The following is an 86,459-nucleotide window of genomic DNA, read 5'->3' on the forward strand; positions in this document are numbered from 1 at the left end:
GCCGGGGCCGCGCCGCGGCGGCCGGGCGGCCCCCGGGCGCCGGGGTGTCCGGCTCCCCGGCCCGCTGCAGCTCGGCGAGTCTGCTCATGCCGATCACGGTGGCGCCCACCGTGCCGAGGCCGGCCCCGGTGAGGACCAGGACCGCCCCGGTGAGCCCGCCGAGGAGGACGGTGGTCAGCCGACGGCCGCGGCGGCGCGTGGCGCGCGGGCGGCGGACCGGGTCCGGCCCGGTGGACCGGCCGGGGTCCGCGCCCGGCAGTGGCTTGGGACGCAACGCTGTCTGTTCCATGGATCGCCTCCGGCTGGAGCACTACCCGGGCCGGCGGCCGGAGACGAGCCACGAACGAGTGAGACTGGACGGTGGTCGGCGCCGCTGCGGCGCCCGGTCAGCCCGGGTGACCCTCCCCGTGTCCGCCGTGCGCCCCGCCGTGGTCGAACTTCAGCACCTCGGACGGCATGACGACGAAGGGCCGCATCATGCCCATGTCCTCGTGCTCCAGCAGGTGGCAGTGGTACATGAACCGGCCGTGGGCGCCGTCGAACCTGCCCATGATCCGCAGCATCTGGCTGCCGGGCACCCGGTAGGTGTCCTTGTGGCCCAGTTCGTTCGGGGCCGGTGTGATCGGTGTCCCCGCGTCGTACCGGATCGGGGTGCGGGTGCCGCCGACCGCCGGGTCGAAGCCCGAGACGTCGTAGGCGTCGCGGCCCAGGAGCTGGAAGTCGGCGAGGTGGATGTGCATGGGGTGGACGATCGGCGCCAGGTTGAGGAAGCTCCACTGCTCGTGGCTGCCCTCGGCGATGGTGTAGCCCAGCGCGTCGTTGAACGTCCGGGCGGTGCGCCGGTAGGTCCGGGTGGTGCCCTCGGGGCCGGTGACCTGGACGACGCCGTCCGTGGGCACCGGTGCCTCGCCCGGGTCCTCGGTCTCGGTCATCTCCCACATCTCGGGATGGCCGCCGGCGCCCTTGGTGGCGGGCGGGGTGAGCAGCACCAGCCGGTGCCCGTGCTCGGTGGCGTGGGTGATCCGGCGGAAGGAGCCGGAGAGCACCTCGGGCACCTCGAAGGTGTCACGCGCGCAGCTCTCGCGGACGCGGAACTCCATGACGGCCGGGTACCGCACGTCGCCCGCCGGGTCGGGTGTCCCCGCCGGCTGGTTGCGGCCCTTGTTGACCAGGCGGAGCCTGCGTCCGGCGAGGCCGCGGAAGTCGACGAGCAGGTCGAACCGCTCGGCGGGCGCGGCGAGCAGAGTGGGCAGTTCCGCGCCGAAGACGGGGACCGGGCGGGGCAGCAGCCCGCCGTCGCTGCCGATCTGGTGGACGATCCCCGGCACCGGGTTGTCGTCCTCGTCGACCAGGACCAGGTCGTAGATGCGCGCGTTGGAGGCGTTGACGAGCCGGAAGCGGTACCAGGCGTCGTCCACGTCGGCGTACGGCCAGATGCGGCCGTTGACCGTGGTGTACGGGCCCGTGAAGGGTATCGAGACCGGCTTGTGCGTCTCGGGGTTGCTCTGCTGGACGATCACCGTCTTGTGCAGCAGCCGGCCGTTGAGCCGGCCGTCCTCGTCGGTGTCCAGGTTGCGGTCGGCGAGGAGCAGCGGGATCTCCCGCTCCCCGCAGGGCAGCCGGAGGGCGTCCTCCTCGTCGTCCCGGACGAGGTAGGTGCCGTACAGGCCGGTCATCACGTTCCACCGGGTGATGTTCATGGCGTGGTCGTGGTACCACCACTGCACCGCCTGGTGGTCGTTCGGGTACTCGGAGAGCTGGGCGTCGCCGAAGCCGACGGCGTTGTCCGCCCAGCCGTCGTTGCCGCCGCCCGTCTGGGCGCCGTGCAGGTGGGTCACGGACCAGGCGGGCAGGGCCGCGACGTCCTTGTTCGGCTCGACGCCCTCGCGTCCGGGCTCGGTGGTGGCGGGCGGTGTCCCCGGGGCCCGCACCGGCACCTCGACGGAGGTGACCGGGTACTCGCCCTCCTCGGGGACCCGGTTGGTCCAGGCGACGCGGACGCGCTGGCCGCGCCGCACCTCGATGGTCGGGCCCGGTACCTGTCCGTCGTACCCCCACATCAGGGTCGGCGGGAGCTGCGGGTGCAGGCGCACCCAGGTCTGGCGCAGCGTGATCTCGGTCTCCCGCAGCACGTCGTCGGAGGCCGGGCGCAGGACGGGCGGGACGTGCAGTGGTGCCGCGTAGGGCACCAGCTCGGCGGCAGCCGCGGCGGGCCCCGTCCGCGGCCACTCCCCCGCGGCCGTGTCGGTGAGCCTCTCGATGATGTCGGTCAAGGTCGAACACCCCCGTGTTCTGTCTTCGTTCACCTCAGTGGACTTCACCCGGGAAGACACCCGGCACGGCCCCGAAGTTCCCTCCTTGCCCCCATCTGCTCGAAATGGTCAGAAGTGGACGATGATCCTCATGTTTCAGTGGAGAACAGGCACGGTCGGGAGCCGGTCCGGTACGAAGAGGTGGGAGCGCCCGGCCAGGTAGCCGGCCTGGTACCGGGGCACCTCCCGGTGCCAGTTGAGGATGCCGGCCATCCAGTTCTCCAAATCGGTGACATACCCCCGCATGACGTTCCGCGCCTCGTCGGAGAGCTGGAAGTCGTCGTAGACGATGGGCAGTTCGTGGGCGACGACGTGCTCGAACTGCCGCATCCGCTGGGTCATCAGGTCGTGCACGACGCCGAGGGCGCTGGGGTAGTCGACGCCGAAGAAGTTCTGCACGACCAGGACGGCGTTGTGGACCTCGCCCTCGTACTCGATCTCCTTCTGGTAGGAGAAGACGTCGTTGACGAGGCAGGCCCAGTCGATCGCCGCGTTCTCCAGGGAGCGCACGGGGCCGCTGCGGTAGACCTCGGGCGGCACGGCCGGGCCGTGGCCCGCGCGGCACAGGCCGAGGGTGAGGTCGGAGCCGAAGGTGGCGCGCCGCATCTCCAGGTAGTCGACCGGGTCGGGGACGCGGTTCAGGATCTGGTTGGCCAGCTCCCACACCCAGGCCTCGGTCATCTTGTCGACCGCGGCCCGCAGGGGGCGGCGTTCGTCGGGGGTCATGTGCCCGGTGGTGCGCGCCCAGAGGTCGATCAGGGACCGTTCCATCGCGTTGGCGGGCGGCAGGACCGGCTCGGCGTCCAGCGGCATGCAGGCCGAGAGGCGGGCCGTGGTCAGCCGGGCGGCGGCCAGGTCGCGGCGGTGGCCGTAGACGAGGGGGTAGTAGTCGTCGCCGTAGGTGCCGAAGGCCAGCCAGTCGGAGGCGAGGTCGAGCTGGTCCTGGCCGGCGTCCGGGTCGAGCCCCGCGGCGCACAACGGCAGGTCGCAACTGGCGAGTTTGTCCTCGTCCCAGACGCCCTCGCCGAGCATGCCCATCCGCGTCGACCACTCCAGCAGATGGCGCCGGGAGCCGTCGAGGGCGGGGCTCAGCTCCAGCGGGAACGGCATGTGGAGGTCGGGGATGACCGACGGGCCGACCTTCTGGAAGGGCACGTGCGTGAAGGAGCGCAGCCGCCGCTCCGTGCCGGCCGCGGCGAGCAGCGCGCCCACGTCGGCGGCGGAGGTGCCGGGTCCGGTCAGGGCCTGCCAGGGCGCGGTGGCGCGCGCGCCCTCGTTCATGTACCGGCTGGAGCGCAGGTGCCATTCGTGGCCGCCGGACTGCCAGTCCTGCAAGCCCTTGGTGTACGCGGCGACGGCGGCGACCTCGGCCGGGTCGAGGCCGTTCTCCAGTGCCACCGCGGGCACTTCGGTGAACGCGGTGTGCTCGAACTGGTGCAGCCGGGAGGTGAGGACGTCGTTGACCAGTTCGGCGGCCTGCTGGGTGGAGCAGCCGAAGAACGTCTCCAGCACCAGCACGCCGTTGCTCAGCTCCCCCTCGTCCTCCACCTCGCGCTGGTAGGAGAAGAGGTCGTTGCGCAGGTGCACGGCGTCGGAGAAGGTCTCCATCAGCACGCGCAGCGGCCTGGTCCGGGCGACGGCGCCGGGCACCTCGGCGGTCGCGTACTCCACCAGACCCGCCGACCAGGGCGCGCCGCCCACCTTGCGGCGCATCTCGATGTACTCGACGGGGTTGGCGATCCGCCCCTCGTTGATGTTGGACAGCTCCCACAGCGACTCGTTGAGCAGGTGCTCGGTGGCGACGGCGAAACGACCGCGCCAGCCGGCCGACATCGACGGCACCGTGCGCCGCCACAGGTCGGCGAGGCCGGCCTCGACCGGGTTCTCCGGCTCGGGCGTCCCGGTCGCCAGGTCCAGCGGCATGAACAGCGGCAGCCGGTCCAGGTGGGCCTTGCCGGCGACACGGTCCTGGGGGCGCTTGTACTTCTCCAGGAAGTGGTCGTCGAAGAAGAAGACCCACACGTACCAGTCGGTGATCAGGGAGAGGGCCGGTCCGTCGCAGTCGGGGTGCGTGTAGGCGCAGAGCAGGCCGTAGTCGTGCGCGTCGAGGTCGGCCCGGTCCCAGACTCCGGAACCCTCCAGCATGCCCATGTCGCGCGCCCACGTGGACGAATGGGCCCGCGCCTCGTCCAGGTGCGGGTTGAGCCGCGCGGGATGCGGCAGGTAGAAGTGCGGGAGTTCGAAGGGCTGGTGCGTCATGGGCGGGGCCCTACCCAGGGCCCCGGAAGGGCATCCTCGGCATGGCACATGATCACACCATCGCGTGAATCCTCCCCGGTTTCGGGAACTCGCGCCCGAAACCTGCTCGGTGATCGTGCCCGGCGGCCCTGTCCAGTGATCGTGCCCAGTGACCCCGCTCAGTCGCGCACCTGGATCAGCGCGTGCGTCCCGGCGGTGCGCCAGCGCTGATCCCCGGCGGCGACCAGCGCGGTCTCGACGGTGGCGTCCAAGCCGGTGATCACGTCGGACTTCAGGGTGCGCAGGGCGGCGACCGGGCCGGGGAAGTACGCGGTGACGTCCGCGAACGCGGTGGTGGCCGGCCACCGCCGGTCGCCCACCAGGCGCCGGTAGTTGAGGTCGCCCTTGACCACGGTGAGCGTGGCCGCGGCGAACTCCGCCCGCAGGTCGTCCGGCATGTCGGCGTAGGGCAGCGGGGCGCAGGAGAAGGGGTGGGCGCGGACGGTGAGCCGGCCGTCGGTCAGGGCGGTCCACAGCAGGCGGCCGTACCCGGCGGCCCTGCCCTTGGCGCCGGTCAGTCGCTCCAGCGCGTCCAGCACGTCGGCGGGCGTGGCGTCGGAGACGTAGTAGGGGTACGGCTTGACGTGCAGCACCGCGCGGGCGACGCGCCCGGTGGCGAGGAGGTGGGCGAGGAGCAGCAGGTCGGGGACGAGTTCGCGGCCGGCGTTGTCGGCGACCAGGCACAGCGTCCCCCCGCCGGTGCCGGTGCCCGCGTCCGGCGGCAGCAGGGACCACAGGCGCGCGCTGTCGTCGGCGACCAGGGGCGGGGTGTCGGCGCAGGGGGTGGTGCCGGGCGCCGAGAGCCGGAAACCGAGGTCGGCGCGGTTGCCCCAGAGGGAGCCGTGCAGCAGGGCGTCGGCCTGGGCCGCTGCGCTCAGCGCGTCGAGGCCGTCGAGGGCGTCGAGTTCCTCGTCGGTCCGCGGCGATCGCAGTTCGGCGAGCTTGACCGGGCGGAAGGGGTCGACGCCGTGCCAGGGGCCGGGGCCGAACCAGCCGACGGCGTCGAGGAGCCGGCGGTAGAACCAGCTCTCGGACCAGAGCCACGGCACGTCGAACCAGGAGCGCCCGGTGTACTCGTCCATTCCCCACGCCGTCCAGCGGTCGCGGTCGGGGGCGTCGGCGGACAGGGGTTCGATCACGCCCTCGACGCAGTTCGCCGCCAGCGCGTCGAGCGCGCGGCGGCGGTCGGGGCCGTAGGGGAGGTTCTCCCGGACCTGCCGGATGATCGCGGGATGCCGTTCGGCCAGGACGCCGTGCGGGAAGGAGCCGGGCTCGTTGCCGAGCAGGACGGGCGCGGCGGGGGTGTCGGGCGCGGCGGGGGTGTCGGGCATGCGGTTCACCGTATCGCGCGGGTCCGGCCGGTCCCGGTACCGCACGCCGTCGGCCCTGGCCGCACGCCGTCGGCCCGTACCGCACGCCGTCAGCCGGTGCCCACGCCCGTCTCCCGTTCCAGGCTGGCGGCGAGCCGGAGGTAGCGGGGGCGCCGGGGTACCGGGACCAGGCCGCGGATCAGGACGTGCCACATCTCGGCGACCCGGCGGGGCTGGCGGGCGACGGGCTCCAGGGCCCGGCCCACCACGCGGCCGCCGATGAAGGAGGAGACGAAGGTGTGGGCGGCGGCCTCGACGTCGACGTCCGGGTGGAGGTCGGCCTCCGCGACCGCGGCGACCAGCCGGGCGGTGGCCAGTTCCAGCCACTCGGTGAAGGGGTGGCGCAGGGGCGGGCGGACCGCCACTCCCCCGGTGGCGAGCCGCAGTCCGGCCCTCAGGATGGGGCCTTCGACGGACATTCGCGTGACGCCGAACGTCAGTCGCATCAGGGATTCCAGCGCCGAATAGCCCCGGCCGTCCAGTTCGCGGGCCATCCGGCGGGAGGTCCGGGACTGCAATTCCAGGATGGCCTGGGCGAGGTCCTCCTTGGCCGCGAAGTGGAAGTAAAGCGCGCCCTTGGTGACTTGGGCGTGTTCCACGATGTCGCTCAGGCTGGTCGATTCGTAGCCATGGCGATCGAACAGGTCAGCGGCGGCTGTGATGATCGTCGCGCGGGTCTGCTCGGCGCGTAACTGCCTCGCCATCGGCTGAACACTCCTGGGCTGGAACCGAACGGGCCATGCCGTTTGTTTTGACCCGCTGGAGACAATAACTCACGCTCCGAACAGTCTATTTGAAGAGGTGCCGGAAATAGGCCGGATGGCGATGCGCAAAACCGGTCGCCCGGTATGGTCCCGGGAGCATTGTCCGGAGAAAACAGGCCATGCCCGCGACGGCACGAGGGATCGGCCGTCGCGGGCATGGGGAAGCGGACGCGGGAAGCGGACGCGGGAAGGGGGAGGAGGGGTCAGCCGAGGCCGGCCGACTTCAGCCAGGTCTTGGCGACGTCGAGCGGGTCCTTCTTGTTGAGCTGCACCTGGGCGTCCAGGTCGAGCAGCGTCTCGGTGTCCAGTTTGGCGGAGACCGCGTTCAGGGCGTCGACGCCCTTCTGCGAGAGGCCCTCCTTGTTGACGAGCGGCGTCACGTTGGCGAAGCCGAAGAGGTTCTCCGGGTCCTTCAGGACGACGAACTTCTCCTTCACGATGGTCGGGTCCGTGGTGAAGAGGTCCGCCGCCTGCACGGTGTTCTTGGTCAGCGCCGCCTGGGTCAGCGGGCCGCCCGCGTCGAGCGCCTTGAAGGACTTGAACTTCAGTCCGTACACCGACTCCAGGCCCTTCAGGCCCTGCTGCCGGGTCTGGAACTCGGGCGATCCGCCGATCGTCAGCTCCGGCGCGGCCTCCTTCAGGTCGGCCAGCGTCGACGAGGAGGTGAGCTGGTACTTCTTCGCGGTCGCGGGGTTGACGGTCACCGAGTCCTTGTCCTCCGCCGGGGAGGACTCCAGGATCGTCAGCTTCTTGTCGAGCTTGGCCTTGACGGTCTTGTTGACCTCGGCGGCCGACTTCTGCTCGGCCTCGGAGTCGAGGTAGGCGAGGAGCGAGCCGTTGTACTCCGGCAGGACCGTGACGGAGCCGTTCTTCATCAGGCCGTACGTCGTCTCGCGGCTGCCGATGTTGTGCTTGTAGCTGACCTTGAAACCCTCGGCCCGCAGCGCCTCGCCGTAGATGTCGGCGAGCAGGGTGCTCTCGGCGAAGTTGTTCGAGCCGACGACGACGGTGCCGGCCTCCGCCTTGTCACCGGCCAGCGGGTCGTCGGAGGTGTCGCCGCCGGAGGAACAGCCCGCGAGCAGCGCCGCCGCGACGGTGAGCGCGGCGACCGCCGCACCGGTGTGTCTCGTCCTGGTCCAGCCGCTCTTAGCCGTGAAAGTCATCCAACGATCCAATCCAGCCGTTTCCCGGCCGTCAAGAACGGCCTGGTCACGGTTTCCTGTCGGGTGCTGCGGGGATCTCGCCGGCCCCGGTCCGGGGCCGGTGCGGTGGTCAGCGTCGGCGGACGCCGGGTGAGACGGCCAGTCGGCCGGCCGCCCAGAACAGGGCGAGGGTGACCAGGGCCAGGACGGCCACCAGGGTCGCGCCGCCGACCACCTTCTCGTAATCGTGCTGGTAGAGCCCGTCGACGATGTAGCGGCCGAGGCCGCCGAGGCTGACATAGGCGGCGATGGTGGCGGTCGAGACGAGCTGGATGGCCGCCGAGCGTAGTCCGCTGAGGATCAGCGGCAGCGCGACCGGCAGTTCGACCTGGAGCAGGACGCGGGTCTCGTGCATGCCCATGCCCCGGGCGGCGTCCACCGGCGCCGGGTCGACGGAGCGGATCGCCTCGTAGGTGGTGACCAGGATCGGTGGGACGGCCAGGATGACCAGCGGGATCATCACCGGCAGCAGGCCGAAGCCCAGCCCGACGGCGATGAGGACGAGGAGGCCGAAGCTGGGCAGGGCGCGGGCGGCGGTGGCGATGAAGGCCAGCGCGTTGCCGCCGCGTCCGGTGTGTCCGGTGAGCAGGCCGACGGGCAGGCCGATGGCGGCGGCCAGGGCCAGTGCGAGAGCCGTGTACTGGACGTGTTCCAGCAGCCGTCGCGGGATGCCGTCGTAGCCGTGCCAGTGGGCGCTGTCGCTGAAGAAGGCGTTGACGAAGTTGAGCACGTTCATCCGGTCACCTGCTCGGGCCGGGGCTTGCGGCGGGTGCGGGCGCGGGCGCCGCGGGGCATCCACGGCGTCAGCAGCACCCGCAGGCCGACCAGCACGGCGTCGCAGGCGATGGCCAGGACCGCCGTCGTGAGCACGGAGTTGACGGCCAGTTCGGGCCGGTCGTACTTCTGGGCGGCGGCCAGCAGGTTGCCGAGGGCGCCCTGGTTGCCGATCAGCGCGCCGACGCTGACCAGGGAGATGCTGGAGACGACCGCGACCCGGAGCCCGGCCATGATGGCGGGCACGGCGATCGGCAACTGCACCTGGACGTAGCGCCGCAGCGGCCCGAAGCCCATGGCCGTCGCCGCCGCGAGGGTCTCCTCGGGCACCGAGCGGACACCGTCGACGAGCGCCGGGACGAGGACCACCAGGCTGTACACGGCCAGCGGGATCATCACGGTCAGCTCGGTCTGGCCGGTGTAGTCGATGAGGACCACGAAGAACGCCAGCGACGGGACGGCGTAGAGGACCGTCGTCAGGCCGAGCACCGGCGGGTAGAGCCAGCGCAGCCGCACGCACAACTGGGCGAGCGGCAGGGCGAGCACCAGTCCGGCCAGCACCGGCAGCAGCGCCTCGCGCAGGTGCAGGACGATCAGGCCGGTGTAGGTGTTCTGCAGGTCGCTGGGGATGTCGAAGAAGCCGTTCATCCGGTGACCTCGGCGTCCGGCCGGTCCCCGGCCCCGTCCCGGGCCCGCACGGGGACCTGTTCCGGGGCGGGTGCGGGGACCTGGGCGTGGGCGTGCCGGATCGCCTCGGCGATGGCCGGCTGCGAGACGACGCCGGTGACCCGGCCGTCGGTGTCGACCGCGACGGCCCAGCCGGTGGGCGAGAGCACCGCGCAGTCCAGGGCGGCCCGCAGCGAGTCGGTGGCCGGCCGGAACGGGCGCCCGTACGGCAGCAGCCGCTCGGGGTCGATGTCCCCGGGGGTGAGGTCGCGCGGCTCGCTCCAGCCCAGCGGCCTGCCCTCGCCGTCGGTGACCAGGGCGTAGGGGTCCTTGACCTGGGCGAGGCGCCGGGCGGTGGCGTCGACCGGGACGACCGGGCCGGTGGACAGCTCCAGCGCGGCGGCGGGGAAGAAGGAGAGCCGCCGCACGCCCCGGTCGGCGCCGAGGAAGTCCTCGACGAAGGCGTCCGCCGGGTCGGAGAGGAGTTCGGCGGGCGGCGCGAACTGCGCGAGGTGCCCGCCCTCGCGCATGACGGCGACCATGGTGCCGAGCTTGATGGCCTCGTCGATGTCGTGCGTGACGAAGACGATGGTCTTGCCCAGTTCGTCCTGGATGCGCAGCAGCTCGTCCTGGAGGCCCTTGCGGACCACGGGGTCGACCGCCGAGAACGGCTCGTCCATCAGCAGGACGGGCGGGTCGGCGGCGAGCGCGCGGGCCACGCCGACGCGCTGCTGCTGGCCGCCGGAGAGCTGGTAGGGGTAGCGCTTGCCGAGGGCGGCGTCCAGTCCGACGCGTTCCATCAGTTCCGCCGCCCGGGAACGGGCCTTCTCCTTGCCCCAGCCGAGCATGCGGGGGACGGTGGCGATGTTGTCGAGGATCGTGCGGTGCTGGAAGAGGCCGGCGTTCTGGATGACGTAACCCATGGAGCGGCGCAGGGTGGTGACCGGCTGCCGGGAGACGTCCTCGCCGTCGAGGAGGATGGTGCCCTCACTCGGCTCGACCATTCTGTTGATCATCCGCAGGGTCGTCGTCTTGCCGCAGCCCGAGGGGCCGACGAGGACCGTGATCGACCGGTCGGGTATCTCCAGCGACAGCCGGTCGACCGCCACCGTCCCGTCCGGATACCGCTTGGTGACTGAATCCATCCGTATCAAGACGCCGAGACCCTTCGTGGGCGGACATTCCAGAAGCGCTGGCCAGAGCCGTACCAGCAGTTGCCGGAAGAGTCTAGACGTGGCCGTACCGGACACCTGCCCCAGGCCGCCGCGCCTACGCCGCGGACCGGTCCGCCGCTACCCCATCCGACGCGGCCCGGTCCGTCGCGGCCACCGGCAGCCCCGGCGTGCGCAGCACCCGGTGCGCCGCGTCCACCGCGAAGACCTCGCAGCCCTCGCGCGCGGCGGCCCAGGTGACGCCCTCGGGGCCGAGCACGAAGGCGGCGGTGGCCACCGGGTCGGCCTCGGTCAGGGTGGGGGCCACCACCGTCAGGCTGAGCAGACCGGTCGCCGGTGCTCCGGTGCGGGCGTCCACGAGGTGATCGCCGCGTTCGTAGCGGGCGGAGGTCGCCACGGCCGCGTCGGTGACCGAGAGGACCGCGCAGAGCCGGTCCGCGTCCTCGGGGTGGCGTACGCCCACCCGCCAGGGGCCGCCGGCGACGACCACGTCACCGCCGGCGTTGAGGCAGAAGCGGCGCACGCCCGCCGCCGTCAGCAGTCCGGCGGCCCGCTGCACCGACCAGCCCTTGACCACCGCGCAGGGGTCCAGGCCCCGGCCGGGCCGGCGGGCGTCGAACGCGCCGCCGGTGGCGAGGCGGTACTCCTCGCAGAGGCCGAGCACCTCCCGCAGGTCGTCGCTCGGCCGCGTCACCTCACCCCGGTCGAGACGGCACACCTCGCTGTCGGCGCGGAAGGGGCTGAACCTGGCGTCGACCGCGCGCAGCCAGGCGAAGACGGCGTCGACGGCCCGGTCGGGGATCTCCTCGTCGTCCACCCGCAGGGAGACCGGGAAGCCCATGACGTGTTCCACGCGGCGCATCTCTCAGGCGCCGTTCGCGTCGAGGGCAGCCTGCAGCGACGTCCGGTAGCCGTCGCTGGTGACCGTGGCGCCGGAGACGGTGTCGATGTCGGCGCTCTGCGCCTGGAGGGTCTCCTCGACGAGCCGCGGCACGGCGGCCGTGGTCTGCGGGTGGTTCGGCTGCTGGAGCAGGGTCACGGCGGTGATCCGGTCGCCCGCGAAGGTCACCTGGACTTGGACCGGCCCCTTCTCGGTGTTCACCGTCGGGCCGGTGACGGTCCGCGCGGCGGAGCCCGACGGCGAGCCGGCGGGGGCGGGGCCCGTGGCGGAGACCGTGGGCGCGGGGGCGGGCGCGGCGGCCTCGGTGGCCGTCGTGCCGGTGTCCGGGGCGTAGCGCCAGACGGGGACGAGTCCCACGACGCTCAGGATCAGGACGGGTACGGCTCGTTTCACGGTCGGTCGTCTCCCCCTCAGCCGGCCAGGCTGAAGCGTTCGAAGTGGATCTGCGGGGCGGGGACGCCCAGCTCGCGCAGGCTGCCCAGCACGGCGTTCATCATGGGCGGCGGCCCGCACAGGAAGACGTCGCGGCCGGTGAGGTCCGGCACCAGCCGGGCCAGCTCGGCCGGGGCGAGCCGGTCGGGCACCGCCGGGCCGGTGACCAGGTGCAGCTCGGCGCCCTTGGCGGCGGCGAGGTCACGCAGTTCGTCGTGGAGCACCGCGTCCCGGTCGGCGGTGACCCGGTAGAGGACCACGCAGTGCCCGGAGAGTTCCTCCAGCAGCGCGCGGATCGGGGTGACGCCGACCCCGCCCGCGATGAGCAGCGCGTCGGGGCGGGTGCGGTGCATCGCGGTGAAGGCGCCGTACGGGCCCTCGGCGAAGACCCGGGTGCCGGGCTCGATCCGGCGCAGGGCGGCGGTGCCGTCGCCGGCCGTCTTGACGGTGAGCCGCAGCGAACGGCCGTCGGGGGCGGCGGAGAGCGAGAAGGGGTTCGCCTGCCACCAGCGGTCCCGGGTCAGGAACCGCCACAGGAAGAACTGGCCCGCCCGGGCCGGCAGCCGGTCCAGGTCGCGGCCGGTGACGTACACGGAGACGACGTGGTCGCTCTCCGGGACCACGGCCGTCACCCGCAGCCGGTGGCGCAGGTTCCGCCACAGCGGCAGCCCCAGCCGGCCCGCGAACACCGCGCCGAGCGCCGCGCCCCACAGCGTGTACCAGTACGCCGTCCCCCAGGACGAGGAGGTGAAGGAGGTCCCGACCGCGACCTGGTGGGTGAAGGCCAGCACCACCGCGACGTAGGTGTACAGGTGGATGAAGTGCCAGGTCTCGTACGCCAGCCGGCGCCGCGCGGCGCGGGCCGAGACCCCGCCGATCACGAGGAGCAGCGCGAAGGCGACCAGTGCGCGCAGCACCCCCTCGATGGTCTCGGCCAGGTCGAGGAGCTGGTTCAGCGGGTCCAGCGAGGAGAGCTGGGCGTAGCCGAAGGTGATCAGGACCACATGGGCCAGCAGGGTCCACAGCACGCCGAAGCCGGTCCAGCGGTGCCAGGAGGTCAGCCGGTCCATGCCGAGGCGCCGGTCGAGCCAGGGCAGCCGGGCGACCAGCAGGAGCTGGAAGGCCATGAACAGGGCGCCGTAGAGCCCGGCGAAGCGGCCTAGCACGATCAGGGCGTTGGCGGCGAAGCCGCCCTGTACGAAGAGGACGGCCACGGCGGCCGCGTTGGCGGCGAGGAACGCGTACAGGCCGGTGCGGGCCACCACCCTGGGGCGCAGGGCCGGTGGTGACGGCGGCGCGGGGGGCGGCGGCTGGACGCGGGGAAGGCGTGGGGCAGTGGTCACCCCCCGAGCTTCGCCCGCACGCCCTGTCGTTTTCCTGTCGGCCGACTTTCAACTGCTTATCGATCCTGGTACGCCGGTGACCTGGGGGTCCGGATCGGGGGGCGGGTGGCGCAGTATGAGCGGGTGGAAAAAGTACGACTCCTCGTCGTGGACGACGACCCGCCCATCGCCGATCTGGTCGCCACGGTCGCCCGTTACGAGGGCTGGGAGGCGGTCACCGCGAACTCCGGCGAGGAGGCGCTGCGCACCGCCGCCGAGTTCCGGCCGGACATCGTGGTGCTCGACCTGATGCTGCCCGACCTGGACGGCTTCGGCGTCCTGGACCGGCTGCGCCGCTCGGGGACGATGGTGCCGGTGGTGTTCCTGACCGCCCGCGACCAGGTCGCCGACCGGGTGGCGGGGCTGACCCGGGGCGGTGACGACTACCTGGTCAAGCCGTTCGCGGTGGAGGAGCTGATGGCCCGGCTGCGGACCGTGCTGCGGCGCAGCGCCGGGCCCGGCTTCCCGCGCTCGGTGCTGCGGGTGGCAGACCTGACGATGGACGAGGACACCCGTGAGGTGCGGCGCGGCGAGATCCCGCTCTCCCTCACCCCCACCGAGTACGAGGTGCTGCGCTACCTGATGCGCAAGTCGCCGACCGTGCTGACCAAGGCGCAGATCCTCGACCATGTCTGGGAGTACGGCTTCGGCGGCCGGTCCAACGTGGTGGAGCTGGTGGTCAGCCGGCTGCGCCGCAAACTGGACGAGGCCGACGGCGCCGGCAGCCCGCTGATCCAGACCGTGCGCGGCTTCGGGTACGCGCTGCGGCGGGCCGCCCCGTGACACCGCGGCTGTGGCGTGCCTGGCGGGGGCTGCGGCTGGGCACCCGGCTGGCGCTCGGCCTGGGCGCGCTGTCGCTGCTCGCGTTCGCCGTGGTCGGCACCGCCCTGACCGCGTACATGCGGGACTACCTGGAGCACCAGCTCGTCGACCAGATGAAACTGGCACAGGTGGTGCAGACCAAGGACGCCGCCGAGCACGGCACCGTCCGGCGCGAGCCGTACTACGGCTGGTACACGGCCGTGTACGACGTCTCCGGCTCCTCGGCCGACCTGCGCAGGCCCGCCGAGGTGCCGGCCGACGCGGGCGCGCTGACCGCGCTGGCCGAGACGATGGCCCACTCGGACGACGAACTGACGCGCACGGTACGGATCGGCGGGCGGGGCCCCTATCTGCTGCGGGCCTGCGAGGTGGAACCGGGGGTGGTGCTGGTCAGCGCCGCACCGCTCGGGGACGTCGAGAACACCATGGACCGGCTGATCACGGTCCAGGTCGTCGCCTTCGGTCTGGCGCTGCTGGCCCTGGTGGTGTCCGGCCGGCGGATGCTGCGGCGGGGCCTGCGGCCGCTGAGCGAGATGGCGCACACCGCGCACGGCATCGCCTCGCACGACCTGACCGAGTCGGCGGCGCGGCTGCCGCTGCGGGCCGACGGCCGGGCGGGCGGGCGCGAGGTGGAGGAGCTGCGCACCGCGTTCAACGCGATGCTGGAGCACATCGACGACTCGCTCGCGGTACGCGCCGAGGCGGAGGGGCGGCTGCGCCGATTCGTCGCCGACGCCTCGCACGAACTGCGCACCCCGCTGATGTCCGTACGGGGCTACGCCGACCTGTTCCAGTACGCGGCGGCCAACGAGCCAGGCGAACGGGACCGGCATCTGGCCCGGTTGCGTGCCGAGGCGGCCCGGATGGGCGTCCTCCTGGACGACCTGCTGCTGCTCGCCCGGCTGGACGCGGCCGAGGTCGAGGCGCCGCTGCGGAAGGAGGAGACCGACCTGACGGAGCTGGCGCGGCACGCCGTCGACGCCTTCCGCGCCTCGCACCCGGGCCGTCCGCTGACGGTGACGGCGCCCCCTGAGCCGGTACGGCTGCGGCTCGACCCGCAACGGGTGCGGCAGGTACTGGACAACCTCCTCACCAACGCGGCCGTGCACACCCCGCCCGGTACGGAGGTCTCGCTGCGGGTCTCGCGCGACGCCGACACGGCCCGGGTGGAGGTGGCCGACGCGGGACCGGGCATCCCGGCCGCCGACCGGGAACGGGTCTTCGACCGCTTCTACCGCCTCGACAAGGCCCGCAGCCGTGACCGGGGCGGCAGCGGGCTCGGGCTGGCGGTGGCCCGGTCGCTGATCGCCGCCCACGGCGGCTCGGTCGAACTGACCGGAGCGCCGGGCCGTACGGTGTTCACGGTGACGCTGCCGTCGGCCGGCCCGGATCCCGCGGGCCGCTGACGCACCCGGCGCGCTCGCCGCGGACGCCCTGTGGCCCGCGCCCCCGACCCGCTCCGCCCGGCTCGCGCCGCCGGGCCCGCCTCACTCTCCGGCCGGTGACATCCGCAGCGAGATCGAGTTGATGCAGTACCGCTGGTCGGTCGGGGTCGGGTAGCCCTCGCCCTCGAAGACGTGCCCGAGGTGCGAGCCGCAGCGCGCGCACCGCACCTCGGTGCGGACCATGCCGTGCGACCGGTCCGCGATCAGCTCGACCGCGTCGGAGTCCTTCGGGTCGTAGAAGGACGGCCAGCCGCAGTGCGACTCGAACTTGGTGGTCGAGGTGAACAGCTCGGCGCCGCAGGCGCGGCAGGAGTAGACGCCCTCGGTCTTGGTGTCGGTGTACTCACCCTTGAAGGCCGGTTCCGTGCCGGCCTGGCGCAGCACGGCGTACTCCGCGGGCGACAGCTCCGCGCGCCACTGCTCGTCCGGCTTCTCGACGTCGTACGACATCAGACTTCAGCCCCTCGCTTCGACAGACGTTCCAGAATGTGCGGGCCGAGATCCGTGACGTCTCCCGCGCCCATGGTGAGAACGAGATCACCGGCCTTCGCCATTCCCGCGGTCATGGCCGGGGCCTCGGTCCTGTCGTGCAGCGGGGTGACGTCCGCGCCCGCCGCGCGGGCCGCCTCGACGATCAGGTCGCTGGTGACGCCCGGGATCGGGTCCTCGCGGGCCGGGTAGATGTCGAGGACCACGGAGGCGTCCGCCAGGGCCAGCGCCTGTCCCATCTCCTCGGCCAGCTCCTGCGTGCGGGAGAACAGGTGCGGCTGGAAGACGACGAGGATGCGGGCGTCGCCGGCCGCCGCGCGCATCGCCTCCAGGTCGGCGGCCATCTCGGTCGGGTGGTGGGCGTAGGAATCGATCACCTGGACGCCGGCCGCCTCGCCCTTGAGCTGGAGCCGCCGCTTCACGCCGGTGTACGCGGCCAGCGCGGGGGCCAGCTCGGCGGCCGGGATGCCGAGGGCGGCGCCCGCCGCGAGGGCGGCCACGGCGTTGGAGGCGTAGTGGCGGCCGGGGACGGACACCGCGAAGGTCAGCTCGGTGCCGTCGAGCAGGACGGTGACCTCGCTCTTCAGTCCCTGGGGGACGACCGACAGGATGCGTACGTCGGCGTCCTCGGCCTCGCCGTAGGTCACCGTCCGCACCGAGCCGGCCAGTCGCCGGGTCAGCTCCCGGGCGCCGTCGTGGTCGGCCGAGATCACCAGCGTGCCGCCGGGCACGATCCGGCCCGCGAACGTCTCGAAGGACTCGTAGATCTCTTCCATCGAGGCGTAGTTGGCGTGGTGGTCGAGTTCGACGTTGAGGACGATGCCGACCTCGGGGGCGTACTTGTGGAAGCTGCGGTCGGACTCGTCGGCCTCGGCGACGAAGATCTCGCCGGTGCCGTGCAGGGCGTTGGAGCCGGGCGCGTCCAGGTCGCCGCCGATGGCGTACGAGGGGTCGAGGCCCAGTGCGGAGAGGGAGACCGCGAGCATCGAGGTCGTGGTCGTCTTGCCGTGCGTGCCGGCCACCGCGATCGGGCGCACCCCCTCCATCAGGGCGGCCAGGGCGTCGGAGCGGTGGACGACCGGGACGCCGCGCTCGGCGGCGCGGGCCAGCTCCGGGTTGTCCGCGCGGATCGCGGAGGAGACCACGACGCAGCTCGCGTCGTCGGCGAGGTGGTCCGCGGCGTGCCCGATGTGCACGGTGGCACCCAGTGCGCGCAGCGCCTGCGCGGTCGCGGAGTCCTTCGCGTCGCTGCCGGCCACCACGGCCCCGCGCTGCGCGAGGATCTTCGCGATCCCCGACATTCCGGCGCCGCCGATGCCGATGAAGTGCGGTCGGTCCATGGCGGTGGGGAGGCCGGGTGCCATGTGTGTCTCCCTGTGCGTGCTGATCTGTGTCCCGGTACGGGGGCCGCGCGGCGGTCGTAGCGGGTACGGCGGATGTGCGGCGGCCAGCCTATGCCGTGCGCCGCACGGCCGCCGACGGGCCCGGCCCGACGGCGGGCCCGGCCCGGCCGTCAGGTCCGTGCCCGCCACCAGGTCCTACCCGCCGTCACGCCCGCGCGCGGCCGGCCGGAGATCACGCCTTGCTGTGCGAGAACAGCTTCAGCACCGGCACGCCGACCTTGTGCCGGGCGCGGGAGGCCCAGTCCCGGTGGAAGAACTCCTCCACGTAGTGCGGGTCGGTCAGCACGATCACCTCGTCCGCGCCGACCTCCCGCACCAGGGATCTCAGCGCGTCCAGCGGGTGCTCCTCGATCAGCCGCCCCTGCGCCCCGTTGCCGGAGGCGCGCAGCGCGGTGAGCGAGACCTCCAGGGCCCGCTGCCCCACGCTCAGCGCCTCCTCGCCCTCCGGGGTCTCCCCCTCGCGGACGGCCTCGTCCAGTTCGCCGAGGGCCACGTCGTCGATGGCGCGCAGCAGGCGGTCGGCCTGATCGCCGCGCGGCTGGAGCAGCACCTGGAAGGAGACGCTCTCGTCTCCGTGCAAGGTGGTGACGAACTCCACGTCGGCGGACGTCAGGGCCTTCTCGATCATCAAAACGCTAGTGAACACCAGACGTCCCTCATCTCCTTCGAGGGCCCGAGGGCCCACCCTCCGTGAGCCGCTACCCGGCCCTGAGGAAACCATCCTGCCCCGTGACCACACGGGTACCGCCGGATCAAGTGTGCCCGTCGCGAACCAAACGGAATGATAAATTCCGACAATTCCCGGACCTGTCACCGACCGAACATACTTTCGTGGCGCCGGTCTGCTCAGGCCCGCCGGTACCGGCTGAAGAGGAAACCTTCCTCCTCCAGCAGGGAATCCAGGGCGAACCGTTTCGGCACCGCGACCGCGGGCCCCCCGGCGATGCGCTGGGCGTCGCCCACCGTGAGCATCGGGGAGACGGTCAGGCACAGCTCGTCGAGCACGTCGGCGGCGACGAACTGGCCCAGCAGCCGCGGTCCGCCCTCGGTGAGCAGCCGGGTGTGCCCGAGCGCGGCGAGGGCGGCGACGGCACGCGCGGGGTCCGCTCCGGCGCCGTCGCCGGCGCTCACCACGCGGGCGCCCGCCTCCCGGGCGGCGGCGACGCGGTCCGGGGGCGCGGCCGCACCGGTCAGCACCAGCGTGGGCACCAGGGGCGAGGTGAACAACGGCAGCGAGAAGTCCAGGTCGAGCCGGGCGCTGACCACCGCGATCACCGGCGCCGGGCCCTGTCCGGCGGCCTCCCGCAGCGCCGCGAACTCGGCCCGCGCGCGTGCGGGCCGGTACCCCTCCTGGCGGACCGTCTGCGCGCCGACGACGACCACGTCCGCCAGCGCCCGCAAGGTGCCGAAGATCCGCATGTCGGCGGCGCACGAGACGGGCTCGGTGCGGCCGTCGTGCTGGGCGGCCCCGTCCAGGGTGGAGACCATGTTGGCCCGCAGCCACGCCCCGGTGCCGCCCTCGCGCGGGTCGGGGTAGGCGTACGCGGCGGCCAGCTCGTCCAGGCTCCACTCCCGGCCGGCGCCGTCCGGGGACGGGGCACCGCCGGGCGGCCGGGCTGCTGTCTGGTCGGTCACAGGGAACAGGCGTCGCATGACGTGCAGTGTTCCATGCCGTCTAGCATGGTGAACCGTGTCGTCCCCCGCTCCCTCCCCCGCGTCCGGTCCCGCCGCCTCCGGTCCCGGCGCCTCCGGTCCCGGCGCCTCCGGTCCCGGCCGGATAGCCGAAGCCGGTCCGCTGTCCCTGTGCGCGCGCGAGCCGCACGTCCCCGCGGATCGGCTGGTGGCCGAGATGGTGCCGCCGCCCCGCTTCGACTCGGTCCGGTTCAGCACCTACGTACCGGACCCGGGCCGGCCCAGCCAGAGCGAGGCGGTGCGGGTCCTGGAGGGGTTCGCGGCCGGTCTCGGCGAGGCGCCCGCGACCGCCCGGCGCGGCCTGTTCGGGTTCGGCCGGAGCAAGGCCCCGAAGACTCCGGCGGGCCCCCGCGGCGTCTACCTCGACGGCGGCTACGGCGTCGGCAAGACCCACCTGCTGGCCTCCCTGTGGCACGCCACCGACGCCGAGCCCGAGCGCAAGGCGTTCGGCACCTTCGTGGAGTTGACCAACCTGGTCGGCGCCCTCGGCTTCCAGCAGACCGTACGGACCCTCTCCGGGCACCGGCTGCTCTGCATCGACGAGTTCGAGCTGGACGACCCCGGCGACACCGTCCTGGTCTCCACCCTGCTCGCCCGGCTGGTGGAGGCGGGCGTGGCACTCGCCGCCACCTCCAACACCCTGCCGGGCAAGCTCGGCGAGGGCCGCTTCGCGGCGGCCGACTTCCTGCGCGAGATCCAGGGCCTGTCGGCCCACTTCCGCGCGCTGCGCATCGACGGCGAGGACTACCGCCACCGCGGTCTGCCCGAGGCCCCGGCGCCGTACTCCGAGGCGGCGGTGACCCGGGCCGCGCACGCCACCGAGGGCGCCTCCCTGGACGCCTTCCCCGCCCTCCTCGACCACCTGGCCCGGGTCCACCCGAGCCGCTACGGCGCGCTGACCGACGGCCTCAGCGCCGTCTGCCTCACCGGGGTCGGCCCGGTGCCGGACCAGTCCACCGCGCTGCGCCTGGTCGTGCTCGCGGACCGCCTGTACGACCGCGAGGTGCCGGTGCTCGCCGCCGGCCTGCCCTTCGACCGGCTCTTCAGCGAGGAGATGCTGAAGGGCGGCTACCGCAAGAAGTATTTCCGGGCGATCTCCCGGCTCACCGCGCTGGCCCGCGATGCCGCGCACCTCGTGGACCCTTCGCGCAAGTAACACGTCAACACCTGACGATCAAGAGCCTGTTCACGCCATTCGCCCTGCGCTTTTCGGGCTCTCTTCAGTTCGCAACGTCGAGTTAACCCAGCAAACAACTTTGCCGGGTTACGGTTCTTCTTGACCATCCATTGACCAAGTGTTGGTCCGTGCAAAGCGTGCGAGCGGAGCCGGAGGGGGGCGCATGTTCCGAGGTGCGACGGTACGAACCGTTCTCTCGGCCCTCACGGCCGCCCTTCTCGTCCTGCTGGTCTTCGCACCCGGGACACCTTTCGCATCCGCACACACAAGTCGTGAAGTCGTGGCCAAGGCTCAGGCCGGAACGAAGCCTTCCGGAGAGGCCCTGCGCGGCGAGACCGTCGCCTGCCACGACGCCGGCCGGCCCGGGGACCCGACCGCTCCCCCGCGCGTCCGCGACCGGCACCGCACCGCCGCCGCCTCGGCACCCGAGATATCCGAGCGCCCCCTCGGCCGGCGGCACACCACCGCCGCCACCGAGCCGGGCGCGCCCGGCACCGGGCACCTCCGCCCGTGCAGATCCACCGGGGACCGCACCCCGGCGGCGCTCCAGGTGTTCCGCCGCTGAGCCGCCGAGCGGCCCCCACCCCTGTCCTGTCCCGTCCGACGCGCCCCCACTGCGCGCCAGGAGGAATCACCACATCATGCAGCCCCTCATCGACCACGCCCGCTTGTACGGACAGCGCCCTGAGGAGTTCGCCAGGTACGCCGCCGGCCAGACCCCCGACGTCCTGTTCGTCACCTGCTCCGACTCCCGGGTCGTGCCCGCCCTGATCACGGGCGTCGAACCCGGCCAGCTCTTCGAACTGCGCACCGCGGGCAACGTCGTCCCGAGCCACCTCGCCGAACGCCCCACCGGGGAGGCGGCCACCATCGAGTACGCCGTACAGGCCCTCGGTGTCGCCGACATCGTGGTCTGCGGCCACTCGCACTGCGGTGCCGTCGGCGCCATGGTGCGCGGCGACGACCTGAGCGACCTGCCCGCGGTGCGCGACTGGCTCCGCTACGGCGCGGAGACACCCAAGTGCGCCGACCCGTTCGACCCGACGGTCGCCGAGGCCGTGCAGAACCACATCCGCGCCCAGCTCATCCGCCTGCAGGCCTACCCGAGCGTGGAACGGCGGCTGACGGAGGGCCGGCTGCGGCTGCACGGCTGGTACTACGAGGTGCACACCGGGGGTGTCCGCACGCTGCACGCGGACACCGACACGTTCGAGACCCTGTGAGCGGCACCATGTCCTCCATAGCCAAGTACCCCTTCCTGCGGCAGGACTTCGCCGCCTCACTCGTCGTCTTCCTGGTCGCCCTGCCGCTCTGCGTCGGTGTCGCCGTCGCCTCCGGGGTCCCGGCCGAACTCGGCCTGGTCACCGGCATCGTGGGCGGCATCGTCGTCGGTCTGCTGCCGGGCAGCAGCCTCCAGGTGTCCGGACCGGCCGCCGGACTGACGGTGCTGGTCTACGAGGCCGTCGACACCTACGGACTGCCCGCGCTCGGCGTGATCGTGCTGGCGGCCGGACTGCTCCAGCTCGCGATGGGCGCCCTGCGACTGGGGCGCTGGTTCCGGGCGATATCGCTCTCGGTCGTCGAGGGCATGCTGGCCGGTATCGGACTCGTCATCATCGCGGGCCAGTTGTACGCGGCGGCCGGGCTGAAGGCGCCCGCCTCCGGTCTCGACAAGATCGCCGGGCTGCCGGGCGCCTTCGCCGACGCGGCCGGCTCCACCGAGGCGCTCGCCTCGCTCGCCGTCGGCGTCGGCACCGTCGCGGTGATGGTGCTGTGGAAGAGGCTGCCGGGGCGGGTCCGGACCGTGCCCGGCGCGCTCGCCGCCGTCGTCCTGGCCACGCTCGCCGTCTTCGCCTTCTCGCTGCCGGTGGCCACCGTCGAGGTCAACGGCCTGCTGGACTCGATCCAGCCGCCCGGCGCCGACGCCTTCGGCGAACTGGCGAGTGTCGGCATCTTCGGCACGATCATGGCCTTCACTCTGATCGCTTCCGCCGAGAGCCTGTTCAGCGCCGCCGCGGTGGACCGGCTGCACGACGGTCCGCGCACCCAGTACGACAAGGAGCTGATGGCCCAGGGCGCGGGCAACACGTTCTGCGGGGTGCTCGGCGCGCTGCCGATGACCGCGGTGATCGTGCGCAGCTCGGCCAACGTCCAGGCCGGCGCGAGGACCAAGGCGTCCCGCGTCCTGCACGGCGTGTGGCTGCTGCTCTTCGCCGCGCTGCTGCCGGGCGCGCTGGCCTGGATCCCGCTGCCCGCGCTGGCCGGCATCCTGGTCCACGCCGGCTGGAAGCTGATCCCGTTCCGCCAGGTCGTGGCGTTGTGGCGGAGTCACCGCGGCGAGGCGGTGATCCTGATCGTCACGGCCGTGTCGATCGTCGCCGTCAACATGTTCGAGGGCGTGCTGATCGGTCTGGCCCTCTCCGTGGTCAAGACCGCCTGGGACGCGTCGCACCTGAAGCTGGAGATCGTCGACAAGGGCGCCGGGCCGGTCCAGGCGCACCTGTCGGGCAACGCGACCTTCCTCGGGCTGCCGAAGATCCTCGGCAGTCTGGAGGCCCTGCCGCAGGACCGCCCGGTGGAGCTGGACCTCTCCGGCCTGCACCACCTGGACCACGCCTGCCGCACCGCGCTGAAGAGCTGGGCCGAGCGGCACAGCTCCAGCGGCACGGACCCGGTGAAGGTCACGGGGCCCGCGAAGGCCGCGGAGCCCATGAAGGTCACGGAGCCCGAGCGGGCGACGGTCGTCTGACCCGGCCGGCGAGCCGCACGACACCCGGTCCGGGGCCGCGCACGGCCCGGACCGGGCATGGCGCATAGCGCGACAGGAGCTGATGTACCGGCCCTCTTGGCGAGGGGGCCGTCATGCTCCAGCCGCCCCGGGGACCGTTCCGTCCAGCGCTGAACACGGGGGCGCGCGTGGTTCCCGGGGCTCCTGGCAGGTGATAGACACGGCGGGGTCACAGTCCTGTCCGCCAGCAGGAAGGTTTCCCCATGCCCGCGTTCGAACCCGTACCCGAGTCCGCGCCTGAGTCCGTACCCGGGCCCGTGTCCCCGGCCACGTCCCCCCGCTCGGCGACCCGCCGCGAGGTGCTCGCCCGTACCGGCGCCCTGGGAGCGGGCATCGCGTTCACCGGCGCCCTCACCGAACTCTTCACCGGCACCGCCGCCGCGCAGCCCCCCGGCCACAGCGGCTACGGCCCCCTCGTCCCCGACCCCGGCGGGCTGCTCGACCTGCCCGAGGGCTTTCGCTACCGGGTGCTCTCCCGGGAGGGCGAGCCGCTGCGCTCCGGCGAGGGGCCCGTCCCCTCGAACCACGACGGCATGTCCGCCTTCCCCGGCCGGCACGGCCGTGTCCACCTCGTCCGCAATCACGAGAACCGGGTCACCGGCCGCATCCCCGTCCCCACGGTCGAGGGCCTCACCTACGACCCGGCCGGCAAGGGCGGCTGCACGGCGCTGACCCTGGACGGACGGGGCCGGGTGCTGTCCGAGCGGGTCGCGATCGCCGGGACGGCCGTGAACTGCGCGGGCGGCCCCACCCCCTGGAACACCTGGCTGACCTGCGAGGAGACCGAGGACAAGGCCGGCACCAACGGCTACACCAAGGACCACGGCTTCATCTTCGAGGTCGACCCGGAGGACCCGCACCGCACCGGCGCGGTGCCGCTGACCGCGATGGGCCGCTTCCAGCACGAGGCGATCGCCGTGGACCCGCGCCGGGGTGTGGTGTACGAGACCGAGGACGCCTTCGAGCGGCCGTTCGGCCTGTTCTACCGGTTCCTGCCGAACAAGCCGCTGGGCGGCAGGGGGTCGCTGCGCGCGGGCGGGCGGCTGCAGGCGATGCGCGTACCGGGCGTGCCGGACCTGTCCTCGATCCAGCAGACCGGCACCTCCTTCGACCACGTCGAGTGGGTGGACGTACCCGACCCGCTGGCCACCACGACGCCGATCCGCCTCCAGGACTTCGGCCCGCGGGGCAGCACCCACGCGCAGAAGCTGGAGGGCTGCTACTGGGGCGGGGCCGGCGTCTGCTTCGTGTCCTCCTTCGCCCGCGGCGCGGACGGCTCGGCCGCCGACCACTACGGCCAGATCTGGCGGTACGACCCGGAGCGGCGCCGCCTGACGCTGGTGATCGTCTTCGGCCCGGACACCGACGTCCAGCTTCCCGGCGAGTCCCCCGACAACATCTGCCTCGCGCCCAGCGGCGGCCTGATGGTCTGCGAGGACGGCGGCGGCGCCCAGCACGTCTACGGCGTGACCCGGCGCGGCGAGGTGTACCCGATGGCCCGGGGGCGCAACAACATCGGCACCCCGGAGGAACCGGAGTGGGGCGAGTTCGCCGGCGTCACCTTCTCCCCCGACGGCGACACGATGTACGTCAACTGCTACGCGCCCGGGACGACCTTCGCGGTGACCGGACCCTGGCGCCGCTGACCGGCGCGCCGACCCCGTCGGTGAGAGCGGGGCGCGGCGGGGTACCCGTCCCCGCATGACGCAGAACGCGCACGTCAGCGGCTCGTACTGGATCGACACGGCGCCGGGTCGCCCCCGCCCCGCCCTGGCCGAGGACCTGGAGGTCGAGGTGGCCGTGATCGGCGCCGGCGTGGCCGGGCTGTGCACGGCCTTCGAGCTGGCCCGCGCCGGGCGGCGGGTGGCCGTCCTGGAGGCCGGGCAGGTCGCCGCCGGTGTCACCGGGCACACGAGTGCGAAGCTCACCGCCCAGCACACGCTGATCTACGACAAGCTGCGCCGCACCCGCGGCCCCGAGGGCGCCCGGCTGTACGCCCGCTCGCAGACCGAGGCGATCGAACACGCCGCCGCGCTGGTGGCGGAGCTGGGCATCGACTGCGACTGGGAGACCAGGAGCGCGTACACCTACGTCCGCGACGCGGGCCGGGTGGACGAGGTGCGGGCCGAGGCGGCGGCGGCGAAGGAGGCCGGGCTGCCGGCCTCCTTCGTGACCGGGACCGGGCTGCCGTTCCCGGTGGCGGGGGCGGTCCGGGTCGACGGGCAGGCGCAGTTCCATCCGCGCAAGTACCTGCTGGCCCTCGCCGACGCGATCGAGGCGCTCGGCGGGCGGATCTTCGAGCGGACGGTCGTGCACGGCCTGGACGAGGGCGAGCCCTGCCGGCTGTCGACCGGGACGGGGGTGTCCGTGCGGGCGGCGGACGTGGTGGTCGCCACGCACTACCCGATCTTCGACCGGGCGCTGCTCTTCGCCCGCCTCGCGCCGCGCCGGGAGCTGGTGGTGGCGGGTCCGATCGCCGCGGACCGGGACGTCGACGGCATGTACATCACGCCGGACGAGGGCACCCGCTCGGTGCGTACGGCGCCGCTGGACGGGGACCCCGGGCGGCGGCTGCTGATCGTCACCGGGGAGCACTTCACGCCCGGCACCGGCGACACCCGGGAGCGCTTCGACCGCCTGACCACGTGGGCCCGCACCCACTTCCCCGGCGTCGAGCCGGTGCACACCTGGGCCACCCAGGACATCGACCCCACCGACACGGTGCCGCTGGTGGGGCCGCTGCACCCGGGCGCGAAGCACACCTGGGTGGCGACCGGCTTCGGCGGCTGGGGGCTGAGCGGCGGCATGATGGCGGGCCTGCTGCTCACCGCGCAGATCACCGGCCGGGAGAGCGCGTGGAGCGGGCTGTACGACCCGCGGCGGCTGCGCAGCCAGGTCCGCGAGGCGCCGCAGTTGCTGAAAACCCAGGCCAAGGTGGCCGGCCACTTCGTCGGCGACCGGCTCAAGCCCGCCCCGCCGGTGGACGCGCTGCCGCCCGGCGAGGGCGCCGTCGTCCGGGTCGACGGGCACCGGGTCGCGGTCTACCGGGACGAGGACGGCGCCCTGCACGCGGTCTCCCCGCGCTGCACCCACCTGGGCTGCCTGGTCGACTTCAACGCGGCCGAACGCGCCTGGGAGTGCCCCTGCCACGGCTCCCGCTTCGCCACCGACGGCACGGTCCTGGAGGGCCCGGCGACGAAGCCGCTGGAGCGCCGCGACATCTGAGCCCGCACCCACGCCGGCACACTCCGGCGCCCCGGGTACGGCGAACCGGTACGGCGATCCGGCCGGGCGGGTGACCGCCCGGCCCGGTCACCGCCGGGAACGGCACCGCCGCACCGGCCCACCCATACGTTCGTACGATGATCACTCTCGTAAGACGTACGGCCCTGGCCTGTGCTCTGGGTGCTCTGGGCGCCGCCCTGGCCGCCTGCGGTACCGCCGGGGCACCGGCCCCCGCCCCGTCGCCGTCGCCGTCCCCTCCGCCGACGCTCGCGCCCGGTCCGGCGGGGCTCACCCCGGTCTTCGCGCACGGCCCGCGCTCCGACGACCGGACCGTCGCCCTCACCTTCGACGCCGACATGACCGCCGACCAGGGACCGCGGGCGGCGGCGGGCGAGCGGTTCGACAACCCCGAACTGATCGCGGCGCTGCGGGAACTGGGGGTGCCGGCGACGGTGTTCATGACCGGCCGGTGGGCCGAGGAGTACCCCGACCAGGCGCGCTCGATCGACCGCGACCGGCTCTTCGAGGTCGCCAACCACTCCTACAGCCACTACGCCTTCACCGGTGACTGCTACGGCCTGCCGACCGTCGCCCGGGACCGGATGCGGGCGGACGTGGAACGGGCGTACGCGGCGTTCCGCGAGGCGGGGGTGGCGGAGCCGATGCCGTACTTCCGGTTCCCCGGCGGCTGCCACGACCGCGCCGCCCTGAAGGAGCTGCGGGCGGCCGGCGTCACCGCCGTGCAGTGGGACGTGGTGAGCGGGGACGCCTTCGCGTCCGACGCGGACGCGGTGGCCCGGCAGGTCCTCGACGGGGTGCGGCCGGGCTCCGTGGTCGTGCTGCACTGCACCCGCAGCGCCGCCCCGGTGACCGAACGCGCGATCCGGCAGATCGTGCCGGAACTGCGCCGCCAGGGCTACCGCTTCGTGCGGGTCTCCGAGCTGGTCGGGACCGCGAACGGCCGGCGCTGAGGGTTCTACGCTGGAGGTATGGACGAGAACGAGCACCGCTCGGCCGGGCACCCGGCCGGGCCGCCGCCGGCCGCCGGTCCGCCGTACGCGGAGTGCGTGCTGTGCCGGGAGCCGACGGAGCACCCGGAGTCGTACCGGGGTATCACCCTGTGCCCGGCCTGCGAGTGGCTGGAGGCCCAGCGCACCGCCTGCTCGGGGTGAGCGCGGGGCCCCTTGGCAGACTGGGGGCGTGAACAACGATTCCACGCCCGTCACCGAGAGCCCCTTCCGCTCCGAGCCCGGTGAGCGCGATCTCGCCCCGCAGTTCGTGCTGCCGCTCGTCGTCCGTATCGAGCGGGCGGCGCCGCCGGCCCGTACCGACGCGCTGGAGACCGCCGCGCGGGCGGTGCTGGTGCTGCTCGCCGACGCGCGCGCGTCCGGCGAGGGGGAATGGGCCGAGGCGGTACGGGACTGGCAGGACGCCCGGATCCGCAAGGTGGTCCGGCGGGCGCGCGGCGCGGAGTGGCGGCGGGCCGAGGCGCTGCCCGGCATCACGGTCACCGGCCGGGACGCCGAGATCCGGGTCTTCCCGCCGGTCCCGCTGGACGGCTGGCCCAGGGAACTGGCCAAGCTCCAGGTCTCCGGCACCGACCTCGACGACCCGGAGCCGCCCGCCGCCGCCGACCCGGCGGCCCCGGTGCTCTGGATGAGCCCCGAGGTCGCGATGTCGGCCGGCAAGGCGATGGCGCAGGCCGGCCACGGCGCCCAGCTCGCCTGGTGGGAACTGTCCGACGCGGAGCGCGCCGCCTGGCGCGACGCCGGATTCCCCCTGTCGGTGCGCACCGCGCCCCCCGCCGACTGGACCCGCCTGACCGCCGGCGGCCTGCCGGTGGTCCGCGACGCGGGGTTCACCGAGGTCGCGCCGGACACGTGCACGGTGGTGGCGGACCATCCGGCGTTGCGCTGAGGGGGCGGGGGCCGCCATGGCAGCGGCCGAACCTCAAGTGTTGCTCTGAACATGCCCGCCCCGTGGTTCGCCGCGATCCGGCGGGGCCATACCCCCGGCATGAAGCTTTGAAGGGGGTGGGGGCCATGACCGTGACGCCACTGGGGACGGGGATCGGCTGGCGGCCGGAGATCGCGGACGCCGTGGAGCGGATGCCCGGGATCGACTGGGTCGAGGTCGTGGCCGAGAACGTCTGTCCCGGGCATCTGCCCGAGTCGCTGCTGCGGCTGCGCGAGCGCGGGGTGACGGTCGTGCCGCACGGCGTCTCGCTCGGTCTGGGCGGCGCGGACCGGCCGGCCGCGGCGCGGCTCACGGCGCTCGCCGAGCGGGCCGAGGCGCTTCGCTCGCCGCTGGTCACCGAGCACATCGCGTTCGTCCGGGCCGGCGGGCCGCTGACCGCGTCCGCGCACCTGGAGGCGGGGCACCTGCTGCCGGTGCCCCGCACCCGGGACGCCCTCGGCGTGCTGTGCGAGCACGTGCGGATCGCGCAGGACGCGCTGCCCGTGCCGCTCGCCGTGGAGAACATCGCCGCGCTGCTGTCCTGGCCGGGCGAGGAGCTGACCGAGGGGCAGTTCCTGTACGAGCTGGCCGACCGGACCGGCGTACGGCTGCTGATCGACGTGGCCAACCTGCACACCAACCACGTCAACCGGGGCGAGGACCCGGCCGAGGCGCTCGCCGAACTCCCCCTGGAGGCGCTCGCCTACGTCCATGTCGCCGGCGGCTTCGTCCGCGACGGGGTGTGGCACGACAGCCACGCCCACCCCGTCACCCAGCCCGTCCTGGACGTGCTGACCGACCTCGCCGCGCGCGTCGCGCCGCCCGGCGTCCTGCTGGAACGGGACGAGGACTTCCCCGCCCCGGCGGAGCTGGCGGGCGAACTGACGGCGATCCGGGCGGCGGTGGAGAAGGGACGGGCCCAGGCGGGGCCCGGGGCCCCGCGCGCGCGGAGCGAGCGCGACCCGCTGCCGGAGCCGCCCGTCACCGAGTCCGCCCGGCAGCGGGTCGCGCTCGCCCAGACCGCGCTGCTGTCCGCGCTGGTCGCCGGGGCACCCGTGCCCGAGGGGTTCGACCGGGTGCGGCTCGGCGTGCAGGCGCGGGCGCTCGCCGCCAAGCGGGCGGGGGTGGTGGCGAAGGTCGCGCCCGAGCTGCCGGAGATCCTGGGACCGGGGTACCGGGCGGCCTTCCTCCGGTACGCCAAGGGGCGGCCGATGACCGGCGGCCACCGCAGGGACGCCCTCGACTTCGCCGCGCACCTGCTGGACACCGGAGCGCCGGCGGACGCCCGCGCGCGACGGGAGGTGCGGGAGTGGTGGCTCGACCGCTCGGGTCCCGCACCCCGCTCCCGGCGCCCGGCGGTGCGACTGGCGCGCGCCACGCGACGGATGGTGCTGGGGCGCTGAACCCTGCCGGACGGGACGTCACAGCACGGCAACACCGGGTCCGCATCGTGAACAGGGCATGGCGGAGGCGGAGTCCTTGGCATAGAAAAAACGGCATGTTCTGGGTTCTTCTCCTGCTGCCCGCCTGGGTGATCGCCGGTATCGCGTGCACCCGGCTCTGCCTGGCCGCCGCGCGCCCGGCGACCGCCGACGCCGATCCGGGCCCGGAGCGTGAACTCGATCTGTACGAGGCGGCGTTCCTGTCCGGCGGTCCCGCCAGGGTCGCCGATCTGACACTGGTCTCGATGGCCCGCCAGCGGCGGCTGCTGCTCGCCCGCACGGGCTGGGCGACGGTGGTCGATCCGCGTGGGCGGGACGAGATGGAACGGTCCGTCATCGGGGCGATAGGCCCCGGGGGGCAGTCCCTGATCGCCCCGGTGCGGACGGCCGCGGCGGCGGCCGAGGCGGTGCGGGGGCTGGCCGAGCGGCTGGTGCGCGCGGGTCTCGCCGTCCCGCAGGGCGCGCACACGGTCGCGGCCGGGGTCCGCCGGGTGCGGGTGGCCGCACTGGCGGTGTGCGCGCTGGGCACGGCCGCCCAGGTCCTGCCGGTCGCCCCCGAGGTGCCGCGCTACCTGGTCGCCCTCTGGTTCGCGCTGCCGCTGGTCCTGGCGCTGAGCTGCCTGGCCGTCGCGCGCATCGAGGTCCACCCGTACGCGGCGTGGGCCTCGCCCGCCGGGCAGCGGCTGCTCGGCGCGTTCGCCCGGCGGACCAGACGGGCGGGCGACGAATGCGGGTACCTGTCCTGCGTCGCCGTGCGCGGCATCCGGGCCGTGGGCGAACCGGACCTGCGTGCGGCCTTCGCACACCGCGAGGAGCCGCGGGGGCTGCCGGAGCTGCCCTGAGCCCGCCGCGACCGACGCGCCGGGGGCGTGCGGGAGCACTCGCGCCGACACCCCGGACGGTGCTTGCCTTCACCGACCGCCGAACGAAACATCCCTTCTGTCGCCGCAGTGCACCGAAGGGATACGCGCATGAGAGCAGCCGCGCTCTACTCGGCCGCCGGGACCTTGCTCCTGAGCGCCCTCACCGCCGCCCCCGCCGGTGGGGCACCGCACACGCCGGACGGTCCGGGCGGCCCCGGCGCCGCCGAGCGGCGGGGCACCGCGACGGCCGCCGCCCGCGCCGCCGCGGCCGGCATCGCCTTCGGCGCCTGCCCGGACGCCGAGGACCTGCCGGGCGGCATCGAGTGCGGCAAGGTCACCGTCCCGCTCGACTACGCCCGCCCCGACGGCACCGAGATCGAGCTGACCGTCGGCCGGGCGGCGGCCACCCGGAAGGACCCCCGGCACGGGCACAAGGTGGCCCGGCAGGGCGCCCTCGTCTTCAACCCGGGCGGGCCCGGCGCCTCGGGGCTGTACTTCCCGCTGGCCGGGCTGATCCCCGAGTGGAAGCGGCTGGGCGCCTCCTACGACCTGGTCGGCTACGCGCCGCGCGGGGTCGCCCCCTCGGCGCCGCTCTCCTGCCAGGACCCGAAACGCTTCTTCAAGGGACCGCGGCCGGCCCCGGAGGAGCCCTCCGACGCGTTCAAGCAGGAACGCGCCGCCGAGGCCGAGGCGTACGCGCGGGGCTGCGCCGAGCGGACGGGCGGCGCGCTGCGGCACTACCACTCCCTGAACAACGCCCGTGACCTGGAGGTGGTACGGGCCGCGCTGGGCGAGCGGAAGCTGACGTACCTGGGGTCGTCGTACGGCACCTACTTCGGGGCGCTGTACGCGGAACTGTTCCCGGGGCGGGTGCGGCGGATGGTGTTCGACTCGGTGGTCAACCCGGACCCGGAGCTGATCTGGTACCGCAACAACCTCGGCCAGTCGGCGGCGTTCGAGGGCCGCTGGCGGGACTTCCGGAAGTGGATCGCCGCGCACGACGACGTGTACGGGCTCGGCGACACGGCCCGCGAGGTGCGGCGGAGCTACGAGCGGGCGAGCGAGCGGCTGGCGGCACAACCGGCCGGGGGCACGGTGGGGCCCGCCCAGTTGCAGGGGGCGTTCCTGGGGGCCGGGTACTACGACGACCACTGGCCGCACCGGGCGCACGCGCTGTCGGCCTATCTCAAGGGGGACCCGCGGCCGCTGGTGGAGCAGGCGGGCCCGCACACCGAGGCGGCGGTGGAGGCGGAGAACGCCGGCGCGGTGTACACGGCCGTGGAGTGCAACGACGGGCCCTGGCCCACCGAGTTCGCCACCTGGGACCGGGACAACACCCGCCTCGCGCGCCGGGCGCCGTTCGAGACCTGGGACAACGTGTGGACCAACCTGCCGTGCGCCTACTGGCGGGCGCCCCGGCAGCGGCCGCTGGACGTGCGCACCGGGGCGGGCGAGCTGCCGCCGACGCTGATCCTGGCCGCCGAACGGGACGCGGCCACGCCCTACGAGGGCGCGCTGGAGCTGCGGGACCGGCTCTCCGGCGCGGTGCTGGTGACCGAGGAGGACGCCGGCACCCACGGCATCGCGGGCGGCCCCAACCGCTGCGTCAACGACCACCTGGAGGCGTATCTGATCGACGGCCGGCTCCCGGCGGCGCGGGACGCCTTCTGCGCCCCGCGCCCCGCGCCGACGCCGGCCCCGGCGCCCAGGTCCTGATCAGGCCAGTCCGGCGATCAGCTCGGTGAGGTCCTTGCGGCGGCCGGTGTAGAACGGGACCTCCTCGCGGACGTGCATGCGGGCCTCGGAAGCACGCAGGTGACGCATGAGGTCGACGATGCGGTACAGCTCGTCGGCCTCGAAGGCGAGCAGCCACTCGTAGTCGCCGAGGGAGAACGAGGCGACCGTGTTGGCGCGCACGTCCGGGTAGCCGCGGGCCATCTTGCCGTGGTCGGCGAGCATGCGGCGGCGGTCCTCGTCGGGCAGCAGGTACCAGTCGTACGAGCGGACGAACGGGTAGACGCTGACGTAGTTCCGCGGCGTCTCGTCGGCGAGGAACGCCGGGATGTGCGAGCGGTTGAACTCGGCGGGGCGGTGCAGCGCCATGTTCGACCAGACCGGCTCCAGCGCGCGGCCGAACCGGGTGCGGCGGAAGAGGTTGTACGCCTCCTGGAGCTGGTCGGCGGTCTCGGCGTGCCACCAGATCATGACGTCGGCGTCGGCGCGCAGCCCGGAGACGTCGTAGGTGCCGCGGACGGTGACGTCCTTGGCGGCGAGCTGGTCGAACAGCTCCTGGACCTCGTCGGCGTAACCCGCCCGTCCGGCGTCGGCGGGCAGCACGTCCTTCAGCTTGAAGACGGACCAGAGGGTGTAGCGGATGACCTCGTTCAGGTCCTTGGCCAGCTTGCCCTTGTTGGGGATCCGCTCGGGGGCGGGGGTGGAGGCGTCGTCGCTCATGGCCTCATTCTCCCGCTCCGCCGGGCCCGCTCGGCACCGGGTGGGCGGTGAGTTCCTGCACACCGCGAAGGCCGCCGCGGAGCTGGTCGACGGCGGCGTGGGCGCCGGCGACGGAGGCCGGGATGCCGACGCCGTCGTACGCCGCGCCGCAGACCGCGAGGCCGGGGAGGCGCGCGACGTGGGCGCGGAGCCGGGCCACCCGCGCGTGGTGGCCGACGGGGTACTGGGGGAGACCGTCCGTCCAGCGGGTGACGCGGGTGGCGACCGGCGTGGCGGTCAGCCCGGTGGCGGCCGCCAGGTCGCGGCGGGAGACGTCGACCAGACCGGCGTCGTCCCGGCCGAGGATCTCCGTCTCGCCGTACCGGCCCACCGAGGTGCGCACCACCGTCAGTTCCGGGTCCTCCTCGGCGAGCCAGCCCCACTTGCGGGAGGCGAACGTGGCCGCCTTGATGGTGCGCCCGTCCACCGGCGGGACGAGGAAGCCGCTGCCCGCGGGGAGCGCGGCGGCGTCCGCGCGGCGGTAGGCGAGGGTGATCAGCGCCATCGAGGCGTACTCCACGGTGGCCAGTTCGGCCGCGGCGGCGGGGGCCTCGGCGCGCAGCAGCGCGGCGGCGGCGGGTGCGGGGACGGCGACGACGACCGCGTCGGCGCGCAGTTCCCGGCCGCCCGCGACGAGGCGCCAGCCGGTGGGCGCGGTCCGGCGCACCTCGGTGACCGGGGTGTTCAGCAGGATCTCGCCGCCTCGCGCGCGGACCGCGTCGGCGACGGCCGGCGGCAGGGTGCCGATGCCGCCCACGAGGCCCGCGAAGACCGGGCCGCCGGACTGCGGGGCGGCGGCCGTACGGCCCTGGACCGCGCGGACCGCCTCGGTCAGCGAGGTGTGCGCGCGGGCCGCCTCGAAGAGCTGGGGGACGGCGGAGCGCAGCGAGAGCCGGTACGCGTCGCCCGCGTAGACACCGCCGAGCAGGGGTTCCACCAGACGGTCGACGACCTCGCGGCCGAGCCGGGCCGCCACGTACTCGCCCACCGCGACGTCGTCGCCGATCTCGGTGCGGGGCAGGTCGGCGTCGCGCTCGATCCGGGCGAGTCCTTCCTCGGAGATCACGCCGGACAGGGCGGCGGCGGTGCCGGGGACGCCCATGACGTGGCCCTTGGGCAGGGGCCGCAGCGCGCCCCGGGTCCACAGGGCGGCGCTCGCGGTGGCCGGCGGCCGCAGGCGGTCGGCGAGGCCCACCTCGCGGGCGAGGCCGACGGCTTCGGGGCGGCGGGCCAGCATCGACTCGGCGCCGAGGTCGACGCGGACGCCCGCGATCTCCCCGGGCAGCAGCTTGCCGCCGACCCGCTCCGACGCCTCCAGCACCGTGACCCGCGCCCCGAACCCCAGCAGCCGGTGCGCGGCGGCCAGGCCGGCGATCCCGGCTCCGACGACGACGACATGTCCCGTGCCCCCACGGGCCTCGCTTGCGACCATGCCCCCAGCCTCTCAGACCCCGCCGGCGACGCCCGCCCGGCCCCACCGGCGCCGCCTCCCCCGGTGGCCTTCTTCGGACCGTGACCTGTTCGGGACCGTTCCGCGCCAACGTTCCGGCCGCCGGCCGCGTCGAAGGAGCGTCAGTCGTCAACACCCCGGGGGTGGACCCGCATGCGCGCACACGCACGACGTTCCGTACGACCACACCGTCCGGTACGCCCCGTCCCGGCACTGGCCGCGCTGCTGCTGGCCGCGGCCCTCGCCCTGACCGGATGCTCCGACGCGGGCGACAGCGGTGCGGGCGGCGGCGCCGACAAGGCCGTCTCGGACGCGGACGCGCGGGGCCCGCAGGGCGCGGAGGGCGCGCAGGGCGCGGAGGACGAGGGGCGGCGAAGCGACTCCGCCGGCGCCGCGCAGGAGGGGCCGGCCGCGCCGTCCCCGATCGCCGCCGACCACGTCATCCGCACCGCCTCGCTGACGGTACGGGTCGACGACGTGCCCGGGGCGCTGGCGCGGGCCCGCACCGCCACCGAGGACGCGGGGGGTTACGTCGGCGAGGAGACCACCGAGCGCGGCGCGGAGGGCGACGAGTACACCCGGGCGGTACTGCGCGTGCCCGCCGAGTCCTACGAGGAGGTCCTCGCCGGCCTGGAGGGCACCGGCACTCTCCTCGAACGCGACGCGAAGGCGCGGGACGTCACCGATCAGGTCGTGGACGTGGAGAGCCGGGTGAAGTCCCAGCGGGCCAGCGTGGCGCGGGTGCGCGAGCTGATGGACCGGGCCACCGGGCTGAGCGATGTCGTCACCCTGGAGGGCGAGCTGAGTACCCGCCAGGCGGAACTGGAGGCGCTGCTCGCCCGGCAGGCGTCCCTGAAGGACCGCACGAGCCTGGCCACCATCACGCTGTCGCTGACCGAGCGGCCCGAGGCTCGGGCCGCCGACGACGATCCGGGGTTCACCGACGCGCTCGCGGGCGGCTGGGACGCGTTCCTGACGATGCTGCGCTGGCTGGCCGTCGCGCTCGGCGCGGTGCTGCCGTTCGCCGCGGTCGCGGCCCTGCTGGTGGTGGCGTGGCTCCGGCTGGTACGCCCCCGGCTGCGGCGCCGTCCGGCGGCCGGGCCGGCGATACCGGCGCCGGGCCCGCTGGAGGGGGCGGGTGCGGGGCCGGGTGCCGGGGCGGGTGGCCGGGACCAGGGGTGACCCGCCCACGTAGCGTGGGGGCATGAGCATGAGCGGTGCGCCGGGTGCGCGGGAGCGACTGGTGGTGATCGGCGGCGACGCCGCGGGGATGTCCGCGGCGTCCCAGGCCCGTCGCCTCAAGGGGCCGGACGAACTGGAGGTCGTGGCGTTCGAACGCGGCCACTTCGCCTCCTACTCGGCCTGCGGCATCCCCTACTGGGTGGGCGGCGAGGTCGACGACCGTGACCGGCTGATCGCCCGCACCCCCGAGGAGCACCGCGCCCGCGGCATCGACCTGCGCATGCGCACCGAGGTCACGGAGATCGACGTGGCCGGGCGGCGGGTGCGCGCGCGTGACCTCGGCTCCGGGGCCGAGTCCTGGACGCCGTACGACAAGCTCGTGATCGCCACCGGGGCGCGGCCGGTCCGTCCCGAGCTGGCGGGCGCCGACGCGGCCGGGGTGCACGGTGTGCAGACGCTCGACGACGGGCAGGCGCTGCTGGACACGCTGGCGCGCACGCGGGGACGCCGTGCCGTCGTCATCGGCGCGGGGTACATCGGCGTGGAGATGGCCGAGGCGCTGATCGGCCGCGGGTACGAGGTGACGGTCGTCAACCGCGGCAAGGAGCCGATGTCCACCCTCGACCCCGACATGGGGTGCCTGGTGCGCGAGGCCATGGCGGGTCTCGGCATCACCATGGTGAACGACGCCGAGGTCACCGAGGTGCGCACCGACGACGCCGGGCGGGTCCGCGCGGTGGTCACCGAGGACGCCGAGTACCCGGCGGACGTGGTGGTGCTCGGCATCGGCGTACGCCCGGAGACCTCGCTGGCCCGGGCGGCGGGGCTGCCGGTGGGCGAGCACGGCGGGCTGCTCACCGACCGGGCCATGCGGGTCCGCGGCCACGAGGACATCTGGGCGGGCGGCGACTGCGTGGAGGTGCTGGACCTGGTCTCCGGCCAGTCCCGGCACGTCGCGCTCGGCACCCACGCCAACAAGCACGGGCAGGTCATCGGCACCAACGCCGGCGGCGGGTACGCGACCTTCCCCGGGGTGGTGGGCACCGCCGTCAGCAAGGTCTGCGACCTGGAGATCGCCCGGACCGGGCTGCGGGAGAAGGACGCGCGGCGGGTGGGCCTGAAGTTCGTGACGGCCACCATCGAGTCGACCAGCCGCGCGGGTTACTATCCGGACGCCTCTCCCATGACGGTGAAGATGCTCGCCGAGCGCCGCACGGGCCGGCTCCTCGGCGTCCAGATCGTCGGCCGCGAGGGCGCGGGCAAGCGGGTCGACATCGCCGCGGTGGCGCTGACGGCGGGCATGACGGCGGATCAGATGACCGCCCTCGACCTCGGGTACGCGCCGCCGTTCTCCCCGGTGTGGGACCCGGTGCTGGTGGCGGCCCGCAAGGCGGCCCGGGAGGTACGGGAGGCGGACTGAGGGAGTGCGGGGGCGGCCGCCGGGCGGGGCTCTACGCCGTGCCGTTGATGCGGTCGATCGCCTGCCGCGCCTGTTCCGCCGGCGGGCGGGGCGGCAGCGAGGAGACCGAGGCGGCCGCGGAGACCGCCGGTGGCTGCTCCCCCGGCGACTTCGCGTGCGCCGCGCTCCGCGTGGACCGCAGCCGCCGGCTCACCGCCTCGTCCAGCGTCACCGGCCGCTGGGTCTGCGCGGCCAGCCGGCCGGCCTCCTGGCCCAGCCGGGCGACGTCCTCCCAGGGCAGCCGCAGTACGAGCGCGATCTCGGCCTCGCCGTCGGGCAGGGCGTGCATCGCGGGAGTGGCTCGCTCGCTCATCGCCTGTTCTCCTCACGTCGTCCCGCGGCCGGGCCTGCCCCGCGCCGCGAGCTTTCGCGGAGACATACGGGCATCCGGACGGTGGCGTTCAACCGTCCGTTGCGCGGCCCGGTCGCAAAACGCCGGGCTCTCAGCGGGCCGTGCGGGTGTGGACGTGCTCGACGAGGCGGGTCAGGGCGTCGGGGGCGGTGGTCGGCAGGACGCCGTGGCCGAGGTTGAAGACGTGGCCCTCCAGCTCCGCCGCCGCGGCCAGGATCTCGTCGGTCTTGGTCTCGACGGCCTCGCGGGTGGCGAAGAGGACGGCCGGGTCGAGGTTGCCCTGGAGCGCCTTGCCGGGGCCGACGCGGCGGGCGGCCTCGTCCAGCGGGACGCGCCAGTCGACGCCGACCACGTCCGCGCCGGCCTCGCCCAGCAGGCCGAGGAGTTCGCCGGTGCCGACGCCGAAGTGGATGCGCGGCACGCCGTAGCCGGCGACGGCGTCGAAGACCTTGGCGGAGGCGGGCAGGACCGAGCGGCGGTAGTCGGCGGGGGCGAGGGCGCCGGCCCAGGAGTCGAAGAGCTGGACGGCGCTCGCGCCGGCCTCGATCTGGACCTTCAGGAAGGCGCCCGTGATCTCGGCGAGCCGGTCGAGCAGGTCGGCCCAGAGCTGCGGGTCGCCGTACATCAGCGCCTTGGTGTGCTCGTGGTTGCGGGACGGGCCGCCCTCCACGAGGTAGCTCGCCAGGGTGAACGGCGCGCCGGCGAAGCCGATGAGAGGGGTCGCGCCCAGCTCGGCGGTGAGCAGGCCGATGGCCTCGGTGACGTAGGAGACGTCCTCGGGGGTGAGGTCGCGCAGCCGGGCCAGGTCGGCGCGGGTGCGGATCGGGTTCTCCACGACCGGGCCGACGCCGGGCTTGATGTCGAGGTCGATGCCGATGGCCTTGAGCGGGACGACGATGTCGCTGAAGTAGATCGCCGCGTCCACGCCGTGCCGGCGCACCGGCTGGAGGGTGATCTCGGTGACCAGCTCGGGCCGCGTGCAGGACTCCAGCATCGGGATGCCCGCGCGCACCTTGAGGTACTCCGGCAGCGAGCGCCCGGCCTGCCGCATGAACCAGACCGGGGTGTGCGGGACCGGCTCACGCCTGCACGCCTTGAGGAAGGCGGAGTCGTACGTGGCGGTCGGCTGCTGGCCCGCGGGGCTCTGGTTGGCACTCACGACGGAAAGTCTCGCACGGCCCGCCGACGGCCCCGGACCGTGGGGCGCACCGGGGGGTACGAGGGGCCACCGGGGCGCACCGGGGCCGCCGGGCGCCGGGTCCGCGCCGTGGCCGTGCGCCGCCCGCTCACGGCGTGCGCCGCGTGATCCGGACATCGCCCCCGCCCACGGGTGTCCTCCCTGCGCCGGGGCCGCGTTCCGCTTAACCTTCCCCGCATGGCTGCGGCTCAGGGACGACTGTCGGACGGCGCTGGCGGAATGGACGAAGCGAGGAAGACCGAGGGGGGCACCGAGGGTGCGGAGGGGGCCCGGGAGGCGGACGGTGGCGTTCCGCTGCCGTTCCGGACCGCCGTCGAGGGGCTGCGGGCCGCGAAGCTGCGCCCGCAGATCGAGGTGGAGCCGACCCGCCCGCCGCAGCGGCTCGCGCCCCACGCGTACGCGCTGGAGGCCACGGTCGTCGACGGCGACCAGGACCTGGCCGACGGGCGGCTGGTGCTGCTGCACGACCCGGCCGGCCACGACGCCTGGCAGGGCGCCTTCCGGCTGGTGACGCTGGTGCGCGCGGAGCTGGAGCCGGAGATGGCCGCCGACCCGCTGCTGCCGGAGGTGTGCTGGTCCTGGCTGGTCGACGCGCTCCAGGGGCGCGGCCTGGCCTGCGGCGAGCCCAGCGGCACGGTGACGCGGGCGAGCAGCCACTACTTCGGCGGGCTCTCCGAGCGGCCCGCCACCTCGCAGATCGAGATCCGGGCCTCCTGGACGCCCCGCGAGTCCCTGGGCGGGGTCCCGGACACCGGCGCCCACCTGGCCGCCTGGTGCGATCTGCTGGCCCAGGTCGGCGGGCTGCCGCCGGCCGGTCCGGGCGACGCCTCCGTGGTGACGCTGCCGCAGCGCCGGGGGCCGCGGCAGCAGCGTTGAAGCCTTACCGACGGGCCCGGACGGAGCCCTTCGGGCGGTGCAGGGGATGCGGCTGGTCCGCATCCCCTTCTTCTTTGCTCCGTTCGAGGGAGTCACTTTGTCGATACGGCCACTTTCGGGCGGGTAACGACGCGGTTCGTAACCGTTCGGGCTTCGAATGATCGACCGCTTGTCCGAATTGCTCGGATTGTTACTCACCAGATCGTGATCATTCTCTAAAGGAGGACCGGTTCGGTGCCGAAGACGACTGTGACCTTGAAAGCACGGTTCATCCCGGCTTCTTCCCCGCAGCCGGCCCCGTCGTCCCCGCACCCAGGAGGCCTGGTGTCCGTTCTCCTAGAGCAGCCCGCAAGCCTGGTCGCCTACCGCCCGAACAAGCCGACGGCCATGGTGGTCGTCGCCGACCCCCGCGTCCGTTCCACCGTCACCCGCCACCTGTGGGCGCTCGGTGTGCGCGACGTGATCGAGGCTTCGTCCGTCGCGGAGGCCCGTCCCCGCATCGGCAACCCCCGCGACATCTGCGTCGCCGACGTCCATCTCCCCGACGGCTCCGGTCTGACCCTGCTGTCGGAGACCCGCGCCGCCGGCTGGCCCAACGGGCTCGCCCTCTCCGCCGCCGACGACATCGGCGCCGTCCGCAACGCCCTGGCCGGCGGCGTCAAGGGATACGTCGTCACCGGCACCCGGACCAACATCGGGCTTCCCACCCGGCCGGGTGCCGCCCCCATCGGCTCCGCCGCCGCGCGGCTGCACCGCCGCCCCCCGGGCACCCCGAGCCACCCGGGCGGCTACCGCGAGCTGTCCGGCCGCGAGGTGGAGGTACTGCGGCTGGTCGCCGAAGGCCAGTCGAACAAGGCGATCGGCGTCTCGATGGGCCTGTCCGCCCTGACCGTCAAGAGCCACCTGGCCCGCATCGCCCGCAAGCTCGGCACCGGCGACCGGGCCGGCATGGTCGCCGTGGCCCTGCGCACCGGCATCATCCACTGACCCGACCCGCGCCCCCTCTCCCACCCCCTCCCCCCCACCTGACCGGTTTACGACCCCCCACCGCCCGTCGACGGAACGTTCCGTCGGCGGGCGCCGTCGATCCACGGATAGTCTTGACAGGTGACCGACGCCCACGAAACCGCAGCAGACCGTTCACTGCGAACCACCGGAGGCGCCCCTCCGGACGAGACCGGATCTGTTGCCGGCGAGGCGCCGATCCCGCTACTGGAACCGCGAGAGGGCATTCCACCGGTGATCGCGGACGCCGCCGCGCTCGCCGAGGTGACCGCCGCCTTCGCCGCCGGGACCGGCCCGGTCGCCGTGGACGCCGAACGCGCCTCCGGGTACCGCTACGGCCAGCGCGCCTACCTGGTGCAGTTGCGCCGCGAGGGCGCCGGCAGCGCCCTGATCGACCCGGTGGCCTGCCCCGACCTGTCCGGCCTCGGCGAGGCCCTGGCCGACGTGGAGTGGGTGCTGCACGCCGCCACCCAGGACCTGCCGTGCCTGCGCGAAATAGGGATGGTGCCGACCCGGATCTTCGACACCGAGCTGGCCGGGCGGCTGGCCGGGTTCCCGCGGGTGGGCCTCGGCGCGATGGTCGAGTCCGTCCTCGGCTTCGTCCTGGAGAAGGGCCACTCCGCCGTCGACTGGTCCACCCGTCCGCTGCCCGAGCCCTGGCTGCGCTACGCCGCTCTCGACGTCGAGCTGCTCGTGGACCTGCGGGACGCGCTGGAGAAGGAACTCGACCGGCAGGACAAGCTGGAGTGGGCCCGGGAGGAGTTCGACGCGATCGCCTCGGCGCCGCCCGCGGAGCCGCGCAAGGACCCCTGGCGCCGGACCTCCGGCATGCACAAGGTGCGCAGGCGGCGCCAGCTCGCCGTGGTGCGGGAGCTGTGGCTGACCCGGGACCGCGTCGCCCGCCGCCGGGACGTCTCCCCGGGCAAGGTGATCGGCGACGCGGCGATCGTGGAGGCGGCGCTCGCGCTGCCCGCCGACGCGCACGCGATGGCCGCGCTGCACGGCTTCGGCCGGGTCAACCGGCGCCAGCTCGAACAGTGGCAGGCGGCGGTCGACCGGGCGAAGGCGCTGCCGGAGGCCCAGCTCCCGGCGCCGGGACAGGCGGTGGCCGGTCCCCCGCCGCCGCGCGCGTGGGCCGACAAGGACCCGGTCGCCGCGGCCCGGCTCGCCGCGGCGCGGGCCGCGGTGTCGGAGCTGGCCGAGCGGCTGAACATGCCGCAGGAGAACCTGATCACCCCGGACACCGTGCGCCGGGTCTGCTGGGAGCCGCCGCAGCGGGTGGACACCGAGTCGGTGGCCGAGGCGCTGACCCGGCACGGGGCCCGGCCCTGGCAGGTGCGGCAGGTGACGCCGGTACTGACGGCGGCGCTGACGGCGGACACCGCACCGGGCGCCTGACCAGACGGCAGACCGGACGGCTCACTTGGTCGCCCCGCGCGTGAAGCCGTTGTAGATGAACCGCTGGAGGAGCAGGAAGACGATCAGGGTCGGCAGGATGACCAGCACCGCTCCCGCCGAGATCGTCTCCCAGTGCGCCCCGAAGGGCCCCTTGAAGCGAAAGAGCGACGTTGAGATCACGCCAAGATCCTCGGAGGGCAGATAGAGGAAGGGAATGTAGAAATCGTTGTAGACCGTGATCCCCTTCACGATCACGACGGTCGCGATCGCGGGTCTGAGCAACGGAAAGATGATCTTCCGGTAGACGGTGAAGGCGCTGGCGCCCTCGACCCGCGCCGACTCGTCCAGGGAGACCGGGATGGACCGGATGAACTGCAGGAAGATGTAGATCGACACGATGTCGGTGCCCATGTAGAGCAGGATCGGCGCCCACAGGCTGTCGAACATGCCGAGGCTGTTCACGATCTGGAAGGTCGCCACCTGGGTGGTGACCCCCGGGACCAGCGCGGCGACCAGGAACAGCGCCAGGACCGCCTTCTTCATCCGGAAGGCGAAGCGGTCGATCGCGTACGCCGCCATCGAGCCGATGAGCACCGTCCCGCCGATGGCGAAGACCAGCACGAAGGCGGTGTTGCCGAAGGCGGTGAGCATCCGGCCGTCGCGGAACGCGGTCACGTAGTTGTCGAAGTGGAACGGGTCCTCGGGCAGCGCCAGCGCGCCGGAGCCGTCGGCCAGCTCCCCCGAGGTCTTCAGCGAGGTCAGCAGCACGACGGTGAGCGGCAGCAGGACGACCAGCGTCGCGCCGACCAGCGACAGGTACACCAGGGCGCGGGCCACGGCTCGGCGGGTCATACGGGCGCCACCTTGTGGTCGGGGTCGTCGGGGACGAGGCGCCGCTGCACCCAGGTCACCGCCAGCACGATCAGCAGCAGCACGACCGCCGCCGCCGAGGCCAGCCCGGTCTTGTTGAACTGGAAGGCCAGCTTCACCGTCTGGATCACGAAGGTCTCGGTGCCGGTCGCACCGCCGGTCATGATGTACGGGATCTCGAACACGGCGAGCGAACCGGAGACCGCGAGCAGCACGGTCAGGCCGATCACCGGGCGGATGCTCGGCGCGATGATGTACCGGAACTGCTGCCGGCGGCTCGCGCCGTCCAGCTCGGCGGCCTCGTACAGCTCCCCCGGGACGGACTGGATCGCGCCCAGGAAGAGCACGAAGTTCAGGCCCGTGTAGCGCCACACCGAGACGCCCGCGAGGGAGACGTTGGCCGAGGTCGGCGAGGAGAGCCAGGCGCGGTCGCCGGCGTAGCCGAAGAGGCTCAGCACCGAGTCGAGGGTGCCGCCGTCCTGGAAGAAGTACAGGAAGACGAAACCGATGGCGACACCGTTGATCAGATACGGGAAGAACAGCACACCTTTGAAGAAGTTGCGGAAGCGGACGCGGAAGCTGAGGACGGTGGCGAAGTAGAGCGCGGCCACGATCTGGACGACGGCGGCGGCGAGGTAGTAGCCGCTGACGAAGAAGACCCGGAAGAGGTCCTCGCGGGTGAAGATGTCGGCGTAGTTGCCGGCGCCGGTGAAGCTCAGCTCGGGGCTGACGCCGTCCCAGTCGGTGAAGCTGTACGCCAGCATGTTGGCGAGCGGCGCGTAGGTGAAGACGATCAGCAGGGCGAGCGGGGCGAGCAGGAACAGCCAGGGTGTCAGGGTCCGCCGGTGCCGGGGCGGGCGCCGCGACCGTCCCGGGTTGGTCGCCGCGGCGGGCCCGGCGGCGGCCGGTCGCGCCGCTCGCGGGGTGGTGCCGGTCATCGGGACCCCACCGTCTTCCGCGCCGCGTTCCACTTCTCGCTCAGGCCGGCGAAGAAGCCGTCCAGATCGCCGTCGGCGGCGCCGCGCGCGAGGTCCACCAGGTCCTGGCGGTAGTCGGGCTGGTAGATGCCGACCTCGGAGGCGTTGTCGATCGCCTTCACCTCGGCGCCCTTGGTGTCGTCGAGGTCCACCAGCTCGACGCCCGCCTCCTCGTAGGGCTTGAGCAGGCCGGGCAGGGGCGCGTCCTTGAGCGGGGAGAGCGCCAGGTTGGCGTCCGCGTAGCCGGACTTGTCGGTGAACCAGTCGATCCAGGCGCGGGCGGCGGCCTTGTGCGCCGAGTGCACGTTGACCGCCTGCTGGTAGTCGGGCGAGGTCACCGCGCAGTACCTGCCGTCCCGCTGCGCCGGGAACGGCATGAAGCCGATGTCGTCGGGGTCGGTGCCGGCCTGCTCCGCCGCGTCCCGCATCTGCACCACCGCCCAGGAACCCAGCCACATGGTGGCGATCTCGCCCTTGGCCAGCCGCGGCTTGGACGCCTCCCAGTTGGTGGTCGAGGGGTCCTTCTCGACGAGGCCGGCCCGCACGATGTCGTACAGCAGGGTGTCGCCCACCCGCAGGTCGGCGCCCTTCGCCCAGGGGTCGCCCGCGGCCAGCTTGTTGGTGGCCTGGGCGTCGCAGCCGACCGAGCCGTTGACGTTGGTCCACTGGGTCAGCGGCCACATGTCCTTGAAGTTGGTGTAGTACGGCACCGCGTCGGTCTTCGCCCGCACGGCCGCCAGGTCGTCGAGGAACTCGGCGGGGGTGGTGGGCCAGTCGGTGATCCCGGCCCGGTTCCAGACGCGCTTGTTGTAGACGAGGCCCGGGACCACGCCGATCGGGCTCTGCCCGTACACCTTGCCGTCCACGGTCGAGTAGTCGGTGAAGCGGTACTTCGCGGCGCGCTCGCCCGCGCCGCCGAGCGAGGCGAAGAAGCGGGGGTAGTCCTTCTTCTGGACCACGGCCGGGATCATCAGGACGTCACCGTAGTCCTCGGTGTTCATCCGGATCTTGACCTCGCCCTCGTAGTCGGTGAGGCCGTCGAACTCGACCTTCACCTTCGGGTGGGTCCGGTTGAACTCGGCTGCGTACTTCTTCATCGTCCCGTCCTGCACGAGGTCGGTCCGGTGGGTGAGGACGGTGATCGTGCCCTCGGCCTTCGCCGGGTCGGCGGGTGCCTCGGCGTCGGCGCCCTCGGCGCTGCCGCCGGTGCCCGTGCAGGCCGAGGCCAGCAGGGCGAGGGCGGCGAGCGATCCGGCGAGTACGTGGCGGCGGTTCATGTGCACCAGCTCCGTTCGGGCGGATGAGCGCGAGTGGTTGGCCGGTTCCGCACTCTGACAGCGGTTGCTGAACCGGTAAAGTCCCGTTTCCGCCAACACTGACGCCGTACCGGTGTTCGTTCCTTGAACCGGTTAAGGAGTGCGCATGCTTCGGCCGACACCGCTCACCGAGGGATGGACCCTGCGGCACCCCGACGGCGCCGGCGGCGCTCTCCCGGCCGGGGTGCCGGGCTGTGTGCACACCGACCTGCTGGCGGCCGGGCTGATCCCGGACCCGTTCCTCGGCCGGAACGAGGCCGAGGTGGAGTGGGTGGGCCGGCGGGAGTGGACGTACGAGAGGGACCTGCCGGCCGCCACCGGGCAGGCCGCGCCCGCCGGGCCGGCGGAGCGGACCGATCTGGTCTTCGACGGACTGGACACCGTCGCGGAAGTGCTGCTCGACGGGCGGGTGCTGGGCCGGGTGCGGAACATGCACCGCTCCCACCGCTTCGACGTGACCGGGCTGAGCGGGCGGCTGGCGGTGCGGTTCGCCTCCGCGTACACCGAGGCCGAGGCGGTGCGGGAGACGCTGGGCGAGCGGCCGGGGGCGTACCCGGAGCCCTACCAGTACATCCGCAAGATGGCCTGCTCCTTCGGCTGGGACTGGGGGCCGACCCTGGTGACGGCCGGGATCTGGCGGCCGGTCCGCCTTGAGCACTGGTCGACGGCCCGGATCGCCCGGGTGCGCCCCCTGGTCACCGTCGAGGGGCGCACGGGCCTGGTGGAACTCTCCGTCGACGTCGAACGGACCCGCGTCGAGGCGCCGCCCGCCGACGGGGTGCCGCCCGCCGACGGGGTGCCGCTCACCGACGAGGCGCGGCTCACCGTCGAGGCCCGCGTCGGCGGGGTGACCGCCCGCGCGGAGGTGGACGGCACCCGCGGCACGGTACGGCTGCGGGTACCGGACGTGGAGCTGTGGTGGCCGCGCGGCTACGGCGGACAGCCGCTGTACGACGTCGAGTTGACGCTGCTGCGCGGGACGGCCGGGCTGGACGGGTGGCGGCGGCGGATCGGGTTCCGGACCGTGGCGCTGGACACCTCCGCCGACGCGCGCGGCACCGGGTTCACCCTGGTGGTCAACGGCGAGCGCCTCTTCGCGCGGGGCGTCAACTGGATTCCGGACGACGTGTTCCCGTCCCGGATGACGCCCGGCCGCTACCGGCGGCGGCTCGGACAGGCCGCCGACGCGGGCGTGGACCTGGTGCGCGTCTGGGGCGGCGGGATCTACGAGAGCGAGGACTTCTACGACGCCTGCGACGCGCTCGGCCTGCTGGTCTGGCAGGACTTCCCGTTCGCCTGCGCCGCCTACCCGGAGGAGCAGCCGCTGCGCGGCGAGGTGGCGGCGGAGGCCCGGGAGAACGTCGTACGGCTGATGCCGCATCCCTCGCTGGTGCTGTGGAACGGCAACAACGAGAACCTGTGGGGGTTCCGGGACTGGGACTGGGAGCGGCCGCTGGCCGGGGAGTCCTGGGGCGAGGGGTACTACCTCGGGCTGCTGCCCCGGGTGGTGGCCGAGACGGACCCCACCCGGCCGTACACGGCGGGCAGCCCCTGGTCCGGGTCCTGGCTGCACCACCCGAACGACCCGGCGCACGGCACCCACCACTCGTGGGAGGTATGGAACCGGGCGGACTACGCCGAGTACCGCGCCGACGTACCCCGGTTCGTGGCCGAGTTCGGCTGGCAGGCGCCGCCCGCCCACGCCACGCTGCGGCGCGCGCTGCCCGGCGAGGAACTCGCCCCGGACTCCCCCGGCATGCTGCACCACCAGAAGGCCGAGGACGGCAACGGCAAGCTGGCCAGGGGGCTGGAGCGGCACTTCCCCTCCCCCGGCGGCGACTTCGACCGCTGGCACTACCTCACCCAGCTCAACCAGGCCCGAGCCGTCGCCGCCGGGATCGAGCACTGGCGCTCGCACTGGCCGGTCTGCGCGGGCACGGTGGTCTGGCAGCTCAACGACTGCTGGCCGGTGACCAGTTGGTCCGCGATCGACGGCGACGGCCGGGAGAAGCCGCTCTACCACGAGCTGCGCCGGCTGTACGCCGACCGGCTGCTGACCGTCCAGGAACGGGACGGGCGGCTGGTGGTGGCCGCCGTGAACCAGGCGGCCGGCGAGTGGACGGGCACCCTGACGCTGCGCCGGATGTCCGTCGAAGGCGCGGTGCTCGGGCGGGCCGAGGTGCCGCTGTCGGCCGGACGGCGGTCGGTGGCCCTCATCGGCGTACCGGCGGAACTGGCGCCGGCCGGTCCGAAGGAGTTCCTGGTGGCCGACGCGGGCGTGCGCGCGGGCGCGGACCCGGGCGCGAGCGCCGACGCGGGCGCGAGTGACCTGGGGCCCGGGCCGCGCGCCCTGCGCTTCACCGCGCCCGACCGCGACATCCCGTACGTCACCCCCGAGTTCGACGTCGCCCTCGCGCCCGGCGGGGTCGGGGTCGGGGTCACGGTGACCGCCCGGACCCTCGTACGGGACCTGCTGCTCCAGGCGGACCGGCTGGACCCGGCCGCCCGCGCCGACCGGGGCCTGGTCACCCTGCTGCCCGGCGAGCGGGTGACCATCGGGGTGCGCGGCTGGGAGACTCCTGACGCGCACGCCGCCCGGCGCGCCCTGTACTGCGTGGAGCCCCGCTGATGACCACCCCCCGCGTCACCATAAAGGACGTCGCCGCGCTGGCCGGCGTCTCCAAGGGGGCGGTGTCCCTCGCCTTCAACCACAAGCCCGGCCTGTCGGAGCCGACCCGGGAGCGGATCTTCCGGGCGGCGCGGGAACTGGGCTGGGCACCGAACCCGACCGCCCGTACGCTGGCCGGCTCGCGGGTCGACGTGGTCGGGCTGGCGGTGTGCCGGCCGGCCCGGCTGCTCGGCCTGGAGCCGTTCTACATGGAGTTCGTCTCCGGGGTGGAGAGCGTGCTGACCGAGCGTTCCTGCTCGCTGCTGCTGCGGCTGGTGCGCAGCGCGGAGGAGGAGGCCGGGCTGCTGGAGAGCTGGTGGCGGGGGCGGCGGATCGGCGGGTCGATCCTGGTCGACTTCCGGGCCGGGGACCCCCGGGTGGAGCCGGTGCGGCGGCTCGGCATCCCGGTGGTCGCGGTCGGACATCCCTCGCTGACCGGCGGGCTGACCTCGGTGTGGACCGACGACGCGACGGCGGTCCGCGAGGCGGTGGGGTATCTCGCGGCGCTCGGGCACCGGCGGATCGCCCGGGTCGGCGGCGCGGCGGCGCTCGGGCACACCTCGATCCGCACCGCCGCCTTCGACGCGGCGGCCCGCGCGCTCGGGCCGGCCGGGGTCCGGCAGATCGCCACCGACTTCTCCGGGGACGCGGGCGCGCGGGCCACCCGGTCGCTGCTGTCGGCGGCGCCGGCGGACCGGCCGACGGCGGTGGTGTACGACAACGACATCATGGCGGTCGCCGGGCTGGCGGTCGCCGCCGAGATGGGCCTGCGGGTCCCCGCCGACGTCTCCCTGCTGGCCTGGGACGACTCCCAGCTCTGCCGGCTCACCCACCCGACGCTCTCCGCGATGAGCCACGACGTGCACGGCTTCGGCGCGGACGTGGCCCGCACGCTGTTCGACGTGATCACGGGTGACGGGGCGGGCTCGCACCCGGTGCCCACCCCGGTGCTGACGCCCAGGGGGTCCACGGCGCCGCCGCCGGTTCCCGTGTGACATGTGACGTATGACCCGCACCGCTGTGCCCCGCGGGACTGGGCAGCTACGTTACTCACAAGTAGCATGGTTTGAGCAAGCGCTCAGCGTCCCGCACCTGGAGGAGAGCCATCGTGCCTCGTACCGTCAGGGACGTCGTCTTCGTCGACGGCGTCCGCACCCCGTTCGGCAAGGCGGGCCCGAAGGGCATCTACCACGAGACCCGCGCCGACGACCTGGTCGTGAAGGCGATCCGGGAGCTGCTGCGCCGCAACCCCGGTCTCGACCCGAAGAAGGTCGACGAGGTCGCCGTGGCCGCCACCACGCAGGTCGGTGACCAGGGGCTGACCATCGGCCGCATGGCCGGCATCCTCGCCGGTCTGCCCGAGTCGGTGCCCGGCTACGCGATCGACCGCATGTGCGCGGGCGCGCTGACCGCCGTCACCACGGTGGCCGGTTCGGTGGCCTTCGGCGCGTACGACGTCGCCATCGCGGGCGGTGTCGAGCACATGGGACGGCACCCGATGGGCGAGGGCGCCGACCCCAACCCGCGGTTCGTCTCCGAGAAGCTGGTCGACGAGTCCGCCCTGTTCATGGGCATGACCGCGGAGAACCTGCACGACCGCTACCCCACCATCACCAAGCAGCGCGCCGACGAGTACGCGGTGCGCTCGCAGGAGAAGGCCGCCAAGGCGTACGCCGACGGCAAGATCCAGGCCGACCTGGTGCCGGTCTCGGTACGCCGGACCAACCCCGAGGTAGGCGAGACCGGCTGGGGTCTGGTCACCGCCGACGAGCCGATGCGGCCGGGCACCACGCTGGAGAACCTGGCGGGCCTGAAGACGCCGTTCCGGGTGCACGGCCGGGTCACCGCGGGCAACGCGGCCGGTCTGAACGACGGCGCCACCGCCTCGCTGATCGCCTCCGAGGACTTCGCCCGGGAGAACGGTCTCCCGGTCAAGATGCGCCTGGTCGCCTACTCCTTCGCGGGCGTCGAGCCCGAGGTGATGGGCTACGGCCCGATCCCGGCGACGGAGAAGGCGCTCGCGCAGGCGGGCCTGTCCATCTCCGACATCGGCCTGTTCGAGATCAACGAGGCGTTCGCGGTCCAGGTCCTGGCCTTCCTGGAGCACTACGGCATCGCCGACGACGACGCGCGCGTCAACCAGTATGGCGGCGCCATCGCCTTCGGCCACCCGCTCGCCTCCTCCGGTGTCCGGCTGATGACGCAGTTGGCCCGCCAGTTCGAGGAACAGCCGCACGTCCGCTACGGCCTGACCACCATGTGTGTCGGCTTCGGCATGGGCGCGACGGTCATCTGGGAGAACCCGCACTTCGAGGGGGACAAGTGAGCACCACCGCTGAACTGCTGAAGGGTGCGGCCGAGCTGTTCCCCGGCGAGGTCGTCACCGAGGCGCACGTACGCCACTTCGACCTGCCCCTGGGCGCCGGGCGCTTCGCCCTGATCACCCTGGACAACGGTCACGACCACACCAAGCCGACCACGCTGGGCCCGCAGTCGCTGGCCAACATCGACGCGGCGATCGACCGGGTCGAGAAGGAGGCCGCGGCCGGCGGGATCGTCGGTGTGGGCGTCACCGGCAAGCCGTTCATCTTCGCCGTCGGCGCCGACCTCAAGGGCGTCGAGCTGCTGAAGCGGCACGAGGACGCGCTCGCCATCGGCAAGGGCGGCCACGACGTCTTCAAGCGGCTGTCGAAGCTGGCCGTGCCGACCTTCGCGTACTACAACGGCGCCTCGATGGGCGGCGGCGTCGAGATCGGCCTGCACTGCTCCTACCGCACGGTCTCCGCGGCCCTGCCCGCGTTCTCGCTGCCCGAGGTCTTCCTCGGCCTGGTCCCCGGCTGGGGCGGCTGCGCGCTGCTGCCGAACCTGGTCGGCGCCGACAAGGCCGTCACCGTCATCATCGAGAACAGCCTCAACCAGAACCGCCAGCTCAAGGGCGCACAGGTCTACGAACTCGGCATCGCGGACGCGCTGTTCGAGGGCGCCGACTTCCTGGAGCAGTCGCTGGTCTGGACGGCGTCCGTGCTCAAGGGAGAGATCGCGGTCGAGCGCCCGGCGATCGACCGCGGCGAGGGCTGGGACACGGCCGTCGCCCGCGGCCGGTCCCTCGCCGACTCCAAGGTGCACGGCGCCGCCCCGGCCGCCTACCGCGCCCTGGACATCATCGCCGCCGCCAGGAACGGCGACCTCCAGCAGGGCTTCGACGCCGAGGACCAGGCCCTCGCCGACCTGATCATGGGCAGTGAACTGCGCGCCGGGCTCTACGCGTTCAACCTGGTGCAGAAGCGCGCCAAGCGCCCGGCCGGCGCCCCGGACAAGAACCTGGCGCGGCCGGTCACCAAGGTCGGTGTGGTCGGCGCCGGCCTGATGGCCAGCCAGCTCGCGCTGCTCTTCCTGCGCCGCCTGGAGGTGCCGGTCGTCCTGACCGACATCGACCAGGAGCGCGTCGACAAGGGCGTGGGCTACGTCCACGCCGAGATCGACAAGCTGCTCGGCAAGGGCCGGATCGACCGGGACAAGGCCAACCGCCTCAAGGCGCTGGTGAGCGGCGTCCTGGACAAGGCCGAGGGCTTCGCGGACGCCGACTTCATCATCGAGGCGGTCTTCGAGGAGATCGGCGTCAAGCAGCAGGTGTTCGCGGAGGTGGAGGCGGTCGCCCCGGCGCACGCGATCCTCGCCACCAACACCTCCTCGCTGTCGGTGTCGGAGATGGCGTCGAAGCTCAAGCACCCCGAGCGGGTCGTCGGCTTCCACTTCTTCAACCCGGTCGCGGTCCTGCCGCTGCTGGAGATCGTGCGCGGCGAGCGGACCGACGACGCCGCGCTGGCCACGGCGTTCGGTGTGGCCCGGAAGCTGAAGAAGACCGCGGTCCTGGTGAAGGACGCCCCGGCGTTCGTCGTCAACCGCATCCTGACCCGCTTCATGGGCGAGATCCAGAACGTCATCGACGAGGGCACCCCGGTCGAGGTGGCGGAGAAGGCGGTGGAGCCGCTCGGCCTGCCGATGTCCCCGCTGGTCCTCCTCGAACTGGTCGGCCCGGCCATCGGCCTGCACGTCTCGGAGACCCTCAACCGGGCCTTCCCGGACCGCTTCACCGTCTCCCCCAACCTCAAGGCGGTCGTCGAGGCCGGCAAGCGCGGCTTCTACGTCTACTCCGCCGAGAACGGCTTCAAGCCGGAGCTGGACCCCGAGGTCGCCGCGCTCCTCAAGCAGGGCGACACCGTCCTGACCGGGGAGCAGGTGCGGGCCCGCGTCCTGGACGCGGTGGCCCAGGAGATCGGGCTGATGCTGGACGAGGGCGTCGTCGCCGAGGCCCAGGACATCGACCTGTGCCTGATCACCGGCGCCGGATGGCCCTTCCACCTGGGCGGCATCACCCCGTACCTGGACCGGGAGGGCGTCTCGGAACGCGCGACGGGCAAGCGGTTCCTGGAGCCGGGCGTGGCGAGCGTCCCGGCGTAACGGGTCCCGGCCCGCGACGGGCGGGCCGCACGGTGACGATCCGTGCGGCCCGCCCTCGTTCTGTCTCCCTCGTTCTGTCTCCCTCGTTCTGTCTCCCTCGNCTCAGATCTCCTGCCAGGCCCGCAGCGCCAGCCCCGGTTCGTCCTTCCGCCGGGTCAGGAGGACCTGCCCGGTCGACGGGGAGCGGGTAGCCGCGACCACGTCGCCGGTCTCGTCCAGGGTGAGCGCGGGCTCCGCGTCCGGCGCGAGGGGCGGTCCGGACTCGGTCCACCAGGCACCGGCCCGCTCGTCCTCGGTGGGGTGGGCGGCGAAGGCCACCCGGCCGCCGGCCGCGCGCTGCGCCAGCAGGGTGACGTCGTGGCCCTCGATCAGGCAGCGGACGGCGGCGGCCGGGCCCGGACCCGCGGCGGTCAGCAGGGGTACGGGTTCGGCGCCGGGACGCCAGGCGCACAGCCGGCCGGCGTCGTCGGTGAAGTACAGGGTGGTGTGCTCGGCGGAGGTGGCCAGCGCCCGCAGGGTGCCCGGACGGACGGCGGCCCGGGCGGTGTCCGTCGGGACCGGCGGCACGCCGGGCCGCTCCTGCGTCCAGTGCAGGAGCGTGCCGGCGCCGGCCGCGTACAGCTCGATCCGGCCGGACTCCCCGGTCACGGCGACGGGTTCCTCCTCCGGGCCGTCGCCGTCGAGGACGCACCAGGGGTTCCAGCCGCCCTTCACCTTCTGGACCCGCATGGCCAGCCGACCGCCGGTGTCCCGGACGAAGAGGTGGGCGCGGCCCTGCGCGTCGACGGCGACGGCGGGATCGCCGGTCCGTCCGCCCTTCTTGTCCGGGTGGCCCACCGGTTCCCAGTCCAGGGGCGCGAGGCGGGGCCGGAAGTGGGTGGAGTGCACCAGACCGGACTCGCCGGACCCGGTGGGCCGCCAGGCCACGAGGTGGGCGTAACCGTCCTCGCCCTGTCCCACCGCGAGGCCGGGGCGCAGCTTCTGGTCGCCGCCGATCCTGCGGGGCGCCTCCCAGGGACCGCCGGGTCCCCGCTCGGCACGGCACAGCACGGCGTCGCCCGACGGCAGATAGACGCAGAGGCGGCCGTCACGGCCGCGCAGGAGCCAGTCGCCCTTCACCGGGTCACTCTAAGCGGGGCGGGTGCGGCCGTCGTCGGGCGGGGCCCGGGGTCGTGCGACCCTGGCGGCATGGACGACAACCCCGTGCCGCTCGTGATCGTCGACGCCGCCAACGTGGTCGGGTCGGTGCCGGACGGCTGGTGGCGGGACCGGCGCGGGGCCGCCGAGCGGCTGCGGGACCGGCTGGCGGCGGACGGGGTGCCGGGGCGGCCCGGCCCGCTGGAGCTGGTCCTGGTGGTCGAGGGCGCGGCGCGCGGCGTGGCCTCCGTGCCCGGGGTGCGGGTGGAGGACGCGCCGGGCAGCGGGGACGACCACATGGTCGACCTGGTCGCGGAGGCCGGTGACCGCCCCGTCCTGGTGGTCACCGCCGACCGCGAGCTGCGGCGCCGGGTGGGCGAGTGGGGCGCCGAGGTCACCGGCCCGCGCACGGTCCGCCCCGGCCGGGACTGACCGCCCCCTTCTCGCCCCCTTCCCCCGGCAGCGGCGCCGCCCGGCTTCCGTCACGGGCGGCGCGTCTCCGTCACGGGCGGCGCGTCTCCGTCACGGGCAGCGCGTCTCCGTCACGGGCGGCGCGCATCCTTCACGGGCGGCGCGCATCCGTCACGGGCAGCGCGTCTTCGTCACGGGTGGCGCAGCAGGACGTACAGCGCCGCCCCGTCCACCGTCCCCGCCGGTGCGTACCGTGCCGCCAGCAGCCGGCGCAGGGTCGGCAGGCGGTCGGGGGCGTACGGCCCGCCCCGGGAGTCGTCCAGGATCAGGGCGGGCGGTCGGGCGGTCAGTTCGCGGCGGAGGACGGTCCAGGTGCCGGGCACGGCGTACCGCTCGCCGACGCGGGCGCGGGCCCGGCCGCCGCTGTGATTGGTGAGCAGTCCGGCCGTCAGGAACCGGGTCGCCGGGGTGCGGTCGGCGAGCCAGTACGTCTCCGGACGCATGCCCCAGACCAGGACGCGGTCGGCGGGGGCGGTGCGGCGGGCGACGGCGTCCGCCAGGCGCCGGGTGTGGTCGAGTCCGCCGCGGGGTGCGAGCAGGCCCCAGGTCAGGAAGAGGGCGCAGCACAGGGCCGTGGCGCGGACCGCGCGGGCGGTGCGCTCGCGGGGCGAGGCCGACAGCCCGGCGGTGGCCAGCAGCACCAGCGGGGGCAGCGGCTGGAGGTAGTAGTGGCCGAAGAAGTGCAGGCCGGTGACGACCGCCAGGGCCGACGCGGCGAGCCACAGCCACAGGTCGGCGGTCCCCCGGCGGGCGCCGCGCGCGGCCCGGACGAGGGCCGGGAGCAGACCGGCGCAGGCGACGGCCACGATCGCGGTGTTGCCCAGCGCCCGGCCCAGTACATGACCGGCGGAACCCGAGAAGGAGGCGTAGCTGCCGGAGCCGGTGACCGTCCAGAAGAGGAACCCGGCCGGGTCGGTGGCGAGGGCGGCGCCGAGGGCGGGGGCGGCCGCCGCGGCGAGGGTGCGCCAGGGCGAGCCCCGGCGGGCCGCGCAGAGCCACAGCACCGGCAGCAGGACCGCCCCGCCGGTCTGCTTGGCGAGGAACGCGCAGCCGGCGGCGGCTCCGGCGGCGCCCCAACGGCCCCGGTCGGCGCACCACAGGGCGAGGGCCGTGCCCGGCAGCATGAACACCTCGAAGGTCGCGGCCTGCGCGTCCTCAGGGTTGAGTCCGACGGAGACCAGCAGGTACAGCACCCCGGCGGTGCGGCCCGCCCGGTCGCCCCAGCGGCGCCGGGCGAGTGAGGCGAGGACCGCGGCCGTGCCGAGCTGGGCGAGGATCGCGAGGACGCGCACTCCGGCGAGGGTGTCGGAGCCGGTCAGCGCGAACGCGGCCTCGTACAGCCAGGGCACCAGCGGGGGTTTGCGGTCGACGACCGTCTCGTAGAGCCGGCCGCCGTCCGCGAGCAGCCGGGCCTGGACGGCGAGATGGCCCTCGTCGGGGTTCCACACCGGGCGGGTGAAGGAGGGGACGCGGGTGAGGCAGGCCAGCGCGGCGAGGAGCGGCAGCAGCCGGGTCCAGTAGGCGGCCCGCGTCCCCGCCCGCGAGATGTCCACGGAGGGTGACGGGGTGAGGAGCTGGGCGCGCATGGCCGCACGCTATCGGGCCCCGCGGTTCCCTTGATGAGGGACATACGGGGCCCGGTGGCGTTCGTCCGGCGGCCGGTCGGCGGCCGACCGGCTCTCGCGGTGATTACTTGGTGTCGTGACCCGCGGGCTCGGCGGGGGTGTGCTCGCCTCGGGCCAGGAGGCTGTGCGTGCGGCCGTAGAGGAAGTACACGACGATGCCGATGACCATCCAGACGCCGAACCGGACCCAGGTCTCGGCGGGGAGGTTCAGCATCAGCCACAGCGAGGCGGCCACCGAGACGATCGGCAGCACCGGCACCAGCGGGGTGCGGAAGGCCCGGGGCAGGTCGGGGCGGGTGCGGCGCAGGATGATCACGCTGACCGCGACGATGATGAACGCGAAGAGCGTGCCGATGTTGACCAGCTCGGCCAGTTCGCTGAGCGAGGTGAAGCCCGCGACGATCGCGATGATCACGCCGAGCAGGATGGTGGGCCGGTAGGGGGTCCTGAACCGGGGGTGGACGCGGGAGAAGAAGCGGGGCAGCAGCCCGTCGCGGCTCATCGCGAAGAAGACCCGGGTCTGGCCGAGCAGCAGGATCATGCAGACCGTGGTCAGGCCGACGGCGGCGCCGAAGCTGATCACGCCGGAGAAGAAGGGGTGCCCGGTGGATTTGAAGGCGTCCGCGAGAGGGGCGTCGATGGAGAGCTTGCTGTAGTGCTGCATGCCGGTGACGACGACCGACACGAGGACGTACAGGACGGTGCAGATGGCCAGTGAGCCGAGGATGCCGCGGGGCATGTCGCGCTGCGGGTTCTTGGTCTCCTCGGCGGCCGTGGCGACGATGTCGAAGCCGATGAAGGCGAAGAAGACGACGGAGGCGGCGGTGAAGACGCCCATCACCCCGAAGTTGGCCGGCGCCCAGCCGAACATGAGCTGGATCAGCGGCGAGTGCAGCCCGCCGCCCGCTTCCTGCGGCTGCGACTTCGGGATGAACGGGTCGTAGTTCGAACTCTTGATCATGAAGGCGCCCGCGATGATCACGACGAGGACGACGGCGACCTTGATGGCGACGACGACCGAGGTGATCCGCGCCGACAGCTTCATGCCGAGGACCAGGACGGCGGTGAGCACCAGGACCAGCGCGGCGGCGAGGAGGTCGAAGCCGAACCCCTCCGCCCCGTCCCGGCCGCCGAGCGCCGCCGGCATCTGCCAGCCCGCGTTGTCGAGCAGCGAGCGGATGTACCCCGACCAGCCGACGGCCACCACCGCCGTGCCGAGCGCGAACTCCAGGACCAGGTCCCAGCCGATGATCCAGGCGGGCAGCTCACCGAGGGAGGCGTAGGAGAAGGTGTACGCCGAGCCGGCCACCGGGACGGTCGAGGCGAACTCGGCGTAGCACAGCGCGGCGAGCGCGCAGACGACTCCGGCCACCACGAAGGCCAGCGCCACGGCCGGTCCGGCGTTGTTCTTGGCGACGGTGCCGGTCAGCACGAAGATGCCGGTGCCGATGACGACACCGACGCCGAAGACGGTCAGGTCCAGCGCGGACAAGGACTTCCTGAGCGCGTGCTCGGGCTCCTCGGTGTCGCGGATGGACTGCTCGATCTTCTTCGTCCTGAAAAGGGTGCTGCTCACAAAGAACCTCCCACGCTTGTCGTCCTCGACATGATCGAGAGGGGGCGTACTGCGTATGCCCCGGCGTGAGCGGATTCACACGGACGGGCCGGTTTCACCACCGCAACGGGTGGCGGAACCGGCCCGTCCGGCAGGTCAGTCGCGGGTGGCCTCCACCGAGTCCACCTGGGCGCCGGCCCGTTCGTAGCGTCCGTCGAGCTTGGCGACCAGGCCGGTCACCTGGCGGGCGATGTCCGGCGCGGTGAGCCCGATCTCGGCCAGCACCTCGGCGCGGGAGGCGTGGTCGAGGAAGCGCGGCGGGATGCCGAAGTCGCGCAGCGGCACGTCGACGCCCGCGTCCCGCAGGGCCTGGGCGATCGTGGAACCGACGCCGCCGACCCGGGAGTTGTCCTCCACGGTGACGACCACGCGGTGGCGCTCGGCGAGCGGGGCCAGCGCCTCGTCGACGGGCTTGACCCAGCGCGGGTCGACGACGGTGGCGGTGATGCCCTGCTTGTTCAGCAGGTCCGCGATCTCCAGGCACATCGGGGCGAGCGCGCCGACGGAGACCAGGAGCACGTCCGGGGTGCCGGTGCCCGCCTCGCGCAGTACGTCCATGCCGCCGACGCGGCCCACGGCCGGTACGGCGGGGCCGACGGCGCCCTTGGAGAAGCGGACCACGGTGGGCGCGTCCTCCACCGCGACGGCCTCGCGGAGCTGGGCGCGGACCTGGTCGGCGTCGCGCGGGGCGGCGAGCCGGAGGCCGGGGACGACCTGGAGGATCGACATGTCCCACATGCCGTTGTGGGAGGCGCCGTCGGTGCCGGTGACGCCGGCCCGGTCCAGCACGAAGGTCACCCCGCACTGGTGCAGGGCCACGTCCATCAGCACCTGGTCGAAGGCGCGGTTGAGGAAGGTGGCGTAGACGGCGAAGACGGGGTGCAGGCCGCCGTGGGCGAGGCCCGCGGCGGAGACGGCGGCGTGCTGCTCGGCGATGCCGACGTCGTACACCCGCTCGGGGAAGCGCTTGGCGAAGCGGTCCAGGCCGACCGGCTGGAGCATGGCGGCGGTGATCGCGACGATGTCCTCGCGCTCCTCGCCGAGCTTCACCATCTCCTCGCCGAAGACGGAGGTCCAGTCGGCGCCGGAGGTGGAGACCGGCAGGCCGGTGTCGGGGTGGATCTTGCCGACGGCGTGGAAGCGGTCCGCCTCGTCCTGGAGGGCGGGCTGGTAGCCGCGGCCCTTCTCGGTGAGGCAGTGCACGATGACCGGGCCGCCGAAGCGCTTGGCGCGCAGCAGCGCGGACTCCAGTGCCTCGATGTCGTGGCCGTCGATCGGGCCGACGTACTTCAGGCCGAGGTCCTCGAACATGCCCTGCGGGGCGATGAAGTCCTTCAGCCCCTTCTTGGCGCCGTGCAGCGTCTCGTACAGCGGCCGGCCGACGACCGGGGTGCGGTCGAGGATGTCCTTGGTGCGGGCCAGGAAGCGCTCGTAGCCGTCGGTGGTGCGCAGGGTCGCCAGGTGGTTGGCGAGGCCGCCGATGGTGGGCGCGTAGGAGCGCTCGTTGTCGTTGACGACGATGACGAGCGGGCGGTCCTTGGCCTCGGCGATGTTGTTCAGCGCCTCCCAGGCCATGCCGCCGGTGAGCGCGCCGTCGCCGATGACCGCGACGACGTGCCGGTCCCGTTTGAGGACCTCGTTGGCCTTGGCGATGCCGTCGGCCCAGCCGAGGACGGTGGAGGCGTGGCTGTTCTCGATGACGTCGTGCTCGGACTCGGACCGCGCGGGGTAGCCGGACAGGCCGCCCTTCATCTTCAGCCGGGCGAAGTCCTGGCGGCCGGTGAGGAGCTTGTGCACGTAGGACTGGTGGCCGGTGTCCCAGAGCACCTTGTCCTTCGGCGAGTCGAAGACCCGGTGCAGGGCGAGGGTCAGCTCCACCACGCCGAGGTTGGGACCGAGGTGGCCGCCGGTCTTGGAGACGGCGTCGACGAGGAAGGTCCGGATCTCGCGGGCCAGCTCGTCCAGCTCCGGTGGGCTGAGCCGGTCCAGATCGCGCGGTCCCGTGATGCGGGTCAGCAGCGGCACCCGTGCCTCCTTGCAGTAGAGCTGTTCCCGGGCTTGTCGAGTCTAATGTTCCGCTCCGCCCGAAGGTGTCCGGACGGTGCGTCGTACGTCACGCGTTCGGCTGTACCCCCCGGGCGCGCCGTGCCACGACACGGCTGTGCCCGGCACCGCCGTGGCGCCGGGCACAGGTCGAGAGGGGGACAGCGCCTTTCTGCTAGGCGCGGCCGGCCGTCTTCTGGGTCTTGCGGGTGACCGCGTCGATGACGACGGTCACCAGCAGGACACCACCGGTGATCATGTACTGGACCGGCGAGGCGACGCCCTGGAGGGCGAGGCCGTACTGGATGGAGACGATGACCAGGACACCGAGGAGCGCGTTCCAGGTGCGGCCGCGGCCGCCGAACAGGGACGTGCCGCCGATGACCGCCGCGGCGATCGCGTTCATCAGCAGGTCGCCGGCGCCGGCGCCCTGGTTCGCGGAGGCGATCTTCGAGGCGATGAAGAGGCCGCCGATCGCGGCGAAGGTGCCGGAGATCGCGAAGACCGAGATCCGTACGCCGGTGACGCTGATACCGGCGCGGCGGGACGCCTCGACGCTGCCGCCGAGCGCGAAGACCTTGCGGCCGTAGGTCGTGCGGCGGAGCACGAAGTCGGTCAGCAGCAGGACCACGACGAAGATCAGCACGGCCAGCGGCAGGCCCTTGTACTGGTTGAAGACGATCGCGACCGCGAAGGCCAGGACGGCCAGCAGCACGGTGCGCGCGATGACCTCGCTCAGCGGCCGGGAGGGCACGCCCGCGGCCTCGCGGCGGCGGTTGCCGAAGTAGGCGCTCAGGAAGTAACCGGCGGTCACCACGACGGCCAGGCCGTAGGCGGCGGCGACGTCGGCGAAGTAGTAGCTGGTCAGCTTGGCGACGACGCCCTCGGAGTCGAGGTTGATGGTGCCGTTGTCGCCGAGCACCTGGAGCATGAAGCCGTTCCAGAAGAGCAGACCGGCCAGCGTGACGGCGAAGGCGGGGACGCCGATCCGGGCGAAGAAGAAGCCGTGCAGGGCGCCCGCGGCGGTGCCGGTGAGGATGGCCAGGAGCATGGCCAGCCACTCGTTCATGCCCTGGTTGACGGCGAGTACCGCGAAGACGGCGCCCGCCACACCGCTGACCGAGCCGACCGACAGGTCGATCTCGCCGAGCAGCAGCACGAAGACGATACCGACGGCGATCATGCCGGTGCCGACCATGGCGACCGACATGTCGGAGAGGTTGCCGGCGGTGAGGAAGTTGGAGTTCAGGCTCTGGAAGATGATCCAGATGATCACCAGGCCGAGGACCACGGGGATGGAGCCCAGGTCACCGGACTTCAGCTTGCGCTTGAACTCGCCGACGTAGCCGGCGAGGCCCTGCTCGCGCACGAGCAGCCGGGGGTCTACGACGGTGACGGCGGCGGTGGCCGCCTCCGGGTTCTCCACGGCGTGCTCGTCGGCCGGCGTGGAGGTCTTGTCGATACTCACTTCTGGACCTCCCCAGTGGTGCGCGCCGCACGACGGGTCACGGCGTTGTCCGTGGCACCGGTGATGGCGGAGATGATCTCTTCCTGAGAGGTCGACTTGACCTCGAAGACGCCGTTGTTGCGGCCGAGGCGCAGCACGGCCACCTTGTCGGCGACCGCCTTGACGTCGGCCATGTTGTGGCTGATGAGGACGACGGCGTGGCCGCGCTCGCGCAGCCGCTCGACCAGGTCGAGGACCTGCGCGGTCTGCTCGACGCCGAGGGCGGCGGTGGGCTCGTCGAGGATGACCAGCTTGGGCTCGCCGAGCATGGAGCGGGCGATCGCCACGACCTGGCGCTGACCGCCGGAGAGCGAGGCGATCGGGATGCGGACGCTGGGGATGCGGATCGACAGCGTGTCCAGCAGCTCACGGCTGCGGCGCTCCATCTCCACCTCGTCCAGGACGCCGTAACGGCGCACTTCCCGGCCCAGGTAGAGGTTGCCGACGACGTCGATGTTGTCGCACAGCGCGAGGTCCTGGTAGACGGTCGCGATGCCCAGGTTCTGGGCGTCGTTCGGCTTGTTGATCGAGACGGCCTTGCCGTCCCACTCGATGACGCCTTCATCGATGGGGTGCACGCCGGCGATCGTCTTGACCAGCGTGGACTTTCCGGCTCCGTTGTCGCCCACCAGGGCGACCACTTCACCGGCGTGGACCTCAAGCTCTACATCGGTGAGCGCCTGGACGGCACCGAATCGCTTGGAGACCCCGCGCAACGCCAGCACGGGCGTAGCGGACACGTGAACCATCTCCTTCGCCGCCTGACCCGGCGGGAGGTTGTGCAGAAGTTTTCTGGGGGGGGTGGTGGTCCGTCCGGCGCCCCGCCTAGCTTGCGGGGCTGGGGTGATGCGGGACGCCGGAGGAACGGGGGCGGCGGCAGCCGCGGGCGTCGTCTCACGCCCTACGGGAGGCCGGGCCGCTTGCCGGGGTGCCGGTCGGCCTACTGGAGGCCGGCCTTCTTGCACGCCGCCGCGTACTTGGCGGTGCAGATCTCGTCCAGCGTGTAGATGCCGTCCTTGATGACGGTGTCGTTGATGTTGTCCTTGGTCAGCGAGACGACCGGGACGATGACGGAGGGGACGCCCTTGGTGGTGGCGCTGTCCACCGAGTCCTTGGCGATGGAGTCGAGGGACTCGCCCTTCGCGAGCGCCACGGCCATCTCGGCCGCGACCTCGGCCTCCTGCGGGTAGGACTTGTAGACGCTCATGTACTGCTCACCGGTGATGATGCGCTGCACGCCGTTCAGCTCGGCGTCCTGGCCGGTGACCGGGATGTCGGAGAGGCCGGCGGCCTTCAGGGCGGTGATGATGCCGCCCGCCATGCCGTCGTTGGCGGAGTAGACGCCGACGACCTTGTCCTTGCCGAGGGCGGAGATGGCGCCCTCCATGTTGGCGTTGGCGTTCTCCGGCTTCCACTCCTTGGTGTCGTACTCGCGGCCGATCTTGACCTTGCCGTCGAGGACCGAGTGGGCTCCGTCCTTGAACTGCTTGGCGTTCGGGTCGGTCGCCGACCCGTTCATCATGACGATCTGGCCGTCCTCGGCCTTGTCGCCGAGCGCCTTGAGCAGGGCCTCGCCCTGGGTCTTGCCGACGGTGACGTTGTCGAACGAGGTGTAGGCGTCGATCGGGCCCTCGGCCAGGCGGTCGTAGGCGACGACCTTGATGCCGGCGTCCTTGGCCTTCTTCACCGAGCCGGCGATCGCCTTGTAGTCCACCGCGTCCACGATCAGCACGTCGACCTTGTTGGTCACCATCGTGTCGACCTGCTGGTTCTGGAGGCTGGCGTCCTGCTTGGCGTTGGCGTAGACGACCTCGCCCTTGTTGTCCGTCAGCTCCTTGACCTTCTTCTCGATCAAGGGCTTGTCGAGCTTCTCGTAACGAGCGGTGGCGTTCTCCGGAAGGAGCAGGCCGACCTTGATCGCGTCGCCCTTCTTGGCGGCCGAGTCGGACGAGTCGGCGTTGTCGCCGGACTCCTTGGCGCTGCCGCAAGCGGCGAGCGAGACGGCCATGGCACCGGCGGCAACGGCAACGGCGGCACGACGCATACGCGTGTTCACTTAAAAAACCTCCCTGACGAGGCCGCGTCGTTGCGGCCGAGGTGGCTGGAAGTCAACTCGGCCATACGTGCGACGTCAAGAAGTAAATCCTTAACGAGATGGCAACGGTGCCATCCGTTCTCTAAGTGAAGACGGGGGAGGCAGTGCGCAGAGTGCCGGTCGCGGTTCCGTCCAAAAGGGTCGAATCGCCCATCTCGCTGAGAGCGAGCGCGAGGGCGCCCAGCACTTCCGCACGGCCCCCAAGTGCCCCGGGGAGCACCGAGAGTTGACGGGCGGCGCTGGGGATGGCGTACCGGCCCACGGACTCCCTGATCGGCCCGAGGACCAGTTCGCCGGCCTCCGCCAGATCACCGCCCAGAACCACCCGGCTCGGGTTCAGAAGATTGCAGAGATTGGCGACGCCGCTGCCCACGTGCCGGCCGACATCGGCGATCACCCGGCGGCAGCCCGGGTCGCCGTCCCGGGCCAGGCGGACGACGCCCTCCATGGTCAGGTCGGCGCCGTGACTGGGCTGGAGGAGCGGCAGGACGTACCGGGCGGCGGTGAAGGTCTCCAGGCAGCCGCGGTTGCCGCAGCGGCAGACCGGGCCGGCCTCGTCGAGGGTGATGTGCCCGATCTCGCCGGCCGTGCCGCCCGGTCCCCGGTAGATCTTGCCGTCGATCACCAGTCCGGCGCCGACACCGCTGGCGACCTTGATGTAGGCCAGGTCGCGCACCCCGCGCCCGCTGCCCCAGACCAGTTCGCCCAGGGCGCCGAGGTTGGCGTCGTTGTCCACGTGGACGGGGACGCCGAGCCGCCCTCCCAGCTCCTCGGCGGGCCTGGTGCCGCCCCAGCCGGGCAGGATCGCGGTCGAGCCCAGCGTCCCGGACTCCACGTCGATCGGGCCGGGCACGCCCAGGCCCACTCCCGCGATCTTGGTGCGGTCCACTCCGGTCGCGTCGATCAGGCGGTTGACCAGTTGTTCCGCCCGGTCGAAACCCTGCGCCGAGGAGGCGTCCACGTCGAGCGGCTCGGACTCCTCGGCCAGCACCTGGTGGGCGAGGTTCCCGACCGCGACCCGCAGGTGCGTGTGCCCGAAGTCGACGCCGATGACGATGCCCGCGTCCCCGCTCAGCGAGACGCTGCGGGCCCGCCTGCCGCCCGCCGAGGTGGGCGTGACCTCGACCGTCCCGCCGTCCTTCAGCTCCCGGACGATGTTGGAGACGGTGGCCGCGGACAGTCCCGTCGTCCTCGCGATCTCCGCCTGCGTGAGCGACCCGGCCAGCCGTACGGCACGCACCACCCGCTCCAGGTTGGCTCGGTGCAGCGACGACTGCGACCCCGGAGTCTCCACGACGACCTCCTGCGCCCGGGACCGCATCGATGAGGCCCGGTCTATGTCCAACTAGTGAACTCTAAGCTGAGCCGTTCGGGTCGCCTCCCGTCAAGAGGTTGAACCGCATCCGGGTCACCGGGCGGGCGCGCGCGTGCCGCCCCCGGTGCTCCGGGGGCGGTGTGCGCGGCCGTCACCGGGGCTACTTGAGAGCGCCCGCCGTGAGCCCCTGGACCACCTGCCGCTGGAAGACGAGGTACGCCGCCAGCACCGGCAGCATCGCCATCACCAGGCCCGCGAACAGCCCCGACCAGTCGCCCTTGTACCCCTGGCTGACCGCGAGCTGCACCAGGCCCTGGGTGAGGACGCGCTTGTCCGGGTCGGTGTTGAGCACCGTCGGCAGCATGTACTGGTTCCACTGCCCGAGGAAGTTGAAGATGCCCACGCTGATCAGGCCCGGCCTGGCCATCGGCAGCATGATCTGGAAGAAGGTCCGGGTGTGCGAGGCGCCGTCCACGAAGGCGGCCTCCGCCACCGAACCGGGCAGCGTCCGGAAGAACGCGGTCAGGAAGAACACCGTGAAGGGCAGCGAGTAGGCGATGTAGACGAGGATCAGCCCGTGGATGGTGTTGAGCAGCCCCATGTTGTTCACCACGTAGAACAGCGGGACCAGCGCCAGCATGATCGGGAAGCTCATGCCGCCGACGAACAGGTAGTAGACGAACCGGTTGCCGGGGAAGTCGAAGCGGGCCAGCACATAGGCCGCCATCGAGCCGAGGACCAGCGTGCCGATGAGTGAACCGCCCACCACCAGCACGGTGTTGAGGAAGTAGTCGCTCATGTGGGCCTCGGTCCAGGCCCGTGACCAGTTGTCGAGGTGCAGCGTGTCCGGCAGCGACCAGGGCGAGCCGAAGATGGCGGCGTCGTCCTTGAAGGAGGTCATCACCGCCCACACCAGCGGCAGCGCGACCATGATCGCCCAGATGACGAGGACGCCGTGGGAGAAGACGTTGAGGGTGGTGCCCCGCTTCTTCTCCCCGGCCGGGCGGCGGGCCGGGTCGGTCCTGGTGACGGCGGGGCCGGAGCCGGCCGGTACGGGGGCGGCGGGCTCGGGGGCGGGGGGCTCGGTCGTCTTCATGCTCAGTACTCCAGCCGCTCGCGCCGGCCCAGCTTCATCACGAGGGCCGCGAAGGCCAGCGTGACGACGAGCAGGGCGACGCCGATGGTGGTGGCGTAGGCGGCCTGACCGTCCCGGAACGCCTTCTGGTACACGTACAGGACCATCACGGTGGTCGAGTAGTCGGGTCCGCCGGGTCCGACCGTCATGATCTGCACGACCGCGAACGACTCGGCGCCGAGGGCGAGGATGCCCATGTAGACCCAGCCGGACTGCACGGTGTCCCACAGCAGCGGCAGGGTGACCCGGAAGAACGTGGTGAAGCGGCTCGCCCCGTCCAGCAGCGCGGCCTCGTACAGGTCCAGCGGGATGGAGGCCATGCCGGCCGAGAAGAGGACCACGAAGAAGCCGACCGTGGACCAGACGAGCACCGCCATCACGGCCCACAGCGCCATGTTCGGATCGCCCAGCCACAGCGGCTGCACGGAGTCGAGGCCGATCCCCCGCAGCACGGAGTTGATCGCGCCGCTGTCCGGGTTGTACGCGAACTGGAACAGCAGGGCGACGATGGCGATGGACAGCACCTGCGGGAAGAAGTACACGATCTTGTAGAAGGCGGAGCCGCGGACGCCGGTGATCACCGGGCCGCCCTTCCGCTTCCGCCCGCCCGCGTTGATCATGAAGGAGAGGAACAGCGCGAGGCCGAGCGTCACCAGCGGCACGAGCAGCGCGAAGAGCACGCTGTGCCAGAGCGACTTCCAGAAGATGTCGTCGTCGAGCATCCGGGAGTAGTTGTCGAAGCCGACCATCTCGAAGTCGGGACTCAGGCCGGTCCAGTCCGTGAACGAGTAGTAGATGGACTGGATGAAGGGCCAGACGACGAAGAGGGCGTAGAGCCCGAGCGGGACCGCCAGGAACCCCACGATGAAGCGGTACTTGCCGTGCTGCATGGTTAGCGACCCCGATCCGCGCGCGGGCGCCGCCGGGGCCCGTCCGGCGCGGGCACGCCGGACGGGCCCCGGTGACCCTTGCTCACTGGTGCTTGTAGTGCTTGATCGACGAGTCCTTGGCCGCCTCGTCGGCGAAGTCCTGGATCTTCTTGATGGCCTCCACCGGGGTGAGCCGGCCGGCCATCATCTCGCCCAGGCCGCCCACGCCGATCTGCTCCTTCTGGAGCTTCGCGTACCAGTCCTGGAGGCGCGGGTTGACCACGTTGTCGCCGGCCAGCTCCAGCGCCGCGACTCCGGCCGTCAGGCCGGGGGTCAGCTCGATGCCGTCGGTGCCGCCGTCGTAGGCGGTCAGCGACTTCACCTTCGAGGTGAAGTTCTTCGAGGACGCCTCGCTCAGCATGACGCGCAACTGCTCCATGCCGCCGGCGCCGTTCTTCGCCTTGGCGGGGACGATGAACGGCTCGCCGCCCGAGGCCCAGATGGTGCCGAAGGGCAGCTTGTCCGAGGAGTCGAGGCCGGTGGGCGCGGAGACGGTCACCTCGAAGTCGGCGGGGATGACCTTCGCCGACTCGTTCTCCACCCAGGAGCCGTTGGGCAGGAAGAGGGCGTCACCCTTGGCCCACGCGGTCTGCGACTGGATGTGGTCCAGGCCGGGCGTGCCCCTGAGGACGTAGCCCTTGCGGTACAGCTCGTAGTACGCCTCGAAGCACGCCTTGACCGCCGGGTGCTTCCAGGCGTTCGGCTCCAGGTTGTCGATGGCTTCGAGGACTTCCACGCCGCCGACCTTGGCGATCATCGGGTAGAGCGAGAAGGGGATGTAGTACGGGTACTTGCCCGCGTACGTCCAGCCCGCCATGCCCTTCTTCTTCGCCTTCGCGCAGACCGCGAGCATCTCGTCCCAGGTCTCGGGGTATTCGGCGTCGAGCGAGTCCAGCGCCTTCTTCGAGTACCAGACGCCGTACACGGTGTAGGCGTAGTAGAAGATCCACACCTTCTCGCCGTCGAACTGGCCCATCTCCACGATGCCGGGGCGCAGCGTGTCGCGGACCTTCTTGTCCGGGTCGTCGTAGGAGGGGGCGTCGAGCAGGGCGGTGAGGTCGGCGAGCTGGTTCTTGCCGACGAGGACGCCCATGTCCATCTGCTCGGCACCCGAGTTGTCGATGAGGTCGGGCGGGGTGCCCTGGTTGAACCGGGGCTGGAGGGTGGACTGGATCTTCTGCGTGGCGGAGAACTTCACCTTGGCGTCGGGGAAGTTCTTCTCGTAGATCTTCACCGCGTCCTCGGCGTACTCCTTGCCGAAGCCGCCGTCGAAGAGGACGAACTCCATCTGGGCGCCGCTGTTCACGCCGAGCGGGTTCTTGGCGGTCTTCTCGCCCGCCTCGGCCTTCTCCTCGCCACCGCCCCCGCCCCCGCTCGCACACGCGGAGAGAAATGCCATCGTGGGGACGGAGATCAGGCCGAGCGCGGCGGACCTCTTGATCAGGTCGCGGCGGCCGACACCGGCGGTCGGGTGGATCTCTGTGGTGCCGGCGTTCCCGGTGTTCTTGATGTGGCCGTCGCTGCCGGTGTTCTCGGCGGAAGTGGATCCCATGCTCAAGTCCTCGCCTTCTCCAGGACTCAGGCGGTGAACCGGATCCTCGCCGGCACCGCGTACGGGTCTGGCTGGGTCGTTCAGGAAGTGCGGGAGGTGCGGGAGGTGCGGGAGGTGCGGGAAGTGCGGGAAGTGCGGGAAGTGCGGATCGTGCGGGTGGCGCTTCGGGGGGCACTGTCGGTGGCGCTTCGGGTGGCACGGCGGCGGAGGCGGTTTTCCTCCGGTGGCCGACAGGTATAGTCCACTTCCCGCCAGCGGAGCAAGATCGAGCACAGGGTTGGCCATCGGTCTTTTCCGAGTTGAGACCTGACGGACATTTGAGTGGCCTGTGTGCGCCTTGCCGGAAAAATCCTTGACATAGGCCCCGAATGCCGCAGGCAACACCCTTGACATCCCTCGGCCCTTGACCCACTACTGTTCTTTGCGCACAGGAATTGACAACGTTGTCCAGCGCGCAGGGAGGGTCCTGGAGATGCAGCGCAGAACTCGGCACAGATGGGGTCCGGCGGTCGTGATGACGACCGCTTTCGCGGTGGCTGTGGGCTCGCAGGGCGCGGCGGTCGCCCTGCCCCGGGCCGCCGCCGCGCCGGAGAAGGGGTTCGCGTCCTCGTTCGAGGCGGACGACCCGGCTCCGGACTGGCTGAATACCGTCGACACCGGCCCGGGTGGTACCAAGCGGTCCTCGGGAGTGGACGGCGGCTACAGCACCGGCATTCCCGGCAATGTGAGCGACCACGTCACGGACGTGCGGGCCAGCGGTGAGAACGCGGACGGCGGCGAGGTGAAGGAGAACCTCGTCGACACCGAACCCGGCTCGAAGTGGCTGACGTTCGCGCCGACCGGCTGGGTCGAGTTCGACCTGGACGCCCCGTCCGAGGTCACCCGGTACGCCCTGACCTCCGCCAACGACCACGACGAACGCGACCCGGCGGACTGGACGCTGAAGGGTTCGGCGGACGGCGAGCGGTGGACGACGCTGGACACCCGCTCCGGGGAGTCCTTCGGCGAGCGGTTCCAGACGAAGACGTACGACCTCACCGAGGGCCCGGCGAAGACGGCCTACCGGCACTTCCGGCTGGAGATCGACAAGAACAACGGGGCGGGCGACGCCCTGCAGTTGGCCGATGTGCAACTGTCCACCGGCGGCGACGACACCACCGTCCCCGAGGACATGCTCTCGCTCGTCGACAAGGGCCCGTCCGGCTCGCCGACGGCGAAGGCGGGCGCGGGCTTCACCGGCAAGCGGGCGCTGCGGTACGCGGGCCGGCACACCGCCGACGGCCGGGCCTACTCGTACAACAAGGTCTTCGACGTGAACGTCAAGGTCGACCGGCGTACCGAGCTGTCGTACAAGATCTTCCCGTCGATGGCCGACGGCGACCTCGACTACGACGCCACCAACGTCTCCGTCGACCTCGCCTTCACCGACGGCACCCGCCTCAGCGACCTGGGCGCCACGGACAGCCACGGCTTCCCGCTGACGCCGCGCGGGCAGGGCGACTCCAAGATCCTCTACGTCAACCAGTGGAACAGCGTCGCGTCGGGCATCGGTTCGGTCGCGGCCGGCAAGACGGTCGACCGGATTCTGGTGGCGTACGACTCTCCCAAGGGCCCGGCGAAGTTCCGGGGCTGGCTGGACGACGTGGCGGTCCGGGAGGCGAAGGCCGAGCGGCCGAAGGCGCATCTGTCCGACTACGCGCTGACCACCCGCGGCACCAACTCCACCGGCAGCTTCTCCCGGGGCAACAACTTCCCCGCGACGGCCGTCCCGCACGGCTTCAACTTCTGGACGCCGGTGACCAACGCCGGTTCGCTGAGCTGGCTCTACGACTACGCGCGCGGCAACAACGCGGACAACCTGCCGACCGTCCAGGCGTTCAGCGCGAGCCATGAGCCGAGCCCGTGGATGGGCGACCGGCAGACCTTCCAGGTGATGCCGTCCGCCGCGGCCGGCCCCCCGGACACCGGCCGGGACGCCCGCGAGCTGGCCTTCCGGCACGAGAACGAGACCGCGCGGCCGTACTACTACGGGGTCACGTTCGAGAACGGCCTGAAGGCCGAGATGGCGCCGACCGACCACGCGGCGATGATGCGTTTCACCTATCCCGGTGACGACGCGAGCGTGATCTTCGACAACGTCACCGACCAGGCGGGCCTGACCCTGGACAAGGAGACCGGCACGTTCACCGGCTACTCGGACGTGAAGTCCGGGCTGTCGACGGGCGCGACCCGGCTCTTCGTCTACGGCGAGTTCGACAAGAAGGTCACCGGGGGCGACTCCAGCGGCGTCAAGGGCCACCTCTCCTTCGACGCGGGCAAGGACCGCAGGGTCACCCTGCGCCTGGCCACCTCCCTGATCAGCGTCGACCAGGCCGAGGCGAACCTCCGCCAGGAGATCGGCTCGCGCACCTCCTTCGAGAAGGTCCGGAGCGACGCCCGGAGGCAGTGGGACAGGCTCCTCGGCAAGGTCGAGGTGGAGGGCGCCACCCAGGACCAGCTCACGACGCTGTACTCCAGCCTCTACCGGCTGTACCTGTACCCGAACGCGGGCCACGAGAAGGTCGACGGGACGTACAAGTACGCCTCCCCCTTCCAGAAGATGCCGGAGCCGGACACCACGACGCACACCGGCGCGAAGATCGTGGACGGCAAGGTGTACGTCAACAACGGCTTCTGGGACACCTACCGCACGACCTGGCCGGCGTACTCCTTCCTGACCCCCTCCCAGGCGGGTGAGCTGGTCGACGGGTTCGTGCAGCAGTACAAGGACGGCGGCTGGACCTCGCGCTGGTCCTCCCCCGGCTACGCGGACCTGATGACCGGCACGTCGAGCGATGTCGCCTTCGCCGACGCCTACGTCAAGGGCGTCGACTTCGACGCGAGGGCGGCGTACGACGCGGCGGTGAAGAACGCCACCGTCGTGCCCCCGTCCTCGGGTGTGGGCCGCAAGGGCATGGAGACCTCGCCGTTCCTCGGCTACACCTCCACCGAGACGCACGAGGGCCTGTCGTGGGCGCTGGAGGGCTACCTCAACGACTACGGCATCGCGAAGATGGGCGAGAAGCTCTACCGGGAGACCGGCGAGAAGCGCTACCAGGAGGAGTCCGCCTACTTCCTCAACCGCGCGCAGGACTACGTGCACATGTTCGACCCGAAGGCCGGCTTCTTCCAGGGCAAGGACGCGTCCGGCGCCTGGCGGGTGGACTCCGAGAAGTACGACCCGCGTGTGTGGGGCTACGACTACACGGAGACCAACGGCTGGGGTTACGCCTTCACCGCCCCGCAGGACAGCCGGGGCCTGGCCAACCTCTACGGCGGCCGCTCCGGCCTCGCCGACAAGCTCGACGAGTACCTGGCCACCCCGGAGACGGCCGGCAGCGAGTTCGTCGGCTCCTACGGCGGGGTCATCCACGAGATGACCGAGGCGCGGGACGTGCGGATGGGCATGTACGGGCACTCCAACCAGGTCGCGCACCACGCGCTGTACATGTACGACGCGGCCGGGCAGCCGTACAAGACCCAGCGGAACGTCCGCGAGGTGCTCTCCCGCCTCTACACCGGCAGCGAGATCGGGCAGGGCTACCACGGCGACGAGGACAACGGCGAGCAGTCGGCCTGGTTCCTCTTCTCCGCGCTCGGCTTCTACCCGCTGGTGATGGGCAGTGGCGAGTACGCGGTCGGCTCCCCGCTGTTCACCAAGGCGACCGTGCACCTGGAGAACGGCCGCGAGCTGGTGGTGAAGGCCCCGAAGAACAGCACGAAGAACATCTATGTGCGGGGCCTGAAGGTCAACGGCAAGAAGTGGACCTCGACCTCGCTGCCGCACTCGCTGCTCGCCAAGGGGGGTGTCCTGGACTTCGACATGGGGTCGCGGCCGTCCTCGTGGGGCACGGGCAGGAACGCCGCGCCGGTCTCCATCACCGACGACGACGAGGTGCCGGCCCCGCGCGAGGACGCGCTCTCGGGTGACGGGGCGCTCTTCGACGACACGTCGGGGACGGAGGCGGCCGTGTCCTCGGTGGCCCTGCCGGTGGCGAAGACCGTCAAGGCGGCCCAGTACACCCTGACCTCGCCGGCCGACCGCACGAAGGCGCCGACCGGCTGGAAGCTCCAGGGCTCCACCGACGGCACGACCTGGCGCACCCTGGACACCCGCTCCGGCGAGTCCTTCGCCTGGGACCGCCAGACCCGCGCGTTCTCGGTGAAGACACCGGGGAGGTACGGGAAGTACCGGCTGGTGCTGGACGGGGAGCACACGCTGGCGGAGCTGGAACTGCTGGCCTGACCGGGCGCGAGGGCCGCGTCCTCGCGGTCCCTCGCGGTCCCCCGCGGTCCCCCGCGCGAAGAGGCTGAGGGCCGCACCCCCGTCACCGGGGGTGCGGCCCTCAGCCTCTGTGACTACCGTGTCGCGCCGTGCGGGCTACTTGCGGATCAGGCTGCGCAGCACGTACTGCATGATGCCGCCGTTGCGGTAGTAGTCCGCCTCGCCGGGGGTGTCGATGCGGACGACCGCGTCGAACTCGACGCCGGTGTCGGTGGTGACCTTGACCGTGCGGGGGGTCGTGCCGTCGTTCAGGTCGGTGACGCCGGTGAAGTCGAAGGTCTCCTCGCCGGTCAGGCCGAGGGAGGCCGCGGACTGGCCCTCCGGGAACTGGAGCGGCAGGACGCCCATGCCGATGAGGTTCGAGCGGTGGATGCGCTCGTAGGACTCGGCGATGACGGCCTTGACGCCGAGCAGCGCGGTGCCCTTGGCGGCCCAGTCGCGGGAGGAGCCGGAGCCGTACTCCTTGCCCGCGAGGACGACCAGCGGGGTGCCCTGCTCGATGTAGTGGCGCGAGGCGTCGTAGATGAAGGAGACGGGGGCGTCCTCCTTCGTGAAGTCGCGGGTGTAGCCGCCCTCGGTGCCCGGCGCGATCTGGTTGCGCAGGCGGATGTTGGCGAACGTGCCGCGGATCATGACCTCGTGGTTGCCGCGGCGCGAGCCGTAGCTGTTGAAGTCGCGGCGCTCGACGCCGTGCTCCGTGAGGTACTGGCCGGCCGGGGTGTCGGCCTTGATGGCGCCGGCCGGCGAGATGTGGTCGGTGGTGACCGAGTCGCCGAGCTTGGCGAGGACCCGGGCGCCGGAGATGTTCTCGACCGGGGCCGGGTCCATCCGCATGCCCTCGAAGTACGGGGGCTTGCGCACGTAGGTGGACTCGGCGTCCCACTCGAAGGTGTTGCCGGTCGGGATCGGCAGCGCCTGCCACTGGGCGTCGCCGGCGAAGACGTCGCTGTAGGACTTGGAGAACATGTCCTCGCCGATGGCGCTGGCGACGACCTCGTTGACCTCGGCCTCGGTGGGCCAGATGTCCTTGAGGAAGACCGGGTTGCCGTCGGTGTCGGCGCCCAGGGCATCCTTGGTGATGTCCACCTTCATGGAACCGGCCAGCGCGTAGGCGACGACCAGCGGCGGGGAGGCCAGGTAGTTCATCTTGACGTCGGGGTTGATGCGGCCCTCGAAGTTCCGGTTGCCGGAGAGGACCGAGGTGACGGCGAGGTCGTGCTCGTTGACGGCCTGCGAGACCTCGTCCGGCAGCGGGCCGGAGTTGCCGATGCAGGTGGTGCAGCCGTAGCCGACGAGGTTGAAGCCCATCTTGTCGAGGTACGGGGTCAGGCCCGCCTTCTCGAAGTAGTCGGTGACGACCTTGGAGCCCGGGGCGAGGGTGGTCTTGACCCACGGCTTGCGGGTCAGGCCCTTCTCGACCGCCTTCTTGGCCACCAGGGCGGCGGCGACCATGACGTACGGGTTGGAGGTGTTGGTGCAGGAGGTGATGGCCGCGACCGTCACCGCGCCGTGGTCCAGCTCGTAGGTGCTGCCGTCGGGGGCGGTCACCAGCACCGGGTTGGACGGCACACCGTCGGTGACGGCCGGGGCGTCGGAGGCCGGGAAGGACTCCTGGCCCGCCTCGTCGACGCTGTCCACGTAGTTGCGGACGTCCTGCTTGAACTGCTCGGCGGCGTTCGCCAGGACGATGCGGTCCTGCGGGCGCTTCGGGCCGGCGATGGAGGGCACGACCGTGGAGAGGTCCAGCTCCAGCTTCTCGGAGAAGTCCGGCTCGGCCGCCGGGTCCAGCCAGAGGCCCTGCTGCTTGGCGTACGCCTCGACCAGCGCGACCTGCTGGTCGCTGCGGCCGGTCAGCCGCAGGTAGTTCAGCGTCTCGTCGTCCACGGGGAAGATCGCGGCGGTGGAGCCGAACTCCGGGGACATGTTGCCGATGGTGGCGCGGTTGGCCAGCGAGGTGGCGGCGACGCCCTCGCCGTAGAACTCGACGAACTTGCCGACGACGCCGTGCTTGCGCAGCATCTCGGTGATCGTGAGGACGAGGTCGGTGGCGGTGGTGCCGGGGGTCAGCTCGCCGGTGAGCTTGAAGCCGACGACGCGCGGGATGAGCATCGAGACCGGCTGGCCGAGCATCGCGGCCTCGGCCTCGATGCCGCCGACGCCCCAGCCGAGGACGCCGAGGCCGTTGACCATGGTGGTGTGCGAGTCGGTGCCGACCAGGGTGTCGGGGTACGCCTTGCCCTCGCGGACCATGACGACGCGGGCCAGGTGCTCGATGTTCACCTGGTGGACGATGCCGGTGCCGGGCGGGACGACCTTGAACTCGTCGAAGGCGGTCTGGCCCCAGCGCAGGAACTGGTAGCGCTCCTTGTTGCGGCCGTACTCCAGGTCGACGTTCTGCTTGAAGGCGTCGTCGGTGCCGAACTTGTCGGCGATGACGGAGTGGTCGATGACCAGCTCGGCCGGGGCCAGCGGGTTGATCTTCGCGGCGTCGCCGCCCAGCTCCTTGACGGCCTCACGCATGGTGGCGAGGTCCACGACACAGGGCACGCCGGTGAAGTCCTGCATGATCACACGGGCGGGCGTGAACTGGATCTCCTGGGACGGCTGCGCCTGGGAGTCCCAGTTGCCGACGGCCCGGATGTGGTCGGCGGTGATGTTCGCGCCGTCCTCGGTGCGGAGCAGGTTCTCCAGCAGCACCTTCAGGCTGTAGGGAAGGCGCGCGGAGCCCTCGACCTTGTCCAGCCGGAAGATCTCGTACGACTCGTCGCCCACCTGCAGCGTGCTGCGGGCGTCGAAGCTGTTCGCCGACACGACAGTCTCCTTCATTCATGTGCGCGTTCCACCGCGTCCTGCCGCCACGCCACCCTGGCCGATCCGCTAAGGTAGGGGCTAAGTTAGGTAACCCTTACCGCCGGACTCGAAACCGGAGTCGAAAGCGGCGTACGGCTGCGGTGCGCCTCGGCAGATATCTCGATGTCGAGATAACTCTAGTACATGAGGGCGGTCCGGTCATGCCCGGACCCCGTGTGGCGTGCGCCCCACAGCCCCGCCGGGGACCCCCGCACCCTTTCGGCGACCCCGTGCGCGAAACCTCCGGCCCGAGCGACCCGGAGTGCCATCTCTCCGCGGACTCGGGGTAGCAGGGTGGTGCCGGGCGGTCCGGCACGCCTTGGAAGGAGCCACGATGCCCCTCACGTTCCGCAAGAGTTTCCGGATACTTCCCGGAGTGCGTCTGAACATCAACAAGCGCTCCTGGTCCATCACCACCGGCGGCAAGAACGGCCCGCGCCAGACGCACAGCAGCACCGGACGCCGTACGACCTCGGTGGACCTGCCCGGGCCCTTCGGCTGGCGCCGCACCACCAAGCGCCGCTGACCGGTCGTCACCCGAACGACCCCCCGGAGATGCGCCATCTCATATCTGAGATAACCTCAGACTCATGGCAGACGACTACCTCGTACGCATCGGCAAGCTCATCCGTGACGCCAGGCAGCACCGCGGCTGGACACAGTCGCAGCTCGCGGAGGCGCTCGGCACCAGCCAGAGCGCTGTCAACCGGATCGAGCGCGGCAATCAAAACATCAGCCTTGAGATGATCGCCCGAATCGGTGAAGCACTCGACAGTGAGATCGTCTCTCTGGGCTACGCGGGGCCGATGCACCTGCGGGTGGTCGGCGGCCGGCGCCTCTCCGGGGCCATCGACGTCAAGACGAGCAAGAACGCGTGTGTGGCCCTGCTCTGCGCCTCCCTGCTCAACAAGGGGCGCACGGTGCTGCGCAGGGTCGCCCGCATCGAGGAGGTCTACCGCCTCCTGGAGGTGCTCAGCTCGATCGGCGTGCGCGCCCGCTGGATCAACGGCGGCGTCGACCTGGAGATCGTGCCGCCGGCCGAACTGGACCTGGCGGCCATCGACGCCGAGGCGGCGGTGCGCACCCGGTCCATCATCATGTTCCTCGGCCCGCTGCTGCACCGCGCGGACCGCTTCATGCTGCCGTACGCCGGCGGCTGCGACCTGGGCACCCGCACCATCGAGCCGCACATGATCGCGCTGCGCCGGTTCGGCCTGGACATCGCCGCGACCGAGGGGCAGTACCACGCGGTGGTCGACCGCTCGGTCCGCCCCGACCGGCCGATCGTGCTGACCGAGCGGGGCGACACGGTCACCGAGAACGCGCTGCTGGCCGCCGCCCGGCACGACGGCGTCACCGTCATCCGCAACGCCTCCTCCAACTACATGGTCCAGGACCTGTGCTTCTTCCTGGAGGCGCTCGGCGTCCGCGTCGAGGGCGTCGGCACCACGACGCTCACCGTGCACGGCGTGCCGGTCATCGACGTCGATGTGGACTACTCCCCCTCCGAGGACCCGGTGGAGGCGATGAGCCTGCTGGCCGCGGCGGTCGTCACGGAGTCGGAGCTGACGGTCCGCCGGGTCCCGATCGAGTTCCTGGAGATCGAGCTGGCGGTCCTGGAGGAGATGGGCCTCGACCACGACCGCACCACGGAGTACTTCGCCGACAACGGCCGTACCCGGCTGGTGGACCTGACGGTGCGGCCCTCCAAGCTGGAGGCGCCGATCGACAAGATCCACCCGATGCCGTTCCCCGGCCTGAACATCGACAACGTCCCGTTCTTCGCGGCCATCGCCGCCTCCGCGCAGGGCAAGACCCTGATCCACGACTGGGTCTACGACAACCGCGCGATCTACCTCACCGACCTCAACCGCCTCGGCGGCCGGCTCCAACTCCTCGACCCCCACCGGGTCCTGGTCGAGGGCCCGACCCGCTGGCGCGCCGCCGAGATGATGTGCCCGCCGGCCCTGCGCCCGGCCGTGGTCGTCCTCCTGGCGATGATGGCGGCCGAGGGCACGTCGGTGCTGCGCAACGTGTACGTGATCAACCGGGGGTACGAGGATCTGGCGGAGCGGCTGAACTCGGTGGGGGCGCAGATCGAGATCTTCCGGGACATTTGATGTGAGGATGCCGCCGCACCCCGTCTGACCTGCGATGCAACGGGTCAGGGAGGGGTGCGGCGGCATCTCTGGGACTTCTCTGGGACTTTGGGCCCCCGGCGGGCCACGCTCCACGGACTCTGCCGACCGGCCGCGGCTACGCGAAGATCGCGTCGATGGCAGCGGTGCCCCGTGCGCCGGCGCGGGGCAGGAAGTGGGAGTACTTCCGCAGCGTGAACCCGGGATCGGAGTGCCCCAGCCAGCGTGCCAGGGAGACAACCGATTCGCCAGCCTCCAGTTCCTCGGAGGCGAAGAAGTGGCGCAGAGCGTGGAAGCCGTGCTCCCGGGACGGCTCCCACACGCGAGCGCCGTCGGTGCTGCCCTCCTCCAGCGGAGCGATCACGCCTGCCGCAGCCAGAGCGGGCTTCCACACGTAGGAGTTGAAGTAGTTCCGGTTGACGGCCTTCCGCTCGCGTCCCGTCACCAAGAGGCTGTAGGTCCTCGGCCGCCGGTGTTTGGCTTCCACCGGCGTCTCGGCAGGAGTCGGGTCGTCCCAGGGCAGCGTGACCGGCACCGGCGCGAACCGCTCCATGTGCTGCCGGATGGCCCGAGCCACGCTGGGCGGCAACGGCACGTCCCTGACCTTGCGTCCCTTGGGAAGCGCGAAACACAGCTTCGTCCGCACCATCTTGACCTGCCGCCGGACGTGGACGACTTCCTTCTCGAAGTCGATGTCATCCGCTGAGAGCCCGAGCGCTTCCCCTTGGCGGAGCCCAAGACCTGCTCCGATCACGAGGAGGAGTCGGTAGCGGTCCGGCATGGCCGCCCGTACCGCCAGGACCCGTTCGGGCGGCCACGCCTCGACCCTGCCGGGGGTGGCGGCCGGCGGGCCGACCGTGCTGGAGCGGCACGGGTTGCGTCCGAGGCGACGGTCCTCGACGGCGGCCTGGAGGACGCTGGAGAGCGTCGCCCAGACCAGACGGATAGAGGTCGGACCGAGGTCCTTCTCCAACCGCTTCTTCCAGTGGCGCAGGACTTCCGTGCCGATGGCGTTCAGCGGCTGAGCACCCAGGTGGGGAACGATGTGCCGGCGTACCCTCTGCTCGATCCGCTCGATCGTGGACGGGTCACCGCTCTGGGTGGGCCACCAGTGGGCCGCGATGTAGTCCTTGAGGGAGATGGCCCCATCGCGGGGATCGACGAACTCGCCTCGGCGGGCGTCGGTCTGAGCCTGGGCGAGCCAGGTCTTGGCGTCCTGGAGGGCGTCGAAGGACCGGTCCTTCACACCGGGGATGCCCTTGACGCGGTAGCGGGTGCACTTGCCGTACAGGGCGGTGCGGTCGCGCTTGCCGGTTTTCGGGTTCGGGCGCTTCTTCAGCCATCGGTCTTCTATGTAGCCGGCCAGGTCGAACTCCTTTACAACGAGGGCGACGGCAGCGTTCTACTGCACTTGGGAGGCGTCAGGCGCTGGCAAAGCGGGCGGAACGCTCCTGGGGACGGACACTGAGCGGGCTGAGGGCCGGATTGGAGCGGGAGTCGGCCTGCTCCTGTTCACGGACCCAGGCGTCGAGCGCTTCCACCCTGTACATGACGCGGCCCCGGGGGCCCATGCGGAAGCTCGGCGGTCCCTGCCGACGGTGGCGCCAGACGTAGAGGGTGTGGGGTGAGAGGCCGAGGTAATCGGCGGCGTCCTTCACGGTCAGGAAGGCCGTGCGTACGGCGACCGAAGAACTCGGAGCAGTGAATGGAACACGCAATGTTTGTGCAGGAATGAGAGGTTCTCCGTGGGGTGTGCGGCTTGGGGACTCATATCGCGGCGGCGCCTGCGCATGGAGGGCGCTCGCCACGGAACAGAGTCGTCGAAATGACGGACGGCGAGACGGAGGAAGGGGTTCGGTAGGCACCCGCACTCCGTGGATCAGCCGGAGCGGGCCGCTTTACCGCTTGACCTTCGGAAGGGCCGTGGCCTTGGCCAAGTGATTCCAGTCGATGTCGGCATCTCCCTGGCGGAAGCAGTACGGGTAGCGCAGCGCCAGACATTCCGGGGTTACGCCGACCAACTCGGCGACAGCGAAAGACGAGCTGCCCACCCTCAGCCACTCCGCCAAGCGGGACTCACGGAGGATGGAGATGGGCTCCCCCAGGCGCCACGAGTACAGCTCATCTCGGGGCAGGACGGCCTCTTGAGCCTGCTGCCACAGCCGCTGGCACACGGAAGTCGGGAGCGGCCCACCGCGCGTGCCAGGAAACAGCAGATCGTCCTCCCGCAGACCAGCCCCACTGATCCACTCCCGCAGGAACTCAACGAACCCGGGCTGAAGCGGGATCTCCCGCGCTACTCCTCGGTGACGGGCTGTCAACTCTCCCGCGTCACCGTCCGGAAGCACCACGTCACGGACTCGCAAGGCGCGAACCTCGCAGGGACGCAGCGCCTGTTCCGCCACGGTGAGCATGAAGGGGTACACCGAGTGATCGACACCCGCGTGCCCACGTATGCACTCGAGCAGCGATCGAACCTGCTCCATGGAAAGCAACCATTCTTCGTCGACCTGTAGGCGAGAAGCAAGCGGTGCGTTCGTCTTCCCGTCAAAGGTCCGGCGCGGCCTACCGTCCGTGACTTCTCCACCGCCAAGCGCAGTCAGTCACTGACACCCTCAATGGTCACCACGATCGCCGGTTTGGCCAACCGGCGATCGTCGGTTACCTTGCGCCCGCTTCCTCTCCACTCCGTCACGCATAGAGCCGAGACGGCGTCTTGAGATAACCGACCATGCATCGCCAGACGGACCCCTTGCCCACCTCACCACCCGGTGGCCGATTGCCGACCATTGCTTCCGGGTGTTGTAGGTTGACATAGCCACGCGGAGGGTTCCAGTAATTCGGGGTTCTTTCTCGTCTGCCGTGAGCGGACGTCGCCTGTTCCCGCAACCGGTGGCCTCGATGGCCCATGGAGATGTGGACCGCTCCGGGCGGGCCACTTGGCACTGCTGGGCCGAGTCCGGCGCATTGCCTCGCTTGCACGTCGCCTTGTTGCGGCATCTCGGCATTGGACGACTCACACGTCCAACCCAGGCTGCACCGAGGCCACTTCCCGGAAGCGCAGAACCGCCGTCATCGCCGTCCAGACTAGCCGCATCCTGCTGAACGGACTGGTCACCGGCGTCAACACCACCTACAAGACCGGCCTGTACCTCGGCGACTGGGCGACCTTCCTCACCGACGCGGAGCGCCGTACCCGCCCCCCGGCCGCCCCAGTACCGGTCCCCGCCGACCCGTCCGTCATCCGCGCCACGAACGTCACCTTCCGCTACCCCGGCAGCGAACTGCCCGCGCTCCACAACGTGAGCGTCACCATTCGGCGCGGGGAGGTCCTGGCGATCGTGGGCGCGAACGGCTCGGGCGATCCACCCTCGCCAAGCTCTACGCCCCCACGCAGGGCTCCGTGACGTGGGACGAGACGGACCTTGCCACCACCGACCCCGAGCAGGTGTGGTCACGGCTCGCCATGCTGACGCAGGACATCGCCCGCTGGCAGGTGACCGCACGGGAGAACATCACTTTCGGCAACGGCGACGGCGATGACCAGGCGGTGCTCGCCGCCGCGAAGGCGTCCGGTGCCGACGACGTCATCGCCCGCCTCCCCGACGGCCTCGACACCAACCTCGCCCCCTCCCACTGGGGAGGCCGTGACCTGTCCGGCGGACAGTGGCAGCGCCTGGCCGGCGCACGAGCCTTCTACCGGGCCGACGCCCCACTCCTGATCTGCGACGAGCCGACCTCCGCCCTCGACCCACGCACCGAGGAAGCGGTCTACGACCGCATCCGGGCGCTGAGCGCGGACCGCACAGTCGTCCTGATCACCCACCGCCTCGGCTCCACCCGCGCCGCCGACCGGATCATCGTCCTCGACGGTGGACACCTTCTCGAAGAGGGCACGCACGAAGCACTCCTGGAACAGGATGGCGAGTACGCGGCCATGTGGCGGACCCAGGCCCGCACCTACAGCGACCAGCCCCAGACATAGACCGTATGGAGGGGTGGCTCCAGGGCCGTCCTGGTGACACGGCCCGGGCGAAGGCCCGTACGCTCCAGGCGCCCGGACGGAAGAGAGTGACGGCTCGCCGTCCGGGCGCCCCGTGCGGAACGCTCAGCGCACGGTCTGAAGGGGACGGGGCGCGTTGCGGCAGGCGCCCGTCGCAGAGCGGGGAGCCGGTGGCCGGCCTGCTCAGGCCGGGTAACGCGGGCAGCAAGACCGCCGCCGACTACATCACCACCACCCCACTTGCCCTGACCCAAGTGCCGAAGTTGTACCGGCGCGGACGCCAGACCCTAATTCGCACCGATTCCGCAGGCGGAACCCAAGAATTCATCGCCTGGCTCGCCCAGCGCGGCCGATGGCCGTCGCACTCGGTCGGCATGACCATCACCGACGCCATCCACCAGGCTGTCCTCAAGACTGGACAGACCTGATTACCCGCGCGCTCCAGCGACTCGCATCCCTGCCAAACCCAAGTTGACCTACAACTTTAACCATTCCGACAAGCCGGAGCAACATCCAGGAGTCGTGTAACCCAGGCGCCCACCCGATGTGACAGCCAGGCCGCCACCCTGCCCCAGCCTACGAAATTCCGCACCTCGCAAGCACAAATTCCCCGTCAGCGAACCGACGAGGACTCATGAACGATTGAGGTTAAACTGCGAAACCAAACTAAGTAGCCTTTCGGAGTTCGTCAGGTCTGGGATCACGTGGTTGGCGCCGGCCTTGCTCAGTTCCTCGGCTGAAGTCGTGCCAGAGGCGACACCGATGACATGAGCCCCACCTTCCCGCCCAGTACGCACATCCTCAAGTGAATCACCGATAATGACAGTGGATCGGGCCGAAAAACGGTGTCCATATTGCGCCTCGGCCCTGCTCTGCGCCACTTGCACGAGCGCAGGGCGATAAGGGTTATCGGAAGCGTATCCACCGATACTGAGGTCGAGATACGCGTCTATACCCAGAGCGCCCAGTTTAACTTCCGCGCTGCCTCGAAGATTTCCGGTCACCACTGTGGAAATACAACGGGGACTTTGCTGCACGAGCGCCAACGCTGCACGTGCCCCCGGCATTACCACGCCAGTGTCAAGTAATTCGCCACGATACAGAGCGAGCTGCTCGGGCATTCTCTGCACGATGCGCCGCGCGAGTTCCTCAACCCGGTGCTCCTCAACAGCATTCGTGCGCAGCAGCTCTCGAACGGCGAGAGGCATCGTCACGCCAGTGCCCCGCTTCGGCAGCGCATCCACAGGACGCCCGACGACTTCTTCGAAGAGTTCCCTATACACCCGCCGGTCCGTGTCGCCGGTGTAGACGAGGGTGCGATCGATGTCCCAGAGTACCAAGATCATACCGTGGCCCGTTCACGCATGACCACGCTCCCCCGCTCTAGGAGATCCTTTCCACAAGCGCCGGGAACCAAGGATCGCGCCTCGGTGAGCATGCTCCGCAAATGGTCGTCGAGACGTGCCGACTGGATTCCGTCAGCAAGAGCCAAAACATCATGCGCGATGGCGCAGCCGGCGTCCGCTTCACCGGCACGCATCTGCGCCGTGGCAGCTCGGGATAGGAATTGCGCCGTGGTCCTGTTTTCCTCAGTGGACAGCACGTCACGGGCTGCACCGAACGCCTTCGCGGCCTGCGCTGGCTGGCCCAAATCAAGGTAACAGCTTCCGGTCTGCCCCAAGATCTCACCTGGATTGATCCAGTAGAGCCAATGCGGATCGTCCTCTCCTCGACCACGGGCACAATGCTCCTCTGCCTCGTTCAGTGCAGCCAAAGCATGGCGGGATTCTCGGAGACGAGCATGACCTCGCGCTTGACGAGTAAGAAGCATGGCGTTCAATGCTGGAGCGTCAAGCATGGAAATATGTTGGCGCGCAGTACGGGCAGCGGCAATAGCGTCACGCGGGTCCCCCACGGAGTAGCTATGGATAGCGAGAAACCCAAGGGCGCCGGCACGCAAGCTTGCGTCTCCTGCCGCATGGGCCGCGCGCAGCGCTCCGAGAAATAGGTGCTGGGCAGCGTCATGGTCACCTCCGTCGAACGTATACCAGCCTGTCTGAGCGGCAGTATCGGCGGCTACAGATGCGAGGCGGCTGCCGTGTTTCTCCTTGTAGGAGCCATTCTTCAGGAGATGCAGAAGCATCTGCAGATGGGTTCGGGCGGTGTGTGCGAGTTTCCCACTTCCGCTCGTGGCGTCAACCCGCCGGAGCGCGTCGGTGGTGCCCTGGAGCGAGTCGATCAGCGCGTCTGTGACCGGCGTGGCGCCGGAGGCCGCGACCGCCTCCACGGGGGCCAGGGTGGCTTGGAGCATGTGCTGGGTCAGTGCGGCCCCGCTTAGGGCGGTAAGCACGCGGCGGCGCTTCATGGTGGAACCTCCGATAGCCACTTCAAGTGACGTCACCATACGATCCGCCGTCCAAGGCAGCGCAGCGTCAACAGAACGGCCAGGTCGGGTGTTAGGTGTGTTCCTCCGAAGCGGGACCAGCAGCAAATGCTGCAGGTCAGATGGCACTCCCAGGCCATTGAGAAGGTCAAGCAGCGTTGTTGGACTGCCGATCTTCTTCTGCCCGCGCTCAAGGCCGGAGATGAAGGACTGCGGCAGCGCTGTCAGGTCGTGCACAGCCACCTGTGACAGACCGGACCGCTTGCGCACCAAGCGCAGCACTTCACCGAAGTCCCAGTCGCTCAGGGCCTCGTAGACGGCTTCATCACGCCACGCCCGATCGGGGACGCTCGGGGCGCCGCCCGTTTTGGCACACAGCGAGCACAAGACGTCGGGGTTGTACTGGCTTAACTCCGTCGCGCACCTGGCGCAGACACGGCTCGACGGTCGCATGGCGTAGCCCCTCGGATGACGCTTCCTCCGCCATCACACGATATGCGGGATCCGGTATCTCTACAGCGATATCTCCGCAGAGATCGGCGCGAAGGCTTCCTCGTCTCACACTCTTGCCCACTGCACTGACCGACCATCAGGCGCTCGCCACCTTGGCACCGGACTTGTACGAGGGGGACCACTTGCGCGGCACAACGAGCACTCTGCCCATTCGCTGCCCCTCTGCCCCCGGGCCCGGTCCACTTCGCCTGACGCGGACGGATTGCTCCTGCCGTGTCCTGTTGGCAGACCGCCGCTACGCCTGCCGCCTTCCCCGGCCTATCACCCACTTCAACGCAGGAGTCTTCGCATGTTCCCCTTACGGGCACGCGACACAGGCCGTCGCCAGGAGAGATGCCTCGGCACTGGCCCTGCCCGGCCTGAACGGCTGCTGCCGGTCAGGCCCCCGGTATGCGGGCGGACGAGCGAACTCGCCGCGGCTGCGTCTGAGACGGCGGCTCGGGTGCTCGGTGAGGACGCTCCTCTGCCGGGAACCAGGCAGGATGTCGAGGACCTCGTCTGTCGGCTGCGAGGGCACATCATGCAACTCGGCGCCGCAGTGGCCGCTGGCAGTCCGGTGCTGGATCAGGCCCAGCGGATGAGCGTGGCCCCAATTCCCGACGGGTACGTACCGTCGCGGGTGTTCCTGGTCCGTCTGGCAGAAGTGGTGCAAAGCCTGGTCGAGCTGAGCCGGCGAAGCCCCCCGACCGGCCCGTCGCCCTCGTTGAAGGGCGCGTGGAGAAACTCCAGTCGCAATGCGGTGCGGATCGCCGTCTTCGTGCTCGCCCTGGTCACACTCGTTATCGCCGCATCCGTTCCGCAGGACTCTTCCGCTGGACCACCATCAACGGTCCAGCGCTCATCGCCTTGATCGTGGGCGTTACGGCGTCGCTCGTCGCTCTTCGTCATAGACCCGTCGGGCGTCTTCCACCAACTTGGCAGCGGACGGCCACGCACACCGCTGAACCTCCGGAGCCCTAGCGCCCGGCTCCTGGACCGCCCCATACAAGCCCCCCGGGCCGCCTCGGCGGCCGGCCCCGACGCGTCCCGCAGCAGGGACCGCCCTTTGGAGAACCACACGCGATGAAACGCTCACCCCGTATCGAGCAGTACGGCTTGATCGGCGACATGCAGACCAGCGCCCACGTCTGCGACGACGGTTCGATCGACTGGCTGTGCCTGCCCCGCTTCGACTCGCCGGCCGTCTTCGCCGGCCTGCTCGGCACGCAGAAGCACGGCACCTGGCAGATCTCTCCGGCCACGTGTGCTGACCGATTTGCCGGTTCCGGAGCTGTCGCCGAGCGCCGGTACCGCGGTGACTCGCTCGTCCTCGAATCCGTGTGGCGCACACCGACCGGTTCGGTCCGCGTCCTGGACTTCATGCCGCCGCGCGACGGGGCACCGCAGGTGGTCCGGATCGTCGAGGGCCTGGCCGGCGAGGTGCCGATGGTTTCGGCCATGCGTCCGCGGCCAGGATACGGAAGCGTCAGCCCGTGGATCCACGAGGTCGACGGGCGCATGGTCGCGGAGGCCGGCGCGGACGCGCTATGGCTCGACACTTGCGTCCAGCAGGTGGACAAGGACGGCGTCGTGGCCAGTGCCTTCACCGTCGCCGCCGGGCAGAGTGTGGCCTTCGTGCTCACGTGGTGCCCCTCGCACGCATCTGCGCCTGAAATTGCTGATGCGGAAGCCGCGTTGGCCGAGACGCTCGCCTTCTGGCACTCCTGGACACAGGAATGCAGCTACGCCGGGCCGTACCGCGAGGCCGTAGTCCGTTCCTTGATCGCACTGAAGGCGATGACGTACCAGCCGAGCGGCGGGATCGTCGCGGCGCCAACCACGTCGCTGCCCGAAGAGATCGGTGGCGGGCGGAACTGGGATTACCGCTTCACCTGGCTGCGCGACGCCTCCACCACCCTCGCCGCGCTGCTGGGCACAGGCTACCGCCAAGAAGCGCAGGCGTGGCGGCGATGGCTCTTACGTGCCGTGGCCGGCGATCCGGAGAACCTGCACATCATGTACGGGATCACCGGGCAGCGTGACCTGCAGGAACGGGAGCTGCCCTGGCTGCCCGGGTATGAGGGATCAGCCCCGGTGCGCGTCGGCAACGGGGCTGCGGACCAGCTCCAGCTCGACGTGTACGGCGAGGTGATCGAAACCCTGTACCTCGCGCACCGGAGCGGAGTCGCCCACTGCGCCGCCACCGCAGTCCTCCACCAACGACTCGTCGAGAACCTGGCGCGGCGCTGGCAAGAACCCGACGAGGGAATCTGGGAGATCCGTGGGGCACGACGGCACTTCGTCCACTCCAAGGTGATGGCCTGGGTGGCGGTCGACCGTACCCTCCGCCTGGTCGAGGCCGGTGCCCTCGACATGGACTTGGCCCCCCTGGTCGGCCTGCGTGCGACGATCCATCGTGAGGTCTGCGCCCAGGGCTTTGACCCTGTGCGCAACACCTTCACCCAGTCCTACGGCTCGAAGGAGCTGGACGCTGCCACGCTGTTGATTCCCCGGGTCGGCTTCCTTCGACTGTTCTTGAGTTAGCTCAGGAAGAGTTCACAAGAT

At 71.8% G+C, this 86,459-nt stretch carries 69 protein-coding genes and 3 pseudogenes; 32 read left to right on the forward strand and 40 right to left on the reverse strand.

The features are described from left to right. From ABEB00_RS17160 to ABEB00_RS17215, 12 genes and pseudogenes are all read right to left on the reverse strand, one after another. Positions 1 to 289, reverse strand: a pseudogene (locus tag ABEB00_RS17160) (PDZ domain-containing protein); the annotation flags it as partial. Between the two features lie 97 nt (positions 290 to 386). Then, complete coding sequence (phsA, locus tag ABEB00_RS17165; RefSeq protein WP_425586511.1) at positions 387 to 2,273, reverse strand: O-aminophenol oxidase PhsA; 1,887 nt, start codon at positions 2,271 to 2,273, stop codon at positions 387 to 389. A gap of 135 nt (positions 2,274 to 2,408) precedes the next feature. Continuing rightward, positions 2,409 to 4,571: a germacradienol/geosmin synthase Cyc2 gene (gene cyc2, locus ABEB00_RS17170; RefSeq protein WP_345620593.1), complete on the reverse strand. Its 2,163-nt coding sequence runs from the start codon at positions 4,569 to 4,571 to the stop codon at positions 2,409 to 2,411. A 158-nt stretch (positions 4,572 to 4,729) separates the two neighbouring features. After that, positions 4,730 to 5,941: a damage-control phosphatase ARMT1 family protein gene (locus tag ABEB00_RS17175; protein WP_345620594.1), complete on the reverse strand. Its 1,212-nt coding sequence runs from the start codon at positions 5,939 to 5,941 to the stop codon at positions 4,730 to 4,732. Positions 5,942 to 6,030: 89 nt separating this feature from the next. Beyond that, a complete protein-coding gene (locus ABEB00_RS17180; RefSeq protein WP_345620595.1) occupies positions 6,031 to 6,684 on the reverse strand; it encodes a ScbR family autoregulator-binding transcription factor in 654 nt (217 codons plus the stop codon). Positions 6,685 to 6,947: 263 nt separating this feature from the next. Then, positions 6,948 to 7,907 carry an ABC transporter substrate-binding protein gene (locus ABEB00_RS17185; RefSeq protein WP_345620596.1) on the reverse strand — a complete coding sequence of 320 codons (960 nt, stop codon included), beginning with the start codon at positions 7,905 to 7,907 and terminating at the stop codon, positions 6,948 to 6,950. 109 nt (positions 7,908 to 8,016) lie between these two features. Beyond that, positions 8,017 to 8,682 (reverse strand): ABC transporter permease, encoded by a 666-nt coding sequence (locus tag ABEB00_RS17190; RefSeq protein ID WP_345620597.1) that lies wholly within the window; start codon positions 8,680 to 8,682, stop codon positions 8,017 to 8,019. Further along, the gene (locus ABEB00_RS17195; RefSeq protein WP_345620598.1) at positions 8,679 to 9,368 is read right to left on the reverse strand and encodes an ABC transporter permease; all 690 of its coding nucleotides are present in this window, start codon (positions 9,366 to 9,368) and stop codon (positions 8,679 to 8,681) included. The genes ABEB00_RS17190 and ABEB00_RS17195 overlap by 4 nt, the downstream gene beginning before the upstream one ends. Further along, the gene (locus ABEB00_RS17200) at positions 9,365 to 10,540 is read right to left on the reverse strand and encodes an ABC transporter ATP-binding protein (RefSeq protein WP_345620599.1); all 1,176 of its coding nucleotides are present in this window, start codon (positions 10,538 to 10,540) and stop codon (positions 9,365 to 9,367) included. The genes ABEB00_RS17195 and ABEB00_RS17200 overlap by 4 nt, the downstream gene beginning before the upstream one ends. A 115-nt stretch (positions 10,541 to 10,655) precedes the next feature. After that, on the reverse strand, positions 10,656 to 11,420 hold the full coding sequence (locus ABEB00_RS17205; RefSeq protein ID WP_345620600.1) for an FAD:protein FMN transferase: 765 nt from the start codon (positions 11,418 to 11,420) through the stop codon (positions 10,656 to 10,658). Positions 11,421 to 11,423: 3 nt separating this feature from the next. Further along, a complete protein-coding gene (locus ABEB00_RS17210) occupies positions 11,424 to 11,852 on the reverse strand; it encodes an FMN-binding protein (protein ID WP_345620601.1) in 429 nt (142 codons plus the stop codon). Positions 11,853 to 11,869: 17 nt separating this feature from the next. Then, positions 11,870 to 13,234: a ferredoxin reductase family protein gene (locus ABEB00_RS17215; protein ID WP_345620602.1), complete on the reverse strand. Its 1,365-nt coding sequence runs from the start codon at positions 13,232 to 13,234 to the stop codon at positions 11,870 to 11,872. Between the two features lie 123 nt (positions 13,235 to 13,357). Here ABEB00_RS17215 and ABEB00_RS17220 point away from each other — a divergent pair, with 123 nt between their 5' ends. Together ABEB00_RS17220 and ABEB00_RS17225 are read left to right on the forward strand one after the other, a co-directional pair. After that, a complete protein-coding gene (locus ABEB00_RS17220) occupies positions 13,358 to 14,056 on the forward strand; it encodes a response regulator transcription factor (RefSeq protein WP_345620604.1) in 699 nt (232 codons plus the stop codon). Then, on the forward strand, positions 14,053 to 15,501 hold the full coding sequence (locus tag ABEB00_RS17225; RefSeq protein ID WP_345620606.1) for a sensor histidine kinase: 1,449 nt from the start codon (positions 14,053 to 14,055) through the stop codon (positions 15,499 to 15,501). Before ABEB00_RS17220 ends, ABEB00_RS17225 begins: the two co-directional genes overlap by 4 nt. Before the next feature lie 81 nt (positions 15,502 to 15,582). Here the strand turns inward: ABEB00_RS17225 and msrB are convergent, their stop codons facing one another. The 4 genes from msrB to ABEB00_RS17245 all read right to left on the reverse strand — a co-directional run bounded on the left by msrB (position 15,583) and on the right by ABEB00_RS17245 (position 19,085). Further along, on the reverse strand, positions 15,583 to 15,990 hold the full coding sequence (msrB, locus tag ABEB00_RS17230; protein WP_345620607.1) for a peptide-methionine (R)-S-oxide reductase MsrB: 408 nt from the start codon (positions 15,988 to 15,990) through the stop codon (positions 15,583 to 15,585). Then, the gene (murC, locus tag ABEB00_RS17235) at positions 15,990 to 17,393 is read right to left on the reverse strand and encodes a UDP-N-acetylmuramate--L-alanine ligase (RefSeq protein WP_345620608.1); all 1,404 of its coding nucleotides are present in this window, start codon (positions 17,391 to 17,393) and stop codon (positions 15,990 to 15,992) included. The genes msrB and murC overlap by 1 nt, the downstream gene beginning before the upstream one ends. A gap of 211 nt (positions 17,394 to 17,604) precedes the next feature. Next, a complete protein-coding gene (locus ABEB00_RS17240) occupies positions 17,605 to 18,078 on the reverse strand; it encodes an indole-3-glycerol phosphate synthase (RefSeq protein ID WP_345620609.1) in 474 nt (157 codons plus the stop codon). Between the two features lie 200 nt (positions 18,079 to 18,278). Then, positions 18,279 to 19,085 (reverse strand): pyrimidine reductase family protein, encoded by an 807-nt coding sequence (locus ABEB00_RS17245; RefSeq protein ID WP_345620611.1) that lies wholly within the window; start codon positions 19,083 to 19,085, stop codon positions 18,279 to 18,281. Between the two features lie 124 nt (positions 19,086 to 19,209). Between ABEB00_RS17245 and zapE the strand changes: the two genes are divergently transcribed. The 12 genes from zapE (at position 19,210) to ABEB00_RS17305 (ending at position 32,291) form a co-directional block, all read left to right on the forward strand. After that, positions 19,210 to 20,280 carry a cell division protein ZapE gene (zapE, locus tag ABEB00_RS17250; RefSeq protein WP_345620672.1) on the forward strand — a complete coding sequence of 357 codons (1,071 nt, stop codon included), beginning with the start codon at positions 19,210 to 19,212 and terminating at the stop codon, positions 20,278 to 20,280. Positions 20,281 to 20,581: 301 nt separating this feature from the next. Next, positions 20,582 to 20,866, forward strand: coding sequence for a hypothetical protein (locus ABEB00_RS17255; protein ID WP_345620612.1), 285 nt, complete (start codon positions 20,582 to 20,584; stop codon positions 20,864 to 20,866). 76 nt (positions 20,867 to 20,942) lie between these two features. Then, entirely contained in the window at positions 20,943 to 21,524 is a 582-nt protein-coding gene (locus ABEB00_RS17260) for a carbonic anhydrase (protein ID WP_345620613.1), read from the forward strand. Positions 21,525 to 21,532: 8 nt separating this feature from the next. Continuing rightward, the gene (locus tag ABEB00_RS17265; protein WP_345620673.1) at positions 21,533 to 23,050 is read left to right on the forward strand and encodes a SulP family inorganic anion transporter; all 1,518 of its coding nucleotides are present in this window, start codon (positions 21,533 to 21,535) and stop codon (positions 23,048 to 23,050) included. Positions 23,051 to 23,292: 242 nt separating this feature from the next. After that, on the forward strand, positions 23,293 to 24,735 hold the full coding sequence (locus tag ABEB00_RS17270; protein ID WP_425586512.1) for an alkaline phosphatase PhoX: 1,443 nt from the start codon (positions 23,293 to 23,295) through the stop codon (positions 24,733 to 24,735). Positions 24,736 to 24,790: 55 nt separating this feature from the next. Next, positions 24,791 to 26,314 carry an FAD-dependent oxidoreductase gene (locus tag ABEB00_RS17275; protein ID WP_345620615.1) on the forward strand — a complete coding sequence of 508 codons (1,524 nt, stop codon included), beginning with the start codon at positions 24,791 to 24,793 and terminating at the stop codon, positions 26,312 to 26,314. A gap of 137 nt (positions 26,315 to 26,451) precedes the next feature. Further along, positions 26,452 to 27,285: a polysaccharide deacetylase family protein gene (locus ABEB00_RS17280; protein WP_345620616.1), complete on the forward strand. Its 834-nt coding sequence runs from the start codon at positions 26,452 to 26,454 to the stop codon at positions 27,283 to 27,285. 18 nt (positions 27,286 to 27,303) lie between these two features. Continuing rightward, positions 27,304 to 27,486, forward strand: a complete 183-nt coding sequence (locus ABEB00_RS17285) for a hypothetical protein (RefSeq protein ID WP_345620617.1) — start codon at positions 27,304 to 27,306, stop codon at positions 27,484 to 27,486. Between the two features lie 28 nt (positions 27,487 to 27,514). Then, positions 27,515 to 28,231 carry a peptidyl-tRNA hydrolase gene (locus ABEB00_RS17290; protein ID WP_345620618.1) on the forward strand — a complete coding sequence of 239 codons (717 nt, stop codon included), beginning with the start codon at positions 27,515 to 27,517 and terminating at the stop codon, positions 28,229 to 28,231. A 125-nt stretch (positions 28,232 to 28,356) separates the two neighbouring features. Next, positions 28,357 to 29,673: an MbnB/TglH/ChrH family RiPP precursor modification enzyme gene (locus tag ABEB00_RS17295; RefSeq protein WP_345620619.1), complete on the forward strand. Its 1,317-nt coding sequence runs from the start codon at positions 28,357 to 28,359 to the stop codon at positions 29,671 to 29,673. Between the two features lie 95 nt (positions 29,674 to 29,768). Beyond that, the gene (locus ABEB00_RS17300; RefSeq protein WP_345620620.1) at positions 29,769 to 30,554 is read left to right on the forward strand and encodes a TIGR04222 domain-containing membrane protein; all 786 of its coding nucleotides are present in this window, start codon (positions 29,769 to 29,771) and stop codon (positions 30,552 to 30,554) included. A gap of 129 nt (positions 30,555 to 30,683) precedes the next feature. After that, positions 30,684 to 32,291, forward strand: coding sequence for an alpha/beta hydrolase (locus tag ABEB00_RS17305; protein ID WP_345620621.1), 1,608 nt, complete (start codon positions 30,684 to 30,686; stop codon positions 32,289 to 32,291). Here the strand turns inward: ABEB00_RS17305 and hemQ are convergent, their stop codons facing one another. Together hemQ and hemG are read right to left on the reverse strand one after the other, a co-directional pair. Then, on the reverse strand, positions 32,292 to 33,029 hold the full coding sequence (gene hemQ / locus ABEB00_RS17310; protein ID WP_345620622.1) for a hydrogen peroxide-dependent heme synthase: 738 nt from the start codon (positions 33,027 to 33,029) through the stop codon (positions 32,292 to 32,294). A gap of 4 nt (positions 33,030 to 33,033) precedes the next feature. Beyond that, positions 33,034 to 34,500, reverse strand: a complete 1,467-nt coding sequence (gene hemG / locus ABEB00_RS17315; RefSeq protein ID WP_345620623.1) for a protoporphyrinogen oxidase — start codon at positions 34,498 to 34,500, stop codon at positions 33,034 to 33,036. A 171-nt stretch (positions 34,501 to 34,671) separates the two neighbouring features. On the opposite strand from hemG, the gene ABEB00_RS17320 reads away from it, so the two are divergent. Both ABEB00_RS17320 and ABEB00_RS17325 read left to right on the forward strand, forming a co-directional pair. After that, on the forward strand, positions 34,672 to 35,700 hold the full coding sequence (locus tag ABEB00_RS17320; protein ID WP_345620624.1) for a DUF4349 domain-containing protein: 1,029 nt from the start codon (positions 34,672 to 34,674) through the stop codon (positions 35,698 to 35,700). Between the two features lie 22 nt (positions 35,701 to 35,722). Beyond that, on the forward strand, positions 35,723 to 37,120 hold the full coding sequence (locus ABEB00_RS17325) for an FAD-dependent oxidoreductase (protein ID WP_345620625.1): 1,398 nt from the start codon (positions 35,723 to 35,725) through the stop codon (positions 37,118 to 37,120). A gap of 31 nt (positions 37,121 to 37,151) precedes the next feature. Here the strand turns inward: ABEB00_RS17325 and ABEB00_RS17330 are convergent, their stop codons facing one another. Both ABEB00_RS17330 and hemE read right to left on the reverse strand, forming a co-directional pair. Beyond that, on the reverse strand, positions 37,152 to 37,472 hold the full coding sequence (locus tag ABEB00_RS17330) for a hypothetical protein (RefSeq protein WP_345620626.1): 321 nt from the start codon (positions 37,470 to 37,472) through the stop codon (positions 37,152 to 37,154). A gap of 130 nt (positions 37,473 to 37,602) precedes the next feature. Beyond that, positions 37,603 to 38,670 (reverse strand): uroporphyrinogen decarboxylase, encoded by a 1,068-nt coding sequence (gene hemE / locus ABEB00_RS17335; protein ID WP_345620627.1) that lies wholly within the window; start codon positions 38,668 to 38,670, stop codon positions 37,603 to 37,605. 216 nt (positions 38,671 to 38,886) lie between these two features. Here hemE and ABEB00_RS17340 point away from each other — a divergent pair, with 216 nt between their 5' ends. From ABEB00_RS17340 to ABEB00_RS17350, 3 genes are all read left to right on the forward strand, one after another. After that, the gene (locus tag ABEB00_RS17340; RefSeq protein ID WP_345620628.1) at positions 38,887 to 39,585 is read left to right on the forward strand and encodes a DUF3000 domain-containing protein; all 699 of its coding nucleotides are present in this window, start codon (positions 38,887 to 38,889) and stop codon (positions 39,583 to 39,585) included. Between the two features lie 324 nt (positions 39,586 to 39,909). Further along, entirely contained in the window at positions 39,910 to 40,572 is a 663-nt protein-coding gene (locus ABEB00_RS17345) for a LuxR C-terminal-related transcriptional regulator (protein ID WP_345620629.1), read from the forward strand. A 120-nt stretch (positions 40,573 to 40,692) separates the two neighbouring features. Then, positions 40,693 to 41,988: an HRDC domain-containing protein gene (locus tag ABEB00_RS17350; RefSeq protein ID WP_345620630.1), complete on the forward strand. Its 1,296-nt coding sequence runs from the start codon at positions 40,693 to 40,695 to the stop codon at positions 41,986 to 41,988. A 21-nt stretch (positions 41,989 to 42,009) separates the two neighbouring features. Here the strand turns inward: ABEB00_RS17350 and ABEB00_RS17355 are convergent, their stop codons facing one another. The 3 genes from ABEB00_RS17355 to ABEB00_RS17365 are packed head-to-tail and all read right to left on the reverse strand — an operon-like array spanning position 42,010 to position 45,112. Beyond that, complete coding sequence (locus tag ABEB00_RS17355) at positions 42,010 to 42,840, reverse strand: carbohydrate ABC transporter permease (RefSeq protein ID WP_345620631.1); 831 nt, start codon at positions 42,838 to 42,840, stop codon at positions 42,010 to 42,012. Beyond that, positions 42,837 to 43,796, reverse strand: a complete 960-nt coding sequence (locus ABEB00_RS17360; RefSeq protein WP_345620632.1) for a carbohydrate ABC transporter permease — start codon at positions 43,794 to 43,796, stop codon at positions 42,837 to 42,839. Before ABEB00_RS17360 ends, ABEB00_RS17355 begins: the two co-directional genes overlap by 4 nt. Then, complete coding sequence (locus ABEB00_RS17365) at positions 43,793 to 45,112, reverse strand: ABC transporter substrate-binding protein (protein ID WP_345620633.1); 1,320 nt, start codon at positions 45,110 to 45,112, stop codon at positions 43,793 to 43,795. The genes ABEB00_RS17360 and ABEB00_RS17365 overlap by 4 nt, the downstream gene beginning before the upstream one ends. A 145-nt stretch (positions 45,113 to 45,257) precedes the next feature. Between ABEB00_RS17365 and ABEB00_RS17370 the strand changes: the two genes are divergently transcribed. The 4 genes from ABEB00_RS17370 (at position 45,258) to ABEB00_RS17385 (ending at position 52,280) form a co-directional block, all read left to right on the forward strand. After that, the gene (locus tag ABEB00_RS17370) at positions 45,258 to 47,780 is read left to right on the forward strand and encodes a glycoside hydrolase family 2 protein (RefSeq protein WP_345620634.1); all 2,523 of its coding nucleotides are present in this window, start codon (positions 45,258 to 45,260) and stop codon (positions 47,778 to 47,780) included. After that, positions 47,780 to 48,814, forward strand: a complete 1,035-nt coding sequence (locus tag ABEB00_RS17375; protein WP_345620635.1) for a LacI family DNA-binding transcriptional regulator — start codon at positions 47,780 to 47,782, stop codon at positions 48,812 to 48,814. The genes ABEB00_RS17370 and ABEB00_RS17375 overlap by 1 nt, the downstream gene beginning before the upstream one ends. 113 nt (positions 48,815 to 48,927) lie before the next feature. Continuing rightward, positions 48,928 to 50,145, forward strand: a complete 1,218-nt coding sequence (locus ABEB00_RS17380) for a thiolase family protein (protein WP_345620636.1) — start codon at positions 48,928 to 48,930, stop codon at positions 50,143 to 50,145. Beyond that, complete coding sequence (locus tag ABEB00_RS17385; protein WP_345620637.1) at positions 50,142 to 52,280, forward strand: 3-hydroxyacyl-CoA dehydrogenase NAD-binding domain-containing protein; 2,139 nt, start codon at positions 50,142 to 50,144, stop codon at positions 52,278 to 52,280. Before ABEB00_RS17380 ends, ABEB00_RS17385 begins: the two co-directional genes overlap by 4 nt. 102 nt (positions 52,281 to 52,382) lie before the next feature. Here the strand turns inward: ABEB00_RS17385 and ABEB00_RS17390 are convergent, their stop codons facing one another. Next, positions 52,383 to 53,399 (reverse strand): PLL family lectin, encoded by a 1,017-nt coding sequence (locus ABEB00_RS17390; protein WP_345620638.1) that lies wholly within the window; start codon positions 53,397 to 53,399, stop codon positions 52,383 to 52,385. 69 nt (positions 53,400 to 53,468) lie between these two features. Between ABEB00_RS17390 and ABEB00_RS17395 the strand changes: the two genes are divergently transcribed. After that, the gene (locus tag ABEB00_RS17395; RefSeq protein ID WP_345620639.1) at positions 53,469 to 53,849 is read left to right on the forward strand and encodes a PIN domain-containing protein; all 381 of its coding nucleotides are present in this window, start codon (positions 53,469 to 53,471) and stop codon (positions 53,847 to 53,849) included. Between the two features lie 170 nt (positions 53,850 to 54,019). Here the strand turns inward: ABEB00_RS17395 and ABEB00_RS17400 are convergent, their stop codons facing one another. The 10 genes from ABEB00_RS17400 to ngcE form a co-directional block, all read right to left on the reverse strand. Then, a complete protein-coding gene (locus tag ABEB00_RS17400; RefSeq protein ID WP_345620640.1) occupies positions 54,020 to 55,474 on the reverse strand; it encodes an ArnT family glycosyltransferase in 1,455 nt (484 codons plus the stop codon). A 103-nt stretch (positions 55,475 to 55,577) separates the two neighbouring features. Further along, the gene (locus ABEB00_RS17405) at positions 55,578 to 57,089 is read right to left on the reverse strand and encodes an amino acid permease (protein ID WP_345620641.1); all 1,512 of its coding nucleotides are present in this window, start codon (positions 57,087 to 57,089) and stop codon (positions 55,578 to 55,580) included. A 135-nt stretch (positions 57,090 to 57,224) separates the two neighbouring features. Continuing rightward, positions 57,225 to 59,153 carry a 1-deoxy-D-xylulose-5-phosphate synthase gene (gene dxs, locus ABEB00_RS17410; RefSeq protein ID WP_345620642.1) on the reverse strand — a complete coding sequence of 643 codons (1,929 nt, stop codon included), beginning with the start codon at positions 59,151 to 59,153 and terminating at the stop codon, positions 57,225 to 57,227. A 193-nt stretch (positions 59,154 to 59,346) separates the two neighbouring features. After that, positions 59,347 to 60,639, reverse strand: coding sequence for a sugar ABC transporter permease (locus ABEB00_RS17415; RefSeq protein ID WP_345620644.1), 1,293 nt, complete (start codon positions 60,637 to 60,639; stop codon positions 59,347 to 59,349). Further along, positions 60,636 to 61,427 carry an ATP-binding cassette domain-containing protein gene (locus ABEB00_RS17420; protein WP_345620645.1) on the reverse strand — a complete coding sequence of 264 codons (792 nt, stop codon included), beginning with the start codon at positions 61,425 to 61,427 and terminating at the stop codon, positions 60,636 to 60,638. Before ABEB00_RS17420 ends, ABEB00_RS17415 begins: the two co-directional genes overlap by 4 nt. Positions 61,428 to 61,618: 191 nt before the next feature. Then, on the reverse strand, positions 61,619 to 62,722 hold the full coding sequence (locus tag ABEB00_RS17425) for a substrate-binding domain-containing protein (protein WP_345620675.1): 1,104 nt from the start codon (positions 62,720 to 62,722) through the stop codon (positions 61,619 to 61,621). Positions 62,723 to 62,855: 133 nt separating this feature from the next. After that, entirely contained in the window at positions 62,856 to 64,067 is a 1,212-nt protein-coding gene (locus ABEB00_RS17430) for an ROK family transcriptional regulator (protein ID WP_345620647.1), read from the reverse strand. 181 nt (positions 64,068 to 64,248) lie between these two features. Further along, positions 64,249 to 65,184 (reverse strand): carbohydrate ABC transporter permease, encoded by a 936-nt coding sequence (locus ABEB00_RS17435; protein WP_345620649.1) that lies wholly within the window; start codon positions 65,182 to 65,184, stop codon positions 64,249 to 64,251. Positions 65,185 to 65,186: 2 nt separating this feature from the next. After that, complete coding sequence (locus tag ABEB00_RS17440; RefSeq protein ID WP_345620651.1) at positions 65,187 to 66,113, reverse strand: carbohydrate ABC transporter permease; 927 nt, start codon at positions 66,111 to 66,113, stop codon at positions 65,187 to 65,189. Between the two features lie 82 nt (positions 66,114 to 66,195). Further along, the gene (gene ngcE / locus ABEB00_RS17445; protein WP_345620653.1) at positions 66,196 to 67,704 is read right to left on the reverse strand and encodes an N-acetylglucosamine/diacetylchitobiose ABC transporter substrate-binding protein; all 1,509 of its coding nucleotides are present in this window, start codon (positions 67,702 to 67,704) and stop codon (positions 66,196 to 66,198) included. A gap of 472 nt (positions 67,705 to 68,176) precedes the next feature. Here ngcE and ABEB00_RS17450 point away from each other — a divergent pair, with 472 nt between their 5' ends. Further along, entirely contained in the window at positions 68,177 to 71,989 is a 3,813-nt protein-coding gene (locus tag ABEB00_RS17450; protein WP_345620656.1) for a GH92 family glycosyl hydrolase, read from the forward strand. Positions 71,990 to 72,124: 135 nt separating this feature from the next. On the opposite strand, the gene acnA is transcribed toward ABEB00_RS17450, so the two are convergent. Continuing rightward, entirely contained in the window at positions 72,125 to 74,839 is a 2,715-nt protein-coding gene (gene acnA / locus ABEB00_RS17455; protein ID WP_345620658.1) for an aconitate hydratase AcnA, read from the reverse strand. 373 nt (positions 74,840 to 75,212) lie between these two features. Between acnA and ABEB00_RS17460 the strand changes: the two genes are divergently transcribed. Continuing rightward, positions 75,213 to 75,404 (forward strand): DUF4236 domain-containing protein, encoded by a 192-nt coding sequence (locus ABEB00_RS17460; protein ID WP_345620660.1) that lies wholly within the window; start codon positions 75,213 to 75,215, stop codon positions 75,402 to 75,404. A gap of 64 nt (positions 75,405 to 75,468) precedes the next feature. Continuing rightward, positions 75,469 to 76,998 carry a helix-turn-helix domain-containing protein gene (locus tag ABEB00_RS17465; RefSeq protein WP_345620661.1) on the forward strand — a complete coding sequence of 510 codons (1,530 nt, stop codon included), beginning with the start codon at positions 75,469 to 75,471 and terminating at the stop codon, positions 76,996 to 76,998. Between the two features lie 136 nt (positions 76,999 to 77,134). On the opposite strand, the gene ABEB00_RS17470 is transcribed toward ABEB00_RS17465, so the two are convergent. From ABEB00_RS17470 to ABEB00_RS17480, 3 genes are all read right to left on the reverse strand, one after another. After that, positions 77,135 to 78,355 carry a tyrosine-type recombinase/integrase gene (locus ABEB00_RS17470; protein ID WP_345620677.1) on the reverse strand — a complete coding sequence of 407 codons (1,221 nt, stop codon included), beginning with the start codon at positions 78,353 to 78,355 and terminating at the stop codon, positions 77,135 to 77,137. An 82-nt stretch (positions 78,356 to 78,437) separates the two neighbouring features. Further along, positions 78,438 to 78,887 carry a helix-turn-helix transcriptional regulator gene (locus ABEB00_RS17475; protein ID WP_345620662.1) on the reverse strand — a complete coding sequence of 150 codons (450 nt, stop codon included), beginning with the start codon at positions 78,885 to 78,887 and terminating at the stop codon, positions 78,438 to 78,440. Between the two features lie 27 nt (positions 78,888 to 78,914). Continuing rightward, positions 78,915 to 79,502, reverse strand: a complete 588-nt coding sequence (locus ABEB00_RS17480) for a hypothetical protein (RefSeq protein ID WP_345620664.1) — start codon at positions 79,500 to 79,502, stop codon at positions 78,915 to 78,917. A 453-nt stretch (positions 79,503 to 79,955) separates the two neighbouring features. On the opposite strand from ABEB00_RS17480, the gene ABEB00_RS17485 reads away from it, so the two are divergent. From ABEB00_RS17485 to ABEB00_RS17495, 3 genes and pseudogenes are all read left to right on the forward strand, one after another. After that, complete coding sequence (locus ABEB00_RS17485) at positions 79,956 to 80,423, forward strand: P-loop NTPase family protein (protein WP_345620665.1); 468 nt, start codon at positions 79,956 to 79,958, stop codon at positions 80,421 to 80,423. Continuing rightward, complete coding sequence (locus ABEB00_RS17490; protein ID WP_345620666.1) at positions 80,420 to 81,001, forward strand: ATP-binding cassette domain-containing protein; 582 nt, start codon at positions 80,420 to 80,422, stop codon at positions 80,999 to 81,001. The genes ABEB00_RS17485 and ABEB00_RS17490 overlap by 4 nt, the downstream gene beginning before the upstream one ends. Positions 81,002 to 81,168: 167 nt before the next feature. Further along, positions 81,169 to 81,432, forward strand: a pseudogene (locus ABEB00_RS17495) (transposase); the annotation flags it as partial. 219 nt (positions 81,433 to 81,651) lie between these two features. Here ABEB00_RS17495 and ABEB00_RS17500 read toward each other — a convergent pair. Further along, a complete protein-coding gene (locus tag ABEB00_RS17500) occupies positions 81,652 to 82,365 on the reverse strand; it encodes an HAD family hydrolase (RefSeq protein ID WP_345620667.1) in 714 nt (237 codons plus the stop codon). After that, positions 82,362 to 83,855: a helix-turn-helix domain-containing protein gene (locus ABEB00_RS17505; protein WP_345620668.1), complete on the reverse strand. Its 1,494-nt coding sequence runs from the start codon at positions 83,853 to 83,855 to the stop codon at positions 82,362 to 82,364. The genes ABEB00_RS17500 and ABEB00_RS17505 overlap by 4 nt, the downstream gene beginning before the upstream one ends. 349 nt (positions 83,856 to 84,204) lie before the next feature. On the opposite strand from ABEB00_RS17505, the gene ABEB00_RS36065 reads away from it, so the two are divergent. After that, complete coding sequence (locus ABEB00_RS36065; protein WP_425586514.1) at positions 84,205 to 84,765, forward strand: DUF6415 family natural product biosynthesis protein; 561 nt, start codon at positions 84,205 to 84,207, stop codon at positions 84,763 to 84,765. 212 nt (positions 84,766 to 84,977) lie between these two features. Then, positions 84,978 to 86,420: pseudogene (locus ABEB00_RS17510) on the forward strand (glycoside hydrolase family 15 protein); the annotation flags it as partial. Positions 86,421 to 86,459: the final 39 nt, after the last annotated feature.

The organism is Streptomyces ziwulingensis (assembly GCF_039542605.1).
Classification (GTDB): domain Bacteria; phylum Actinomycetota; class Actinomycetes; order Streptomycetales; family Streptomycetaceae; genus Streptomyces; species Streptomyces ziwulingensis.

Excerpts from the sequence above, each read along its gene's own strand:
- cyc2 (WP_345620593.1), bottom strand. The coding sequence starts at position 4,571 with ATGACGCACCAGCCCTTCGAACTCCCGCACTTCTACCTGCCGCATCCC.
- ABEB00_RS17175 (WP_345620594.1), bottom strand. The coding sequence starts at position 5,941 with ATGCCCGACACCCCCGCCGCGCCCGACACCCCCGCCGCGCCCGTCCTG.
- ABEB00_RS17180 (WP_345620595.1), bottom strand. The coding sequence starts at position 6,684 with ATGGCGAGGCAGTTACGCGCCGAGCAGACCCGCGCGACGATCATCACA.
- ABEB00_RS17185 (WP_345620596.1), bottom strand. The coding sequence starts at position 7,907 with ATGACTTTCACGGCTAAGAGCGGCTGGACCAGGACGAGACACACCGGT.
- ABEB00_RS17190 (WP_345620597.1), bottom strand. The coding sequence starts at position 8,682 with ATGAACGTGCTCAACTTCGTCAACGCCTTCTTCAGCGACAGCGCCCAC.
- ABEB00_RS17195 (WP_345620598.1), bottom strand. The coding sequence starts at position 9,368 with ATGAACGGCTTCTTCGACATCCCCAGCGACCTGCAGAACACCTACACC.
- ABEB00_RS17205 (WP_345620600.1), bottom strand. The coding sequence starts at position 11,420 with ATGCGCCGCGTGGAACACGTCATGGGCTTCCCGGTCTCCCTGCGGGTG.
- msrB (WP_345620607.1), bottom strand. The coding sequence starts at position 15,990 with ATGTCGTACGACGTCGAGAAGCCGGACGAGCAGTGGCGCGCGGAGCTG.
- murC (WP_345620608.1), bottom strand. The coding sequence starts at position 17,393 with ATGGCACCCGGCCTCCCCACCGCCATGGACCGACCGCACTTCATCGGC.
- ABEB00_RS17245 (WP_345620611.1), bottom strand. The coding sequence starts at position 19,085 with ATGCGACGCCTGTTCCCTGTGACCGACCAGACAGCAGCCCGGCCGCCC.
- ABEB00_RS17260 (WP_345620613.1), top strand. The coding sequence starts at position 20,943 with ATGCAGCCCCTCATCGACCACGCCCGCTTGTACGGACAGCGCCCTGAG.
- ABEB00_RS17265 (WP_345620673.1), top strand. The coding sequence starts at position 21,533 with ATGTCCTCCATAGCCAAGTACCCCTTCCTGCGGCAGGACTTCGCCGCC.
- ABEB00_RS17270 (WP_425586512.1), top strand. The coding sequence starts at position 23,293 with ATGCCCGCGTTCGAACCCGTACCCGAGTCCGCGCCTGAGTCCGTACCC.
- ABEB00_RS17275 (WP_345620615.1), top strand. The coding sequence starts at position 24,791 with ATGACGCAGAACGCGCACGTCAGCGGCTCGTACTGGATCGACACGGCG.
- ABEB00_RS17280 (WP_345620616.1), top strand. The coding sequence starts at position 26,452 with ATGATCACTCTCGTAAGACGTACGGCCCTGGCCTGTGCTCTGGGTGCT.
- ABEB00_RS17285 (WP_345620617.1), top strand. The coding sequence starts at position 27,304 with ATGGACGAGAACGAGCACCGCTCGGCCGGGCACCCGGCCGGGCCGCCG.
- ABEB00_RS17295 (WP_345620619.1), top strand. The coding sequence starts at position 28,357 with ATGACCGTGACGCCACTGGGGACGGGGATCGGCTGGCGGCCGGAGATC.
- ABEB00_RS17300 (WP_345620620.1), top strand. The coding sequence starts at position 29,769 with ATGTTCTGGGTTCTTCTCCTGCTGCCCGCCTGGGTGATCGCCGGTATC.
- ABEB00_RS17305 (WP_345620621.1), top strand. The coding sequence starts at position 30,684 with ATGAGAGCAGCCGCGCTCTACTCGGCCGCCGGGACCTTGCTCCTGAGC.
- hemQ (WP_345620622.1), bottom strand. The coding sequence starts at position 33,029 with ATGAGCGACGACGCCTCCACCCCCGCCCCCGAGCGGATCCCCAACAAG.
- hemG (WP_345620623.1), bottom strand. The coding sequence starts at position 34,500 with ATGGTCGCAAGCGAGGCCCGTGGGGGCACGGGACATGTCGTCGTCGTC.
- ABEB00_RS17320 (WP_345620624.1), top strand. The coding sequence starts at position 34,672 with ATGCGCGCACACGCACGACGTTCCGTACGACCACACCGTCCGGTACGC.
- ABEB00_RS17325 (WP_345620625.1), top strand. The coding sequence starts at position 35,723 with ATGAGCATGAGCGGTGCGCCGGGTGCGCGGGAGCGACTGGTGGTGATC.
- ABEB00_RS17330 (WP_345620626.1), bottom strand. The coding sequence starts at position 37,472 with ATGAGCGAGCGAGCCACTCCCGCGATGCACGCCCTGCCCGACGGCGAG.
- ABEB00_RS17340 (WP_345620628.1), top strand. The coding sequence starts at position 38,887 with ATGGCTGCGGCTCAGGGACGACTGTCGGACGGCGCTGGCGGAATGGAC.
- ABEB00_RS17355 (WP_345620631.1), bottom strand. The coding sequence starts at position 42,840 with ATGACCCGCCGAGCCGTGGCCCGCGCCCTGGTGTACCTGTCGCTGGTC.
- ABEB00_RS17360 (WP_345620632.1), bottom strand. The coding sequence starts at position 43,796 with ATGACCGGCACCACCCCGCGAGCGGCGCGACCGGCCGCCGCCGGGCCC.
- ABEB00_RS17365 (WP_345620633.1), bottom strand. The coding sequence starts at position 45,112 with ATGAACCGCCGCCACGTACTCGCCGGATCGCTCGCCGCCCTCGCCCTG.
- ABEB00_RS17370 (WP_345620634.1), top strand. The coding sequence starts at position 45,258 with ATGCTTCGGCCGACACCGCTCACCGAGGGATGGACCCTGCGGCACCCC.
- ABEB00_RS17375 (WP_345620635.1), top strand. The coding sequence starts at position 47,780 with ATGACCACCCCCCGCGTCACCATAAAGGACGTCGCCGCGCTGGCCGGC.
- ABEB00_RS17395 (WP_345620639.1), top strand. The coding sequence starts at position 53,469 with ATGGACGACAACCCCGTGCCGCTCGTGATCGTCGACGCCGCCAACGTG.
- ABEB00_RS17400 (WP_345620640.1), bottom strand. The coding sequence starts at position 55,474 with ATGCGCGCCCAGCTCCTCACCCCGTCACCCTCCGTGGACATCTCGCGG.
- ABEB00_RS17420 (WP_345620645.1), bottom strand. The coding sequence starts at position 61,427 with ATGGTTCACGTGTCCGCTACGCCCGTGCTGGCGTTGCGCGGGGTCTCC.
- ABEB00_RS17425 (WP_345620675.1), bottom strand. The coding sequence starts at position 62,722 with ATGCGTCGTGCCGCCGTTGCCGTTGCCGCCGGTGCCATGGCCGTCTCG.
- ABEB00_RS17435 (WP_345620649.1), bottom strand. The coding sequence starts at position 65,184 with ATGAAGACGACCGAGCCCCCCGCCCCCGAGCCCGCCGCCCCCGTACCG.
- ABEB00_RS17440 (WP_345620651.1), bottom strand. The coding sequence starts at position 66,113 with ATGCAGCACGGCAAGTACCGCTTCATCGTGGGGTTCCTGGCGGTCCCG.
- ngcE (WP_345620653.1), bottom strand. The coding sequence starts at position 67,704 with ATGGGATCCACTTCCGCCGAGAACACCGGCAGCGACGGCCACATCAAG.
- ABEB00_RS17450 (WP_345620656.1), top strand. The coding sequence starts at position 68,177 with ATGCAGCGCAGAACTCGGCACAGATGGGGTCCGGCGGTCGTGATGACG.
- ABEB00_RS17460 (WP_345620660.1), top strand. The coding sequence starts at position 75,213 with ATGCCCCTCACGTTCCGCAAGAGTTTCCGGATACTTCCCGGAGTGCGT.
- ABEB00_RS17465 (WP_345620661.1), top strand. The coding sequence starts at position 75,469 with ATGGCAGACGACTACCTCGTACGCATCGGCAAGCTCATCCGTGACGCC.
- ABEB00_RS17480 (WP_345620664.1), bottom strand. The coding sequence starts at position 79,502 with ATGGAGCAGGTTCGATCGCTGCTCGAGTGCATACGTGGGCACGCGGGT.
- ABEB00_RS17500 (WP_345620667.1), bottom strand. The coding sequence starts at position 82,365 with ATGATCTTGGTACTCTGGGACATCGATCGCACCCTCGTCTACACCGGC.
- ABEB00_RS17505 (WP_345620668.1), bottom strand. The coding sequence starts at position 83,855 with ATGCGACCGTCGAGCCGTGTCTGCGCCAGGTGCGCGACGGAGTTAAGC.
- ABEB00_RS36065 (WP_425586514.1), top strand. The coding sequence starts at position 84,205 with ATGTTCCCCTTACGGGCACGCGACACAGGCCGTCGCCAGGAGAGATGC.